The following is a 95,597-nucleotide window of genomic DNA, read 5'->3' on the forward strand; positions in this document are numbered from 1 at the left end:
TCACACCACCCTTACAAGCCTCCTCAACCGTACGGAGCAAAGACTCCTCCGTATGATAAGAACTATCCGTCACCAGATACAACGTTACATCCAAATCTTTTCTATCCATCCTAATCCCCTCTTTTTCAGTACATTTCAATCTTCAACAGATCCAGCAGCTGTCGATCCGAAAGCCCATAGATCTCATCCAGCAGATTTACCTGAAAGCTTCCCGGACCGCGGGAAATCTTCTCCGCTTCCTCGCCGGCGATACCCATAAGTGCAGTACCAAGCACTGCCGCAGCCAGATAATTCCCGGATCTCCCATTTAATTCCATCTCAACGCCAGACCAGACACCTGCCTCTATACTATCCGTCATCTCTTTCGCAATATTATCTTCGCACCCCGGCAAAAACGCCGCAGTCAGTGCACCGACCATACAGCCGGTTCCTGTGATCCCGGACAGCGCCGCACTGCCATTTTGTACCAGAACAACCCGTTCACCATCCGTAACAAAATCCTGTTTCCCGGTAGCCAGCACGATCGCCTGATTATTTCTGGAAAAAGCCTTAAGCACCTCACTGACTCCATCGATATTTTCCTCAGTCAGGGCATCCTCGACACCCGCATCGATCCCGATCGCATGGGACGGCAGCCCGGAAACAGCCAGAAGCTCTGACATATTTCCCTTCAATACCGCCGGATGGCCGATGCTTAAAAGCTCCCTCGCCAGATCCAGCCTGAGATCACTGCAGGCAACCCCTACCAGATCCAGAAGAACCGGGATCTTATTTTCCATCGCTGTTCTCATAGAACGCTTCATTGACTCGATCCTGGCATCGGTAATATTCCCGAGATTCAGCATCAGCGCACCAGCCGATGCCGTAATACCTGTCACCTCTGCCGGATGCTCCGCCATGATCGGCCTTGCACCTACTGCAAGGACCACGTTGGCACAGTCATGGATCGAGATCGGATTGGTGATGCAATGGATCAGCGGCTTTTCTTCTTTAATTCGTTTTCGCAGTTGTAAAATTCTTTGTCTCATATGTTTTTGAACCCAAAGCTGCCTGGAATTTCACCAGAAGACCTGCTTTACTCAGAGCCTTCAGGAAAATATAGGCAACACATCCTCCCATTGTGGTTGCTGCAAGGAACATCGGCGTATAATAAAATGCTGTCAGTCCGCCTCTTCCCATCAGGAATGCCATCACCGGATAAGAAACCATGGATCCGATGATACCTGTTCCAAAGATCTCACCGATCACCGCACAGATGATCTTGCCTTTGGAAAGTCTGTAGAACACACCTGAAAGGAATGCGCCAAATACTGCACCGGTCAGTGCAAGTGGCGGGATTCCCATGAACATCATACGGATCACGCCGATCATGGTCGCACAGAGAAGGGAATACCACGGTCCCATCAGAACCGAGCATACGATATTGACAAGATGCGCCGTGGGGCACATTCCCTCAATCCTCAGGATCGGTGAAATAACAACACCGATCGCAACCATCATTGCCAGCATTACCATACGAAGCGTGTGCATCCTTTGTTTTTCCATAGTGTTTTTCCTCCCTGAAATATCAGGCAGAGCCCTGTCAGATCCGGGCAAAAGCTTCCCGTCTGCTGCAGTCTGCCCTTAGATTTTGGCGGTCGAAGTTCCCTTACTTCCTCTCACTCCGAAAACACGGATTCCCATCGCTTACATGATCCTTCCGGAAAAATCCTCCGGAATATCACTCTCCTGCCAGACATTAAGGCGCTCCCCTTCCTGCCCGCTCTTTCGCAGAAGCTCCACATGCAGTCTCTGTCACTTTCACATCCCCACATTGTCAGACCATTCCAGTTCCATTCCTGCATCCGAAAAGAGCGCATCCCATGGCAAACTCCACGGAGACACGCTCTCAGATCACAATCCCTCCGTTGGCATTACCCAAATCAGGTACGGTCGAAGATCTATCTTCCTCTCAGCCTGTCACACAAGCTCCCGCTGGCTCTTTTCTTTTCTGTTTTTCAATATAGCACACACCTATCCCGTTGTCAAACCTCCACTGCTTATTGCTCTTTGCACTCCCGCCGGAGACGTTACTGTTCACTCCGTTCTCAGCAACACGCTTCGCGATGCACAGAATTTATGCTAATCGCATAAATTCGCGCGGTATGTCTCGGGTTTTCTGTGACCTTCGCTCACAAAAAACACCTCGCGGAATATTACCAGTGAACAGTAACCCGGAAACTTTCCTAATTCAGTTAAACAATTATTTCGACGTAAAAAACTCCCTGCTTCACTACTTTTCATAGTAAAACAGGAAGTATATAAATCTTATTTTGAGATCTCGTCGATCAGACGCAGCTCCTCAGCTGTAAACGGTGCACAGTGGATCGCTTTCACATTATCAAGGATCTGCTGCGGCTTGGAAGCTCCGATCAGAACACTGGTAACTTCCTTATGCTGAAGCAGCCAGCCAAGCGCCATATCAGCCAGCTTCTCTCCACGCTGAGCTGCCAGATCGTTCAGTCTCCGGATCTGATCCAGACGCTCCGGCGTCAGCACACTTTCCTTAAGGAATCTTCCATCTTTGCGGATACGACTGTCCTCCGGGATCCCGTTCAGGTAACGGTCTGTCAGCTGTCCCTGATCAAGAGGGCTGAAGGTGATCAGACCTTTTTTCAAAATGCCGGTGGTTCTCTTGAGACCGTTTTCTTCCACAGTTCTGTCAAAAATGGAATACCGGTTCTGGTTGATCACAAAGGGACATTTCAGATCCTTCAGGATCGCTGCCGCCTGGCTTAAGGTTTTTCCATCATAATTGGAAAGTCCCACATAAAGGGCCTTGCCCTGCTGAACCGCTGTTGCCAGCGCCCCCATAGTCTCCTCAAGCGGAGTCTCCGGGTCCATTCTGTGATGGTAAAAAATATCCACATATTCCAGACCCATGCGCTTCAGACTCTGGTCAAGGCTCGCCAGAAGATACTTGCGGCTGCCCCAGTTTCCATAAGGGCCTTCCCACATATCATAGCCTGCCTTTGTTGTGATGATCAGCTCATCACGGTATGGCATCAGTTCTTCTTTCAGGATCTTGCCGAAATTCCGTTCCGCACTTCCATAGGCAGGTCCGTAATTATTGGCAAGGTCAAACTGTGTGATACCATTGTCAAAAGCTGTAAAGCACAGCTGCTTCATGTTTTCATAATCAGAAGTATCTCCGAAATTATGCCATAATCCAAGAGACACCTTCGGAAGCATCAGGCCGCTTTCACCGCAGCGGTTGTACTCCATAGTTTCGTAGCGTTCCTTTGCAGGTGTGTACATAAAAAAGGCCTCCCATAATGTAGCATGATTTACATTTTCTGTAACTGCTTTTACTATACTTCACCCACGTTTATCTTGCAAGACGGATCATATTCCAGCTGTGTTTTGCAAAAACTGCTTCCAGTTTTCCGCCGTCCAGCTTTGAGCACTCTGCACTGGCTTTTACAGGAACTACATTCTCCGGCTGAGCTTCTGTATTGGTTGCCTGAAGATCGTCATTATTGAGTACAATATGCTCTACGATCTTATATCCCTCAAACTGTCTTAAGTCACAGGAAACTTCCATATCCTCATCCAGACTCTTATTCACTGCAAAGATCGTCAGCGTATCCTTTTCCTCATCCCAGACACACACAGAATCCAGATATGAAGCTTCTCCATAAGTCTTGCTTTCATATATAGGTGTGAGAACCTGTGTATTAAGGACGGTTCCTCTTCCAAACACACTTGTCAGCATATACGGATAAAAGATCGTCTGACGCCATGCGCCTGTATCGGATGTCATGATCGGCGCAATAACATTTACCAGCTGTGCCATGCAGGCGATCTTTACACGATCTGCATGACGGAGAAGTGTGATCAACATGCTTCCCACAAGAAGTGCATCCTCAAAGTTATAAACATCCTCCAGCTGATGGGGCGCCTGTACCCATTTTTCCAGCTTCTTATCCTGTTCATTGCTGTGGTACCATATGTTCCATTCGTCGAAGGAAAGATTGATCTGTTTTTTTCCATGCTTCTTTGCTTTTACAGCATCGCAGATGGAAACCACTCCTGAGATAAAATCATCCATGCCCTTGGAGCTTGCCAGAAAATCGGCAGTGTCTCCCGATGCATTTCCATAATACTGATGCAGGGAAAGATAATCCACCTGATCGTAAGCCTCGTCAAGAACCGTATACTCCCAGGAGCCAAAGGTAGGCATTTCCAGATTGGAGCTTCCGCATGCAACAGTCTCAATCTCCGGATCCATAAATTTCATCAGGCGGGCAGTCTCTGCTGCAACTCTTCCGTACTCTGCCGCAGTTTTATGTCCCATCTGCCACGGACCGTCCATCTCGTTTCCGAGACACCATAATTTGATATCATGCGGCTGTTCATAGCCGTGAGCCTTACGGAGATCACTGTAATAGGTACCTCCCTTAAAGTTACAGTATTCCAGAAGATTTTTCGCATCCTCCGGGCCTCTTGTTCCCAGGTTCACCGCCATCATCACATCACTGCCGGCTTTTTTTGACCAGTCCATAAACTCATTGAGTCCAAACTGGTTTGTCTCGATGACACCCCAGGCCAGATCCGTTCTGGACGGACGCTGAGCTTTCGGCCCGACGCTGTCCTCCCAACGGAATCCGGATACAAAATTTCCGCCCGGATAACGAACGATCGGTACCTGAAGCTCTTTTACCAGCTCCAGAGTATCCTTCCGGAAGCCCTGCTCATCAGAAAGGGGACTGCCTTCCTGATAAATGCCCTCATAAACCGCACGTCCGAGATGTTCTATAAAGGAACCATAGATCCTTTTGTCTGTTTTTCCGGTGAGGAAATATTTGTCCACGATGATCTGCGCTTTTTTCATTGTAAAAATCCTCCTGTAAATTATTATTTTCTGATGCTACCGCATTTAGCTCTGTTTCCGATTCCGCCGTATACCGGCTCTTACGCCTCTGTTCGCTCACACACTCTCAGCGGAAATCAACCGTTTCTATGTTTCATTTTACCATCCTGTTCTATCCATACCAGTGATTATCTTCCGAAATAGTTGACTTTTTTTCCGGTAAGATTTATCATAAAGACAGTCTTACCAGACGGACGTCCCTCTGTCACTTTACTTTATACTTCCAGACAGAAAGTTCTTTACAATGCCACAGTCGGATTGTCTGATCTACGTAATGAAAGGAGCGCAGCATTTTCATGGATTTCACCTTAAATTTCTGCGAATACAACCGTTCCAACTCCGATTACGACAGGATTTTCCGACCGGAGGGAAGCGGGGATTTTCTTTTTCTTTTATTTAAAACACCAATGAAGGTTTATCTGGGCGGTCAGCTTACTGTCACCCGGGATAATGCCTGCATCTTTTATATTCCGGGAAATCCCCAGCATTATCAGGCTGTGCGAAAATTTCGGAACAGTTATGTCCATTTTTCCTGCGGAGAAAACCTGGCAAAACGGTTCGGACTTCCCTGCAACGAAATTTTTTACCCCAGTGACTGCCAGGAGATCGATCACTGTATCCAGAAGCTGCAGCATGAATATCTGAACAGAGAAGTTTTTTCCCGGGACTACGAGTATGCCCTGCTCTGCCAGCTGCTGATCACAGCCTCACGGGAACTCCGCAGTACAGATACAGGCAAGTCTGCAGACTCGGAGCTCTGCAGCCTGTTCCAAAAAATCCGTCTGGAAATGCTTACAAATTACGAAAAGCCATGGACAACAGAAAAGCTCTGCGCCATGGCTAATCTCGAAAAAAGTCAGTTTTATTCCTGTTACCGAAATTTTTTTGACAGCACCCCTCATGCTGACCTGAATCTGCTCCGTCTGGAAAAAGCCAAAAATCTGCTCACCAACGAAGCTCTGCCTGTTCAACAGGTGGCTCTGCTATGCGGATTTTCAAATCTCTCCCACTTCAGCCGGTACTTCCGAAAGAACTGTGGCTGTTCGCCCAGTGAGTGGGCACGCCGCCCCTGACCAAAAGGATATTCACACTCTGCATTCACTGCGCAGGCAACTTGTCTGATCTGATCACCGTGCCGCATTACACTTCTCATAAGCAAACAGTGCCGCACCAAGCGCACCACAAAGCTGTGCCTCATCACAGATATAAAGCTTCGCCCCCAGCTTCTCCTCCAGTGCCTGGATGATACCTTTATTTCTGGCAACACCACCGGTCATCATGTATTCCCCCGGATTCTTTTTGCCAAGGCGGGCTGCAAGAGCTCCTACCTTGGAAGCAACAGATACATTCAGACCATGGATGATATCTGCCACGTCCTTATTCTGGGCAACCAGGGAAACTACCTCGGACTCTGCAAATACAGTACACATGCTTGAGATCACTACGTTCTCTTTCCACTCCAGGCCACGGGTACTCATCTCCTCCAGGGAAAGTCCAAGAGTACGGGCCATCATTTCCAGGAATCGTCCGGTTCCTGCTGCACATTTATCGTTCATCAGGAAATTTTTTACCGCACCGTTCTCGTCAATGCTGATCGCCTTGATATCCTGACCGCCGATGTCGATAACTGTACGCACATTCGGATTCAGATAATGGGCTCCCTTTGCGTGACAGGTAATCTCTGTGATACTGTCATCACCACTGTCAATATAGGCACGTCCATATCCGGTAGTAACGATACGCACGATATCTTCTTTCCTGATCCCTGCTTTTTCCACGGCCATCTCCAGGCTCTTCTCTGCACTCATCATAGCGCCGCCGCCTGTGGGAATGATCATGGTCGATTTAATTTTTCCGTCTTTATCCAGGATCACAACATCCGTACTTGTGGAACCGCTGTCGATCCCTGCCACATAATAAACTCCTGATTCCATTTTTTTCCTTATCTCCTCGCTGATTCCTTTTGATGGGTCCATATCCTCAGAGCCTTCCAGGGTCTCTGCAAAAGCCTGCACTCTGGTAAGGAGCTGTCCTGCACTCTGGCTTGTAAAATCTGTCTCGATCTTCAGAAGCGGAACCTTGATATCACGCTTGATGCTTGCATACTCAAATCCGTAATAGTCGCAGAATTTAATAGTATGATAAATGATTCCCTTCAGGTTCGGATCCAGATACAGCCGGTTTCTTCGGGTGCTGTTGTTCATACGAAAGCAGGGCATCTGGGAAAGAAGTGCATCCGCATAAGCCAGGAACATGGCATCGTCTTCCATTTTTTCCAGCTCCTCACGGATCACTGCAAGACGTCTTCCACCTGTACAGGTCAGGTTTTCCACATCCATGCGGATATTATCCCGGATCATTTTTTCCAGGATGCCGCTGACACGGACACCCAGAACACCGATATACGGCTCGTTATCCACAGGCTCATGGGAAAAAGCATTCAGAAATCCACTTCTGTCGAAGGTTTTCCCCGAAAATTTCTCATAAGCTTTCTTCAGACGGTGGATGCCCTGGGCAAGCTTCACCTTTTCACAGTCGTTATCCTCATGAGGCATGTCCAGCATGTACAGAAATTTACATTTACCGGTACTTTCCACAATGTCGTACACACGGCGCATGGAATCACAGCAGTTAACAAGAACAAGTTGCTCTACCTTTCCCTCCAGCACTGCCTGGATCACAGATTTTCCGAAGCCACAGAGATTAGCATGGGCGATCTGGTCCGAAAGCTCAAAATTCTCCGGCATTTCCTCAAGAACCGCACATTCCTCGCCAAAGCCCTTAAACAGCTCCAGCGGTGTATATTTACAGACGTAATGTATCATGACCGTTTTTCCTCCTTACCTTCTGACAGCATTTCCAGATATGCCTGAAGTCGTGTGGATACCTGGCCGTCACTGGAATTGGCCGGGTTACAGCCGTCACCGTCCAGGACCATGGTTGGAAGTCCTGCATTTTCCAGAGAATTTTTGATCAGGCTGGAAGCTCCGATGGTTCCCTTGCATCCCCAATGCGCAAAAAGGATCCCGCCGTCTGCCTCTGTAAGGTTCGCCAGCTCCTGGGCACGCCGGATCCTCTGCTTCACACTTCCGTTGTAAATGCAATTGACCATTTTTTCCGCAAGGGCCTCATAAGGATCCGAGGCCTGCATCCGCTGAAAACCGTCTGCAACAAAATCACAGGCACGGATATGCACGTTCTGGCTGTAATTAAATACATCCTTTACCGGCTCCTGCAAAAACGGCATCATATGCATCCACAAAATATGAAGACCTTCCCCCTTTGGTGCCTTCTTCACATCCTCAAGAAGCATTTTTGTGTATTTCAGGGATTCCTCTGAGCCCGCCAGAAGATGGCACATAAAGATCGCATACAGCTCATTTGTCAGGGAAGTCACCGGATCGTGATCCTTTCTGAGGGCAAGCTGGCTGCTGTAATAGGAGGCCGCTTCATTGCTGTTGGCAACTGCACGCTGTACCGACTGCTCGGAGATTTTTTTCCCGCCTACATCCTCCAGGAATTTCTTCAGCTCGCGGAGCTGATCTGCAACATAGCTGATGGAATCCTGATTTTTTTCATAGGGTACGTCAATATAAAAGCCCGGGATCTGATATTTCTGTTTCAGATAAGGAAACGTCATCATGTTTCCATCGCAGGCAAGGTTTGTGTAGATGGTACATTTGGGCTTCGGTACCAATCCTGTCATGGACGCTCCCAGAAAAACTCTGTGATAGGAGCACATGGTTTCCGGAAAGCCCTCTGATTCCGTCTGTGCCAGAAATGCCTGCTCACATCTGGTTCCGGCGATGAAGCAGGACATTGCCTCCACGGAATACGGAGTGATCCCTGCTGCTGTCAGAAGCTCTCCCGGTACAAAAATGCTCACCAGAGCGGTATCGTCCGGTTTTGCAAGGGCTTTGATAATATTCTGCATGACTACACGGGCTACATACTGTCCCGAAGCCGGAAGCTTCCTGTCAGGAAAAAGCTGCAGACGTTTTTCCTGAATCCGGTATCCAGTGAGAAGAAGTTTTCGTGCTTTTTCCGGATCCCTGATGGATTTCTCTCCCACCATATCCCCGAATTTCTTTATAATATCCAATCTGTCACATCCTCCGTCAAATCAAAAAATCTATTATAAGTCTGTCAGACGCTTACCCGAAATTTTGTCTCAGACAAAATCCTGTAGCATTATCATCGTCTGGATGGTATAAAGGTTCCACCTGTCAGACCAATATTTTTATTATAAAGATATTTTTTTCAAATGTAAACACGCCAATTTTTACAAATTTGAAGTCTTTTGCACATATCAAAACATCAAAATGCAGATTTTCCACAAAACTCTCATTCCTTTTCGTGGAAAACCCGCATTTGTCTTATCACATTATTTTCTGCTCTGTTTTTTCCGTTACTCTGTATCACATCTGATGACGTACCACCTTATATTCATCTCCGGAACGATAATACGGACATTCCTTGTAATCACTGCTCACAAAACGATAATATTCATCCTCATCCAGATTGACATCACAGTAATATTCGTCACACTCTTCATCATATGTATAGTTTGCACAGTATTCGCAGCTGGTTCCCTTCATATTTATTTCTCCTCTCTTTGCAGGAAAGTATTTCTCCCTGCTGTTCTCCTGATTATATAATAAAAAAAGGAAGAATTCCATTACTGAAATCCTCCCTCTTTTTTATATATCAGAACATTCCGTTCACAGTCTTGTATTTGTAAAGCATCTCCGCATGATTCTGCTCTTCCACCTGGATATCTGCCAGAAGCTTCCTCACACCACTGTCTTCAAAAGCAAAAACATCCGAGTTGTATTCTCCGGAAATCAGCTTTTCTGTTCCGATACAGTCTGTTGCAAGAAAAGCATCGTGTTCCTTATCCTCTGAGGACATCACCGATGTGTAAGCAGCCTTGGGCTGGTAATCACGGCCGTCACTGTCATTACAGTTTACCTGTGGAACTGTACCGGAAAGCACCTGGCTCAGGGAATCGTAATGCTCCTGCTCTTTTTTCTGAAGAGTCTGAAATAAGCTTTTAAGCTCCGGATCCCTGGCCTGCTGTGCGTATTTTCCGTATTTTTCAATGCAGCTTTTTTCCTGTGTCTGAAGATCCTGGATCACTGTGCGTTCTTTTTCCTTTAATATCATTATGATCATCCTTTCTTTTGATAATAATGATAGTATGGTTTGGAAACGCGATTTTATTCATGTTTTACGCAGTCAGGATCTCCATCAGTGCTCCGTAAAGATCCTTGTCCAGCTCCATGGACTGAAGCTCAGATAAAAGAACCGGCAGATTCTTTCCGGCTGTGATCAGCTGATATAATCTGTCCTTCAGTACAAAACCGATCTCTGCCTGGTTCAGGAAATCAAAGATACGCTCTTTTGTCTGGTTATCTGCCACTTCGCCAGCGAGAATGATCCGCACCTCTGCCGCTGTGTCTGCTTCCACTTCCACGCAGATCTTCTGAAGCTTCTCTTCATATTTTACAGCAGCCTCAGTCTCTGCTCCGTTAACCAGAACCTTCACAGTATCTGTTCCTGTTTTCGCAAAATTACAGAACTCCACGGTATAAGCTCTCTTTGCCGGGATCAGCTCTGTTTTTCCCTGTGCGGGATGAATGGTAAACACTCCCTGATCCTTTTCCTTATAATCCATTTCCGTAAATACACAGGCACCATTTTCGTAAGCACAGGTTTCGTTGTCATCCTCATACAATCTGAAGCTTCCGTCAGCACCCGGGAATACCCGGATATTCAGGCTTTCCGGATTCTTTTCCGCCTCTGTTCCACGGATCTCATCGGTCATCACCAGAATACCGCCTGCTTTTGCAAGAACCGGGATACTGTCCAGAGTACGGTACATATCCACCATTCGTCCACCCTCATAGCGCAGACCTGTATAAATATCATACCATACCCCATCCGGCAGCCATACTGCTGTCTTTGCTACATTAAGGCCTTTTACTCTCGGTGTTGTCACCGCCGCTACCATCAGCTGGTCTCCGAAAAAGTACTGATTTTTTACCGCATATGCCTCCGGTGCCTCCGGATATTCATAATACATGGGCTCCACCAGAGGAAGATCTTCCTGATAGCTTCTGTAGTTCATTGTATAAAGATACGGCATCATTCTGTGGCGCTCACGGAGAGCTTCTTCCATAACAACCTCTGTCTCCTTTTTGAAACGCCACGGCTCTTTTCCGTTGAAGTCACTGCATGAGCTGTGAAGACGCATGATCGGAGAAAAGATCCCGTACTGTGTCCAGCGGGCGGTCATCTCGTCATCCTTATATCCAAGCATATGTCCGCCGATATCATGGCTCCACCATCCATAACCGATGTTGGAGGCTGTGGATGTAAAGTATGGCTGAAAATCAAGGGAATCCCAGGTAATATGAGTATCTCCGGAAAAGCCTATCGGATATCTGTGGCTTCCGGGACCTGCATATCTGGAAAAGGTCATGGGACGTTTTCCGTTTCTGGCACTGTCCAGGAAATGGAAGTGGTTGAAGATCCACAGAGGATCAAGCCCTTCGATCTTGCAGTTGCTTCCCTGCTGCCAGTCGATCCACCAGAAATCCACACCTTCTTCCTCTCTCGGATGATGAAGATATTTGAAATAGGCTTCCATAAATTTCGGACTTGCCGGATCGCATACTACCGGATCCTCATTTTCATAATCCACACCCATGGCCTTTGCCATGTCCTCATACATTTCTTCCCAGCCCTGTACGCCGTCTGCAGGATGTACATTTAATGTGGTACGCATTCCTCTTTTATGTAAACCATCCAGGAAACGCTTCGGGTCCGGGAAGAGCTCTTTATTCCAGGTATATCCGGTCCAGCCGCTTCCGTATTTCGGGTCAACATCGGTCACATGCCAGTCCATATCAATGACTGCAACCGTAAATGGGATATTTTTTTCCTGGAATTTATCCATCAGCTCATTGTAGCTTTCTTCAGAATATTTATAATATCTGCTCCACCAGTTTCCGAGAGCAAACCTTGGAAGCATCGGTGTTTTTCCGCAAAGTCTGTAAAAATCATGAAGTGCTTCTTTGTAGTCATGTCCGTATCCGAAGAAGTACAGATCCTTGATGCCTTTTCTTCTTGGCTCGATCCAGCCGTCCGGCAGAAGCACCTGCGATCTGCTGTCGTCCACCAGAGAATATCCGAACCTGGAAAGAATACCATGCTCCAGCTCTGTTGCTCCGTCCACCATATCCAGCGTTCTGGCGGTTCCCTTCAGATCATGGATCTCTTCTCCGTAGTGCCAGATGCTGTGGTAAGCGCTTAAGTTTCCTTTTACCTGAATGCTTAAGCCCCAGCTGGTAAATTCCTTCTCATTATAAATAAGGTGGATTCTTTTCGTATGAACCTCGATCCCATCCTCTGTACGCACTACACGATAGTCCGCTTTCGGAAAATCCCTGAAAAACACCATCTGCGTGGGGCGATCCTCAAATACGCCCTCCTCATCATACTCCAGACGGATCAGTCCCTCTGTAAGAAACGTAATCCTGTATTTATCCCCTGTGATCATATTTTCGCTTAATGCCAGAGGATGTGTTTCTACTTTATATATGTCCTGCATTTATGTCCCTCCGTTTATTATCTGTATGCCATCAGCCCTTTACAGCAGATGCTGCGATTCCGGCGATAAACTGTTTCTGGAAGAACAGATAGATCAGAAGTACCGGGATGATGGAAATGGCAGTTGCCGCAAACAGTGCACCATAATCTGTGGAATACTGTCCGTTAAACATCTTAAGACCAACGGCAAGAAGCTGTTTGTCTTTATTTGTAATTACCAGGTATGGCCACAGGAAATCCTCCCATGTCCAAAGGAACTGGAAGATCGCAATACTGAAGATTCCGTTTTTTGACTACGTTTTCCGTTCCTTTTAGTTTAACGATAAATCTATTGTTAATCTATCACGCGCATAGAGATTCGTCAATATAATTTTATTATTTCGTCGATTTTTCTAGTATTTATATGTGATTTTTGTGCATTTTTCATATTTCAAGGCTGTGTTTTTTTATTTTCCCGCAATCATACATTGATTTTTCCACTATGTCGGACTATAATATATATAGTTTATAAACCGTTTTTTCGAACATTTATATTTCGTGTTTAAACCTTGTAAACCTGTAATAAGAGGATACATAAATTCTGGATTTTTCATTGTATTTTTATTTTTAACTGAGAAATGTGTCAGAATTTTTTATATAATATATATGTATGACAGCAGTTTCCTTCCCGGAAACTGCTATGGAAGAACAGAGGTGTGTAGTATGACATTAAAAGATATCGCAGATCTGGCCGGTGTCAGTATGATGACCGTCTCCAATGTGATCAACGGCAAAACCAGCCGCGTTTCCCAGAAAACCAGAGACAAGGTCAATGCGATCATAGAAGAATACGGATATGTTCCCAACCTGAATGCCCGGAGCTTATCCAATAAAAAATCCCATATCATCGGCATCATCATTTCCCTCGATGAAAAAGATGTGCTCCTGGGAACCAACTATTTTGAGAATCCTTATGTCAGCACCATGATCGGTGCTATCGAAAAAGAACTGCAGAAGAATGAATATTTCACCATGATCCGCTCTGTATCAAAAAATGCGGATATCATTTCCCTTCTGAAGAACTGGAATGTAGACGGAATCATCATTCTTTATCCTGCCGCCGGCGAATACATGGCAAAGCTGATGGATTCCGCCACCTGCCCCATCGCCACCTTTGACTGCGAGCTGGATCATCCCAATCTCATCAATATTACCTCCAATGATGAAAAAGGCATGTATCTTTCCACAAAATATATGATCAATCACGGTCATTCCGCCATTGCCTTTGTGGCCGATTACAAAAGCAGCCACGTTCTTGCCAACCGTTTCAATGGCTATAAACGGGCGCTGAAGGAGAACCATATTACTTTTAACCCGGATTACGTTTATGAGTACTCTCCTTCCTATGAGGGCGGTATCCAGGCCGGCCGTGAGATCGCATCCAACAGCTCTCCAGTTACCGCAGCGGTAACTACAGCGGATATCTGTGCCATCGGAATTATGGAGGGTGCACGCCTGGGCGGTTACCGCATTCCTGTGGATCTCTCTGTGATCGGATATGATAACCTGACTCTCTGCCAGTACACCCTGCCAAAACTGACTTCGGTTTCCCAGAACATCCCCCAGAAGGCGAAGCTGGCCACCAGCCTTCTTCTGGAAAAGATCCGCACCGGTTCTGTCAGCTCCTCCTGCCAGACTGCCCTGGATGTTGAGATCGTGGACAGGCAGTCGGTGATCTCTTTGTATTAAGTACAGGGATTCTACCTCTTATTTTTTGATGTTGGATCCCTGTTACTGTTCACCGATAATGTTCTGCGAAGTGTTTTTGTGAACTCAGCATCTGAACCCCCAAAGGTATCTGTTCGTGAACCAGGATCAAATCAAAAAATCCCGGAACTGCTGCAGTGCTTCTGATCCGTCAGCACTGGCACAGCTCCGGGATTTCCGTTACAAACCCTCCCGATACACGCTGTTGATCGTAGCCTGGGCGTGCTCCAGCTCTTTTTTCCGGATGATGGCTTCCCGGTCACTTAAGATCGCCAGCATCTCATCGATCACATCCTCCACTCTGGGACTTGTCACCCTGTATAAATACCCCAGCATCCGTGTAGCTGTGTAATCGGTATTCATATGTTTATAGGCGATTTCCCGGCACAGCTCATCGGGATAGCCCTTATCCTGAAGCGCTCTGTAAAGCTCATCTGTTCTTGTATCTGCCATATGCTCCTGAGATTCCTTTCCTGTTTTTATTATAATTTCACCAAGCGGATATTCGCGATCCGCTTTCGCTGGTTCCAGCCATATTCAGTACAATAAATCGAACATTTATCTTCCACTCTGCTGCATGATCACAAACGCGACCGCTTCACGATTTATCATCCTCATCCATGCCAGTTTCTTTACCAGCCTTATATATCACCCGGATCCCCAGGATCAATGTCACGAAAATCCCTGTGATCAGTATCCACACCGGCCACATAGGTGCCGTTCCCAGATTCCCGCTGATCCCGGCATCAAGACATACTCCAATGGATAACAGCTTGATCACAGACATCATTTTTGACGCGATTTCAAAGATATGCTCTCTGTTTTCCTCTGTCACCTCAACCGGATAGTTCCACCACTGTGGAAATCTCTGACAGAACATCAGAAGTGCCAGGATCAGCAGCCCCAAAATCGGCTCCAGAAGAAGGCTGCCCTTCTTCCCATACCGGTCCGGGATCCCATGCGCATTAAAATGGATCGGCACCCTCTCCGGCAGATTTCCCCAGGTGGCCACAAGATACATCACGTACCCAAGGATCATCAGAAAACAGAGCACATCTGTAATATTCCGCAGTTTTTTCTCAGACATTATCCATCCCCCTTTCATTGCAAAATAAACCCGTCTGTAAATTAAATACTCTCTTTCCTGTATTTTACACACAAATTGTCTGCCTGTAAAAGTATTTTGCAAAAAAATACCTATTATATCCATATCTGTGAGCACTAACGATTGCATACGAAATTTTTATATGATAAAATAGACATGTTGTCCAAAAACATATTTAAGAAAGGGAAAGAAATATGTTAGAAAAAATCTTCAAGCTGTCCGCAAATAAAACGGACACCAAAACAGAGGTTCTGGCAGGTATCACCACCTTCATGACAATGGCCTATATCCTGGCAGTTAACCCGAACATCCTGTCCGCAACCGGCATGGATTCCGGAGCTGTATTCACAGCTACCGCACTGGCAGCCTTCCTGGGAACGCTGCTGATGGCGATCTTCGCCAACTACCCGTTCGCACTGGCACCCGGAATGGGTCTGAACGCATACTTTGCCTATACAGTTGTCATCGGTATGGGATACAGCTGGCAGTATGCACTGACTGCAGTTTTTGCAGAAGGTATCGTATTTATCGTTCTTTCACTTACCAATGTACGTGAAGCGATCTTCAATGCGATCCCTCTGAACCTGAAATCCGCAGTCAGTGTTGGTATCGGTCTTTTCATTGCATTTGTAGGATTACAGAATGCCAATATCGTGATCGGCGGCTCCACTCTGCTGCAGCTTTTCTCTGTAGATGGCTACAACGCAGCCAAGGGTGTAGAGGCTTCCTTCAACAATGTGGGAATCACCGTTATCCTGGCTCTGATCGGTATCATCGTAACCGGAATCCTGGTTGTTAAGAATGTAAAGGGAAACATCCTCTGGGGTATCCTGATCACATGGGGACTTGGAATCATCTGTCAGTTCGCCGGACTTTATGTTCCGAACCCGGAGATCGGCTTCTACAGCCTGCTCCCGGATTTCAGCAACGGACTCTCCATCCCGAGCCTTGCTCCGATCTTTGCGAAGCTGCAGTTTGACGGAGTTTTTTCACTGGATTTCCTTGTTATCCTGTTTGCATTTTTATTTGTAGATCTTTTTGATACTCTTGGAACTCTCGTTGGTGTCTCTTCTAAAGCAGGCATGCTGGATGAAAATGGCAAGCTTCCTAACATCAAGGGCGCACTTCTTGCAGATGCAGTTGCAACAACTGCCGGTGCAGTTCTTGGTACATCCACAACCACTACCTTCGTAGAAAGTGCTTCCGGTGTATCCGAAGGCGGAAGAACCGGACTTACCGCAGTGACAACTGCCATCTTATTTGGCCTGTCCCTGTTCCTGTCTCCGATCTTCCTGGCAATCCCGTCCTTTGCCACAGCTCCGGCTCTGGTGATCGTTGGATTGTACATGCTCAGCAATGTTATCAGCATTGATTTCAGCGATATGTCCGAGGCGATCCCATGTTATGTATGTATCATCGCAATGCCGTTCTTCTACAGCATTTCCGAAGGTATCTCCATGGGAATTATCACATACGTAGCCATCAACCTGATCACAGGTAAGGCAAAAGAAAAGAAGATCAGCGCTCTGATGTATGTACTGGCAGTGCTGTTTATCCTGAAATATATTTTCCTGTAAAATATGGCAAAAAAATTCCCGGGCCTTTTATCCCGGGAGTTTTTTTATTCCAGCAAAATATTCTTATTTCTTCGGCTGATACCGCATATTCGATACATTATAAACCGTGATAAACGCTTTCGGGTCCTCCTGGTTTATAAACTTCATCAGCTTCTGATATTCGCCTTTATCTACGATGGTTATGATCTCACGGCGTTTTTCCATGTTATAGGCTCCGATGGCCTCATAGATCGTGGCTCCGCTGTGCAGGTCATGAATGATGAACTGGCGCAGTTCTTCTTCCTTTTTCGTGATGATGCAGACGCGCCGTTTAATGTTATGATCAAAAATAAAATGGTCCAGAACGATTCCGTTAAAATACGTTCCCAGAATACTTAAGACTACCGTCTTTTTATCATACACAAGCGCCGCGGAAAGTGCCACGCACATACCGGAAAGAGACATGGCTTTTCCAAGCTCTATGTGGAGATACTTATTTATGATCTTCGCTACGATATCCAGTCCGCCTGAGGATGCATTCCTGTTAAAAAGAATGCTAAGTCCCACACTCACTACCAGAACATAACACAGAACATCCAGTTCCTGGCTGTCTGTCATGGAACCGAAATTTGGAAAAATGATCTCAAACAATCCCAGAAACAACGGCAGCATTACACTGGTATAAACCGTCTTAACTCCAAACTCTCTTCCACAGGTAAAAAATCCAATGATCAGCAATACCACATTCAGGATCATGGTAATCGCCGACAGCTGCAGCGGCACAAAATTGGAAAGCACGATTCCAAGACCGGAAATACTGCTGACCGACGTATGGCTTGGCACCAGAAAAAAATATACCGCTGCTGCGATGATCGCCACTGCTACGGTGAGGATCACGGTTTCCTTAACGATATCCGCATAATTCAGTTTCTTTTTCATGATTTCAGATACTCTTCCCATTCTTTTTCTTTAGCGCCCACCAGCACCTTGTCTTTCCCAACAAGGATTGGTCGTTTCACAAGCATCCCGTCTGTTGCAAGAAGCGCAAGCTGCTCTTCCTCACTCATCTCCGGAAGTTTATCTTTCAGTTTCATCTCTTTATAAATATTTCCACTGGTATTGAAAAAACGCTTCAGCGGAAGACCGCTTTTTTCCCACCAGGCTTTCAGTTCCTCTGCAGTTGGATTGTCCGTCTTAATATCACGCAACGTATATTCTGCGCCACTCTCATCCAGCCATTTCTGAGCCTTTTTGCAGGTACTGCATTTTGGATAGCATACAAATAACATCTTATGTCCCCCTGTTCTTCGGCAGTAAATACGTAAATTCACTGCTGTCTGTTTTTTTGCCTACAGCACAGAATTTTTATAGAACTTTTTCACTGTACTGTCCAGGTTTTATTTTAACATAGACGATGCGGTATTTCTATCCTCTTGTTCCGACCATATCAGCTTCGATTCCTGTTTCATCTCATCCACAATTTTCTCCGCTGCATCCAGATCTCCCTTTGCTTCCAGCTCTGTTAATTCCAGGCTCTTCTTTCTGGCTTCCGCACTCATATAATAAACCTCTGTTACCGTTTCCGGGATGCTGTCATCTTCCGGTGATACTTCCTCTGTCTTTTTGGAAAAATCCTGAAGCAGCATGTCATCGCCTTTCAGTTCCAGAGTTCCTGCATATGGCGCGTCAATGGCGTAGACGAACTCTGTTTTTCCATCTTCTGTGTACTGTACTTTCATTCGATTGATGAGATTATTGGAAGAATACAATCTATTATTTTTTACGTACATTCCGCTGTTTTCCAGGGTCATGTATTTTTCGTTGAAATACCAGTGGTCGTAGCCTGCTGCCGCAGCGATGAGTGTCAGGATAACTGCCACTGCTGCTGTCAGCACTCTGCGTATTATTAATTTTTTCCGGATTTTTTTCAGTGCGGCTGCACTTCCGATATTTTCCGTTTCACCAGCTCTGCGTTGTGCTCCGGAGGCTGCAGATGGTCTCATTTGAGCCTGCTCTTTTCCCTGCTCCTCTTTCATAATCTCCAACATTTTTCTGCATTCCTTACAAGCTTCCATATGCTCTTTCACCAGCGCCTGACTGTCTTCACTTAAAATGCCGTCCACATAAGATGGCATCAGATCCTGTATTACATCACATGTGATCCTCATTGCTCCAGCTCCTCTCTGATCTTTACTCTTGCACGGTAATAAGTCACCCGCGCCCAGTTTTCGCTTTTTCCAAAAAGCATTCCGATCTCACGGAAGTTCAGCTCTCCGAAGGTCCGCAGGGAAAAAACTTCTTTGTACGGTTCCGAAAGTCTATGCAGAACCTTGTGGATCTCCATAGCCTGGCTCCGCTGCGCCAGCTTTTCCTCCAGAAGCTCTCCGCCAGCGCTTTCTGCTTTTTCCAGCTTCTCATCCCCGAGAAGTTGCTTCTTCTGTTTTTTCAGATGATCGTACAACGTATTCTTTGCGATCTGGCAGAGCCACACACGCACATCACAGTCACCCCGGAACTGATCTATCTTTTCCAGAGCTTTAAAAAATGTCTCCTGTGTCACTTCCTCAGCCAGCGATCCATCCTGTGAGATAGAACGGATATACCGATATACAATGTCAAAATATGTCCGGTAAAGTTCCTCTATGTTCATCGGTTTTTCTCTTTCCTCCCTTCTCACTTATAAGACACACTGATCTCAAAAACGTTACAGAAAATCTTTCAAAATTTCGTCCGATATTTTTATTCCGGCGTTTCTTTTAGCACAAACGAAATGCCCGGTATAAAAATACCGGGCACAGCATTATTAGAATTTTCTTCTGACCTCCTCTTACACTCTGCTGCATACCTTCACATCGTTCCATGCTTTTCATAATATTTCTTTTTTTCCGCATACATAAGATCATCTGCTCTTCTCAGCATTGTCTCAAGCTCCGAAGAGCTTTCCTCCCAGACAACGCCAACAGAAACACTGATCCTTTTGGCAGCAATGCTGTCACAGATATCCCGGACCTTACTCCGAAAAATCTTCTCATCCATGTCAAAACAGATAAGTACAAATTCATCGCCACCTACCCGGTAAGCATTTTCCGGCAGAATCGCAAGCATGGAACGCGCTGTATTTATGATCAGCCTGTCTCCGGCCTCATGTCCGTAAAGATCATTCACCCGTTTCAGACCATTGATATCAATATATGCTACGCCTGTTTTTATCACTGTTTTTGCCTGCATGCCTTCCAAAACCTGAATATACCTGTTCCTGTTATACAAGGTCGTCAGCATATCACGGTAGCTCATGTACTGCAAACGCGCCTTACGCTCCTTGGCTTTCAGGCTGTCCGTTAAAAAGTACTGTATGGATGACAGCAGCGTATGATCCTCATAATGCAGTCTCGGATTATCTACCCCGAGAAATCCTATGATCTTTCCGTCACTGTTTAAAGGAACGGCCAGCAGCCTGGTAATGTCCTGCATCTTCAGAGTCTCATAATACGGCTGCCCCTGCTCCTCCTCAATATCCGGAATATAATACAGGCCATTTTTCCGAAAGCTGTCCATCCAGATATCCAGCATTTCCATGGGAACCTCCTGAAGATTATCCTTCTCAGCAGTCACTCCGTTCATGGCATACTCATAGGTATTTGTACAGACATTCCTCTTTTCATCGATCTGAACAATATAACTGCGATCTCCGTCAAAATACCCGCTGATAATACGCAGCAGATTGGAGATCGCCGCATCTTCATCTTCTCCTGATATCAGCTCTGCAATGCATTTATTTAGTATCGTTGCGATCTCAAGTCTTTCCTTTATCTTGCCCTCTCTGCTTATCAGCTGATACATTTCCTGATTCAGCTCCGTCATCGTCACGATAAACATAATGATCATGGAAATACCAACAGAAAAATCGATCAGCGACATTCCATACCTGAATGCCTGCACAGCTGCCGCCACTGCCGGAAGTACAATGCATGACAGCATAGAGAACAGGAGCTTCCTGCTGACTCTCTTTTTGTACTGGAGCAAAAGTGTAAGATCAATGAACATACCTGCTACCGGAAGAAGAATTGACATAATATATAACGGTGCCCGATGGTAATAATTATCCACATCTATGTAATAATACCAGTGAGTAAACTGCGAGATTACCACAAAAACAGCCCCTGCGGCAACAATAACATATCCGGCTTTTACTCTTTTTAATGTTCTCCGCTCCCTCTTCGAAAACAGATAAACACACACATAAATGTGAAAACACAGCAGGACTACGTCACTTAAAAGGAATACGAGAAAACTCGAGATACGGACCATCACACTGCCCGGAACTCCAGGATATCCGCTGAAAATATGCGCCATGGCATCCATCAGCAATAACAGGGAAGCAAAACTCTCCATCAGGATAAGATACCGACGCTTTTCCCTGTCATAATTACTGCTCAGAAATATACATAATGCAGCTATGGCACAAAATACACATCCCCATATAAGTATCGCTACCTGCAGTACTTTTTCATCCGGCATAAAAAACACTCCTCACATTCGTCACTTACAATAAGTATTACTCTTTACCGTGTAAAAGTCAACCTTTCAAAAAAATCCCGGAGTACATTGTCATACTCCAGGATTTTGTCGTCAACCGGATAAAAGCAACCGCATTCGCTACATAATTCTACACCAGATAACTGCTTCGCAGTTGATTCAGTTAAAGCTCTTCCCCGCAGGATTCAATCACTTTTTTGTACCAGTAAAAAGAATCTTTGCGGATTCTGGAAAAGTCTCCGGTCCCGTCATCATTTTTATTTACATAGATAAGACCATAACGCTTCTTGAATTCTCCAGTGGAGGCACTGACAAGATCTGTACAGCCCCAGCAGGTGTAGCCGATCAGATCTACTCCGTCATGGATTGCTTCCTTCATCTGCTCTATATGGCGGCGCATATATTCAATACGGTAATCATCGTGAATCTTTCCATCCTCTGTCAGCTGATCCACCGCCCCAAGACCATTTTCCACGATCATGATCGGAATCTGATAGCGGTCATAGATCTGGTTCAGAACATAGCGAAGACCAGTTGCATCGATCTGCCAGCCCCAGTCGGAAGCTTTCAGATATGGATTTTTCAGATTGTCACTTCCATTTCCGGCCGTTTTCTCTCCGTCCTTTGTCACGCTGACACAGCTACTGGAATAATAGCTGATGGTGAAAAAGTCCACCGTACCCTTCTTGAGGATCTCTTTATCCTCCTGAAGAACCTCCAGCTGGATTCCGTGCTCCTCAAAGTATCTCGCTGCAAATCCCGGATAATATCCTCTTACATGAACATCACCGGCAATGGAATTGTGGATCTGCCCAAACTGCTGTGCATATAAGATATCATCCGGATGACAGGTATATGGATACCCATTGTGATAAGCAAGCATACAGCCAAGCATAAACTCCGGATCGATCTCATGAGCCATGGAAACTGCAAGTGCACTTGCTACCAGCTGGTGATGCATTGCCTGATAACGGCTCTGCTCACATACATCCTTCGGGTCCAGCATTCCTGCACAGAATACCGCACCAAAGTCCTGCGTCAACATATTGATCTCATTAAAAGTCAGCCAGTATTTTACCTTACCTTTATATCTCTCAAATAAAACCTTTGCAAATCGAAGATAGAAATCAATCATCTTACGATTTTTCCATCCGCCATACTCCAGAGAAAGATGAAGGGGATTCTCATAATGAGAGATCGTTATCAGCGGCTCAATGTTATATTTTCTCAGTTCGTCGATCACATTGTCGTAGAACTTAAGGCCTTCCTCATTTGGAGTTTCCTCATCTCCATTTGGGAACACTCTGGACCAAGAAATAGAAAAACGATATACCTTAAATCCCATCTCTGCAAAAAGAGCAATATCCTCTTTCCAGTGATGATAAAAATCAGTCGCCTGGTGATTGGGATAAAATTCTTCCGGTAACGGTGCCGGCGGTGTAAGACGACGTTCCTTATCCACACTTCCTCCTGTCAGGATATCTGCAATGGACGGGCCTCTGCCATCCTCATCCCAACCGCCTTCATACTGGTTTGCAGCAGTTGCTCCGCCCCAGAGAAAGTTTTCCGGCATACGATTATAATTTTTCATATTTTAATTTTCTCCTTTTTACAAACATCAGGCGGATCTGTTATCTCCGCCTGATGTTTCGTTGTTATTCTTATACAATAGTCAGGAATTTATCTCCTGCATTTACAGCTGCATCTTCTTTTTCCATGCATACTGCTTTGATATAATCAGAAATATTGGTCACAACAACCGGTGTGATCAGATCATATCCTTCTTTCTTAATGGCATCCATATCGAATTCCACAAGAAGCTTTCCTTTTTTTACCTTATCTCCCTCAGAAACATGGGATTTAAAATATTTACCATTTAAATTTACAGTATCAAGTCCGATGTGGATCAGAATTTCTGCTCCACTTTCTGTCACAAACATGATTCCATGTTTGCTGTCCATGATATTTGCCACCGTACCATCTGCCGGTGCATAAACCTTACCTTCTGATGGAACGATCGCTGCTCCGTCACCTAAAACCTTATCAGCAAAAGTTTTATCCGGAACATCGGAAAGTGCTTTTACAGTTCCTGCTACCGGTGCACAAAGCTCGATCTTCTCTACAAGCGGAGCGTTCTGCTGTGCCGGCTGTTTTTCTGTATCTGTGTTCTGTACTTCATCCTCTGTCTCAGCCTTTACATCCTCAAATCCGAAGATAAGCGTAAGAACAAAAGCAGCTACAAAAGATACCACAATCATAATGATTCCATAAATCAGATTGCTTAATCCCTTCTCGCCGATAAACGCCGGGATCGCCATGATACAATTCTGTGCAATGTAAAGAGAAACCTGAAGAAGTCCTCCTACGATACCACCGATTCCGGCTGCGATGGAAGCTGCTACAACCGGTCTTTTCAGTTTCAGTGTAACACCATACAGAGCAGGCTCTGTGATACCCATAAGAGCGGAAACACCGGCTGCACTTGCCAGCTGTTTCATGTTGCTGTCCTTGGATCTTACAGCTACTGCAAGAGAAGCTCCGGACTGTGCAAGGTTAGAGCATACCTGAGATACAAAGATCAGTGTATCGGTACCACCGGTTGCAATGGCATTCAGTCCGATCGGTGTCAGAGCATGGTGCATACCGGTCATAACGATGAACGGGAAGGTTGCTGCAAGGATACCTACAATAATGAAACCAAGTTTTACGGACAGGAAGTTGATGGCTACCGCAAGTCCGTTACCAATAATTGTTCCGATCGGTCCAACTACGATCAGGGCGATCGGTGCACTGATCAGAATTACCAGTGTCGGGTTCAGGATCAGTTTTACCATTTTCGGTGTGATCTTATCAACCAGAATCTCAATATAATGTGTGATCCATACCATCAGGATAACCGGAATAACGGAATAAGAATAAGTTGCTTTTATGATCGGCAGACCAAACAGTGTGATGGCCGCATCACCAGCTACCATAGTTACAAAGGTGGGGCTTAAGTAAACACCGGCAATAAACAGCGCCAGTGACTGGTTCACGCGGAAAACCTTGGCAGCATTTGCTGCGATCAGGAACGGCATGAAGTAGAAAGTAACATCTCCGATAAAACTGATCACCTGGTAGGTACTGCTTGTTTCTGATACCAGATGAAAAGTTGTCAGCAGGGTAAGTACAACTTTGATCATACCGGCTGCAGTCAGGGCAGGGATCATCGGGGTCATACATCCGGTGATGGCATCGATAACTTTTGAAACAACACTCTTTGAGCTGTCAGAGTTCGCTGCCGGTGCATCATCGGTAGGAACGCCTTTGTCTTCCAATGCCTTGTAAACAGCGTTTACTTCGTTTCCTGCGATAACCTGGAACTGATCTTCATGCCAGTTAACGCCGGAGATCTCAGAAAGCTTTAAGATCTCTTTCTCGTTGATCTTCGATCTGTCTTTCACATAGAAACGAAGCCTTGTCATGCAGTGGAACAGACGGGTGATATTATCTTTTCCGCCCAGCGCTGCAATCAGTGTGTCTGCAGTTTTTGCATAGTCCTTTTTCATTTGGGGACCTCCTTTAATAATAAATATTGAAATTTATATTAAAGGTCTTGCCTGAAAAGATACGCACATGGCACGTATTTCAGTAACAATCCATTAACACCTAATTTATAAAACAATCTCTTTTCACAGATTTTTCAGACGTTTATGGTCTTCTGTGATCTTCTGGATATGAATCGTCAGATACAGCATTTCATCCTCAGTCATAGCGTATTTATATTCCTCTTCCATCATAAGATAGATCATTTTTACACAGCCGTAAGCTTCTCTGTACTGCTCCTTGATGATCTTGAAAAGCTCCTGATTCTCATCATAGTGAAGCTCTTTATGAAGGAATCTCTGGGCAAAATATTTCAGATGCGTGAGAAACCGCTGATAATACAGATTATCCTCCTGAAATTCCATATTGTCATAATACTTCTCCACGATGTCCAGGATCTGATGTACGATAATGGAAATCTGATAGCTGTCCGTCTTGCCGCCATCTTCCGCATTCACAAAATGCAATGCAAAAAATCCTGCTTCATCTGCAGAAAGATCTACCTCGAACATCTCATTTACCTTTTTCAGTAATTCCAAGCCGATCTCATATTCCTTATGATAAAGCTGCTTGATATCCAGAAGCAGCATATTCTGAAGGCGGATCCCGTTTTCAAGTCTGGAGATCGCACCCATGATATGGTCGCTAAGGGAAAAATAAATACTGTCATTTAATTTCATCCCCTCTTTTTCCTTCACTTCATTTACAAAAGCTTCCACAAAATCCAGATATTTTTCCGGAATAGCAGTCAGATAACCCTGTATCTCCTTGCTGATCTGGGCATTTTCCGCAGTAAAGATCTTCTCGATCCTGGACTCCTCCACTTGCTGTCCTTTCTTTTTCTGAAAGGCAATTCCGCAGCCCTTTACAATAACTTCATGTCCCTGTCCATCCCTGGACAGTATCAGATTATTATTCAAAATCTTATGGATAACCATAGTCCTGTTCCCCCGCTGCCAGACAAATAAAAAAAGACCATTACAGTATATAGAAAACCTATTCCTATACTACTATAAGGTCTTGCCTGATGATAAATAAATATTTCAGTAACAATCCTTCTGATTCGTAACTATTTAATAACTGTACGTAATAGTATCAGAAAAAATATATGTTGTCTATCTGGAATATTTAATAAAATATTTATAATATTTTTGTGAACTTTGACAAAATCCCCTGATGATCCTGCCATACGGATCAACGGGGGATTTTCTGTTCAGCTTTTTATTCTTCAGATCTCTTTTCCCTTTGTCGCAACGGCATGTACAACAAACGGTACAAACAATGTAATAAACGCCGCATATCCAAGGTATGCATATCCCTTCTTAACAACTGTCATCAGACCGAACTGTGCGATGGCAAATGCCAGGAATGTAAAGATTGCTGTAAAAACTGCATTTCTTCCAAGGTGTCCCTGCACTTTTTTTGCCGAGCTGTCCATACGGCGCTCCACTGCATTTACACAGCGGGTCACAATACCGGAGATCATATTTACTGCTGTGGAGATAGCTCCAAGGATGATCAGCAGAGAAATGATCGGTGTCAGGATACCGGCGCCTACACCGTTCTGGACCAGTACCAGCATCGGTACCGATGCAGATGCCAGTTCACTTACATATGCAATGGCAAGAAGTCCGAGGATGGAAAGCTCCATAGCACAGAAGTTGCATACAAACATCCAGATCGCTGCTTTGTTGATCTGTTTTTCGTCCGTTACATCCTCCATGTGCTGGTACATAACAGAAACAGATGCCAGCTGGAAGAAGAAATAAAGGACTGCTGAATAGAGAGCCGGTCCAAAGGCTCCGCTCTCGGAGGAAAGTACAGTCATTTCTCCGGAGGACATAGTATGGATGGAAGCTGTGATATCGCCCCACTGTGCGATGATATTCGGAACAAGTACCAGTACAAGACCGATGATGATCAGCACACTTAATGTAGAAGCACATTTTCTTACGACATTGGTTCCGAAAAGCGCGATCACAAAGATAAATGCTGCAATGATCAGTGTACAGAGCCAGTACGGGATCCCGAACAGTGTCTGCAGTGTGGAACCGCCGGTTGCAAAGGCTGCTGCTGATGCAGTTCCGATCATGATCAGGTAACAGATCTCATAGAGATTAGACATAACCGGTTTCGTTTTTCCGTAAAGACTGTCGGAAAAGCTTCTGTAATCGTAGGTTTTGTGTTTATAAGCATAGCGCATTCCATACCAGAAAAACAGTGCATACAATCCCTGTGTCACTGCCGGCAGGATCAGACACCAGATACCGTAGTTGATAAAGTACTGATAGATCTGCGCTCCTGATGCGAATCCGCCTCCGAACTGTGTGGTAAATGCGACGAACGCAAGTCCCATAGCCAGAGGCATTTTACTTTGTAATGATTTATTCTGACTCATCTCTCTTTCCCCCATTTTTTATTTATTATATTCGATGACTTTTCCCGGATTCAGGATCAGTTTATCATCGAAAGCCAGCTTGATGGCTTTATAAAGAGCGATCATTCTCGGTCCCGCAAATTCTTCCAGAAATTCCAGACGTCCGTTTCCGATGCCATGCTCACCGGAAAGCTGTCCGCCCAGTTCCTTGGACAGTGCATACAGCTCTACCAGACTTGCGTGAGTGGCTTCCTTCCACTCCTGATCACTCATTTCCGGTCCACGGAGCATCTCTGTATGGATGTTTCCGTCTCCGCAATGTCCGCAGGGCTCTACACGAATGCCATGTGCACTTGCGATCTTTTTGGCTGCTTTTACATACTCTGCGATCCTTGCACGCGGAACAACCACGTCACACTCCTCCTGTGCGACAGAATCTGCTTTCATTCCTTCCAGGATCCCGCCTCTGACACTCCATACGGCTCCGGCACGCTCCGGTGTGCCTGCGATACAGCAGTCCAGGGCTCCGTTTGCCAGAGCTGCTTCCGCTGCTGCCTCCACTGCGCTGTCCAGCTCCTGTTTACTGGAAGCATCATACATAACGATCAACACTGCTTCTCCCTGTTTTACCGGGAACATTTTGTTTAGATTACGTTCTACGATATCGATCAGTTCTCTTTCCAGAAACTCGATGGCTGTTGGCACAAACGGCAGCTCCAGAACCTTCGGGACCATGTCTGCACATTCCTCAAGACTCCTGAACGGCATTACAAGGGTGCAGGTACAGGTCGGTGCGGGAAGAAGCTTCAGCGTTACCTGAGTCAGGATACATAAGGTTCCCTCTGAGCCGATCACCAGATCTTTTACATCATATCCCGTTGTGTTCTTCACAACGTTGGATGAAAAATTCATGATGGAACCATCCGGCATAACTGCCTCGATACAACGGACGAAATCCCTGGTCAGTCCATATCGTACCGCTTTCATGCCACCGGCATTTGTGATAACATTGCCGCCGATGGAAGCTGTTTTTTCGCCCGGATCCGGCGGATAAAAAAGTCCTCCTGCTGCAGCGGCTGCCTGGATATCGATGAGCAGTGCTCCCGGCTCCGCTGTGATGGTCTGGTTCTTTCTGTCGATTGGAAATATCTTGTTCATGCGCATCACAGAAAGCATAATCCCACCATATTTACAGGTTGCTCCGCCTGCAAGTCCGGTTCCTGCGCCACGGCATACCACCGGGATATTTTCTTTATATGCGTAAGCCATGATGGCTGAGATCTCTTCTTTATTTAAAACCTCCACATAAAGCTCCGGAGGAAAAACTCCGTACTCCGGCATCTCATCACGATAATATTCTTTTGCGATCTCGTCGCCGACCCATACACGATCTGAAGCAGTCACAGAACGGATGTAGTCAAAATCTTCTGAAGTCATTTTTTTATAGGGATATGCCATGACTTAATCCTCCTTCCGATTCTTTACCAGCTCTGTCAGCTCCGGTACAACCTGGTACAAATCGTCCACGATGCAGTAATCTGCAACATTAAAGATCTGTGCCTCCGGATCATTGTTGATCGCTACGATACAGTCAGATCCTGTCATGCAGGAGGTAAACTGGATGGCACCGGATACGCCGCAGGTGATGATCAGCTTCGGACGGACCGTTCTTCCGGAAAGTCCGATCTGATGTGCAACATCTCCGAATCCGTTTTCTACCATAGGGCGAGTGAAGGCAAGCTGTCCGCCAAGGGCATCTGCCAGTTCCCGGCACATTTCCACATCCTTTTCATTCCGGACACCACGGCCTGCTACTACCAGAACATCCTCTTCCTCAAGGCTCTTTACCTTATCAATGACCCTGGATGACAGAATCTTGATCCTGGAATCTGCCATTTTTTCATTTACCGGACATACGACCACCTGACCATGCGGGTTTTTTATTTTTTCTGCCTTGTCCATAACCTTATAACGGACCGTGGCAAACTGTGGCCGTGATTTGGTGATGCCGATCTGAGCCATGATATTTCCACCGAAAGCCGGTCTGATCTGGATCATATCGGTGTTGGAACGGATATCCAGAGTTGTGCAGTCTGCAGTCAGTCCCGTATGGAATCTGGTGGAAAGCCTCGGTGCAAGGGAACGCCCCAGCGCAGTAGCTCCGATCAGCACAGAGCTTGGTTTGTTTGCTGCGATACAGTCTGCAACTGCGTCTGTATAACAGTCTGCGCGGAAGCCTTCGAAGCCTTCATGCTCATATACGTACACATTGTCTACGCCATACGGCAGAAGCTTTTCCGCATTTTCCTTTGTTCCTTTTCCTCCGACGATCACACAGTTAACCTGATAACCGACTTTGACAGCCATCTTTCTTGCTTCTCCAATCAGCTCAAAGGTAACCGGATGAATCTCTCCTCTCTCCTGCTCCACATAGATAAGAAAGTTTTTCCATTTATCCTTGTCAAAGGATTTCGCCTTCTGCTCAAACCGGATGGCTTTCTCCGGGCAGTTACGAACGCAAAGCCCACACATACGACAGGCATCGCCTACAACAATTCCATTTCCCTCTATGGTGAGGGCCCCAAAAGGACATTTCTCCACGCATACTCCGCAGAGTACGCATTTGTTTATATCAAATTTTAAAAATTCCATGTTCCGTTTCCCCCTATATGATCTTCTTTCCGGTCAGGAGAGCAACAAGCTTGTCTGCTTTTTCCTTTGCAGTTCCTTCCAGATAAACCTGTTTTTCACTTTCCTCCGGCGCAAACATTTTTTCCACAGAGGTGGGGGAACCGATCAGTCCGTAACGGCTCAGATCCTGATCCGGCATATCTTCAAAGCTTAAGATCCGTACCGGACGGTCTGCAGTTGCCTTCTTTAATAAATAGGATGGCAGACGTGGCACGCAGGTATCCTTGTCAATGGTTAAAAGACATGGATACGGGATCTCGGAAACCTGGGAAACACTGACAAGATCCTGACGGACCTGAATGCTTTTTTCATTGACGTCCATGATCTCAGCTACCCATGCAGCATGTGGGATGGCCAGATGCTCTGCAATGGCCGGTCCAACCTGGGCTGTGTCACCATCTGTGGTCTGTCTTCCGCAGATGATCAGATCTGCACCGCCGATCACCTGGATTCCCTGTGCTAACGCATAAGAGGTTGCCAGAACATCCGCTCCCGCAAATTTTCGGTCTGAAAGGATCACGCCCTCATCAGCACCCATGGTATAAGCATCCCGGATCATCTCTTCCGCCTGAGGCGGTCCCATAGTAAGAACGATTACAGTTCCGCCTGTTTTTTCCCGGATCGCAAGGGCTGTTTCCAGTGCAAACAGATCATATGGATTAGTCCTTGTCTCACCGGACATTCGTTTCATGGCACCGGTTTCCGGATCGATATCAACCTTGGAAGTTGCCGGTACCTGCTTCATACATACAACGATCTTCATTTTCTATCTTCTTTCCTGTATTTTCGCTTTTATTTTTTGCTTTAAAACGTTAAACAACTGTATAAGTATAGCATTAACGTGGTGTAAAGTCGAGAGGGTTTTGGTAAATTCTGCACAAAAAAGCATTGAAAAAACTTTTAAGCATGCTATAATTACTCCGTTATCAAATAAAGCAGACATATGAATCTTTACAATATCACATCGATCAAAGAGCATATATGTAATGGAAGACATCCGTGCAATCTACAGAATTTTCAACAATCTAAAATATGAAATGGAAAATAATGGATGGGTCTATCAATGGCATTTAGGCGATGAACCTATAAAAGTAACTCACAAATTTAACCCTCCTGTAACACCTGAAGAATTTCAGCTGTTTGAAAAATATTTTCCCAATATGAAACTTCCTGCCTCATACAAAGCTTTTTTATCCTGTTCAAATGGCATGGAACTTTTTTGCGGAGAGGAAGGCAGTTCTTTAGTCAGCTGTACCATTTATTCTTTAAAAAGAGCGCTCAAAGAAAAGGAATCTTGGAATAGTACGCCTATTTTATCTGATCCGGAGTTTACATATCATCTTCCTGTTCTTTGCTTACAGGACATCGGCGATATAACCATGGATCTTCAGGCTGTATCAGAAGGCAGAGACGATTACCTATGCTATCCAGCTCCAGATACTGATCGTTTTAATATCCCTTTTAATGAATGGCTGGAAAGATATATCGTATGCCAGGGGCATGAATTCTGGTATTTTTTGAATCCATAAAACAGAAATTTTATGAATATTTTTCGTAAAAATACCCCGGAAACCTTACGGTTCCGGGGTATCTTACGTTTGGACACAATGTACCTTGCGGTACTCAATATATATTAAATTAGGATATTATACTAATTAACGATTACTCGATAACTGTAGCAACACGTCCTGATCCTACAGTACGTCCACCTTCACGATACTTTAATCCCGTTTTATCTCATATTTTTTATGGTTTTCTCTCCAAAATACAGTGAAAAACGGCTGAATTGCACCACCTATTTTGATTTGCCTGATTTCTTGGCACCGGAAAATACTCAAAAAATTTTCTTCTACAGTTGCTGGATTCTGCTCTGCCAATTTTATATTGCACCGACAGTTTCAGGCTGTTATAATCAGAACATGGGTGCTACCATAACGGTAGGCGGTTAGTCCTTCTCCAGAGGGACTGTGACCCTCTGATTACATAGAAACCTGTAAAGGAATCCAGTGGAAAGGAGGGCTAAGCCAATGAGTATTGTTGACTTCATAGCAGTAGTGAGCTTCGGCTTAACCTGCTTTAGTATCGGATATACATTAGGCAAAGATAATCATAAACCACAAAAATAACCGCCCTAGCCTGCAAACTGAACGGTTATTTTTGTAATCAATAAGTATGTGGACTAACCGTCTATCGGTAGCACTCTTTTTCTATAATCATATTAGCACGCATCTGTGGAAATGTCAAAAATTTTCTTCTTTCTCAACTACATCTATTTCCATACATTTTTACAACCTATTTCAAGTGTTCCTCAAAAATTGATTCGAGTTCCTTATTCCCCCTCAAGAATTCATACTCTTTCTTATTTTCAATTTCCGAATACAATTCACGAACAAAATTTTTTCCAAGTCCCGAAAAAGCTTTTCCCTGTGCAGTATCTTCATACCTGTAATACAAAGGGGATTGTGTCATATTCCAAGGCTTCTGTGATTCACTTAATAATCGCTTAATTAACTGGATACATTTTTCTACATCTTTTCGATATCCAGCAATCAGCAGATATGGAACTGTGTTGCCATAATTCCATAGTCCAAACAATGATATCATGTGATCTGTAATCTCAGCAATTTTCTCTGCTTTATCATGATTTCCTGTCTCTTCTTCCATTTCTATTAACTTATACAAGTAGCTTTGGATATTGATAACTGCCTGTAGCAATTTCCCTTCTAAGAATAATGCAGCAGTATCTGTTCCTTCCTGATGTGCTAATACACTTGTTTTCATAATCGTTGCATCAATTACAGTATCAGGAATTTTTTTCAAAAGGACATTTGCTTCTTCATATTTCTCCATTTGGACATATTTTGTTGCAAGTATAAAAACACTTGAATTTCTCACTCTTTCAACCTGACTATCTGCTGTTCGTTCCAGCCACTCGATAATAGCTGTATTATATTTCATTCGTTCTTCGTCATTAAGATCTGACAAAGTCAAAGATCCGTTCAGAACGGTTGCGATCGTATAAATTAATAAGTCGCAATGAGGATACTCCTGTATTTTACGAGATGCCATTTCAAAAGCCTTTGTAAAGCTGTCCAATGAAACTTCCGAAAGTTCATTCACAAATTGTCCAATCTCTTTTTCGGTCAATTCTTCACGAAACGAAAACAATTCATTCATATCAATTTTCAATAATCGTGCCAAAGCTGGAAGTAATGAGATATCCGGATATGTATTTCCCTTTTCCCATTTATTTACCGCAGGAGTAGAAACACCCAGATAATTTGCCACCTGTTCTTGTGTTAATCCCTCAGTTTTTCGATAGTTTTTTATCTGCTCACCAATACGCATTGTTCACACCTCCTGTCCTTATTTCCATTATAGCGTTCCCAATACATGTTTACAATTGAGCCTTTGTTTACTTATTACTTTCTTTTTTTAACTTTCAATTAATTTTCTCTAATATTTATATCATCAGCAACAAACTGCCCACAAATTTAAGAACGGACTACTAACCCTCAAACGACAGTGCATTACATTGCATCAGCTAAACCAACCTTGTTATCCTGAATCACCACTCCTTCATCTTCGCTTCATGCCTATTTTTCATAATTTGCAACTGGTATATAATGACAGGGATTAGAAAAATCACAGCAACTATGCCTAAAATAACAGACCGATTTACGGTAGCAAATGCCGCGAGCATAAGCATTAATAAAAGCCAGGGATTTCGCAAATTACTGTAATAATTTGCCCTATCTTCATAGGACGTATGAAGTTCAAAAGTTTTTCCATCATTTTCTTTTTCTACAATCAGCAATTCCCTGTTAAATGTTGTAGTGTTTGTTGCAATACGACCGCCAATTTCAGCCCACGGACGCCAGCGAACTTTGCCAACAGAATAATTAAGATTGATATTTTTATAGAATACGGAATATCCCATTTCTTCCAAGAAATCATGGTAATCTTCAGCATTAGCTTTTGATTTTTATCCTATAAACTCCACGCAATATTGAACTTGACCTGGCTTACATTTTTCAAATTCATAGAGTAATTTTCCCGTTCGAATAAGGCGATAACCTTTTTCAGCCATCTTATTCAGCCAGTTTTTCTGTACCGTCAATAGCCCACCAAAAAAACGATAACACTTTTTGCTCATAGTGTACCTCCTACAATTCCGCTTGCAATGCCTACAAGTTCACGAAGTCTGATAAGTTCTTTTTCAGCTATCTCCTTTCCTTTTACAGTGATAAGATACTCTTTTTTTCTACCTTCACTATCTCCGAAAAGCTCAATCCATCCCTTTTCCAGCATTGAATTTAATGCACCATATAAAGTGCCTGCTCCCAATGAAAGCCGCCCACCTGTTTTTTCTTCAATGAACTGCATGACAGCATATCCGTGTTTAGGTGAATAGAGTGAAAGCAAAATATAGAATGTCACTTCTGTGAGTGCACCACTTTTCACATTATCCCTCATGGCATTCCCTCCTTATTACGGTTACTGTAATAACTATATCAGTAACCGTAATAAAAATCAAGAGATGTGAAATAAATCTTAATAAGCCGGATAGTATTATGCTTTTCATGTTCAGTCCTTTACAAACAATACTTATATATAAAGTATTTCTCTCAACACCATTTCTTCTGCACTAGCTTTTATATTATTCATCAGTCTAACCCACTTCGTCCGATTCTGTACCTTTAATTCTTCAGTTACGCCCTGTTTTTCTGCCATCTATTCCATAAGCATTTCCACCTGCTCTCTGCTCTCCTGATCAATTTGATTCAGGTGTTCCGTCAGCTTTCCAGTCAACAACAAATATTGATATTTTGCTAATCTGTGTTCCTTCAGAAACTGTTTCCTCAGCATTCCATATTTCCCATATATCGGTTCTTCTTCATTCAATACCAAATCCGGCAAATAATAATCTCCATGCAAAGTATAGCTTAATCCGTTCTTTTCATCATAAATGTGTGTTTCCATAATCTTATCTCTCCATTTCTCTGTTTTTTGATTTAGTTTTCTTACGCTGCTGATTCTCCATCTCGCTTTTTTTCATTCCACATGCCAATCTTTCATGAATATTTCCCTTCGGCATTTGTTCCATCCGTCGATTTTCTTCCAGGACTTTCTCGTTTTGAATATCCTGCTGTACTGCTGTATCTACAATTTCTATTCCAAGAACACGCACAACACGATCATACCTATCAGAAACACCTTGTAATATATCTTTTTCTTCTGACAATTTCTGATTATCTTTACGTATATCATCCAGTTCTCTCTGAATAGCATTATATTTTTGTTTCACCTTTTGATATTTTCTCTTCCAACCTTCCACCTCTTTCGTGAGTTCTTTAACCTGTGCAGCCATCGCAGCAATTTTATTTTTCACCTGAGTAAACAGTGGTTTTATTTTCTTATCCCGGTAAGTTGTTGCACGTTCCAATGCACCAGCTTCTTGAAGTAGAGTTTTCACTGTTCCATATTCCTTTATTTCTTTGCTGACATTATCCATTACCGGCTGTAACCGTTCTCTGCGTTCTTCCAGGCTATGCAGATCTTTCTCGGCTTTTTCCGCACGCTTCTCAGCTTCCTCTTTATCTTTAACTGCCTGCTCCTTGTCATCTTTTAAAAGCTGGATATTGTGGAAACAATCCGTCTGAAACTACAATATCATCGTGATCCAGAACGTGCTGAACAGATCAAACATATCAAAGGCTGGTAAAAAAAATACTCCTGTGAATAGCAAACATTCGCAGGAGTTTCTTTTTGGCACCGTTTTGGCACCGCTGGTCTTATTTTTCAATTATAAATTTATCTGTATTTCATCTTGCTGATAAATGTTTCACTATTACTAACCTGATAAATTTACGAATAATTCTTTTCTTAGAGTACAGAAAAACCCCGGAAACCTTGCGGTTCCGGGGTATCTTACGTTTGGACACAACGTTATCTTACGATAACAAATCTATATTCAGATTGTATTACTCGATGATTGTAGCAACACGTCCTGATCCTACAGTACGTCCACCTTCACGGATAGCGAATGTAAGACCCTGGCTCATAGCGATCGGATGAATCAGCTCGATTGTCATCTCGATGTTATCTCCAGGCATGCACATCTCTGTTCCCTCTGGAAGGTTGCAAACACCTGTTACGTCTGTTGTTCTGAAGTAGAACTGCGGACGATAGTTGTTGAAGAATGGTGTATGACGGCCACCCTCGTCTTTAGTCAGAACGTAAACCTGAGCTGTGAATTTTGTATGGCATGTAAGTGTTCCTGGTTTAGCAAGAACCTGTCCACGCTCGATCTCGTTTCTCTGAACACCACGAAGAAGTGCTCCGATGTTATCACCAGCCTGAGCCTCATCAAGAAGTTTACGGAACATCTCGATACCAGTTACAACAACTTTACGAGTCTCTTCTTTGATACCAACGATCTCAACCTCATCAGATACGTGAAGAACACCAGCCTCAACTCTACCAGTTGCAACTGTACCACGTCCTGTGATGGAGAATACATCCTCTACAGGCATTACGAACGGTTTATCTGTGTCACGCTGTGGGTCTGGAATGTAGCTGTCAACAGCATCCATAAGCTCCATGATCTTGTCGCCCCACTCGCTGCTCGGATCCTCAAGAGCTTTAAGAGCAGAACCCTGGATAACCGGAATGTCATCTCCTGGGAAGTCATACTCGGAAAGAAGCTCACGGATCTCCATCTCTACGAGCTCAAGAAGCTCCTCATCGTCTACCATATCACATTTGTTCATGAATACAACGATGTAAGGAACACCTACCTGACGGGAAAGAAGGATATGCTCTTTAGTCTGAGCCATAACACCGTCTGTAGCAGCAACAACAAGGATAGCACCATCCATCTGAGCTGCACCTGTGATCATGTTCTTAACGTAGTCAGCATGTCCTGGGCAGTCAACGTGTGCATAATGTCTATGCTCTGTCTCATACTCAACGTGTGCTGTAGAAATTGTGATACCACGCTCTCTTTCCTCTGGAGCCTTATCGATATTAGCGAAATCTGTAGCTGTGTTTCCTGCTACTCTCTCAGACAGAACTTTTGTGATAGCTGCTGTTAAAGTTGTTTTACCATGGTCAACGTGTCCGATGGTACCAATGTTACAATGCGGTTTTGTTCTCTCAAACTTAGCCTTTGCCATTTTAAAATGTCCTCCTTAAAAAACTTGACTCTGTAATCAGAGCATTTTTTCAGATTTAAACTTGCTAACCTTGATTATATTGCAAACCAAGGTTATTTGCAAGCATTTTATTTATTTATAGTGGATCAGTCCTTCTTAGAAAGGATCTTCTCCTGTACAGACTTCGGAACCTGCTCATATTTCTCAAAGAACATAGAGTAGTTACCACGTCCCTGTGTTCTGGAACGAAGGTCTGTAGCGTATCCGAACATCTCGGAAAGCGGAACATATCCATGGATCATCTTACCGCCGCCGATATCTTCCATACCCTCGATACGTCCACGACGGGAGTTGATATCACCGATAACGTCACCCATGTAATCCTCTGGTGTAGTAACTTCGACCTTCATGATTGGCTCAAGAAGAACCGGAGCTGCTTTCTGCATAGCATCCTTGAATGCAAGAGAACCTGCAATGTGGAATGCCATCTCAGAAGAATCGACTTCATGGTAAGAACCATCGTATACATTTGCATGTACACCAACTACCGGGAATCCTCCGAGGATACCAGCTTTCATAGCTTCCTCGATACCTTCGCCAACTGCCGGGATGTATTCCTTCGGAATAGCACCACCAACAACTGTGGACTCGAACTTGTACAGCTCTTCTCCGTTGGCATCCATAGGCTCGAATTTAACTTTACAGTGACCATACTGTCCACGACCACCAGACTGTTTAGCATACTTGCTGTCTACATCAACAGGCTTGGTGATTGTCTCTTTGTAAGCAACCTGAGGTGCACCAACGTTAGCCTCAACCTTGAACTCACGAAGAAGACGGTCAACGATGATATCCAGGTGAAGCTCACCCATACCAGCGATAATGGTCTGTCCAGTTTCCTGATCTGTATGAGCACGGAATGTCGGGTCCTCCTCAGCAAGCTTAGCAAGTGCCTCACCAAGTTTGCCCTGTCCAGCTTTTGTCTTAGGCTCGATCGCGAGCTCGATAACCGGCTCCGGGAACTCCATGGACTCAAGGATTACCGGATGCTGCTCGTCACAGATTGTATCACCTGTTGTAGTGAATTTGAATCCGATCGCTGCAGCGATATCACCGGAGTAAACCTTATCCAGCTCCATACGTTTGTTAGCGTGCATCTGAAGGATACGTCCAACACGCTCTTTTTTATCTTTTGTGGCATTCAGTACATAAGAACCGGAGTTCATTGTTCCTGAATAAACACGGAAATAAGCAAGTTTTCCTACGAATGGGTCAGTCATGATCTTGAATGCAAGAGCGGAGAACGGCTCATCATCAGATGAATGTCTCTCAACTTCGTTGCCGTCAAGGTCAACACCCTTAATAGCCGGGATATCTGTAGGAGCCGGCATGTACTCAAGGATTGCATCCAGAAGTTTCTGAACACCTTTGTTTCTGTAAGCGGAACCGCAGCAAACCGGTACTGCTGTACACTCACATGTAGCTTTTCTGAGAACAGCTTTCAGTCTGTCTACAGAAGGCTCATCTCCCTCAAGATACTCCATCATGAGGTCATCATCCAGCTCGCAGATCTTCTCGATCAGCTCTGTATGATAAAGTTCTGCATCTTCCTGCATATCCTCCGGGATATCAACGATAGAGATATCGTCGCCCTTGTCATCATTGTAGATGTATGCTTTCATCTCGAAAAGGTCGATGATTCCTTTGAAGTCATCCTCTTTTCCGATCGGAAGCTGAAGGCAGATAGCGTTTTTACCAAGACGAGTCTTGATCTGCTCTACTGCACCGTAGAAGTTTGCACCAAGGATATCCATCTTATTGATGAATGCCATACGAGGTACATTGTAGGTATCAGCCTGACGCCATACGTTCTCTGACTGCGGCTCAACACCACCCTTAGCACAGAAAACGCCGACAGCACCATCAAGTACACGAAGGGAACGCTCAACCTCAACAGTGAAGTCTACGTGTCCTGGTGTATCAATGATGTTGATACGATGCTCAAGAGCACCTGGCTTTGGTTTGCAGTTCTCCTCAAGAGTCCAGTGACATGTTGTAGCAGCGGATGTGATTGTGATACCACGCTCCTGCTCCTGCTCCATCCAGTCCATTGTCGCTGTACCTTCATGAGTATCACCGATCTTGTAGTTAACACCTGTGTAATAAAGAATACGCTCTGTAAGAGTTGTTTTACCAGCATCGATATGCGCCATGATACCGATATTTCTGGTTCTCTCTAATGGATATTCTCTTCCTTCTTTTCCAGCCAATGAATTTTCCTCCTCGAATTAGAAGCGATAGTGAGCAAATGCTTTATTTGCCTCAGCCATCTTGTGCATGTCTTCTTTTCTCTTAACGGATGCACCTGTGTTGTTCATTGCGTCCAGAAGCTCATTAGCCAGTCTTTCTTCCATTGTCTTCTCGCCTCTCTTACGTGAGAACATTGTAAGCCAACGAAGAGCAAGTGCCTGACGTCTGTCTGCTCTTACCTCGATCGGAACCTGATAAGTAGCACCACCGATACGTCTTGCTTTTACCTCGAGAACTGGCATGATGTTATTCATAGCCTCTTCAAATACTTCAATTGCTGGTTTACCAGCTTTTTCCTCTACTCTGGCAAATGCGCCGTATACAATTTTCTGAGCAACACCTTTCTTACCGTCTAACATGATGTTATTGATAAGCTTGGTAACCACTTTGTTATTGTACATCGGGTCAGCCAGAACGTCTCTTTTCTGAGTATGTCCTTTACGTGGCACGTTACTTCCCTCCTTAATCATATTGATTATATCATCGGTACTCACGCAGTAAAACTATTGCATGTTCGCACTGGTAAGGTCCTATATTTAACCCGCAACCGACAGGGTATATGGAATACCGTACAAATCCTTATAGTCTTCCGCTGTAATACATTAGATGAATAATATCTTTGTAATCCTCCTGATTATCTGCAATCAGGAAGCGGCGTAGATTTCTGATCTACTTAAATTATTTTTTAACTTTAGGTCTCTTAGCTCCGTATTTGGAACGAGCCTGTTTTCTGTTAGCGACACCTGCGGTATCAAGAGTACCTCTGATGATGTGGTATCTTGTACCAGGTAAGTCCTTAACTCTTCCTCCACGGATAAGAACAACGCTATGCTCCTGAAGGTTGTGACCCTCTCCTGGAATATAACTTGTTACCTCGATACCGTTGGAAAGACGAACTCTGGCGATCTTTCTAAGAGCTGAGTTAGGCTTTTTAGGAGTAGCTGTTTTAACAGCAGTACAAACACCACGTTTCTGTGGAGCAGCCTGATCAACTGCTTTCTTTCTTAAAGAGTTGTATGTTTTCTGCAGAGCCGGTGCTGTAGATTTCTTAACAGCTGTCTGACGGCCCTTTCTTACTAACTGGTTGAATGTTGGCATTCCATTTCACCTCCCGATTTATTTCTCCATGGGCTTTCCCATGGGGCCTTGCGGTTGCTATTTACAAATTACGGCATGCGAAAATATAACGTTTCATTCGCACGCTTGCTCATTATAGACCGTAAATACAGGGCTTGTCAAGGTGTTTTATGAAGAATTTTTGCTGATTTTACAGGGGTTTAACACAGTTTTCTTCATAGATGTCACAACCTGCCGGAAATACCCATTTTTCTTCTGCTGATATACCAGAGTATTCCCAGTATTCCTGCTATTAATATAGAAAGAACTGCTCCCGCCTGCAGCCCCGGAGTCCGATATTTCATAGTAACCGTATGTGTCCCGGCCGAAAGCTTTACACCGGTAAGCCCCTGGATGCTTTTCCCATAGACCTTTTTCCCATCTACATAAATCTGCATATCAGGATCATAAAATATGCTGAGAAGGAGCATTCCATCCTTTGCTGCAGCTATGGTACCCTTTCTATTCTTCAGATCCATCTGCCGGGAAGAAAGCATTTCATAGATCTCATCCAGGTCCGATTCCCGGTAAGTTCCCAGAACCGCTTCCTGCATTCCGGTTTCCGCAGTTACATGCACAACCGTATCCGTATCATAAGTGCCAAGATCCAGGAAATTATTATTCCAGTAATCGGATTTCTGCTCCTGGCCATTGATCGTTACAGTTTTCGGCTCTGTTCCCGGGATATAAAGATACCCATGCTCTCCTTCTTTCAGCGAAATATCAAAATCCACAGTCCCAGCCCATACTGCTTCTGAAGACACCGTCTGCATTTTGTACAGTCTTTTTCCCGCAATACCGCTGAGCAGCCGGTTCTGAACCTCAAGTGGATCTGTTCCTTCCATTGCATAGTCCAGTACGGAATCACTGACCATATATCCGGATTTCAGTGCTCTCGGATTCTCATAGAGATCAAAGGACTGGCTTTCTCCGATTTTTTTATAAACAGTATGAAGCTTTCTTGTATTCCTGCAAAACAGATATCGTATTCCCAGAAGCATATCCGTCACTTCCGTAGATCCCGCATACTGAAAACGATTTTCCAGATTTTCAAAGCCCATGTTTTTTACAAAATCCCACATTACCTCTGTATTAGTAGAGGAATACATAGATATCCCGTTCAGCTGATACAGCATCTCTTCATTTCTCACAAGAGGATTTACGATAGCGGCACGGTAATCCACCTGATCCACACCGGCAGATTCCAGTAATCCACAAACCTCCTGCTCACTTTCCACATAAATATCACGGTTTGCGGTTCCATTATCTGTAATACTGACGATTCCGTGAATTCCTGTCTCTGCAAGGATCAGCACTGCCAGCACCAGACATCCCAGCTTTCGGATCTCCACACAGCAGAAGGCATGACCGGACAGTTTTCCACAGATATACCGTTCCGTCCACATAACCAGAAAGAATACTGCAAGAACCCCTGCTGTAAGCAGAAGTCCCCAGATATTTCCGCTTTTTATCCCCACAACGATACAGAAGCCCTCTGCAGCGATCAGTCCGGCAAAAATTCTTCCTGTGCTTTCATTTTCCACATTTCCCCATGCATCACAGGACATTTTCAGCAGCAGAAATATCAGGATGAACACAAAACGATTGGGGATTCCCACAGGTTTATGCAATCCGTGAAAAAGCAGATTCAGCGCTGTGATATGGATCCCCGCAAAATACAAAACGATCAATATACCTGTTACGATTTTTTCTGCTGTGCGGATTTCTTTATTCAGAAAATAAATCCCGGCAAAAAGCAGCACTGCACAGCCACAGTAAAGGTTCACATCTCCCTGGTCGCCGGATTTTACAAAGGACAGGGAATCCTCGAATAATGCGCCCAGCTGTTTCCAGATATCTCCGTACACTCCCGAAAGTCCGGTGCCTGCCTCTTCCGCCGCTGCAGTTCTGGATACCGCAGCAATTCCGGGGATCAGTGTGATTCCTGCAAGTCCGTCTCCGGCAACAGACGCCCCGGCAAATTTCAATAATGAAAAACGGATTTTCTCCGGCCGTCGACCGGATTCTGCCGCAGCCAGCTCTGCCAGATAATAAAAAGCAGCAAATGTGCATAACATAAATCCCATATAATAGCTGGTTAAAATACAGTACCCCAGCACCAGACAATACCCTCGCCATTTTCCGGTATGCACCAGCTGTTCAATAAGATATACAAGCACCGGAAGAAGCATGATACAGTCCAGCCACATCACATTGCTGTAATAGCCTATAAGAAAATCAGACAGTGCGTACATACAGCCAAGAGAAACTGCCATACTTCCTCTGCCCGGATATTTTTTCCCGGAATACCATGCCATGGATACGCTGCAAAGCCCTGCCTTGATCAGGATCACCGCAGTGACAGCCTCGTTTACATACATGAATTTCATAAACAGCAGTATTAGGAAGCTGAACGGACTGCAGAGATAATAGCAAAACAATCCGTAAAAATTATATCCCATGGCATGTGCGGACCAGGTCCAGCCCGTTCCCTTTCCAAGCTGCTCTGAAAGTTCCCTGTAAAAGGCTGTATACTGATGGACTCCATCTACCACCAGCGCCGAATTTTCTCCAAAAGGATAAACACCCTTCAATGCAAAGCCCAGCGTAAAGATCAGAACCGGAAACAGAAACGCCAGGAGATAAATCCACCCTCTGTTTCCCTTTTTTTTGTTTTTTTCCGCTTTCTGTATTCTTATTGGTCTCATTTCATTTCCTCGTCTGTCTGCAGTAATTCCAGGCTGTTCTGTTCTGGACAGCTGAATTATCTATCGGCTGTTATTTTCTGAAATACTGTTATTTCTTTTCCGTCGTTTTTTTCTGATCCTCTGTATTCTGTAAATCAAACATCTGCGTTTTACTTTATCGCATGCTCATAAACTTGAACATTTTTGCAAAACAGATCATAGCATGTTTCCTACTGTATCATGTTTTTGTGAAATTACTGCGAATTTTTTCAGAGCAAAAGAAAAAAGCTGTCACATCATTGGAGACACAGAAAACTCCGCCGACGTAACAGCTTCTTTCTGAAGGAATCTGTGTACGCTGATCCACAGATCTCTTCATGGGTGTAATTATTAACTTTATGTGATGAGTTTTTAGTTCCCGGCCTGTATGATACGGATATTCACATATCCTGAGGTGGCTGTTTACAGGTTAAGAACTATTATGGATATATGATAGCATGGCCATATACATTTGTAAAATTGATATTTCGTGTTTATAATATAGAATATTTTAATATTTATCAAACGGATAAAAGCCTCTACCACACGGTAAAATCCTGTTTTTATAAAACGGTATAGCCTCTGGATTTCAGGCAGGATCTCACTTCCATGATATCCTCGGTATGGAATACCATGATCGGCTTGCCGGAATCACGGTTAAAGGAGAGGTACAGATAATCCACGCTCACATTACTGTCCTTCAGTGTAAGAAGCAGATCATTCAGATTTCCGGTCTTATCCTCAACCTCCACTCCGATCACCTCGATCACGTGGCAGAGATATCCGGCAGCGATCAGAGCCTCCATTGCCTTATCCGGCTCCGAAACTACCATTCGTACGATTCCGTACTCTGCGCTGTCATTGGTTACAGAGCCCAGAATGTTGATATCCTCATCCTTCAGGATACCGGTAATGTTCTGCATAACACCCTTTTTATTTTCTGCATAGATGGATAACTGTTTCAGCATGATAAAATCCTCTCTTTCCTATGTGCTTTATTTTGCTGTTCTATCGTATGATAAATCTTCGCACATCTTATCAGGTATGTCAACCAGAGCAAGCCGGATAATAACACAGACCTTCATATTTTAGTTTACCCGGCTCCTTGACACTGATATTTTATGATCAACATTTAACCCGGCCCGCCTGTTCACCGCATGTGAGCATGGAGATATTTTTCCCTAGTAGCGATACCTCCCCGGATATGTCGCTCCTGCTTGTTTACATCCAGTACCTTGCGAACTTCTATGGCCAGAGCCGGATTGATCATTTTCAGGCGTTCTACGCAATCCTTATGTACCGTACTCTTACTGATCCCGAATTTCTTAGCTGCCTGCCGCACCGTAGCCTTTGTTTCAACAATATATCCTGCGATCTCAACTGCACGTTCTTCAATATAATCCTTCACTGCCAAGCCCCCGAAGACGCTTTTTTACAGTGTATGCGGAGGCTTTTTCAGGTATGAGCCCTATTCTGCGCAAAGCTCCTTATAATAATTTAATTCTTTTTCGCCTGCTTATAAAGCACAAGACAGACGATCACAAACACAACCGTAACCGCTACGGTAAGCGGAAGGATCATAGAAGAGCCCGCCCCGAGCAGAAGGCCAAATCCCTGTCTCAGCGTCAGGATTCCAAAGATGGAAAAAATAACAAATGCAACTATATTGAGGATTCCCTCCGGTGCCTTGCTTTTCAGAAGATATCCGATCAGAAGTCCGATCACATCCGCTGCAAAAAGTCCCAGTGAACAGGCAAGCCATACCACAACCGCTGAACTCAGTCCCTCATTGGCACCAAATGTAATTGCGGTAAGCTGTGTCTTATCCCCCAGCTCCGCAACAAAAAATGTGCAGAATACAGACAGCGGTGCAAATCTGATCTTACGATCCTTAACATTCTCTTCCTCATCATCGTCACCCTTCAGTGTTGTCACCGCAAAAAACAGGAACGCTGCACCTGCGATCAGACGGATCAGCCAGGTAGGGACCACGGTACTGATAATACCTCCTGCAAGCACTGCCAGTCCGTTGAGCACCAGGACAGCAACACCGGTTCCAAGCAAAATATCCTTCAGCTTGAACCTGGAAGTCATTGCCACCAGCATCAGCTGTGTTTTGTCACCCATTTCCGCAATAAACTGGGTAAAAAGCACTTTCATAAATAACAGCATTTTTCTTCTCCTTTGCATATTCATCCGCTCCGGAACCATAAAAAAAGACCCACGTATACTCTATCTCTGTAACAGAAATAAAATATACATGAGTCTCATTCTTTAAGATTTGCCAGGTGCATGCACCAGTATGTTGACAAACCACGTCTACACGCGAATTACTCCCTCACGGAATTGATTTTCGTCATTGTAGCAAAGTTGAGAAATTTTGTCAATAGCATTAGAAAGCTCCGCCTGTGCTGTACAAGAGAACCGGCGATTCATGCCGACACCACTAGAAATCCCTGCCTGCACCGCCACCGCCGAAGCTTCCTCCGTCTCCCGAGCTTCCGCTGTCGTAGCTGTCATAATCATCATCTCTGTCATCATCATTACCGGAACTTCCGCCGCTGCTTTTCCCCCTCTTCCCAGGATCCAGCTCAGCGGAAACAGGGAATTAAAGAGCCGGTGCAGTACACTCATACGGCTGAAATTCTTTTTCCAGTAGTCTGAGGTATCCTTTCCCGACAATTTCATTATCAGACCCTTCAGAATCAGAACCATAGTTACGATAAGAAATACAGGCAGCATCACGCACAGCAGATATGCGCCCACCATGAGCAAAGCCAGCAGCACAGCCATCCGTCCGATCCATTTTTTCATAGGATATTCTCCCTCTAGCCGTTCTTTCATTTCATCAGAACAATGGTCTGATCTTATCACTCTGCCAGCATATCCCCTACATCCGGCGTATCTGCTGCTGAATCATCGGCCTCTGCTGTTTCCACAGCTTCTTTACTTCCGGCAAGCCCATTGTACCAGAGCATACAGGATTCCACCAGGAAAACTCACCTTTTCGGTCAGAATTTTTCTGCCATTTCCATAAGTCCCTGATATATTTTTTCGGAAAGCGGAATGGAAACACCAAGTCTCTTCGCTTCTTTCACAATATAGCCACTGAAGGTTTCCAGCTCCGTCTGTTTTCTCCGGATGCGAAAATCTCTCTGCAGGGAGCTGGTTGCATTATCTGCATGTACATGGCGGAATTTATGGATCACCTCATTGATGTGCTCATCCGTCAGCGCAACCCCCTTGGCCTGACCTACACTGGCAGCTTCCCATACAAGCTTCTCATACTGCTGCGCTTTCACCGGATCTCTGCGGAGCTCCCCGATGGTATTATCATAAAAAGCAGTCATCACATTAAAGGCACAGTTGAGGATATACTTTCTCCAGATCTCCACCTCGATATCCCCCTGATCTTTATAGTCAATATCTGCACCTTTCAGGATCTCTGCCACTTCTGCAACCTTCTTCTGCTGCCGTTCATCCGCATCTTTTATTCCAATACAAAGCCACGTAAACGTATCCTGCTGGGAAATGGAAAAATCCTCATTGGCAAAAGCCACCGTATAGATCAGCGAATCCACAACTGTTCCCTTACCAACCAGACGGCGGATGTTTTCTCCCGGGTCCACACCATTCATCACAGGAATGATCACTGTGTTATCCGTGACCATGTCCCGGATACTTTCGCACACCTCAGCCAGAGAATAATTTTTTACACAGATAAAAATATAATCCTGCTGTCCCATATCCTGAATTGGCACTACCTGCTCTGGCTTTGCCACGATCTCACCCTTATAATCACTGTGGAGCACCAGGCCTTTTTTCCGGATGCTCTCTGCCCTGGCGCCACGTGCAACCATCGTCACATGCGGATACGCCTTCGCCAGCAGCCCGGCTATGTAGCCGCCAACACCACCAATTCCGATCACTGCGATCTTTTTCTCTTCTGTATTCATATTTTCTGTTTCCTTTCCTGCTGTTTCTCCCTAAAAACTTACCCGCCCCGGAAAAAATGTGGATATTCACGGTCCACATTGACAAACAGCATGGATATTCACAATCCGCATTCGCTACCTGCTCATTGTATCAAATATTCCCATACATTTCCAGAAATCAATTTTCAGTAATATCCTATTCGAAAAAAATACAGAAACTTTTTATCCCGTCTTTTTTTGTCCCGGATTCTGGTGTATACTGGATATAAATTTTTTACGAAAAAAATAAAAATGTGAGGTGACAAAAATGGATACCAAACCCGTTTTTCACGGAAGTGATATAGAAAAGATCTGCAGCTACTACAATCTGAAAAAAGAAAACATCGTCAAATTCGGTGCAAATGTCAATCCTCTGGGACTTTCCCCAAAAGCCGGCAGAGCCATTGCAGAACACGTGGATATCCTTTCCTCCTACCCGGACAGAGAATACACATCCCTTCGGAATACGATTTCCAGCTACTGCAATATTCCCGCTGATTTCATCCTTCCGGGAAACGGCTCCAGTGAGCTGATCTCCCTTCTGATCCAGGAGCGTGCCCCGAAGCATACTCTGATCCTTGGACCTACCTATTCTGAATACTCCAGAGAGCTCTCCTTCTCCGGAAGTACCCAGGAATACTACCACCTTCAGGAAAGCAATGATTTCGAGCCGGACATTCCGGATCTCTGCCGGAAGCTGGAGCAGGGCTATGATTTTCTCATCCTCTGCAACCCCAACAATCCGACCTCCTCTGCCATCACCCAGGAAGAGCTTCGCAGACTTATCGGTTTCTGTGCAGAAAAAAATATCTTCGTGATGATCGACGAAACCTATGTGGAATTTGCCCCGGATATCAACGCCATCACCGCAGTTCCGCTGACACGGGAATTCACCAATCTCATGGTACTCCGCGGCGTATCCAAATTCTTCGCCGCTCCCGGAATGCGCCTGGGCTACGGCATCACCGGAAATATTGACTTTCTTGCAAAAATGCGCGAAAAACAGACACCATGGTCACTTAACAGCCTTGGTGCCTTTGCAGGAGAGATCATGCTGCAGGATGAAGATTATATTAAAGAAACCAAAAATCTGATCCTTTCCGAGCGCGACCGGATGATCCGGGAACTGAGGGATACAGACACCTACAAAATCTATCCCGCCTATGCAAACTTTATCCTGCTCCGGATCCTGAAAAACGGACTGACCTCCTATGACGTATTTGAAGCCTGCATCAGACAAGGCATGATGATCCGTGACTGTTCTTCCTTCCAGTGCCTGGACGGGGAATTTGTACGATTCTGTATTATGATGCCGGAGGATAATTCACGGCTTGTTAAAGTGCTGAAATCGCTGTAAAAGCTCTACAATACGATCCGGGATTTCCGGATCCCCTGTTTTATGCCTCCGGTGCCTGACAGACATTTCTGTCAGGCATTTTTTTACCTGCATATTTTTCTGCAAAGATCACTCCAATATGGTGCGCTCATATATGCGCATTTGTCATTAATTTATTTTTTCTAAATATAAAAAAGAGTTGTTGCCGAACAGATGATCACTCACACCTGCCATACAACAGCTCTTTTTTCATTTCATATCTTCAAAATCAATCCGTCATTCAACTATTTGCTCATAACAAAGCACTTTTTCCCAAGTTTATCAAATTAAATTCAACACCTTCATCGCATTACTCTCCGTCACAGCCACAACCTCCTCGCAGCTGATTCCCTTAATCTCCGCAATGGTCTTCACAACCTCCGGCAGATACAGGGAGCTGTTTCTTTTTCCACGGTTCGGCACAGGTGCCATGTAGGGGCAGTCGGTTTCAAGCAGGATCTGATTCAGCGGCGCATACTCTGCCACCTCTTTCAGCTTCCGGGAATTCTTAAAAGTAACCACTCCGCCGATTCCAAGATAAAGTCCCATATTCAGATACTCCCTTGCAATCTCCTTACTATAGGAAAAACAATGGATAACTCCGCCATACATCCCATCCTGCATATATTCTTTCACAATATTCAGCGTATCCTCTGCTGCATCACGGCTGTGGATCATAAACGGGAACTTTTTCTCACGGGCGATATCCATCTGCTGGCGAAATACCTTCTGCTGGAGAAGATGCTCTTCCTTCTCCTTATGCCAGTAATAATCCAGGCCGATCTCGCCTACAGCTACCGTTTTTTCCATGTCACAATATCTGCGGATCTCATCCAGCACAGCTGCATCCACCTTATCCGCATCATCCGGATGAACACCCACTGCGCCATAAATAAAAGGATACTTCTCAACCAGATCATAAACCCGGTCAAAATGTCCCACAGAAGCACACACATCCACAATATGCCCGATCCCGTTCTCCTGCATACTATCCAGCATGGCAAAACGATCCTCATCAAAAGCCTCATCATCGTAATGTGCATGAGTATCAAAAATCATAGCTTTATCCACAGTCATCTCATCACCGACGGAAACTTTTCCACCTTTCAGCACTCTTGTAAACACACCTTCCCGGGGCATGATGCACTCACCCATCTTCTGAAAAATAGCACAGCCATTGTGGCACTCCTTTCCGATCTGAGTCAGCTCCAGCACAACCTCACCACAGCGAAATCTGGTGCCAACCGGAAGCTTTGCAAAATCAATCCCTTCCACAACCAGATTCTCACCAAAAGCACCATCCTCAACCTCTGCGCCCTTTGCACGAAATGCATCGATCTTTTCACCGGAAAGAAGACTCACCTGCCGATGCCACTTTCCGGCATGAGCATCCCCCTCAAGCCCCCAGTCCTCCACAAAAACCGCAGACCCCACATTCCTCTTCTGAGTCCCCTTCTTCTCACTGATACAAACCGCAAGTACTTTTCCCATAACAGACTCCTATTAATCACACATCATTACCAAATTTATTCCTATATCACACCAGCAATATTGATTTCCAAAACCTACCACATGTAACTCTCAAGCCTCAGGAATTATGAATCGCTGGAGATGAATTTTAATCATAAAACCTACCACATCCAACAACCAGCCCAACGGAGGCAGGGCCAGTACGGTGACGTTAGCGGAGCGGCCGTCGAGAGGCGAGTATAGCTGCTGCCACCGAGCGCCCTGTTTGAGCCGCAGGCGAGTTGGCGCGAATGGCAGCAAACCAGCGACGCAGCCGAACAGGCCGCGCAGCGTGTCACCGTACTGGCCCTGCCTCCGTTGGGCGTCCGTTTGTTAGTCTAAGTATACACCACACACTACCGTCCGCATTCTCCAGCATCGCCGGTCAAAATCTCAATCCCATGCCCCAACGCCTCAATAATAACCTCCAGGCACTCCCTGACCGCCTTAGGACTCCCCGGCAGATTAACGATCAACGTCCCCTTCCGGATCCCGGCCGTAGCCCGGCTCAGCATCGCCCGCTTCGTGATCGTCATACTAAACGCCCGCATCGCCTCCGGAATCCCCGGCACACGCCGCCCGATCACATCCTCCGTAGCCTCCGGTGTCACATCCCTCTGAGAAAACCCGGTACCACCCGTAGTCAAAATCAGTTCAGCCAAACCCATATCCGCGATCTCAGCCATCCGGCTCCCAAGCATCCCACGGTCATCCGGCAAAACATCCACAGAAACAACCTCATACCCGGCCGCCTCCATAATCTCCTTCACAGCAGGACCACTAAGATCCTCCCGCTCTCCTCTGTACCCCTTATCACTAGAAGTGATCACAGCAACTCTCTTCATCACTCAACCTCCGATCTGAGCCATACAAAGCTTCTCCGTCTTATCATCCTTCTGTTTCTCCAGGCCTACGCCAAAAGCATGCCCGTCCGGTTTCTCCGCCAGAGCCTCCAGGATCACAGCCTTCAGCACCTCATCCGAACCACCACTGCGGATCACCTCCCGAAGATCCCTTCCCGCCGCATACTGCAGACAGGTCTTCAAAAAGCCCTGAGAAGTCAGCCGGATCCGGTTACACTCCCCACAGAACTTATGGCTCACCGCGCTGATAAACCCGATCTTTCCGGAAAAACCATCCACATCATAATAATGACACGGTCCATTCCCAAGGGGCTCCCCAACATACGGCGAAAACCGCGGAAGCTTTTCCCCAAGGATCCGAAGCAGTTCCTCCTCCGACACCCCATGAAATTCTTTTCCCATTCCAATGGGCATCATCTCAATAAACCGCACATGCACCCTGTGATCCCTGGCAAAAAGCGCCACCCGGCAGAGATCCTGCTCCGGGATCCCAAGAGGCACACAATTGATCTTCAGCGAAATCTCCGGATACTTCATTGCCTCCGAAATCCCTTCCAGCGTCCGCCCCAGTTCATCCCGCCGCGTGATCCTCCTGCTGCAGGCCTCATCCAGCGTATCCAGGCTGATATTCAATCCGTCCAGCCCCGCCCGGGCAAAATCACTCATCTGATCTTTCAGAAGCACACCATTTGTAGTCAGAGTCACCTTCTCGATCCCCGGCATATTTTTCAGTTTTTCCACCAGCTGAGGCATCCGCGGCCGTACAAGCGGTTCCCCGCCGGTCAGCTTGATCTTCCGGATACCCAGCTCTGCCATCACCCGGCAGATCCTCAAAATTTCCTCTTCCTGCAAAATGAGGGAGCGCTCCACATGCTGCACTCCCTCCTCCGGCATACAATAAACACACCGCAAATTACATCTGTCAGTTACGGAAATCCTGAGATAATCAATATTTCTTCCGCACCTGTCTATCATTATTTTTCCTCAAAACGGAAATCTCCGCTTTTGCCTCCTGTTTTTTCTTCCAGATGGATATCAGACATAACCATGTGCTTGTCAATTGCCTTGCACATGTCATAAATGGTAAGAAGCGCCACCTGAACACCTGTCAGCGCCTCCATCTCCACGCCTGTTTTTCCCTCTGTTTTTACCGTGCAGAATACACGGATCACTCCCGCATCCTCATCGGTCTCAAAATCCACAGAACACTTCTGGATGGGAAGTGGATGGCACATGGGGATCAGCTCAGAAGTACGCTTCACACCCATGATACCTGCCACACGGGCCACACCAAGTACATCACCCTTTTTCACATTTCCGCTTTTTACCGCAGCCATGATCTCCGGGCTTACCTGAATGGAACCCGTGGCTGTTGCCGTACGGTGAGTGACCGGTTTGTCGGACACATCCACCATAACAGCATTGCCGTTTTTATCAAAATGATTCAATTCCATATCTGTCTATACTTAGCAGATCTCAGCGCCTGCAGGCATCTCTTTCTCCGGTACCATCAGGGAAAGATTTCCGTCTGCATCCTCTGCACAGAGGATCATACCCTCGCTGAGGATTCCGGCAAGCTTGGCAGGCTTCAGGTTTGTAACGACCATAACCTTTTTGCCCACCATTTCCTCTGCGGAATAATGAGCCTTGATTCCGGATACGATCTGACGAACCTGACTTCCGATCTTAACCTGAGAGCAGAGAAGCTTTCTGGATTTCTTAACCTCCTCACAGGCGATGATCTCACCAACCTGGAACTGCAGCTTCTCAAAATCATCGAAAGTGATCTCCGGCTTTGCCTCGATATCAATCACGTTCTCTGTTTTCTCCTCTTCTACCTCTTCCTTCGGCTCTTCTTTCTTTGGATGAAGCTTCTCAACCTTCTCAAGAACCTCTTTCAGGTCAAGTCTCGCAAAAAGAATCTCCGGTTTGTCGGTTACGCGGTTTCCTGAAGGATAAAGACCAAACTGCTCCATCTCCTCAAGAGTTCTCTCGTTTGCGTTGAGCTGTACAAGAATACGCTCTGTTGTACGCGGCATAAAGGATTTCAGAAGAGATGCACCGATGCAGATTCCCTCAACCAGGTTGTAGAGAACTGTTGCAAGACGATCCTGCTTTGTCTCATCCTTTGCAAGTGCCCATGGCATTGTCTCATCGATATATTTGTTGCAGCGTTTGAACAGAGAGAATACCTCTGTGATAGCATCTGCCACACGAAGCTTGTCCATTTTTGCGGAAACATTCTTCGGAACCTGAAGGATGAAGCTCTTAAGATCCTCATCAACCGGCTCAGTAACATTCTTATTCTCAACGACTCCGTTAAAATATTTGTTGGACATGGAAATTGTACGGTTTACAAGATTTCCAAGTGTGTTTGCAAGGTCGGAATTCAGTCTCTCAACCATCAGCTCCCATGTGATCACACCGTCATTCTCAAATGGCATTTCGTGGAGTACAAAATAACGGACAGCATCTACACCGAAGAACTCAACCAGCTCATCTGCATAGATTACATTTCCTTTGGATTTACTCATTTTTCCATCGCCCTGAAGCAGCCACGGATGTCCGAATACCTGTTTCGGAAGCGGAAGATCCAGAGACATCAGGAAAATCGGCCAGTAAATGGTATGGAAACGGATGATATCTTTTCCGATCAGGTGAAGATCTGCCGGCCAGTATTTGTTGAATTTATCGCTGCTGTTTCCGTCGCAGTCATAGCCGATACCTGTGATATAGTTTGTCAGGGCATCCAGCCATACATATACAACGTGCTTCGGATCGAAATCTACCGGGATTCCCCATTTAAAGGATGTTCTGGATACACAGAGATCCTGAAGTCCCGGAAGAAGGAAGTTGTTCATCATCTCGTTTTTACGGGACTCCGGCTGGATGAAATCCGGATGTGTGTTGATGTAGTCAATAAGCTTATCTGCATATTTACTCATTTTGAAGAAATATGCCTCTTCCTTGGCAGGTACGCATGGACGTCCGCAGTCCGGACATTTGCCGTCTACAAGCTGGGACTCTGTGAAGAAGGACTCACATGGTGTACAGTACATTCCTTCGTAATGACCCTTGTAGATATCTCCCTTTGCATACATTTTTTTGAAGATTTTTTTGACCTGCTCTTCATGGTCTTTATCTGTTGTACGGATGAATTTATCATAGGATGTGTTCATCAGATCCCAGATACGTTTGATCTCGCCGGAAACGTTATCTACGAATTCCTTTGGTGTAACACCAGCCTCCTCAGCCTTCAGCTCGATCTTCTGGCCATGCTCATCAGTACCTGTCTGAAAATATACGTCATAACCCTGCTGTCTTTTAAAACGTGCGATCGCATCCGCAAGAACGACCTCATAGGTATTTCCGATATGCGGTTTACCGGATGTGTACGCAATGGCAGTGCTGATATAATATCTCTGCTTTTCCATCTTTTCTTTCCTCCATAAATATAAAAATAAAAAACGTCTTCTCATACCATAACGATATGAGAAGACGAGTTATTACCCGTGTTACCACTTCTTTTCGTTCCTGCCTCGCGGCAAAAACCTCATCAGGTACAGCAAGCTCTATACCCTTCCGCTATAACAGGCGGTCCTGTCACTGCCTGCCGGTGTCCGTTAAATCGGACATTCGCACTTCGCTTATCGCGTTTAAACCGGTTCAGCAATGCCTCTCCGAAGCCATCTTCCATCTGTGCCTGCACATCCCTCTCAGTCTCGGAACTCCTGCATAAAGTGAACCTTTACCATTCACTCTGCCGCAGATCTATGACATCAACTGCGTCACAGCCTGCATCTAAAAAGTCCTCCGGGGATTTCCCTGTAGTACGGTGTACACATGTACTCTCTTCTTCCATGAGTTTTCCATATGGGAAAATCGTAACACATTTCCAATGGTTTGTAAACGGGGAATTTCGATACTGTATTACATTCTCCTCTGCCTGTACATCCACCGCCACGCCATCCGGAACGCAATGGTCGTCAGCGTCATTCCTGCTGCCATGCTCACCGCAAAAAGGATCGTATAGATTCCGTCTTTCTGGAATTTTGCCCAGTCCTTCATCAACATCCAGTTCATTGTCCGGTAAAGTGCTGCTCCCGGAATCAACGGAATTGTCGCAGAAACCAGAAATACAGTTACCGGCGTTTTATGAATTCTTGCCATACATTCTGCATACAAAGTAATAGCTACTGTTGACCAGAAACCGCACACATACGGACTTGGCGTTATGAACTCTACTGCCAGATATACAGCCCAGGACAGACATCCACCCAATGCCGCAAACCAGAGTTTTTTTCCATGGATATTAAATAATGCCGCAAAGCCGAGGGATCCTGTGAAGGATACGACCAGCTGTATGATTTCCCGCATGTTTTCCTCCTGAATAAAATCATAACTACTCTCAAATACTCCCATCATCTGCTGCATTTCGCTACTCCGCAATTGATGCAGTATGTGAACTCCTCATTCACTGCTTATTGCTTTTCGCAACCTTCAAGAGAACTTCCCTGATTCGGTTAAAACAACAGATTCGCCACCGTGAAACCAAGGCCCACGACCAGTGCCAGCAAAAGCGCCTCCATACATCGGATCAAACCTGTAATGGTATCTCCTGAAAACATATCGCGCAATGAATTGGTAAATGCAATTCCCGGTATCAGAAGCATGATATTTCCGATACTGATCAGATCCGCATGATGTCCAAGCCCGATCAGAACTGTAAGATTGGAAAGTACTCCGCCGGCTCCGCAGCAAAGAAGCACTGTCAGCAGCGAGTTTAATGCACCTTTTTTTACAAAAGCCTCAAACAGCTTCAGGGCGATACCAATCAGCGCAGAAGCAATCATATCGTTGACATCTCCTCCGAAAAACACGGAAAAAGAACCTGAAATTACAGCATAGATCAAAATCTGCGTTTTAAAAGAATATCCTTGTTTATCCCGGATCTTTTCCAGCCCCTTCTGGATCTCCTCCGGCTTCGGCCGATACTCACAGATGTATCTGGAAAGCTGGTTCAGGTCATCCAGCCGTCCCAGATCATTGGACATTCCCGGCACACGCCGCGTCTGGGTGCAAATACCGAAATCCTCTCCATAAATAGTCGTCACAATACTGGATGTGATAGAAAAAACATCTGCCCGGGTGGCTCCATATGCCAGGCAGATCCGCCGTATGGTATCTTCCACACGTCCAACCTCTGCTCCGCAGCAAAGAAGCTGTTCACCAATTGTCATCGCATAATATAAATACTGTTCCGCTTCCTCCCGCGTCATCCGGCATCCCTCACTTTCCTGCTTTATTTCATTTTTATCTATTTTAGGACACGTAAATATTAAAATCAACAAGGATTTTTTGTCTTAATATTCATTTCTTCTATATTTCCTCAAAGTAATAAGCAGATATTTTCGCTCAAAATAAAACACCACCCGGACAAAAAAGATATCTATCCCTTCTGTCCGGATGGTGTTTGTGTTTGAAAATCCAATGCTCTGCTCAGTTTTTATTTATTTGAAATCTAATAGATCTTATGCAAGTTTTCCGCCAAGTTCACGGCAAGCTGCAAGTCCTTCATCATCAGGTGTGTTGTTTACAATGAGTCCTTCATCATCAACAAGCTCTGCGCCTGCGTCTTTTGCTCTGCCGCACCATGTTCTCATCCACTCTCCGTCGCCCCAGTCATAGGAACCGAAAAGCGCAACTTTCTTACCGGAAAGTTTGCCTTCCAGATCAGAGAAGAATGGCTCGAACTCACCATCCTCAAGCTCCTCATCTCCCATTGCCGGACAACCAAGTGCCAAAACATCATAAGAGAGAGCTTTATCTACATCTGCATCTGCAACTTCCATGATCTCAACATCCGCACCAGCTGCTTTTGCACCTTCCTCAACAGCCTGTGCCATTGCCTCTGTGTTGCCTGTGGAAGACCAGTAAATAATTCCTACATTGCTCATCTTAAAAACCTCCTGTTTTTAAACTTTATATTATACGCACATCTGAGATGTACAGAGATGCTTCATACCAACAACCTGCAAAATCGAATACCCCGCACGGATCTGCGCCGCAGTAAACTCCCGGCACTTATCATAGCTGTCAAAAATCCTGCGAGCCTGCTCCACATCATCATAAACCTTCCAGTAACCACACATCTTGCAGCCACTGCCTCCGAACTTCCGGAAGCCCTTCACGTCTTCAATGGGATAACCCAGGAAAAGTCCGATCTCATGAGGAAACTCCGTCTTATGAAAAAATCTCTCCTTCAAACGGGCGATCATCTCATCCAAAGAACTATCTATATTATACCCATCCTGAAGCAAAAGTTTCCTGGCTTCATCCTGCTTAAGATATTCCTGCAGCATATCCGGCCGATACACCAGAAGAAGATAATGCTTCCTGCATCCACAGATGATCTCCATACGGATACCTTCCCGTTCAAGACTCTCCTCATAATCCGAAATGATCTCCGGCAGCTCCGGCATTTTTTCCTTGGAAAAGGAAACAAGATTCGCCGGTTTCATTCCCATTAATACAGGGGAACAATGATAACCCATGACAGATTCAAATTTTTCACAAGTCATTTGCATTCTTCTTTACATATTAGTTAGATTTCTCTAACTGTTGTAAATATACTACCGAAGTTAGTCTCTGTCAACTTATTTTTATAAATTTTCACCGAGAATTTTTACTGATAAAATCCTATCATTAAGGGCACAATATTCCTTATAACAAACACTCTGTCAGACATCCGACTGCCAGTTCTCACCATTTAACCGAATCAAGTAAGTCCTCTGCAGGGTTGTAAATATCTCCTACACCTGCAGCGTAAAAATACTCATTTACATCCAACTCATAAAATGAAAATATTTCAGGATAATCATATCCAAACCTCTTGACAAACTTCCCTCTGTCATGTATTATAATATCAGTAATAATTACTATTACTGATAGGAGGAAACATTATGGCAGCACTTAAATACAGCCGTCAGCGAGAGTCCATCAAGGAATTTCTGAGATCCAGAACAGATCATCCAACGGCAGATACAGTATACGAGAATCTTCGACAGATCTACCCGAACATCAGTCTCGGAACTGTCTACCGTAATCTTTCTCTTCTCAGTGACATCGGTGAGATCCGGAAGCTGACCAATTTCGGAAGCGCGGATCGCTACGATGGAAGGGTTGCACCACACTCACATTTCATGTGTACCAGATGCAACCGGGTGATCGATATGCAGTCAGACAGCCTTAACGGAATTCTTGAACAGGCAGCTGCAGAATTTATCCACGGAAAAGTCTTTGACGTAGATGCAAGCTTCTATGGAATCTGCAAGGAATGCCTGAAAAAGAAGAAAAACAAGCTTGACAAAATAAAGACCACATGATACTATAAAATAGCAATAATTACTATTATTAATTTGGAAGAAACAAAAACAAACAATATATTTCAAAAAAGAAAAGGAGATCATTACTATGGCTAAATGGGTATGTACAGTATGTGGATATGTTTATGAAGGCGAGCAGGCACCGGAAGCCTGTCCAGTATGTAAAGCACCAGCTTCTAAATTCCAGAAACAGGAAGGCGAGCTCTCATGGGCAGCTGAGCATGTTGTAGGTGTAGCTAAAGGCGTTAGCGAGGACATCCTTGCAGACCTGAGAGCGAACTTCGAGGGCGAGTGCTCTGAGGTTGGTATGTATCTTGCAATGGCTAGAGTTGCTCACAGAGAAGGATATCCGGAAGTTGGTATGTACTATGAGAAAGCAGCTTACGAGGAAGCAGAGCATGCAGCTAAATTCGCAGAGCTCCTTGGTGAGGTTGTAACAGACAGCACAGAGAAGAACCTTCAGATGCGTGTAGAGGCTGAAAACGGCGCTACAGCAGGTAAATTCGACCTTGCAAAACGTGCGAAAGCAGCTGACCTTGACGCAATCCATGACACAGTACATGAGATGGCTAAGGACGAGGCAAGACACGGAAAAGCATTCGCCGGTCTGCTTAAAAGATACTTCGGTAAATAAGAAATCCGCATAAAATAAGGATTTTTTAAGGGGGAATCACAGAAGTGATCCCCCCTTTTTTCGTACAATCTTTATTTAACTGTAACTTTACAGGTTGTCCTCTTTGAGCCGCTTCGGATTGTGATTGTTGCGGTTCCTTTTTTCAGACCTTTGATCACACCACCGGATGTTACTGTCGCGATTTTTTTGTTGGATGATGTGTATGTAACTTTTTTCTGGCTGGTTACAGGAGTGACTTTAACTGAAGATGCCAGTTTACGGTAAGTAGTTCCTTTTTTGAGTGTCACAGATTTAGTGCTTACAGTAATTTTCGAAGTTTTTACTGCTCCTCTCTGTACGGTAACTTTAAAAGATGCTGACTTTTTGCTTGCAAGAATAACCTTAACTGTAGTACTTCCTGCCTTTTTACCTGCTGTCAGTCTGAAAGTTCCCTTCTTTGTCACAGAAGATACTTTTACGATTCCTGTATTTCCGGATGTCACTTTTGTAACATAATCACCTTTCGCCAGTCCGGCTGCTTTAAATGCAGTGGTAGACTGACCTGCTTTCATTTTCAGGGAAGATGCAGTCAGGGAAATCGTCGGTTTCAGTTTGGCAACTGAAGCTTGTTTCCTGAGCACTTTGCCGCACACTTTACAATGACTTCCTTCCTTCTTTCCTGCCTTAAATACTGTCGCTGCAACTGCTGCATCTTTTACAGCGGTATGTTTTGCCGGAAGTGTTACGGTTCTTACACCATCACAGGAAGTACATTTATCGGTTCTGCTTCCTTTTGACGTACAGGTTGCCTGAACAGTTTTTACTGCTTTCCAGCTGTGACTGTGTTTTGAACTGTTTTCTCCAATCTCAAAATGTTTTCTTACAAGCCGCTCCCACTCCCCGTTTTTGTTTTTTCGCATGGCAGACAGTGCAAGCCTTGTATTATCCTCGGACTTTCTCGTCATGATCGGAAGCTCCTGGCCGGAAACTTTCTGCATATTCCATGCTTCATCATCGTAATCATATTGCAGTTTACCGGATTCTGTATCCTTCCAGCTCATCACTACGATTTTTATATCATTTCCTGTAATCTCAACGGGATCGCCTTTTCCGTTTATATACTGAACCAGTTTTACTTTTAAATTGGCGAAATTAATAGATTCTCCAACAGCCGGATTAAGCAGCTTTCCATTCTTATCTGTCAGATTCTCCGGTATCAGCATAAATTCGCTGACTTCAAACCATATATCTTTTCTGAAGGCTTCTTTATATTCACCGGTTTTATCCAGAAGTTTTACTGCTACATAACAGCAACCAACACCGGTTTTATCGTTGGATTTAATTATAAGCTTCTTTCCAGCCGGAGAAACTGTAGCTTCTGCCAGTTTTGATTGTTCTATGATTTCCAGCTTATAATCTTTTACCGGATGCTGGCCACTGGTTTTATCCAGTATGTCTGTCACAATGGTCGTTTCATTGTTCGGCAGCATGGCTTCATTTCCTGCTGTGCCTTCCAAATCGTATGTCAGATTATAAAAGCTTTTTTCCTCACTATCATCACTGTCATGACCACTGTCACCGAAGTTTCCACTGTCGTCGCCATTATAACCGGGTAAAGTATCCACCTCATACATCCGTCTTGCAATCTGGTGCCAGTTTCCATCTGCACTTTTTTCCATTGCAGTAAGCCCAAAATATGTGCCATATCCTGATGTTCTCTCAAGGATTGGGAGCCCTGCCCTGGAACATCGATCCATTTCCAGCCGTCTGTATCATAATCAGGGTACACTGTGTCTGTACTTTCATCTGTCCATGAAGATATTACGATTTTATAATTATCTCCTGTTACCGGAATCGGGTCTCCTTTTCCATCTTTGTAACGGACAAGCTGCGGCTTCATGTCTTTTGCTATATCCAACTGCTGACCTACTTCAAGGTTGATTTCATTACCACTTGTATCTGTGATTTTTTCCGGCAGGATCACATACTCACTGATGTTAACCCAAAACTCCCTTTTTGCCACTTCAGTTCCATTTATGAATGCCGTTGCGGAAATTCTGGCGTCTCCGGTTTTATTGCAAACATCCAGCACAATATCCTGGCCATCTAATGATACGTCTGCCATTTTGACACCATTTCCACCCGTTACCGGAGCAACTTTCAATTCATATGCAGAAACATCACTATAGCCAATTGTATCAACCAGACGGGATTTTATTCTGACACGGCTGTTCGGCAGTAAATCCTGGCTTCCACTGGCACCTTCAAATATCAGATTAAGCTGATATTGTTCATTTGCTGCAGCAGACTCTCCAGCTTCTGAACCGTCACTGAAGGCCTCCTGGTTTTCGGTGTTATCCCCGAATAGCTCCGTAGTTTCTGATGCGTTTTCTTCTTCTGCAATTTCTTCTTCCGCATTCTCTGCATCATCCTGAAGACTTAATTCCTCATCGTCTTTCAGATCAGGCACTGAAGCTGCTTCCCCTGTTGTTTCCGAGTCATCGTTCTCCTGAACTGATTCTTCTGTCTCTGCAGTTTCCTGTCCGGTATCTGCTGTCAATTCCTCAGCTGCTACCGGTATGGCTGCACCCATACTCTGTGAAAACGTAAGTGTTGCGGCCAGAAGCATTGCAATCCTCTTTTTCTTCATATGATTCCGTTACTGAAAACTTATAAAAAGTTATAAACTTCTATGTTTCATTCCTACTTCAACGAGTATGTTTTTGATGATATAAATATCTATCTACTCACAAGTTCTTGTACTCTCCATAGGCGTAAATTCCGGATTAACGTACCCGTACATATTTGCACTAACGTTTTAGTGTTAGCTTGCAGCTCTTTCTCCATAAGTCTTGAGATTTATAGATGCCTGAAAATCTCTGTCAATGACATTTCCACAATCACATTTATAAATTCTGTCAGATAATTTCAAGTCTTTTTTAATGTTTCCACAGCAACTGCAAAGCTTTGATGATGGATAAAACCGATCAGCCACAATAAGCGGAATCCCTTTATCCCTGCACTTGTGTTCAAGCTGCTTTCTAAACTCAAAAAACCCCTGATTCTGAACTGCTTTTGATAAATGTCTATTTTTCATCATTCCACTAACATTCAAATCTTCAATACAAATAAATCTTGGTTTTCGACTTACAATTTCAGATGTAGTCTGATTCAAATAGTTCTTACAGATATTTGTTAATCTGTGATTTCGTTTTAATAAAAGTTTTTCCTTTTTGATTACATTATTTGTTTTGCAGTAACTTTCTCCTTCTTATTTTTCTCGTAAGAGCGAGAGATACTACGCTGTAATCTGCGTTTCTGTTTTTCTAGTTTCTTTACTTTCTGACTTTTATTGATGTTCTTATACTTAGCTCCATCAGAGCAAATAGCCATATCTTTGATTCCTAGATCTATACCAATTCCATCATCATTAAGTTTTTCTATGCAATCAGGAAATTCCACACATACGCTGATCCACCAGTTCAACCCATCAAAAGATATTCTCGGATTCATGTATTTAGCATCTGTAGGAATACGACCATGCTCTGCAAGTCTTACCCAATTTAGTTTTTGTTTATTTCTTTTCCTGCTCGAAGAAAATCCTTCAAACTTAACATGAGTATTGCTGAATTGTATCTTAACATTATCCTGATAGAACTTCGGCATTGATCTCTTTTTTGACTTGAATCTTGGGAATTTCTGCAAACCTTTGAAAAAGTTCTTATAAGCAGTGCAGGCATCTTTGATTGCCTGTTTGGTTACATTATTTGAAATACTCAATAACCATGCGTATTCATCAGAATGTCTAAGCTTTGTAAATTCTTTTCTGAGTTCTGCATCTGAAATGAATTTTCCGCCTTTTTCATAGTTTTCTATCTCCCTTGCCAAAGCCCAGTTATAAGCAAATCTTGAAGCACCTGCGTACTGAAACATCTTAGTTTTCTGTACATTGTTTGGTATCAACATTGCTTTTATGGCTTTTACCATCTACTTCCTCCTGTATCAGTTCCCGGATAAGTTTCTTAGCTTTATTCGCTCGTTTTCCTTGTAATTTGCAACTGAATACTGTGATCATCTGAACCAGATCTTCAACAAGTTCCTGCTGTTCGGATTTTTCAGTATTATCAATAATCTCAATCTCACAATTATAAAGTGAAGCGATATATTCTATCAATTCAAAACCAAATCGCAATAGCCGATCTTTATATAAAACAACAACCTTTTCAACCTGATTTTAAGATATTCGCCTGATCAATTCCTGGAGTCCTTTTTTCTTATAATTAATTCCGGAACCGATATCACTTATTATCTCAAATGGCTGTCCTTTTGCCAGAAGATATGTCTTAACATTATCAATCTGTCGTTCCAGATCATCTTTCTGTTTATGGCTGGAAACGCGATAATATCCAATTGTAATGCGATTTTTAGGCTTTACATTTATTACCTGGTTGAGTTGCTCATCAGAATAATATCCATAGCCGCTTACTGTAGTATGATGCGGATGAAGTTTTCCATTGGCATCCCAATTTCGTAATGTCTGGGCGGATACGCCTATAATTTTTGAAAATTCAAGTATAGAATAATATTTACTCAAAGCATCAACTCCTTTCAATAATATTCCACTCTAATATCTTATAAAACTCAACATGTACTTATATGATTTTATAATTTATATTTAACTGTTAATACCCCCCATTTTCGTTTTTTCTATCATGATTATACTATATTCATTGGAGCACTAGCTATTATATTCTTCCTTTATATAAAAATATACAGAGCAAAAAATGACTACTGCTCTGTATATTAAAAAGATATATCTACTGTCGCGGAACAGGATATTGTGCACCCATTGTCCAGTGTTTTGTAAAATCAAGGGTTGGATAAGCGGCGTTGTACGATCATTGTCTTCAATTGCCTTAAATCGCGTATACTGGCTTTCTGCTGCGCCATATGCTGATGTTGACCCCAGATAATAACAATCAACAATATATGCACCAAAATAATTCTCTTCCGTGATTCCATATAAAGTTATTCCAACATTGACACAATTCTGGATAACTGAATCTTCGTCTCTATTGCATCCTGCTAATCCATTACGTACATTACCTGTATTCAATGAATTGTATATCTTTCCATCCCAATTATACGCTGCAATCCCCCCTTCATACTGAAAAGACGTTGTATCATCTTCTTCACACTTAATCCGCCCATAATTTATACTGTGACCAATACTTCCATACCAGTTGTATTTCGCAATTCCTCCTGCATACTCTTTGCCTGTAATTTCGCCATAATTTGTACAGTTCTTAATTTCTTTATGATTTTCAACGCAAATACCTGCTGCACTGGCATTACGCGTCTGGCTGTTTCCAAGAATATCTGTATAATGTCCATTCCCTGTAACTTTAGCATAATTTGTACAATTTGAAATAGTGCCAAGGTTACCGCTTACAATTGCAGCTACATCTCCACCACCGAAAGTACTTATATTCCCCTTTACAATACAACCAGCTATTGTTCCATAATTATCTACTGCAACAGCACAGGTACGTGTATTTTCACTTTTAATATTGCAGGAATCGAATATTATATTTCTTATTGCACCAAAATTATTATTAAATAACGGTTTGTTCAAATTAATGATTTTATGTCCATTTCCCTCACCTGATTCCGCAATTCTGTCAGATACTCTGAGCATTTCACCTGCTCGTTTCCGTAGGTCATCTGCAGATCATATTCCAGCGGAATCCAGGTTTTAATATCGGATTTGTTGTGCTGGACCAGGCACATTTTCATGATCTTCAGAAGATCCGCCTCAAGAAACTATCACAGACAAAATATGCCATCAACGTGATCCGCAAGGAATGCTCCGCAACGCTCTCCCGCCTGCCACCGGAAGTAGAACTATGACGCACCGCATCCTTTAACCGTTCTGCAACGGAAAGTACTTCGATCAGTTTTTCTGGTTTCATATATTTTGCGCTCCTTTTTCTGTTATTATAGCAACCGTATAAATCAACTATTTTCTGCTAATATAAAGCAAATAAAAACATTCCAAAAAGCCTTGAAATACCAGCGCTCAGAGAGTTTTTGAAGTCACGAAAAAAGGAACCGGCCTCCCCGGTTCCTTTTTTTATCATCTCTACATACTATATCCATCCAGATATACTGCTGATACATAATTTTTGCTGGTATTCTTATACAATATCTGCAGATAATGTTCTCCATCCAAAATGACTGTGCTTCCATTTTTGATCTTTCTCTGTCTTCCGGTTCCGTGTTCACTGTAATATATTGCAACTATCTTGTAGCCCTTCTTTGCAGTGATACATACTTTTGCCTTTCTGGAATAACCTTTTGTAACCGGGACCATGGTCTTTTTATCAAAGGATTTTTTATAATCTTTTCTTCCGAATTTGCACACATTTAACGGATTTGAATAATTATGTACCGTAACTTTAGATTTGAAAGAATATGTTTTTCCATTCTTTCTTTTTACTTTGAAGGATATGATAGAAGTTCCTGTTTTTTTTGCCTTCAGCGTAAGGGTATAATCATCCAGAAACGGCATTTTTTTTACTGATACCACACTGGTATTACTGGATTTCAGCCCCAGAACTTTGTCGGAGCTGACAGAGTTTATGATTACATATCCGATTTCCTCACCCTTCATAAGAGCGATCGACTTATGAAATTTGAGTGTACCCGCCGCCTGCGCTGTGACCGGTGCTACTGCAAGATCTGTCACGATAAATGTAAGTGCCAGAAATAACACCAATAATCTCTTTACTGCTTTTTTCATTACTTTTTCCCCCTTTTATAAGCATTTTGGACTTATTCCATACATATTAGTATACAAGAGTTATTCATATTCAACAACCTTTTTTCTGAATTTTCCGCACACTATCTTCCCGAACCTTTGCGCGAAGCTCTGTCAGATATTCTGAGAATTTCACCTGTTCATTTCCGTAAGTCATCTGCAGATCATACTCCAGCGGAATCCAGGTTTTAATATCAGATTCATTGTGCTGGATCAGGGCTTCCAGCTTGTCCAGAGCTTTATAGATCCTGGCCTCCAGAGTCTGCTGCTCTTCCATTTCCTGATAGAGTTCTGACATTTCTTTATTGAACGGCTCCGGCAGAGTCTTCACCCATTCTCCCAGCACATCGGCTTCTTTCTCCGAATCCTTATCCGTTTTTTCAAAGGCCGGGATATCACCGGTAAAAGCTTCTCCCAGATCATGGATCAGGCACATTTTCATAATTTTCAGAAGATCTGCCTCAGGAAACTCATCACTGACAAAATATGCCATCAGCGTGCTCCTCCAGGAATGCTCTGCAACGCTCTCCCGCCTGCCACCGGAAGTATAACTATGACGCACTGCATCCTTTAACCGCTCTGCAACGGAAAGTACTTCGATCAGTTTTTCTGGTTTCATATATATCACGCTCCTCTTCTTTTTATTATGTCAACCATCTAAATCAGCTATTTTCAGCCTATCTTATATAGCTGTCCATAAAACCGTTATAGCGTTTTCACTTTACTATACCATAATTTCCCAAAGAACAGACCCCCAAAAAACATTCTCCTTACTTCTGCGCGCTGACATTTCCCATCCCAAATAAATTTGTCCAAGCTAATTTCTAAAAAAACTATAAACCATATTGCATTTTTCTCCATAAGCGTCATAATGAAATTATAAACAAAAGAAAGAAGGTGATTGCCGATGGATATCACGGTGTCGGATGAGGTCTCACAGGAATATCATGCGCTTGTGAAGAACATCCTCTGTAACAGAGAGTTCCTGAAGCTGAGCCTGTACACCCACCACCAGTGGACCACACGGCTCATGCACAGTATCAATGTTTCTTACCTCTCCTGGTTCATTGCCAGGAAGCTGGGATGTGACGAGAAAGCCGCCGCAAGGGCAGGACTTCTCCACGATTTCTGTCCCTATGACTTCAGGGCGGAGACACCGACCGGTGAGCATCAGGCGTTTTATCACCCGAAGGCTGCCGCAGACAACAGTGCCGCACACTTTGATGTCACAGACAGAGAGCTGGATGCGATACTCTCACATATGTTCCCTCTGGGACCTCTTCCACGCAACAAGGAAGCCTGGATCATCAGCTTTGCCGATAAGGCCTGCGCTATTGCGGAAGGCTGCCACATCGCCATTGCACTGGCCAGACGCAACCGGATCGTCATCAATCCGGCATAATTTCCACACAAAAAACAGGGCCGTCTCCACTTCTGACGAGCCCTGTTTTTGTGTGGAAATTTATTTTATGGTAATACTTTGCAGATTACTTTCTACATCTTAGTTCTCTTTCACAATAACCTTATCCAGATGCCAGATATCATCTACATACTCCTGGATAGTTCTGTCGGATGTGAACTTACCGCTGCATGCTGTATTGAGAAGTGCCATCTTAGCCCAGCGTTTCTCATCCTTATATGCTTCCTCAACACGCTTCTGTGCCTCTGCATAGGAACGGAAGTCGCCAAGGATGAAGTACTGGTCAGGTCTCGGCATGTTGCGTTTGTCGAGAAGTGAATTGTAGATGTCACGGAACATCTCTGTATCGCTGGAGAAGGTTCCGTTGATCAGCTGCATCAGTACCTGACGGATCTCCGGATCTGTGTTGTAGATGAAGTCCGGATCGTAACCGCCGTTGTTCTCATAGTTGATGATCTGGTCGGAGCTCATACCGAAGATAAATGCATTCTCCTCGCCAACCTCCTGTACGATCTCAACGTTAGCACCATCCATGGTTCCAAGTGTCGGAGCACCGTTCAGCATGAATTTCATGTTACCTGTACCGGAAGCCTCTTTACTTGCTGTGGAGATCTGCTCGGAAACATCTGCTGCCGCAAAAATGATCTCAGCGTTGGATACACGGTAGTTCTCAATGAATACAATCTTCAGCTTGCCGTTGATGGAAGCATCATTGTTTACAACATCTGCCACACAGTTGATCAGCTTGATGATCTTCTTTGCACGTGCGTAAGCTGCGGAAGCTTTTGCACCAAAGATAAATGTTCTTGGATAGAAATCCATCTCCGGATGTGCCTTGATCTGGTTGTACAGATAGATCACATGCAGGATGTTAAGAAGCTGACGTTTGTACTCATGAAGTCTCTTAACCTGGATATCGAAGATAGAGTGCGGGTCAACCTCAACACCATTGTGCTCCAGGATATATTTTGCAAGACGCTCTTTGTTCTTGAACTTGATGGTCATGAACTCCTGAAGAGCCTTCTCATCGTCTGCGTAAACCTTAAGCTTGGAAAGCTGGGAAAGATCTGTGATCCAGTCCGGTCCGATCTTGTCTGTTACCCAGTCAGCCAGAAGCGGGTTTCCATGAGCAAGGAAACGTCTCTGTGTGATACCGTTTGTTTTGTTGTTGAACTTCTCAGGCATCATTTCATAGAAATCCTTCAGCTCCTGATTCTTGAGGATCTCGGTATGAAGGCGTGCAACACCGTTTACAGAGTAGCCTGCAACGATCGCAAGGTGAGCCATCTTAACCTGTCCGTCATAGATGATCGCCATCTTCTTGATCTTCTCGAAGTTTCCAGGATATTTCTGCTGGATCTCAAGAATGAAACGACGGTTGATCTCCTCGATGATCTGGTATACACGCGGAAGCAGTCTGGAGAACAGCTCGATCGGCCATTTCTCAAGTGCCTCGGACATGATGGTGTGGTTGGTGTAAGCACAGCATTTTGTTGTGATATCCCATGCCTGATCCCAGCCAAGACCTTCCTCATCGATAAGAATACGCATTAGCTCTGCAACTGCAACTGTCGGATGAGTATCATTCATCTGGAATACAACCTTCTCATGAAGCTTTGTGATGTCATCGTGTGTTTTCTTATATTTGGCAATCGCTGCCTGAAGGCTGGCAGATACGAAGAAGTACTGCTGTTTCAGACGAAGCTCTTTACCTGCCATATGGTTATCATTCGGATAAAGTACCTCAACGATAGTACGTGCAAGGTTCTCCTGCTCTACTGCGTTGTGATAATCACCCTTGTCAAAAGAGTCAAGGTTGAAGTCTACGATCGGCTCTGCATCCCAGATACGAAGTGTGTTTACAACATCATTGTTATAACCTGTGATCGGCATATCGTAAGGAACAGCCTTAACTGCCTGATATCCTTCATGGATGAATTTATTCTCGTTCTTCACCGGATCCCACTCAACGCGTACATATCCGCCGAAATGAACCTCTTTTGCATACTCCGGACGACGGAGCTCGAAAGGATAGCCGTTCTTCAGCCAGTTATCCGGTGCCTCTACCTGATAACCGTCACGGATCTCCTGCTTGAACATACCATAACGGTAACGGATTCCGCATCCGTATGCACAGTAGTTCAGAGTTGCAAGAGAATCCAGGAAGCATGCTGCCAGTCTTCCAAGTCCACCGTTTCCAAGAGCCGGATCCGGCTCCTGGTCTTCGATGCAGTTAATGTCAAGTCCAAGCTCCTCAAGAGCCTCCTTAACCTCGCCGTATGCACCAAGGTTGATCAGGTTGTTTCCAAGGGCACGGCCCATAAGGAACTCCATGGACATATAATATACGATCTTCGGGTCCTGTTTTTCATACGCCTTCTGGCTCTTGAGCCAGTTGTCAATGATCACGTCCTTCACAGTGTAGCTTACAGCCTGAAAGATCTGCTCCTGTGTAGCCTCTTCCAGTGTTTTTCGATAAAGGAATTTTACGTTTTCTTTTACACTTTTTTTGAATTCCTCTTTCTCAAACTGCTTGTCAATCATTAGTTTTCCTCCTGTACTTTGGATACTCCCAGTGTTACAGCCTCTTTGTTGATGTTCCACTCCTTGGTGTAACCCTCTGCTTCTCCCAGAATAATGTTTTCTGCCAGTACTTCACGTTTGATCTCATCCTGGTTTGCTTTCATGATATCCATGATCTTATCGTTATCTTTTGCATAGACAATGATCTTGTCCATGACTTCGAAACCAGCCTCTTTACGCATGGTCTGAACCTTGCTGATGATCTCGCGGACAAAGCCCTCCTGGATCAGTTCAGGTGTAAGGTTTGTATCAAGGACAACGGATGTCTCACCGTCTGTCTCTGTCACATAGCCCTCGCTCTGGGCTGTTTCGATCAATAAGTCTTCCTCTGCAAGCTCGACTCTGTTTCCGTCAATGTCAAGAACGAGAACACCATTATCTCTCAGCTCTTTCATTGCTGCGGTTCCGTCGATCTCGGAGAGTGCGGTACGGATGCCGTTCAGAAGCTTGCCGTATTTCGGTCCTACTGTACGAAGCTGCGGCTTGAAGCTGTAGGAAATGAAGGACTCTACATCATCTGCGAATTTCACTTCTTTTACGTTAAGCTCATCTGCGATGATATCTGTGTAGAATTTATCCATAGCTTTCTCAGCTTTTACATACATGGTTCCGATCGGCTGACGGTTCTTGATGTTTGCGGTATTTCTGCATGCACGTCCAAGAACAACGATCTCAAGAAGCTCTTCCATGTTTGCCTCAAGATCCTTGTCGATCCATGCTTCGTTTACCTCCGGGTAATCGCAGAGATGGATACTCTCCGGAGCGTCTGCATCAATGCTTCTTACAAGGTTCTGGTAGATATCCTCAGTCATGAACGGAATCATCGGAGCTGCAGCCTTGGCAACAGTTACCAGTGCTGTGTAAAGTGTCATGTACGCATTGATCTTATCCTGCTCCATGCCCTTAGCCCAGAAACGCTCACGGCTTCTTCTTACATACCAGTTACTCATATCGTCAACAAATTCCTGGAGTGCTCTTGCAGCCTCCGGAATCTTGTAGGAATCAAGATCCGCATCGACAGTCTTCACCATGGTATTCAGCTTGCTGAGCAGCCATTTATCCATAACCGGAAGCTTATCGTAATTTAAAGTATATTTAGTCGCATCAAAATTGTCAATGTTCGCATACAGTACGAAGAATGCGTAGGTGTTCCACAGAGTGCTCATGAACTTTCTCTGTCCCTCTACAACTGCCTTGCCATGGAAACGGTTCGGGAGCCACGGAGCACTGTTGATGTAGAAATACCAGCGGATCGCATCTGCGCCGTATTTGTTCAGCGCGTCAAACGGATCTACGGCATTTCCCTTGGACTTACTCATCTTCTGTCCGTTCTCATCCTGTACATGTCCCAGAACGATTACATTCTTATACGGAGCCTTATTGAAAAGCAGTGTGGACTCAGCAAGAAGGGAGTAGAACCATCCTCTTGTCTGGTCAACAGCCTCGGAGATGAAGTCTGCCGGGAACTGCTGCTCGAACAGATCTTTATTCTCAAATGGATAATGATGCTGTGCAAAAGGCATTGCTCCGGAATCGAACCAGCAGTCGATTACCTCCGGTACACGGTGCATGGTCTTGCCGCAATCCGGACACTTCATGGTGATATCATCAATGTATGGACGGTGAAGCTCGATGGTCTTCGCACGCTCGTCACCACTCTTCTCATAGAGATCCTGGCGGCTTCCTACGGATTCCATATGTCCGCACTCACACTGCCAGATATTCAGTGGTGTTCCCCAGTAACGGTTTCTGGAAATACCCCAGTCCTGAACGTTCTCAAGCCAGTCACCGAAACGTCCCTTACCGATGCTCTCCGGAATCCAGTTGATAGTATTGTTGTTACGGATCAGATCATCCTTTACTGCAGTCATCTTGATGAACCAGGACTCACGTGCATAGTAGATAAGCGGTGTGTCACATCTCCAGCAGTGTGGATAATCATGCTCGAATTTCGGTGCGTCAAAAAGCTTGCCCTCTTTGTCAAGGTCTGTGAGGACCATCGGGTCCGCTTTCTTTACGAATACACCTGCGTATGGTGTCTCTTTGGTCATGTTGCCCTGTCCGTCTACGAACTGTACGAACGGAAGGTCATACTCACGTCCGACACGGCTGTCATCCTCACCAAATGCAGGTGCGATATGAACGATACCGGTACCATCACTCATGGTAACGTAGTTGTCACAGGTTACAAAATGAGCTTTTTTGCGCTGTTTTGCTGCTGCCTCTCCTGCACATGCAAAAAGCGGCTCATATTCTCTGCGCTCAAGGTCTGTTCCTTTATATTTCTCAAGGATCTCATATGCAGGCTCATCATCCTTTGCAAGCTTGCCGAGAACCTTGTCCAGAAGTGCTTCTGCCATGTAGTAGGTATAGCCGTCTGCTGCTTTTACCTTGCAGTAGATCTCATCCGGGTTTACACAAAGTGCAACGTTGGACGGAAGTGTCCACGGTGTTGTTGTCCATGCCAGGAAGTATGCGTCCTCATCAACAACCTTGAAACGCACGATCGCAGAGCGCTCTTTAACAGTCTTGTAGCCCTGAGAAACCTCCTGTGCGGAAAGCGGAGTTCCGCAGCGTGGGCAGTAAGGAACGATCTTAAAGCCTTTGTAAAGGAGACCTTTTTCCCAGATCTCTTTCAGCGCCCACCACTCGGACTCGATGAAATTGTTGTCGTATGTTACATACGGATGCTCCATGTCAGCCCAGAAACCAACGGTAGATGAGAAATCCTCCCACATTCCCTTGTATTTCCATACGCTCTCCTTACACTGCTGAATGAACGGCTCCATTCCGTACTCCTCGATCTGCTCCTTGCCGTCAAGGCCAAGCTTCTTCTCAACCTCGAGCTCAACCGGAAGTCCGTGAGTATCCCATCCTGCTTTTCTCGGAACCATGTACCCCTTCATTGTACGGTATCTCGGGATCATATCCTTGATAACTCGTGTCAGAACGTGTCCGATATGTGGCTTACCATTTGCGGTAGGCGGTCCGTCATAGAATGTGTATGTCTCGCCCTCTTTACGGCTGTCCATACTCTTTTCGAAAATCTTGTTGTCTTTCCAGAATTTCTCGACTTCTTTTTCACGGTCAACAAAATTCAGATTCGTGTCAACTTTACGATACACAATATTTACCTCCTGTGTCTGATTACTGGCTGCTGCCTCATCTGTAAGGCCACAGCGGATTGTTTCTTCACAGATACCTGTTCGTGCCAATGCTTCGGGCACTTATAAAAAAAGACCCCATCCTGTAAAAGGACGAAGTCTGATTCGCTGTACCACCTGTTACATTATACGGGCCTGTGTCCGGATCCCTGCGTCTTCTGCTGTGTTCTTATGCTCTGTGTTATGGCGCGGGCTGTTGTTCCATGTCTGTTCATGGCGGACAATTCTTTGTATCTGCCGATATATGTTCCCTGTAACGGAGGAAATCCGTCAGTTCTTACTTAATGATCATCTGTATATCAGATATTCTTCCGGCTGCTGCCGGACAACTTCGGAACTGAAGCTCAGGAGTGATATTCCGCCATATTTACTCGTCCCGGGCTCCCACCATCCCCGGTTCGCTGCAAGCTTTCCATATGGCCTACTGTCTCCATCACAGCTTTTTCTATATACGCTGTCTATTATAGGTTGGGGAAAATCCATATGTCAAGTGTTTTCATGGATTTTTTCTTATTATATGTATGTTCACTTCTTCTTAATGGAATTTTCACAGACTGCAAGTGGTTTTTCCGGGAGGAAAGTGGTATACTACTACAGAATCTTGAGGGCAAAAATACAGCGTTTCATTAATACAATGCTATAATTAATGAAATACTGCACCTCATCACAAAACGGGCAAGATTTTTTCGGTTACTGATTCTCAAATGAATAATAACCTTCTCGCCCGGATTTATCACTGAAAGGTATCTTGTTATGAAAAATATGAAAAAACGATCCTTGCGCCGGATCTTTGCAGGCATTCTCGGCATAGGGATCCTGCTCACAGGCGCAGCTCCCTGCGCGGCGGCTGCCTATGGATACGATGAATATGGTGATCCTATCGTCACTGCCACACCGGTTCCTGATGGTCAGGCCGCAGCAGTCACGCCTGCTCACTCCAGCTATTATTCACAGGCTGCCGACACCGATTCCATTGACGGGTGGCCCAAAGGTCCCGGCATCGAAGCACAGGCTGCAGTCCTTATGGACGTAAATACAGAAGCCGTTCTTTATTCCAAAAATGCGGACACACAGCTCTACCCTGCCAGCATCACGAAGATCCTGACTACACTGCTTGCCTGTGAAAATCTGAATGCTAAGACAAACATTACCGTATCTGAAAAAGCTTCCACCAGTGTAACTGCCGGAGATTCCAGTATTTATGCTGCTCCCGGTGAAAAATTCACCAGGGATCAGGCCCTGATGGCTGTCATGCTCCAGTCCGCTAATGAAATGTCTGTCGCCGTTGCGGAAGAAGTTTCCGGCTCTGTAAAGAAATTCACAGAACTCATGAACTGGCGCGCCAAGCTTTTTGGCTGCAAGAACACACACTTTAACAATCCCAACGGTCTTCCGGATGAGAATCATTACACCACAGCCTCCGACATGGCAAAGATCGCCAAATCCGCCTGGCTGAACCCTCTTTTCCGGCGATACTGTACCAAACGTTATTACGAGATCCCGCCTACCAATAAATTTGCGGAAGCCCGCCAGCTGCTCAATCATCACAAGATGATGAAAAACGGCGAATATTATTATGAAGGCGTCCGTGGCGGAAAAACAGGCTACACGGATGCATCCGGCAACACACTTGTCACCTACTGCAAACGAGGAAATATAACGCTGGTAGCCGTGATCCTGAATTCTACTTCCGCGGCAAATGCTTACAGCGATACCTCTTCTCTTTTTAATTATGGTTTTGAAAATTTTGAAAAGGTGGATATGAAGGTGTCCATGGAGCCAGTCCCGTTTAAGGTACTCCCTTGTGACAAATATATCCTTAAGAATAACGGAAACACCTATCCGTTTTATTATCAGACAAAGGTTTATGTGACCCTTCCAAAAGGTATCAAAAAATCACAGCTTAACAAACGCCAGGCCGTTCTTCAGAATGCTGTCGGCCCACTGCGTCTGAAAAGCAAATATTATTATAAGAAACAAATGGTCGGATGGGGAATGCAATACGAACGAAACATCGTATCAGATCTTCTCCTGGCTTCGTAACATTTTCCTGCGGCGGAGAGATTCGTGCTTTTCACGGATCTCATCCGCCGCTTCTGTATCTTCTGCTCTCAGGGTCTTCACCCCGAAATATTTTCCCTCATCGGTTTTTCGGATCCGGATCTTTCCGGCAACAGGTCCATGCTCATGGCAAAGGGCAAGGCTGTAATATACCTTGGAATTGTTGGTACTGAACCAGCGGATCTTCCTCTTGGCAGGGCATCTGCAAATGGGACACATGGTACTTACCATGGTACGGTCCTTCATCAGACGCTCCTTTGATACAAATTCCCTGGACACAAACTTGTCATGGTCTGTATAGGAAATATAGATCTCGCTGTCTCTGGATTTTGGATTCTGATATACATCCAGGGACGGATGGCGGATCATGCAGGCTTCATCGATCTCCAGGAGTATCCTGGCAGTATAGCTGGCGTCTGCCAGTGCCCGGTGAAAATCCCGGTTTTTGGGAAGCTGCAGGTAGTCTGTAGCATATTCCAGGGAACGCCTGGATATTCCATCCTCGAATTTTATGCTGAAAAGTTTCTGCACATCGTAGTAATGCACCGGCCCTGGCATCAGCTTCAGAAGATTATAGTATTTCATATTGCGCTGAAGTTCCATCACATCCTGGTCTCCCCAGGTAAAAAAGCGATACTCCTCCCCGCACCATTCCAGAAATCTGCGGATTGCCCTTGGAAAAGGAATGCCTTTTTCCAGTTCATGATAATCCACGTGGATCACTTCGTGGATACTGTCGTGGATCCAGTGGTACACTTTGGGCTTGATCAGGCACTGAAAGGTATCAACGATCTCTCTTTTTTCATTTAATTTTACTGCCCCGATCTCTATGATCTCAAACGGGAGCCGACTGTCCGGATGTCTTCTTCCATCCGGATTCTGGTTCCATTCCAGGTCAAATACAATATAGTTCATGGGTTTTCTGTCCTCTTATCTGACTGCTCAGCTGCTTCATAAATGCAGCTGTTTCCGGATCGGTATCCGGCTATTTCATATTTTTGCATTCGGACACAGAATAAATCGCTTCAAACAGCTCCTGCTGGAAGCTTTCTGTATCTGCATCTGTCAAAATCATATCTTTCATTTCGTCTTCTTCGTGTAGCCACCAGCGGAAATCGCATAATGTGGCACCCCGTCCGGCACCGTCTGAACAATCCACATCCAGGAATACTTTTTCTGTTTTAAAGAACTCCGGATGGATGAGATACATAAACGGTACAGCAGCATGGATACTTGCCACGCAGCGATATTTGGAAAAATTTTCAAGTACGTAGCCAGCCATATCTCCACAGGCTCTGGCTGCCGGATCACCGGACTGGCACAGCTTCATGATCTGGTTTCTGGTGAGATTACATTTCAGGGTAGCATCCAGTCCACACATGATCAGTGGGATTCCGGAAGCGAATACGATCTTTGCCGCCTCCGGATCTGCGTAGATGTTGAATTCCGCTGCCGGTGTGATGTTTCCGCCTTTTGCTGCGCCGCCTGTAAAAACAATTTTTCTGATCTTATTCTTTATTTCAGGAAAAACCTTCAACAGAAGTGCAAGATTAGTCATTGGTGCAGTTTCGATCATTACTACCTGCTCACCCTCCGGAATGGCATTCAGAATGTCACGTATAAAAAGCACTGCATTATCAGAAGCAGCCTCTGATTTTGCTTCCGGCAGTACGCAATGGCCAAGCCCTGTCTCTCCGTGGAATTCTTCCGCATAAATTGCCGCTTTCACAAGAGGACGGTCCTGGCCTCCTGCCACCGGAATCTTCAGTCCGTAAAATTCCAACAGCTCCAGTGCATTTTTGGTCACTCTTTCTATCCTGGTACTTCCTGCAGATGTCGTCACTGCAAGCAGCTCCAGTTCATCCTGATGTGCTGCCGCATATGCCAGTGCGATCCCGTCATCGATTCCGGGATCACAGTCCATGATAACCTTGATCTTATCTCCCATATATTCACCTCTGTAAAAACTCTTTCCCCAATTTTATAGTATTGCCGAATTTCCGCTGTTTACCTGTTCCAAGTATAACAGAGTGAGGATGTAGTGTAAAGTTAATCAGAATTCGTTACTGTTCACTCCGTTCTCAGCAACACGCTTCGCGATGCACAGAATTTATGCTAATCGCATAAATTCGCGCGGTATGTCTCGGGTTTTCTGTGACCTTCGCTCACACAAAACACCTCGCGGAATATTACCAGTAAACAGTAATCAGAATTCACCTCTGTACTTCAGGCTGAAACGTAAAGAACCCCTCTGCCGGACATTGGCAGAGGGGTGGAAAAAAGGGGGTTATATTCATTTATATAAACAAATGCAATGTGCAATTTGGAGTTTTAATATCTGCAATATCCGTTTGGGTTGTTCCGGATATTGTTATTATGCTATATCCCATCACCCAGGACTTGCAATCCAGTACCGGGGCTTCACAATAAATGCTGTTCAATCAATAGAAACAAATTTCTTCTCTTCTGCTTCTTTCTTGGTCTCTTCCTTCGGGAAGGTTACATGAAGGATTCCGTTCTCATATTTCGCATGGATATCTTCATGCTTAATGCTCGAGCCTACATAAAAGCTTCTGTTGCAGGTTCCTGTATAACGTTCTCTGCGAACATATTTACCTTTATCATCCTTCTCGTCCTTCTTCTCTTCTCTGGTTGCCTGAATGTTCAGATAACCATTCTTCAGCTGGATTTTCACATCCTCTTTCTTAAATCCCGGAAGATCGATCTCCAGTTCATAATTGCCATCTACATCACGGATATCTGTCTTCATCATATCCTTCACCTGAGGATAAGCATTGGCAGCTGCCTGACGGCCTGTCGGATATCCCATAAAATCATCAAATAAATCTTCTCCGAAAATACTTGGCATTAACATAACTCATTCCTCCTGATCTATATTCGCTGCGTGCTGCGCAGGCGTTTTTAATTTACTGTTTCTGAAAACATCTGCAAATTCTGTAAGAACTTTCTCCGGAAGATTTCTTTTTTCTCTCTTCCTTTGTTCTGTATGTACTATAACACGCATTATTAGCACTGTCAAGAGGTGAGTGCTAATTTCACACTTTCTTCACATTTCACGTAATTTTACGATCCATTTTTCCGATACATATGTCTGAAGCGCCGAAGATAGAAGGACTCCCAGGATCAGAAATGGAACTGCCTGTAAAAACACTCCCATAAATACATAAATATAATAACTGCTTTCATAAAAGAGAGCCCACGTCTGCTGAATACAGGAAAGAACATCTGTATCGGGACCATGGATTCCGTATTCAGTGCAGTGGAGATATGCTTCATGAGATCTGTCGAATAATACATCTGATCGATACCGGGACGGTAATAAGGCAGGCTACCGCACCAGATAGCATGACTGCAACATCCTGGAATAGGAACTGGGAATTAAGAATGATCTCCAGGCTATATTGCTGTGTCTGAATGTATGAAAATAATAAAATAGTTCCTCCAAGATAAGCAAACAGCAACGTATTTACCGTTGTACCGATAATTTCTTTCCCAACCTGATAGCCGGAAGCTGTAAGCTCTTTCGCTGTCAGACTGTTTTTATGAGTCCAGACTTCATATACAGAAGATGTTACAGATAATGCTGTATCGATAACAGCCCCAAGAGTACTGAAAACAGTTACAAATATTCCTACATGAAGCATGTTAATATGAAGGTCCGTAATGTAATAATACATAAAATCGTCTTCCGAAATCTGCAGCTCATTTAACCCGTAACTTCCTGATCTCCATGTAATAATATAAATCGGAATAAACAAAAGTAACATTACCAGCAGTGTAGCCAGAAAAGCCGCCCGCGTCTTTGGATTATTTCCGTTCTGATAAAACAGAGAAATATAGCAGACACCTGCACCTGCCACCAATATCAGGAGCAGTACAGGAAAACCGGCAGATATCAGCATAATTGAAAAAAACAAAATTACAATATTCCCCGCCAGTGTCATAATTGACATGGCTCCACGCTCTCCGCCAATCAAGATCACCAGAAAAATTAAAATCAATGCAAGAAAAATGATCATTCTCTGACACCCCTTTTCCGTGATGGTATTTTCATAATCACTGAAGCAATAAAAACAGATACCGGTATTGCCAGTACAATTCCAATACTTTCTATCAGAAAACGACAGATATCATATGGAATGTGATATCTCACGATCGTTATAAAGCTCATATCATTATTCATCTTAAGTATGAACATGGGAATCATGCCGCTTGCCAGAACAAACAGCAGTACATTTATCATGGTTCCCATAATATCATATCCGATTTCACGACCGGAATGTATCAGTCTTCTCAGAGAAACCGATGGATTTTTCCGCACGATCTCTCCTACTGCTGCGCTGATCGTCACCGTCACATCCATAATTGCACCAAGTCCTGTCAGCATAATATCTGCCCAGAATATATCTGCTGAATTGCCTGTACTTCCAAGGTATTCCAGATTGGAATAATCCAGATCTCCGTACATATAAATAGAAAATTCAAACAATGCCATGATCAGAAACAGAACACACAGTGTTGAAAGAACTGAGGAAAATGTTTTTCTATGAATTCCATTTAAGCAGATCAATGTAGTCAGTGAAAAAAGAACTGCGATGACATTACAGATATTTAAAATATTTTCCCTTCTGTAAAAGCCTGAAATCCATACGCAAATATGACTGTATTCAGTATCAGTGATATGATCGTGTAAAATCCCTGCTTTCCTGTAATGCAGATCAGAAGAAAAAATAATCCTCCTGCCAGTAATACCAGATACCAATCCCTTTTTACAGAACGTATCGTTTTTCCGGGGCTTTCCTTTGAACCGCTTAAAAGAACGGTGTCTCCTTTATGATATTTCTTGGTCTGAACCTGAGAAGATGTATATTCATTAGAGACCATTATTTTTTCCCCTTTATGCGAACCGTTTAATATCCGTGCCGTAATATTCTGAGTATAGTAATATTCTTTTGAGCCCCTGGTTCCTTCTCTGCTCAGAGTCTGTTTTTCTGTTACGGAACATATTTTTGCCAGCGGTGTATGATAAAATCGGGAATTACAGCAGGTAAACAGAACAAAAATAATATATATGCCGGCTAAAAGATATTTTTTGTGAAATATGCAGGATTTCATTAACTTCTTTCCCCCTGTAGAAATATTGCAATTGTAAACGCACTGACCGGTTGCTTTTTATCGAAGTAACATTGTACGCTTTTTGAAAGTATCGGTCAATATAAGGTATACAAAAAAACAGCAGCAGAACCGTTTTCACAGTTCTGCTGCTGCCCCCATAATTATTTTAACAAATACCTGACTCCAAAAAAGCCATTATTTACAAAGCTCAGAAAATGCATCTGCAACAAACTGAACCTTGGTTCCGATAATAACCTGTACAGAAGTTTTTCCAGGTTTGATCACGCCTGCAACACCTGCAGATTTGATCACCTTATCATTTACAGCTGTAATATCCTTAACCTCAAGTCTCAGTCTTGTGATGCAGTTATCGATGCTTGTGATGTTCTCTTTTCCGCCACAGCCTTCCAGGATCTTCGCGGCAATAGCAGTATAATCATCATTTGCAAGCTCGATATTCTTCTCTGCCTCAAGATCGTCATCGTCTTCTCTTCCCGGAGTCTTCAGATCAAATTTCTTGATGGCAAAAAGGAATACAACATAGAATACGATAAATGCTGCAATTCCAAGAGGAAGGATGAGCCATGTCTTCTGTGCTGCCGGAAGTGAGGATGAGAAAAGTAAATCCATCGCACCGGCGGAGAAGCTGAAGCCTGCACGGAAGCCAAGAGCAACTGTGATCATGGTAAAGATACCGTAAAGTAATGCATAGATCACATAGAGGCCAGGAGCAAGGAACATAAATCCAAACTCGAACGGCTCAGTTACACCACAGATAAATGCACAGATCGCTGCAGATGCAACAAGACCGATGGCAACTTTTTTCTTTGCAGGTTTCGCACATTTAACCATTGCAAGTGCTGCACCAGGAATACCAAACATCATACATGGGAAGAATCCGGACATGTACATTCCAAGGCTCCAGGATACATCTGCAGAGGTTTCACCTGCCCAGAAGTGCTGAAGATCACCAAGTCCGATGGTATCAAACCAGAATACATTGTTCAGTGCGTGATGTAATCCGGTAGGGATCAGCAGACGGTTCAGGAATGCATAGATACCTGCACCAACAACATCCATACCTGCAACTGCTTTTCCTAATGCTACAAGTGCACTGAAAAGTAATGGCCATACAAACAGTAATACAACAGATACGATAATGGAAACCACTCCTGCGATGATCGCTACACAGCGCTTGCCGCTGAAGAATGACAGCCAGTCAGGAAGCTTGGTACTCTTGAATTTGTTATAGCATGTAGATCCGATGATACCGGCAAGGATTCCGATAAAAGGATTCGCAATTTTGTCAAACGCAAGAGTTTTTGTTGCATTGTCAGCGATTGATGGCATGATGGTTGTAACAAATCCTGTAGAAAGAAGTGTTGTGAGCATCAGCCAGGATGCAAGTGCAGCGATTCCGCCGGTTCCGTCATTCTTTTCTGACATACCGACACCAACACCGATAGCAAAAAGGATTGCCATGTTGTCGATCAGAGCTCCGCCTGCCTTAACCAGAAACAGACCGATCAGATTGGCTGCGCCGTGAATGTCTCCGCCCTGCATGGTTGCCGGACATAACCAGTATCCGATACCCATGAGGATACCACAGATTGGCAGTACTGCCACCGGAAGCATTAACGCTTTTCCCAGTTTTTGAAGAAATTTCATATATTTCCCCTCCCTTAAAATAAATATATTTGACCGGATCACTCCAGTTATAACACCCCGAAAATTGCTACTATCTCCGGGCTGCTATAAGCCTGTCAGCTGCATGAAGATGATCATGAAAGCTTGAGGACGGCTTCATCCGCCGAAACATCCCCCTCCTTCTGGAGGCTTATCTTTCCATAATCATCTGTGTTGCAGATCAGAACCGGGATAATCGTGTTTAAACCGGCTTTCTCGATTTTGTCCAGATCAGCCTCTATCAGAAGGTCACCTTTTTTGACCTTGTCACCTGCTGCAACGTGGGCTTTAAAGGGTTCGCCCTTAAGTGTGACTGTATCCAGTCCGATATGTATCAGTATTTCCGCGCCCTGAGTGCTTGTCAGCGTAACTGCATGAAGCGTATCAAATACCATTGCCACCTCACCGTCTGCCGGAGCATATATCCTGCCGTCTGCCGGGATCACGGCGAAACCGTCACCCAGTACCTTATCCGCAAAGACAGGGTCCGGAACCTCCGCAAGGGGAACCACTCTACCCTTGCAGGGTGCATAGATTAAATTTCCTTTATCTTTTCCTTTAAAAAATTTCAGCATATTCTCTTCCTCCCGTTATTTCACCACTTCTTCCGGTATTGATATCCGCGATGTCGATTTGTAAATATGTCTATATATTTTTTATCCGTTCCGGGTTTATATTATATATTTCGTATAATTTTCATTTTTTGATTTTTAGGCATGTGTATATATTAACCATTGTTTTCGGTTTTGTCCACATTTTTATCGGTATTTTTCAAAAAAATAAGCTGTAGCACATTAATGCGACAGCTTATGTGAGAATATTCAGTTTACTTCAGCAGTTCTTTTTCTTTCATATTCGTTGTCACCTGAAACTCTCCGTTGATCCGCTGGATCTCGTATACCAGAGGATTATTTCTGGCCCAGCCGGGATCTTTTTCTGCCTGCCGGTTCCAGCTGTACCAGGCACGGACAAAGCCTTCGTGGATGGTAGATTCCGCTTCCTGGCGGGCCTGGACCGCATCCTGATAATCCACAAAAGTTCCGATATAAAATCGTTTCCCCTTGAATCCGATGGTAGCACGGTATTTTCCATTCCGCAGCTGATAGACGCCACGGAATCCGCTGGTATTATCACTGCGGTGCTTTCTTTTTTCCAGCATCTCCACACAGGTTCCATCTACCATATGCAGCTGCCCGGGAAGCTCCTTCCATATCTCCTGTCTCAGACAGCCACAGCTTCTGTAATTACCATGAAGAAGGCCATCCTCTGTCACATCCACTTCATTTCCGCAGTCACACCGACAATGCCAGAACACAGAGCCCTTTTTGCTCCTTTTATCTGTATGATAGAGAGCAGTCAGCCGCCCGAAACGCTGTCCGCTGATGTCGGTGATCCCGCGTCCTCTGACATAATGGCCGCAGCCGCAGCTGGTACATTTTCCGGCTTTCAGGCTGTGTGCAGTGGAAATATGCATATTCCCGCAGTCACAGCGGCATTCCCACCTGGTCCTGCCGTTTTTACTTTCCAGTTTTTTTACTGCCACAAGTTTCCCGAAACGCCGGCCTGTAAGGTCTTCTGCCACCGGGCCTCTCCTGGAACTGTTTTGCGGAATACATCCACAGTCCTTTACAGTCCCACGCATCAGATGTCTGGTATTTACTTTTATCTCATTTCCACAATCACATCTACACAGCCATACAACATATCTGTTTTCCCGCTCATCCAGTTTTTTCAGTACCGTCAGATGACCAAATCTCTGACCTTCCAGTTTAAGTCCGTTTGCCATCCTCTGTCCCTCACATTTCGTCAAAAAAAGCGATGCGGTAGAAATTTTTCCTGCCGCACCGCTGTCCGGATCCTGTTATTTATCCGTTTTCTTTTTTCTTCTGACAAATACTGCTGCCAGTAATACCACGCATCCGGAAACGCAGATCACTGCGATCCATTTCGCAATATTTGTGTTATCTCCTGTTTTTGGCATGGCTTTTACATGACTGGAACCTGTATTTCCTGTATAGGAAGAAGTTCCGGAAGCAGGCGGATTGCTGTCAGGTTTTACCGACGTGTTCGTTATGGTCGCTGCCGGAGTTCTGGTCGGCACTGCAGTCGGAGTTTTTTCCGGAAGTGGTGTCGGTGTATTTTCCGGTACAGGTGTCGGCGTATCCACAGGATCGTAGGAATTCACAAAGCCGATATCCTGTTTCTCGCTGTTCATCTGTGCATCGGTATGTGCAGCCACAACTGCTTCCAGATCACCGGACTCTCCGTTCGTTACTGTTACCTTCACATAATAAACGGTATTGTCATAATGTCCGTTTTCCAGCTTTCCAGGCTGCTGGGAAACGCTGTAAGTGTATACGCCAGGAACAGAATATTCCACTGCAGGAAATTCTGCTTTCCCCGCACCTGTGACCGTGATCGTATTTTCTTCCGGCATGGGTGCTTCGTCCTCACCCTGAAGAATGATCGTATAAGTTTCGTCCGGAGATGGCTTCTCACCTGACAATTCCACGCTGACAGGAATCTTTACTTCCGTAACTCCAGCTGCCACAGCTGAAATCGGAAAAACTGTCAGGCACAGAACCGCAAGCAGGAGCACTGCCGGAAATTTTCGTATATTCGTCTTCATCCCCTCCTTACGTCTCCGGCGAATAAGGTTTCATTACCGCCAGAAGAACTGTTCTTGCATCTGTAAATTCCGAAGAGCAGGTTGACATTGCCAGTATCTGGGAAAAATCTTCGGACTTTCCAATGTTATCCATTGTCTGCTGATGGACATGTTCCGCGTTTTTTCTGACAAAATCCACAAGTCCACTGGTATCCGCCTGCCATTTTCCCGTTGCAAAAATAGAATCCTCAGATGCGGAAACCTGCATACATGCAAAAATTTCCAACTTGTAGGAACGGTCAGAAAGGATCAGCGTACCTGTGGTGTTTTTGTTAAAAAATTTCTTTTTTCTGTAAAGATCCAGATCTCCGAACATCTTATGCTCTGCCATGTGATGACCATACAGGAGAGAATACTTCCCCTGAAAATTTCTGTCACAGCCGGAATCCAGAAAGATATTTCCTGATAAAGCAAAATCACCATATACATCAGTATTGATGTAAGTCAGGTTATCTTCTCCCTGAAGAATCGGATAGTCGATCTTTGTGTGGTCCAGTGTGATCCATCCACAGACATCCGGATTGATCTTGCGGAGCTCTTCAAAAGAAGCGCCTCCGTCTTTCTGTTCCGGGTCGGGTTTCAGTTTTAAGAGCTGTGACTGGATGTCGTCCACAGCGCCATAGACCTGTGCGTTATCCCAGAGTGCATACCCGGAATACGCCGCCGCCAGGATCAGAAACAATGCTACAATGGCAGTGACCAGAGAGTTGGCTGCTTTCAGAAAAAACTTAGATGCGTTCATACTGCCTCCTCTCTGCTGCCTGGATGATCATTAGTCTTCGTATTTACGTCTTCTGGTGATGAATGCTGCACCTGCGATTACGATCACGCCTGCGAATACGAGGATGTATGGGAGGGTTGTGAGGTTGATACCGGTGTCGATCTCGCCGGTCTTGGTGTTAGTGAATGATGCTGTCTGCTCAGCTGCGCTTACAGTACCTTTGTTACCTGTTTTCATAGCTATACTGTAACCATCTTTTTCGTAGTCACTCTCAGTAACTGTATATTTCACATCATATGGAATGTTACCCAAAGATGCAGTCTCTCCATCTGCCAGATCAAACTCATATGTGCAACTTCCACTTGCCCAATCTAAAGCAAGGCTTCCTTTATCAGTACCTGCAACTGTTGCTGTAATATCACTCTTAACATCTTTATTTTCAGGTTTTTCAAATTTAACTGTAAAATGGAATTTTTTGGTTTTATCACCTAAATTACCCTCAACTGTTTTAGTAACTTTTAATTTTCCTGCGGAATATTTATTATCATTAAAACTTGATGATTTTACGTCCACTCCGTCTTTTTCTGTATGAACACCTACCTGGCGTATGAGCGCACCATTTTTCCCATTAATAACAGTAACAACTAATTTAATTGTATCTGTACGATAAGTAACACCTGCTGTTTTTCCGTCAACTTCTTGCAATTTATAACTATATTTACCTACCTTTTCATATGAGGGTAAAGTAACAGTGAACATTCCTGTCGTACCTGCACCGCCTTCAGAAAAAACAGCTTTTGCAACATATTGATTTTCATCACCTGATAATTTTATAAGATCTGGCGCTACTGTAGCTTCACCATCTTCAACACTTTTTTCTTCCTGTGCTAAATAAAATGTTTCAGCCGGAGATTGTGTTTTATCATTTGTGCACATGTACTGCTTGGAAATGTTTACTGTTACTACATCGTTTGGTAAGTCTGTTCCTGTCTCTTCCGCAAACGCCGTACTTCCCATGGTAAACATGGTGGCTGCTGCGATCAAACATGCTAACAGTTTCTTTGTCTTTTTCATAAGAAAATCCTCCTAGAAATATAAATTTATTTATAAGCTCATAAAAAGCAGCTTATACGTTTTACTGTGATGTTCTCCCGTAAAAGGGAGAGCTGTTACTTTTTTACAGTTCTCTTCTTCGGAGTATGGTGATCACTTTTGCTTTTACATCCTCTGTAGAGATGGGGCCAAATTCACGGCTGTCTTTTGCATGGGTTCGGTAATCTCCCAGAATAAATACACTGCCTTTCGGAACTGTATAGGGATATGTGATCCCTTCTTTTGCATATGTAGGAAATGCAATTTCTCCTGTCTGGGCTGTTCCGTTTACGAGAAGCGTTCCTGTGTCATCCATTGTGATCACGTCGGTTTCGCATCCCAGGATACGCCCTACATGAGTTTTACCGCCGGCTTCATACACGACAACATCTTCTTTTTCAAGATTCTGTTCCAGCCGATAACCGATGAGAAGATCTCCGGCCTCCACTGCCGGAAACATTTCATTATCCGGTGCCTGGCCTATAAGAAAAACCTGTGTAAACAGCAGCCAGCCAACGGCCACGATCAACACGATCCGCCAGAAAAGACGGATGTAGCCTTCCTTTATTTCTGTAGAATATCTTCTTTTCCGGATTGTCTGAGAACAGGTTTGATCTTTTTCAGCACGCATCACCTCCGCACCTCTTCTCTGGAACTATATCCTGTGAACAGATCAGACATTTGTATCCTGTCCGGTAGTCCCTCTTTCAGCAAGTTCCTTATATTTGCGAATCATGGCATCACAGCTTTTCTGATGGTCAGCGATCAGTGCATCGTACCGTGCACGTTCTGCACTTAAGGATGTTTCATAAATCTGATTCAGCTCTTCCAGCTTTTTCCAGAGATGAACTTCATCCACTCCGCCAAGCAGCACCTTCCGAAACCTGACCGTCCGGAACCACTCCTTCAGCTTTTCGTGCTCATGATTTAACGCCTCTGTCTGCGGAAACCGCTCTGCTCCAGCATTGCGGCTTCCTTTTTTTCCTGACCGTTTCTTCTTCATCACAACCGCCTTCAACTCCAACGCTTCCTGCGCCTGAACAACAGCACACCTGCTCCGGCAGCCATAATACCTAACATCAGAATGTATGGTGTTGAGTTAAGATTCACGCCTGTGTCCGGGATGACTTCTTTGTTGTTGGTGACGGTGATCAGTTTTTGGTCTGCTGTGATGTTTGTAACAGTTATTGTTTTAGTTTCAGAAGAAGTATCTTGCTCTGAAGGTGAAATTTTTGCATTGCCATATGTTGCAGATGTTGTGTAATTTGCTGCATTCTTTTCGGTTAATGTCACACCAGAACCAATCTTTACACCTGTAAGTTCAAAAGATTCTCCATTTTTCAAAGTCTTTGTTTCTCTTATGGTGCTGCCTTCTTCATTTACATAGCTAAAATCAAAGCTAAATCCTTTTGTTTTATCACCCATAGAACCCGTTACTTCTTTTTTTACAGTGATATCTGTTACTGTCGGGGTGTAGGTGTTTGTGATGGTTACTGTTTTTTCACGATTACCGGAACTGTCACTAAGCGCAAATTCCGAAAAATCAATACTCTTCTTAAGACTATATCCCGATACCTTTGCTTGCTCTTCATTTTCACTTACAGTACAATTAAGATTTTGATCAACAGGAATTTTAAGTGTAGGAGTTGTATAACTTACTGTATAATAAGTTGATCCATCGCTGTCTGTTTCCTGTTTCCAATCACCTAAAGCTGCTGTTCCGCTTCCATTTCCTGCCATATAGGTAATCAAATTTTCTTTATTAATTTCTCCAAGCTTATTTTCCGGCAAGCCATACACTTTCTTTATTATCGTAATACGACCCTCTCCAGGATTTGCTGGTGGATAAGCAGTACTGAACCATACATTGTCAAGATGGTTGCCTATTGATGGATTATTTGCAGCACTTGATGCAGATACGAAAAAATATCTAGTTAAATACTGATTTTGAGGGACTGTATAATCGCCTGTGTTTATTTTCCATTTACTCCAATCACTATTTGTACATAAATGGCTTGTTGCACCTGTATAAGTTACTCCATCTATTGTTTGATTTCCATTTGCTAACTGTTGGGCTACTTTTTTTAATTGAGATTGATTTTTAGAGAGGTTTTCTGCTTGATCAGATGCCATAATAACAACATACATTTTATCAGTTCCGCTGAACCAGTTGTCTCCATTTCGAAGACGAGCAGCATGAGCTACCTGCCAATGCATTGCAGACCCTGGAGTTGTTAATACATCCTGATATAGTGAGCTCTCATAATTAGCATTTAATTCTGCATATTGTAAACCCTCTGCTGCTGAACTCATTCCATGCCACTTTTTTGATAAATTTTTAAAATCAGTCTTTGCTGTACTAACTATTTCAATCTGATTATCTTGAGCCGTTGTTTTCCACACTATTCCCTGTGTCTCGGCAGTTATATATGGCTGATAACTATCGGTGCATACCGGAGTTTCAAAACTACCATTCTGCAAAGAATCATAATAATCAACTTTCACTCCGGAAGCCGTTTGCAAAACAACATTTCCATTTGCGGCTGTAATTTTCACCGTATAAGTCTTCTGCGCGCCTTTATCTAATGTTACGTTTACCCAGCTTCCATCCTCTGCCATATTGTAACTGTCGCCGGTAACTTTCTTACGTGATACTGCCTTGTTGTTATCCTTGTACCATGTAACCATATATCCGGCGTTTTTCAGCTGATCAGCAGTAATCTCAGCCCCATTTTTATCAGTAACCTTTAATTTCAGACATCCATCTGTTTTAATGGTATCCTCAATCGTAACCGTTGCTCCAGTCAGATCCACGGCAGTTCCGTCATTTACTGCCAGCGCAGCGGCTTCATCTTCTGTCTGTGCCTCCTGCGCTTCCATCTCCACATCCTGCACTTCATCCGATGTGTCTGCATCTTCCGCCGGTGTCACACTCGGCTCTTCCGGCTGCTCAGTTACAGTGGGGTCGGCGGGTTGTTCGGTGTCTTCGCCGGGTTCTGCAGATGGCTCTGTTGGTTCTTCTGTGTCTTCCGATGGAGCTTCGATAACTTCTGCAGGTTCCTCTGTATCTTCATCTCCTGTTATTGCCGAAGGTTCTTCCGGTTGTGCTTCATCCACCGACTGATCATTTTCCGCTTCTGTGGCTGTCAGCTCTTCTGCATCCTCTGCGGATCCGGACTGTACTGTTTCAATATTTTCATTGGCTGTTTCACTGCTGGCCTCTACCGCAAACGCTGAGATGGAAACACTGCAGATCATTGCGAACGCAATACAGACTGAGAGGACCTTCCTCCACAGACGGTGTTTTCCAGATGAATGATTATGTATCATACTTCAAACCTCCTTCTTGTATGCTATGGCAGTCAAAAACAGGCACTGCTCATTACATGTCCATGCCGGTATTTCTGCTCTTTCGCAGAGCACAATACTCTGTGAAAGATTTCCTGCGATCCGTGTAAATTTAACGGTTCTTTCTTCTCTGACGGCGGTTTTTGACGGTTTATAAAAAAACTCAGGCTCCCGGAAATTCTTTTTCCACGGTATCTGCGATCTTCAGTTTTTCCATATTTTTACGTTTCAGGTTCATGGATGAATGTACATAACATTCCAGTGTGATCCGTGTGCTGGAGTGCCCCAGGATCTCCGAAAGACTGCGGATCTCAAATCCGGCCTCCACACATCGTGTCGCAAAACTATGCCGCAAAGTATGGAAATGAACATTTTTCAGATCACAATCTTTCGTATATTTCCTCATGCGATACTGCAGGGTTCTGGGTTCCAGGAAATACCCTGCTTTTCCGGTCAGAACATATGCTTCCGGATCATCTGCTCTCCATTTGTTACAGAGCTTTTCAATATCCTGATTCATGGGGATCATCCTTACCGACCTTCCACTTTTAGGAACCCCGGTTATGATCCGGGTCCTTTCTTCACCTGTGGGATTGAGATTTTTCAAACGCTACATGGTATGACGTACAAAGATGGCTTTATTTTCCAGAGAAATATCTTCCCATTTCAAAGCACATACTTCTCCGATCCGCAATCCTGTCAGCAATGCCAGCAAAACCCCAAATTTACACGGATCCATGTCCTGTAAAAGATATTCCGTAAACCTTTTCTGTTCTTCACAGGTCAGCACACGCATTTCTTTTCGATCCTGCCTGGGGTATACGATATCCACCGGTTTTGCCAGTGGATTCTGCTTTGCTGTATAATTCAGAATGGAATGCAGCACGGAAAGGATATCCCGCACTGTTTTTGGTGACAATCCTCTTTCATGGATAAGCCTGTAGCTGAATTGTTCTACAAGTATTTCTGAAACAGCCTCGGAAAAATACTGCCCGAGATCAGGCCTGATATATTTTTCCGGGATCGTTGTATATTTTACAAAAGTGGATGGTTTCACGCTACTTCGTTTCAGATACAGCCATTCATTACAGTAATCTGCAAAGCGATTCCGTTTTCCTCTCACGGGCAGAAGCTGATCATTCATCAGCGCATAACGTGCCTGATTGACCTTATCTCTGGCTTCATGATATGTTTTTCCGTAACAGTAGCCATAGTGTATCCTTCCGTTTATCCGATGCTCCTTGATATATCTGGCTTCCCATCGTCCGTCTTTTCTTTTGTAAATGTTTTCTCCTTTTCTGCTCATTGATCTTTCCTCCTGTTATGCCGAATCTTATAGTCTGTTCACAAATAAGAGTTTTTATCCGCCGGTCTTTTATCCTCTGACGATGACACTGACGGCGAATAGTGTCCTTTTTCGGATACCACAATATTTGCGCCTTATATTATCCGTAAAATATGGCGAAAAACCACGATAAAAAAGCCGGTTTTCAGGAACTTGCACCTTGAATTTCCGAAAAATTTATGGTATTTTTATAGAAACAGAGTATTGTGCTCTGTGAAATTTACCAACTATAATCTAAATAAATAAGCCGTTTTTTAAGCAAAAAAACTCCCTCACATATCAGTTTTTTCTGATATATGAGGGAGTTTCTGATCTTATATTTTATTTCTGTTCTTCAAGCTTTCTTTTTAACATCTGAATTTCTTTTTCCTGAGCTGCAATTTTCTCCTTTTGATTATCAATCTGCTCCTGCATCTGATCAACCATATACTTCACTGTGTTTCTGTCAAGAATCTTTAATTCCTCTGAATACATTTCCATCATCCCTTCCACATTCCGGCATATATTATATATGTGCTCGTACATGACCGTAAACTCCGGATATTTTTTTATTAATTTCACGATTACTTCCGGAGAATCCATACTCAAAAATGCCAGCCATGCATCCAGTTTATCTGTGATACCTTTATTGTGCATATTCTCACGAAAGATGTCAAGCGGAAGAAATACATATTTCTGAAGCAGATTAAGTTCCAATCCTGTATCTGATCTCTGTTGAAAAATATGGCAGTATCTATCTTTATATTTATGAAAATCTCCTGTACTTTTATCAATCAGTACAATTGTATATACACTTTTTATATCCTTATAGGAAAACTTCTCTTTTCTGGTACTTCGGGCATTTTTATATTGCCTTAATAATAGATCAGAAGAATAACATGCGCATCTTTCCCCAGGAAAAACGTAACCTATTTTTTGCACTTCCACGTTACAATATGAACCATCATCAAATCGTACCAGAATATCCATGATCAAAAGAGACTGCTCATCTGCCAGTCTTGTAGAATCTCCTGGTAAAACTTCGATAATTTTCACCTTTCTCTGAAGCAATACTTCAAGAAAATCCTCTAATCTTTCCGGTACTGTTTCCGGATTCATAATTTCCTTAAAAAATGCATCATACAGCATTTTCACCCCCTTCACTCCCGTACAGAAATCCAGAAATTCCTCTCTCTGTTCTTCTTTCCAGCTATAAAATCTCTCTGTCAGATTTATGTTCTGCTGAATGTCCCGCAAAATCTCCTCGCGGGTTCTTATCATTGGAAAATAAGCCTTTAATTTCGTATTCAATTAATCTTCTCCTTGTCTGATAAAAAATGGAAATTTCGTTTCAGATCTGAAACATCTGTGAATGCCATACGGCTAGAATAAGTCTTATAAGATACTTATAGAATATCATATTTTTATCTTACATCCAAGATTTTTCCTTCCTGTTGTTTCTCTGTATTTCGACACAATATTTTATGGCAATCAACCAGATACGGTGCAGACTACAAATATCCTTCTGCAAAAAAACTCCCTCACATATCAGTTTTTTCTGATACATGAGGGAGTTTCTGATTTATGACTGTGATTTATGACTGATCTATGATCTATTTTGCTTTATAACGGTAAACGGTTTTTACTGCTGTGCTGTCTTTAACAGTTGTCCAATCACTTTCGGAGGTTGTGGTCTGAGTCTGGAGTTTTTTGTTCTGGTACTGGTTCATGCGGTACCAGGCCTGGCCTCTGGCTCCGTGGCTTCCGTATGCACCGTCGCAGGTAGTTCCGCTGGAGCACCACACCCGGCTGCCGTTTCCGTTCCAGTTCAGCAGATAATAGGTAATGCTCGGGTCATCTCCATCTGCGCCGGAAGCAGCTACGGTTACCTGACTGGCTGCTACACTGTCAAAATGTACATAAGAGCCCGTCTGTGCGAAGTTTACATTCTGTCCGGTATTCGGTCCGCAGAAATGATAGTAATAATATCCCACCAGCTGTCTGGAAGCAGATGTCTCCAGTGGTCTTACAGACTCATAAACACCACCATCATTGACATAACTGGAGGTTGTTTTCTGATAGGTGTGTTTATACTGGATCGTATATTTATCGGAAGTGATATTCTTTGGAAGCGTATCCACATAAACCCAGTTTTTAGGTTTCGCCTTGATCTTAAAAGTCTTTGTTACGGTTCCGCTGTAATTCCCCTTAAACTTCACCGTTACCTTATAAGTACCAACATTTTTTCTTCCACGGGAATATGACACCTTGTAATTGCCGGAACTGATGGTTTTTTTATTCGCACCGGTTACTTTTATCTTCGGTGTTTTTACTTTTCCGTCGTATGTATAGCTTGTGGCAGAAAGCTTTATTGTCTTCGGATAATAGATGGTTTTCTTTCCGGTCACCACACCGCAGGAGCAAAGATACTGCACATATCCGTTCCTGGATGTAGTTGCTTTCTTTACCTGTTTTTTGTAGCTGTGTTTATGAGCTTTTCCGGTGATCTTAAAGGTTTTTGTAACGGTTCCCGAGTAATTGCCCTTAAACCGAACTGTTACCCGGTAAGTTCCAACATATTTTCTTCCGGCAGAATAGGTAACTGTATAGTTGTCTGCACTGATCACCCTGTTGTTGCTGTCTGTAACCTTTACCGTTGGCTTTTTTACTTTTCCATTATAAGTATAGCTTGTTCTGGAAAGCTGTATTTTTTTCGGATAATAGATGATCTGTTTATTCTGTATACTTCCGCAGCTGCACTGCTCCTGTGTATATCCGTTGGCAGTGGTGGTTGCCTTTACCGTTACTCTCTGATAGCTATGTGTATGTGTGACCGGAGCTGCCTGGACAGTGAAATTCACAGAATCCGAAAATGTATACGCATACTGTGCATGATTCACAGATGCCACCGCTACCCTGTAATTCCCCGCCGGCAGTGTGCAGGACCAGCTTGTTCCATTCACTCCATACTGAACTTGCGTCGGATTGGATTCTCCTGCTTTATACACATATACATCATAATATCTGGCATAGCTTGTTGCATTCCAGGAAAAAGTTGTGGTCTGGTTTGCTTTTCCCGGATTCACGCTCACATATGGCTTGCCCGGTACACGAACGCCCGGATAGATAAAGCCAAGCAGCACCTTGTTGGAATCATAAGGGCGCCTTCCTCCGACTGCATTGGTCAGTGTATATCCATATGCAACTCCATGAGAGGAGGTCTGATCTTTGTCCGTTCTTCCTCCCTCATCTACCGTAAATCTGTTGTTTCCAAGATTGGCTGTTACATAAGCAACATGTCCGTAATAATCTCCGCTCCATACAGCAATAGAACCGGGAACAGGCTCATTTCCTACTGCATAGCCCTGATTGATAGCATTTTGCCACCAGTTTACCGCATTTCCCCATGCAGGCAATGCGATTCCCTGTCTGTCATACACGCACTGCCATGCAAAGCGTGTGCAGGGGATCTCGTATAAGCCATCTCGATCCACATCCTGTGTTGTAGGATAAGGATTACCTGCTGCTGTTACCGTTGCTGCCGGTACCGCACTGAAGGCAGTTACTGCGGACAGCGCAAGGACCATTAATTTTTTCAGAAGCTTCTTTTTCATAGCTTTCTCCTTTCCTGCGGTTTCATCCTTCTTAACAGACAAGTCTGATCTGGCATGTCTGCTACGATGAAAATGTTCTGCATGTTTATTACTCTTGTTTCATATTTTATCTCTGTCCGGCAAATTTATGATACCTTTATTGTGCATACTCTCACGGAAGATGTCAAGGTAAAGAAATCCAGTCAAGTGGATATTCGCATCGGTAATTTTTTTTGGCCACTTACTGCAAAATTTCAATCCGTTCTGAAACAAGTTCCTTTACCTTTTCCTTCTGTTTCTCAGACAAATATGCTTCCTCTATCTGTTTCATAAATTTATCTTTTTTGGAACATATTTTTTTCAGCATACGTTCTGCTGCATTAGATGGTATCTCACAGGATTCTGCCAGGAGCCGAAATTCTTTTTTATGAATATTTCGTTTTTTTCCATTGATCGTAAGCGCGAGCTGTTCTTTATCTTCCGGCATGATTATATTTACAGGTAACATATCATATGCTTTTGACAGCTGATACTTTCTGTTGCCAGGTTCCGCCTCTTTCAATGAAAAATTTTTCAAATGCATATCTGAATTTCCGTTATCTCCCGGTCAATCCGTTTTGTAATATATGCATACTCTCCATTCATTTTTATAAGTGCATGTGGCACTGCCATTGTTTCTCTGATTCTGACGCGTTTTGATTGATCATTTTTCCACAACTTGACACTCCCCACAGCTAAAACAGGGGGATTCTTGCTTCTCCCACTACTGCATTGGCAAACACCTTACGGTACTGCAATGTCTTACACAGTGTCCACAAGCTATATTTATAC

The 95,597-nt window shown here is 44.1% G+C and carries 84 protein-coding genes, 5 pseudogenes and 1 riboswitch (1 of these 90 only partly in view); of the genes and pseudogenes, 9 read left to right on the forward strand and 80 right to left on the reverse strand.

Translation table 11 applies throughout. The features are described 5' to 3' along the window. The 5 genes from thiE to arfA all read right to left on the reverse strand — a co-directional run. Positions 1 to 109, reverse strand: the 5' portion of a protein-coding gene (thiE, locus tag ACTNDQ_RS00945; protein ID WP_015526321.1) for a thiamine phosphate synthase. Its footprint begins 533 nt before the window's first position; the window shows 109 of its 642 coding nt (coding positions 1-109); its start codon is at positions 107 to 109; the stop codon falls past the left edge of the window. Between the two features lie 16 nt (positions 110 to 125). After that, on the reverse strand, positions 126 to 1,028 hold the full coding sequence (locus ACTNDQ_RS00950; protein WP_278795474.1) for a hydroxyethylthiazole kinase: 903 nt from the start codon (positions 1,026 to 1,028) through the stop codon (positions 126 to 128). Beyond that, a complete protein-coding gene (gene thiW / locus ACTNDQ_RS00955; protein ID WP_441063263.1) occupies positions 991 to 1,545 on the reverse strand; it encodes an energy coupling factor transporter S component ThiW in 555 nt (184 codons plus the stop codon). The genes ACTNDQ_RS00950 and thiW overlap by 38 nt, the downstream gene beginning before the upstream one ends. Positions 1,546 to 1,882: 337 nt before the next feature. Continuing rightward, positions 1,883 to 1,985, reverse strand: a riboswitch (TPP riboswitch). Between the two features lie 322 nt (positions 1,986 to 2,307). Then, a complete protein-coding gene (locus ACTNDQ_RS00960; protein ID WP_278795475.1) occupies positions 2,308 to 3,297 on the reverse strand; it encodes an aldo/keto reductase in 990 nt (329 codons plus the stop codon). A 70-nt stretch (positions 3,298 to 3,367) separates the two neighbouring features. After that, a complete protein-coding gene (gene arfA, locus ACTNDQ_RS00965; protein WP_441063265.1) occupies positions 3,368 to 4,873 on the reverse strand; it encodes an arabinosylfuranosidase ArfA in 1,506 nt (501 codons plus the stop codon). 335 nt (positions 4,874 to 5,208) lie between these two features. Between arfA and ACTNDQ_RS00970 the strand changes: the two genes are divergently transcribed. Then, on the forward strand, positions 5,209 to 5,985 hold the full coding sequence (locus tag ACTNDQ_RS00970) for a helix-turn-helix domain-containing protein (protein ID WP_441063267.1): 777 nt from the start codon (positions 5,209 to 5,211) through the stop codon (positions 5,983 to 5,985). 54 nt (positions 5,986 to 6,039) lie between these two features. Here the strand turns inward: ACTNDQ_RS00970 and ACTNDQ_RS00975 are convergent, their stop codons facing one another. The 6 genes from ACTNDQ_RS00975 to ACTNDQ_RS01000 all read right to left on the reverse strand — a co-directional run bounded on the left by ACTNDQ_RS00975 (position 6,040) and on the right by ACTNDQ_RS01000 (position 12,699). Continuing rightward, entirely contained in the window at positions 6,040 to 7,737 is a 1,698-nt protein-coding gene (locus tag ACTNDQ_RS00975) for an acyl-CoA dehydratase activase (protein ID WP_288787310.1), read from the reverse strand. Further along, complete coding sequence (locus ACTNDQ_RS00980) at positions 7,734 to 9,014, reverse strand: 2-hydroxyacyl-CoA dehydratase subunit D (protein ID WP_441063270.1); 1,281 nt, start codon at positions 9,012 to 9,014, stop codon at positions 7,734 to 7,736. Before ACTNDQ_RS00980 ends, ACTNDQ_RS00975 begins: the two co-directional genes overlap by 4 nt. A 316-nt stretch (positions 9,015 to 9,330) precedes the next feature. Beyond that, a complete protein-coding gene (locus tag ACTNDQ_RS00985) occupies positions 9,331 to 9,510 on the reverse strand; it encodes a DUF6472 family protein (RefSeq protein ID WP_015526328.1) in 180 nt (59 codons plus the stop codon). A 109-nt stretch (positions 9,511 to 9,619) separates the two neighbouring features. Next, on the reverse strand, positions 9,620 to 10,078 hold the full coding sequence (locus ACTNDQ_RS00990) for a ferritin-like domain-containing protein (protein WP_044961927.1): 459 nt from the start codon (positions 10,076 to 10,078) through the stop codon (positions 9,620 to 9,622). A 64-nt stretch (positions 10,079 to 10,142) separates the two neighbouring features. After that, entirely contained in the window at positions 10,143 to 12,527 is a 2,385-nt protein-coding gene (locus ACTNDQ_RS00995; RefSeq protein ID WP_279199533.1) for a glycoside hydrolase family 31 protein, read from the reverse strand. A 31-nt stretch (positions 12,528 to 12,558) separates the two neighbouring features. After that, positions 12,559 to 12,699, reverse strand: a complete 141-nt coding sequence (locus ACTNDQ_RS01000; RefSeq protein ID WP_243004392.1) for a hypothetical protein — start codon at positions 12,697 to 12,699, stop codon at positions 12,559 to 12,561. Between the two features lie 529 nt (positions 12,700 to 13,228). On the opposite strand from ACTNDQ_RS01000, the gene ACTNDQ_RS01005 reads away from it, so the two are divergent. Next, positions 13,229 to 14,254, forward strand: coding sequence for a LacI family DNA-binding transcriptional regulator (locus ACTNDQ_RS01005; protein ID WP_441063275.1), 1,026 nt, complete (start codon positions 13,229 to 13,231; stop codon positions 14,252 to 14,254). Positions 14,255 to 14,452: 198 nt separating this feature from the next. Here ACTNDQ_RS01005 and ACTNDQ_RS01010 read toward each other — a convergent pair whose 3' ends face one another. Both ACTNDQ_RS01010 and ACTNDQ_RS01015 read right to left on the reverse strand, forming a co-directional pair. Then, entirely contained in the window at positions 14,453 to 14,725 is a 273-nt protein-coding gene (locus tag ACTNDQ_RS01010) for a hypothetical protein (protein WP_118512776.1), read from the reverse strand. A gap of 145 nt (positions 14,726 to 14,870) precedes the next feature. Next, complete coding sequence (locus ACTNDQ_RS01015; RefSeq protein WP_278795482.1) at positions 14,871 to 15,359, reverse strand: DUF1648 domain-containing protein; 489 nt, start codon at positions 15,357 to 15,359, stop codon at positions 14,871 to 14,873. A 212-nt stretch (positions 15,360 to 15,571) separates the two neighbouring features. Here ACTNDQ_RS01015 and ACTNDQ_RS01020 point away from each other — a divergent pair, with 212 nt between their 5' ends. Continuing rightward, positions 15,572 to 16,954, forward strand: a complete 1,383-nt coding sequence (locus ACTNDQ_RS01020) for an NCS2 family permease (protein WP_173776235.1) — start codon at positions 15,572 to 15,574, stop codon at positions 16,952 to 16,954. 63 nt (positions 16,955 to 17,017) lie between these two features. On the opposite strand, the gene ACTNDQ_RS01025 is transcribed toward ACTNDQ_RS01020, so the two are convergent. From ACTNDQ_RS01025 to ACTNDQ_RS01080, 12 genes are all read right to left on the reverse strand, one after another. Beyond that, complete coding sequence (locus ACTNDQ_RS01025) at positions 17,018 to 17,872, reverse strand: YitT family protein (RefSeq protein ID WP_441063279.1); 855 nt, start codon at positions 17,870 to 17,872, stop codon at positions 17,018 to 17,020. Further along, a complete protein-coding gene (locus ACTNDQ_RS01030; protein ID WP_015526336.1) occupies positions 17,869 to 18,222 on the reverse strand; it encodes an arsenate reductase family protein in 354 nt (117 codons plus the stop codon). Before ACTNDQ_RS01030 ends, ACTNDQ_RS01025 begins: the two co-directional genes overlap by 4 nt. 108 nt (positions 18,223 to 18,330) lie before the next feature. Next, a complete protein-coding gene (locus ACTNDQ_RS01035) occupies positions 18,331 to 19,101 on the reverse strand; it encodes a zf-HC2 domain-containing protein (RefSeq protein WP_320810636.1) in 771 nt (256 codons plus the stop codon). After that, positions 19,098 to 19,583: an RNA polymerase sigma factor gene (locus ACTNDQ_RS01040; protein ID WP_278795485.1), complete on the reverse strand. Its 486-nt coding sequence runs from the start codon at positions 19,581 to 19,583 to the stop codon at positions 19,098 to 19,100. Before ACTNDQ_RS01040 ends, ACTNDQ_RS01035 begins: the two co-directional genes overlap by 4 nt. Before the next feature lie 197 nt (positions 19,584 to 19,780). Continuing rightward, positions 19,781 to 21,451: a sensor domain-containing diguanylate cyclase gene (locus ACTNDQ_RS01045; RefSeq protein ID WP_278795486.1), complete on the reverse strand. Its 1,671-nt coding sequence runs from the start codon at positions 21,449 to 21,451 to the stop codon at positions 19,781 to 19,783. Positions 21,452 to 21,632: 181 nt separating this feature from the next. Then, a complete protein-coding gene (locus ACTNDQ_RS01050; protein ID WP_059086639.1) occupies positions 21,633 to 23,060 on the reverse strand; it encodes a glycoside hydrolase family 1 protein in 1,428 nt (475 codons plus the stop codon). A 70-nt stretch (positions 23,061 to 23,130) separates the two neighbouring features. Then, complete coding sequence (locus ACTNDQ_RS01055) at positions 23,131 to 25,017, reverse strand: beta-glucoside-specific PTS transporter subunit IIABC (RefSeq protein WP_441063283.1); 1,887 nt, start codon at positions 25,015 to 25,017, stop codon at positions 23,131 to 23,133. A gap of 123 nt (positions 25,018 to 25,140) precedes the next feature. Beyond that, positions 25,141 to 25,992 carry a BglG family transcription antiterminator LicT gene (gene licT / locus ACTNDQ_RS01060; protein ID WP_059086637.1) on the reverse strand — a complete coding sequence of 284 codons (852 nt, stop codon included), beginning with the start codon at positions 25,990 to 25,992 and terminating at the stop codon, positions 25,141 to 25,143. A gap of 290 nt (positions 25,993 to 26,282) precedes the next feature. Further along, positions 26,283 to 27,452: a YkvI family membrane protein gene (locus tag ACTNDQ_RS01065; protein WP_278795489.1), complete on the reverse strand. Its 1,170-nt coding sequence runs from the start codon at positions 27,450 to 27,452 to the stop codon at positions 26,283 to 26,285. Positions 27,453 to 27,470: 18 nt separating this feature from the next. Continuing rightward, complete coding sequence (locus tag ACTNDQ_RS01070) at positions 27,471 to 28,889, reverse strand: FAD-binding oxidoreductase (RefSeq protein WP_021976221.1); 1,419 nt, start codon at positions 28,887 to 28,889, stop codon at positions 27,471 to 27,473. 3 nt (positions 28,890 to 28,892) lie between these two features. Then, positions 28,893 to 30,083: an electron transfer flavoprotein subunit alpha gene (locus tag ACTNDQ_RS01075; RefSeq protein ID WP_278795490.1), complete on the reverse strand. Its 1,191-nt coding sequence runs from the start codon at positions 30,081 to 30,083 to the stop codon at positions 28,893 to 28,895. A gap of 13 nt (positions 30,084 to 30,096) precedes the next feature. After that, a complete protein-coding gene (locus ACTNDQ_RS01080) occupies positions 30,097 to 30,885 on the reverse strand; it encodes an electron transfer flavoprotein subunit beta/FixA family protein (protein ID WP_441063288.1) in 789 nt (262 codons plus the stop codon). A gap of 223 nt (positions 30,886 to 31,108) precedes the next feature. Here ACTNDQ_RS01080 and ACTNDQ_RS01085 point away from each other — a divergent pair, with 223 nt between their 5' ends. Continuing rightward, positions 31,109 to 31,651, forward strand: a complete 543-nt coding sequence (locus ACTNDQ_RS01085) for an SMI1/KNR4 family protein (RefSeq protein ID WP_015526348.1) — start codon at positions 31,109 to 31,111, stop codon at positions 31,649 to 31,651. A 763-nt stretch (positions 31,652 to 32,414) separates the two neighbouring features. Here the strand turns inward: ACTNDQ_RS01085 and ACTNDQ_RS01090 are convergent. From ACTNDQ_RS01090 to ACTNDQ_RS01160, 15 genes and pseudogenes are all read right to left on the reverse strand, one after another. Then, entirely contained in the window at positions 32,415 to 33,470 is a 1,056-nt protein-coding gene (locus ACTNDQ_RS01090; protein WP_288787324.1) for a helix-turn-helix domain-containing protein, read from the reverse strand. Between the two features lie 220 nt (positions 33,471 to 33,690). Then, positions 33,691 to 34,278, reverse strand: a pseudogene (locus ACTNDQ_RS01095) (DUF2812 domain-containing protein). Further along, complete coding sequence (locus tag ACTNDQ_RS01100) at positions 34,275 to 34,598, reverse strand: PadR family transcriptional regulator (RefSeq protein ID WP_004850579.1); 324 nt, start codon at positions 34,596 to 34,598, stop codon at positions 34,275 to 34,277. The pseudogene ACTNDQ_RS01095 and the gene ACTNDQ_RS01100 overlap by 4 nt, the downstream one beginning before the upstream one ends. A gap of 132 nt (positions 34,599 to 34,730) precedes the next feature. Next, a pseudogene (locus ACTNDQ_RS01105) lies at positions 34,731 to 35,105 on the reverse strand (TnpV protein). A gap of 4 nt (positions 35,106 to 35,109) precedes the next feature. Further along, positions 35,110 to 35,637 (reverse strand): hypothetical protein, encoded by a 528-nt coding sequence (locus ACTNDQ_RS01110; protein ID WP_441063292.1) that lies wholly within the window; start codon positions 35,635 to 35,637, stop codon positions 35,110 to 35,112. Positions 35,638 to 36,106: 469 nt separating this feature from the next. After that, positions 36,107 to 37,300 carry an elongation factor Tu gene (gene tuf / locus ACTNDQ_RS01115; RefSeq protein ID WP_118515188.1) on the reverse strand — a complete coding sequence of 398 codons (1,194 nt, stop codon included), beginning with the start codon at positions 37,298 to 37,300 and terminating at the stop codon, positions 36,107 to 36,109. Positions 37,301 to 37,425: 125 nt separating this feature from the next. After that, positions 37,426 to 39,549 (reverse strand): elongation factor G, encoded by a 2,124-nt coding sequence (gene fusA, locus ACTNDQ_RS01120; RefSeq protein ID WP_278795495.1) that lies wholly within the window; start codon positions 39,547 to 39,549, stop codon positions 37,426 to 37,428. An 18-nt stretch (positions 39,550 to 39,567) separates the two neighbouring features. Then, entirely contained in the window at positions 39,568 to 40,038 is a 471-nt protein-coding gene (rpsG, locus tag ACTNDQ_RS01125) for a 30S ribosomal protein S7 (protein WP_207660371.1), read from the reverse strand. 229 nt (positions 40,039 to 40,267) lie between these two features. Next, entirely contained in the window at positions 40,268 to 40,687 is a 420-nt protein-coding gene (rpsL, locus tag ACTNDQ_RS01130) for a 30S ribosomal protein S12 (RefSeq protein WP_015526360.1), read from the reverse strand. 203 nt (positions 40,688 to 40,890) lie between these two features. Continuing rightward, positions 40,891 to 43,413: a YfhO family protein gene (locus ACTNDQ_RS01135; protein ID WP_441063296.1), complete on the reverse strand. Its 2,523-nt coding sequence runs from the start codon at positions 43,411 to 43,413 to the stop codon at positions 40,891 to 40,893. 581 nt (positions 43,414 to 43,994) lie between these two features. Next, positions 43,995 to 44,399, reverse strand: a complete 405-nt coding sequence (locus ACTNDQ_RS01140; protein ID WP_022426578.1) for an ACT domain-containing protein — start codon at positions 44,397 to 44,399, stop codon at positions 43,995 to 43,997. 182 nt (positions 44,400 to 44,581) lie between these two features. Next, on the reverse strand, positions 44,582 to 44,839 hold the full coding sequence (gene spoIIID, locus ACTNDQ_RS01145; RefSeq protein WP_110103084.1) for a sporulation transcriptional regulator SpoIIID: 258 nt from the start codon (positions 44,837 to 44,839) through the stop codon (positions 44,582 to 44,584). Positions 44,840 to 44,928: 89 nt separating this feature from the next. Further along, the gene (locus ACTNDQ_RS01150) at positions 44,929 to 45,603 is read right to left on the reverse strand and encodes a TMEM165/GDT1 family protein (protein WP_110103083.1); all 675 of its coding nucleotides are present in this window, start codon (positions 45,601 to 45,603) and stop codon (positions 44,929 to 44,931) included. 147 nt (positions 45,604 to 45,750) lie between these two features. Further along, positions 45,751 to 46,245: a hypothetical protein gene (locus ACTNDQ_RS01155; protein WP_441063299.1), complete on the reverse strand. Its 495-nt coding sequence runs from the start codon at positions 46,243 to 46,245 to the stop codon at positions 45,751 to 45,753. Between the two features lie 197 nt (positions 46,246 to 46,442). Next, the gene (locus tag ACTNDQ_RS01160; protein ID WP_441063301.1) at positions 46,443 to 47,387 is read right to left on the reverse strand and encodes a ketopantoate reductase family protein; all 945 of its coding nucleotides are present in this window, start codon (positions 47,385 to 47,387) and stop codon (positions 46,443 to 46,445) included. A 286-nt stretch (positions 47,388 to 47,673) separates the two neighbouring features. Between ACTNDQ_RS01160 and ACTNDQ_RS01165 the strand changes: the two genes are divergently transcribed. Next, positions 47,674 to 48,762, forward strand: a complete 1,089-nt coding sequence (locus ACTNDQ_RS01165; protein ID WP_279201049.1) for a pyridoxal phosphate-dependent aminotransferase — start codon at positions 47,674 to 47,676, stop codon at positions 48,760 to 48,762. Positions 48,763 to 49,062: 300 nt separating this feature from the next. Here the strand turns inward: ACTNDQ_RS01165 and ACTNDQ_RS01170 are convergent, their stop codons facing one another. From ACTNDQ_RS01170 to ACTNDQ_RS01215, 10 genes and pseudogenes are all read right to left on the reverse strand, one after another. After that, a complete protein-coding gene (locus tag ACTNDQ_RS01170) occupies positions 49,063 to 49,839 on the reverse strand; it encodes a TatD family hydrolase (RefSeq protein WP_441063351.1) in 777 nt (258 codons plus the stop codon). Positions 49,840 to 49,863: 24 nt separating this feature from the next. Further along, positions 49,864 to 50,271 (reverse strand): annotated as a pseudogene (locus ACTNDQ_RS01175) (MOSC domain-containing protein); the annotation flags it as partial. Positions 50,272 to 50,645: 374 nt separating this feature from the next. Next, positions 50,646 to 51,134, reverse strand: a complete 489-nt coding sequence (locus tag ACTNDQ_RS01180) for a MogA/MoaB family molybdenum cofactor biosynthesis protein (RefSeq protein WP_441063304.1) — start codon at positions 51,132 to 51,134, stop codon at positions 50,646 to 50,648. A gap of 3 nt (positions 51,135 to 51,137) precedes the next feature. After that, positions 51,138 to 52,127, reverse strand: coding sequence for a GTP 3',8-cyclase MoaA (gene moaA, locus ACTNDQ_RS01185; RefSeq protein ID WP_441063306.1), 990 nt, complete (start codon positions 52,125 to 52,127; stop codon positions 51,138 to 51,140). Further along, on the reverse strand, positions 52,127 to 52,606 hold the full coding sequence (moaC, locus tag ACTNDQ_RS01190) for a cyclic pyranopterin monophosphate synthase MoaC (protein ID WP_021653088.1): 480 nt from the start codon (positions 52,604 to 52,606) through the stop codon (positions 52,127 to 52,129). Before moaC ends, moaA begins: the two co-directional genes overlap by 1 nt. Positions 52,607 to 52,618: 12 nt before the next feature. Next, positions 52,619 to 54,586: a methionine--tRNA ligase gene (metG, locus tag ACTNDQ_RS01195; RefSeq protein WP_161215728.1), complete on the reverse strand. Its 1,968-nt coding sequence runs from the start codon at positions 54,584 to 54,586 to the stop codon at positions 52,619 to 52,621. A gap of 496 nt (positions 54,587 to 55,082) precedes the next feature. Further along, positions 55,083 to 55,586, reverse strand: coding sequence for a threonine/serine exporter family protein (locus ACTNDQ_RS01200; protein ID WP_015526384.1), 504 nt, complete (start codon positions 55,584 to 55,586; stop codon positions 55,083 to 55,085). Positions 55,587 to 55,675: 89 nt separating this feature from the next. Next, the gene (locus tag ACTNDQ_RS01205; protein ID WP_021653091.1) at positions 55,676 to 56,431 is read right to left on the reverse strand and encodes a threonine/serine exporter family protein; all 756 of its coding nucleotides are present in this window, start codon (positions 56,429 to 56,431) and stop codon (positions 55,676 to 55,678) included. 252 nt (positions 56,432 to 56,683) lie between these two features. After that, positions 56,684 to 57,109, reverse strand: coding sequence for a flavodoxin (locus ACTNDQ_RS01210; protein ID WP_288788238.1), 426 nt, complete (start codon positions 57,107 to 57,109; stop codon positions 56,684 to 56,686). Between the two features lie 30 nt (positions 57,110 to 57,139). After that, the gene (locus tag ACTNDQ_RS01215; RefSeq protein WP_022426572.1) at positions 57,140 to 57,733 is read right to left on the reverse strand and encodes a DUF3793 family protein; all 594 of its coding nucleotides are present in this window, start codon (positions 57,731 to 57,733) and stop codon (positions 57,140 to 57,142) included. A 381-nt stretch (positions 57,734 to 58,114) separates the two neighbouring features. Between ACTNDQ_RS01215 and ACTNDQ_RS01220 the strand changes: the two genes are divergently transcribed. Next, a complete protein-coding gene (locus ACTNDQ_RS01220) occupies positions 58,115 to 58,537 on the forward strand; it encodes a Fur family transcriptional regulator (RefSeq protein WP_278794875.1) in 423 nt (140 codons plus the stop codon). Positions 58,538 to 58,625: 88 nt separating this feature from the next. Continuing rightward, the gene (locus ACTNDQ_RS01225; RefSeq protein ID WP_015526390.1) at positions 58,626 to 59,171 is read left to right on the forward strand and encodes an NADH peroxidase; all 546 of its coding nucleotides are present in this window, start codon (positions 58,626 to 58,628) and stop codon (positions 59,169 to 59,171) included. Between the two features lie 71 nt (positions 59,172 to 59,242). On the opposite strand, the gene ACTNDQ_RS01230 is transcribed toward ACTNDQ_RS01225, so the two are convergent. The 9 genes and pseudogenes from ACTNDQ_RS01230 to ACTNDQ_RS01270 all read right to left on the reverse strand — a co-directional run bounded on the left by ACTNDQ_RS01230 (position 59,243) and on the right by ACTNDQ_RS01270 (position 66,589). Then, complete coding sequence (locus ACTNDQ_RS01230) at positions 59,243 to 60,784, reverse strand: Ig-like domain-containing protein (protein WP_441063353.1); 1,542 nt, start codon at positions 60,782 to 60,784, stop codon at positions 59,243 to 59,245. Beyond that, entirely contained in the window at positions 60,676 to 61,800 is a 1,125-nt protein-coding gene (locus ACTNDQ_RS01235) for a hypothetical protein (protein WP_288788242.1), read from the reverse strand. The genes ACTNDQ_RS01230 and ACTNDQ_RS01235 overlap by 109 nt, the downstream gene beginning before the upstream one ends. A 174-nt stretch (positions 61,801 to 61,974) precedes the next feature. After that, entirely contained in the window at positions 61,975 to 62,388 is a 414-nt protein-coding gene (locus ACTNDQ_RS01240) for an RNA-guided endonuclease InsQ/TnpB family protein (protein WP_441063355.1), read from the reverse strand. After that, a complete protein-coding gene (locus ACTNDQ_RS01245) occupies positions 62,388 to 63,137 on the reverse strand; it encodes an RNA-guided endonuclease InsQ/TnpB family protein (protein ID WP_441063312.1) in 750 nt (249 codons plus the stop codon). The genes ACTNDQ_RS01240 and ACTNDQ_RS01245 overlap by 1 nt, the downstream gene beginning before the upstream one ends. Then, positions 63,085 to 63,744: pseudogene (locus ACTNDQ_RS01250) on the reverse strand (IS607 family transposase). The gene ACTNDQ_RS01245 and the pseudogene ACTNDQ_RS01250 overlap by 53 nt, the downstream one beginning before the upstream one ends. 144 nt (positions 63,745 to 63,888) lie before the next feature. Further along, the gene (locus tag ACTNDQ_RS01255; protein ID WP_441063313.1) at positions 63,889 to 64,848 is read right to left on the reverse strand and encodes a hypothetical protein; all 960 of its coding nucleotides are present in this window, start codon (positions 64,846 to 64,848) and stop codon (positions 63,889 to 63,891) included. Positions 64,849 to 64,951: 103 nt separating this feature from the next. Continuing rightward, complete coding sequence (locus ACTNDQ_RS01260; protein ID WP_330684171.1) at positions 64,952 to 65,122, reverse strand: HD domain-containing protein; 171 nt, start codon at positions 65,120 to 65,122, stop codon at positions 64,952 to 64,954. Between the two features lie 170 nt (positions 65,123 to 65,292). Then, a complete protein-coding gene (locus ACTNDQ_RS01265; protein WP_441063316.1) occupies positions 65,293 to 65,952 on the reverse strand; it encodes a hypothetical protein in 660 nt (219 codons plus the stop codon). Between the two features lie 70 nt (positions 65,953 to 66,022). Further along, on the reverse strand, positions 66,023 to 66,589 hold the full coding sequence (locus tag ACTNDQ_RS01270; protein WP_441063317.1) for an HD domain-containing protein: 567 nt from the start codon (positions 66,587 to 66,589) through the stop codon (positions 66,023 to 66,025). Positions 66,590 to 66,877: 288 nt separating this feature from the next. On the opposite strand from ACTNDQ_RS01270, the gene ACTNDQ_RS01275 reads away from it, so the two are divergent. Then, positions 66,878 to 67,372, forward strand: coding sequence for an HD domain-containing protein (locus ACTNDQ_RS01275; RefSeq protein WP_250789729.1), 495 nt, complete (start codon positions 66,878 to 66,880; stop codon positions 67,370 to 67,372). Positions 67,373 to 67,471: 99 nt separating this feature from the next. On the opposite strand, the gene ACTNDQ_RS01280 is transcribed toward ACTNDQ_RS01275, so the two are convergent. Both ACTNDQ_RS01280 and ileS read right to left on the reverse strand, forming a co-directional pair. Continuing rightward, on the reverse strand, positions 67,472 to 69,934 hold the full coding sequence (locus tag ACTNDQ_RS01280) for a glycogen/starch/alpha-glucan phosphorylase (protein ID WP_441063320.1): 2,463 nt from the start codon (positions 69,932 to 69,934) through the stop codon (positions 67,472 to 67,474). After that, on the reverse strand, positions 69,934 to 73,098 hold the full coding sequence (gene ileS, locus ACTNDQ_RS01285) for an isoleucine--tRNA ligase (RefSeq protein WP_279199248.1): 3,165 nt from the start codon (positions 73,096 to 73,098) through the stop codon (positions 69,934 to 69,936). The genes ACTNDQ_RS01280 and ileS overlap by 1 nt, the downstream gene beginning before the upstream one ends. Positions 73,099 to 73,890: 792 nt before the next feature. Here ileS and ACTNDQ_RS01290 point away from each other — a divergent pair. Beyond that, positions 73,891 to 75,180, forward strand: coding sequence for a D-alanyl-D-alanine carboxypeptidase family protein (locus tag ACTNDQ_RS01290; protein WP_279199239.1), 1,290 nt, complete (start codon positions 73,891 to 73,893; stop codon positions 75,178 to 75,180). Here ACTNDQ_RS01290 and ACTNDQ_RS01295 read toward each other — a convergent pair. The 19 genes and pseudogenes from ACTNDQ_RS01295 to ACTNDQ_RS01385 all read right to left on the reverse strand — a co-directional run bounded on the left by ACTNDQ_RS01295 (position 75,157) and on the right by ACTNDQ_RS01385 (position 95,349). Beyond that, positions 75,157 to 76,113 carry a 3'-5' exonuclease gene (locus tag ACTNDQ_RS01295; protein ID WP_021650273.1) on the reverse strand — a complete coding sequence of 319 codons (957 nt, stop codon included), beginning with the start codon at positions 76,111 to 76,113 and terminating at the stop codon, positions 75,157 to 75,159. The genes ACTNDQ_RS01290 and ACTNDQ_RS01295 overlap by 24 nt on opposite strands. A gap of 70 nt (positions 76,114 to 76,183) precedes the next feature. After that, positions 76,184 to 77,146, reverse strand: a complete 963-nt coding sequence (locus ACTNDQ_RS01300; protein ID WP_441063323.1) for a nucleoside hydrolase — start codon at positions 77,144 to 77,146, stop codon at positions 76,184 to 76,186. A gap of 489 nt (positions 77,147 to 77,635) precedes the next feature. Continuing rightward, the gene (locus ACTNDQ_RS01305) at positions 77,636 to 78,073 is read right to left on the reverse strand and encodes an Hsp20/alpha crystallin family protein (RefSeq protein ID WP_015526401.1); all 438 of its coding nucleotides are present in this window, start codon (positions 78,071 to 78,073) and stop codon (positions 77,636 to 77,638) included. 418 nt (positions 78,074 to 78,491) lie between these two features. Beyond that, positions 78,492 to 79,238, reverse strand: a complete 747-nt coding sequence (locus ACTNDQ_RS01310) for a YibE/F family protein (RefSeq protein ID WP_441063325.1) — start codon at positions 79,236 to 79,238, stop codon at positions 78,492 to 78,494. Beyond that, complete coding sequence (locus tag ACTNDQ_RS01315) at positions 79,235 to 79,936, reverse strand: YibE/F family protein (protein ID WP_441063358.1); 702 nt, start codon at positions 79,934 to 79,936, stop codon at positions 79,235 to 79,237. Before ACTNDQ_RS01315 ends, ACTNDQ_RS01310 begins: the two co-directional genes overlap by 4 nt. Continuing rightward, positions 79,831 to 80,103 (reverse strand): hypothetical protein, encoded by a 273-nt coding sequence (locus ACTNDQ_RS01320; protein WP_441063361.1) that lies wholly within the window; start codon positions 80,101 to 80,103, stop codon positions 79,831 to 79,833. The genes ACTNDQ_RS01315 and ACTNDQ_RS01320 overlap by 106 nt, the downstream gene beginning before the upstream one ends. A gap of 426 nt (positions 80,104 to 80,529) precedes the next feature. Then, positions 80,530 to 82,002: a PTS transporter subunit EIIC gene (locus tag ACTNDQ_RS01325; protein WP_173762839.1), complete on the reverse strand. Its 1,473-nt coding sequence runs from the start codon at positions 82,000 to 82,002 to the stop codon at positions 80,530 to 80,532. A gap of 113 nt (positions 82,003 to 82,115) precedes the next feature. Beyond that, positions 82,116 to 82,595, reverse strand: coding sequence for a PTS sugar transporter subunit IIA (locus ACTNDQ_RS01330; protein ID WP_015526406.1), 480 nt, complete (start codon positions 82,593 to 82,595; stop codon positions 82,116 to 82,118). Between the two features lie 251 nt (positions 82,596 to 82,846). Further along, positions 82,847 to 83,806, reverse strand: coding sequence for a transcriptional regulator (locus ACTNDQ_RS01335; protein ID WP_173741659.1), 960 nt, complete (start codon positions 83,804 to 83,806; stop codon positions 82,847 to 82,849). A gap of 75 nt (positions 83,807 to 83,881) precedes the next feature. Continuing rightward, positions 83,882 to 84,649: a Spy0128 family protein gene (locus tag ACTNDQ_RS01340; RefSeq protein ID WP_441063330.1), complete on the reverse strand. Its 768-nt coding sequence runs from the start codon at positions 84,647 to 84,649 to the stop codon at positions 83,882 to 83,884. Between the two features lie 7 nt (positions 84,650 to 84,656). After that, a complete protein-coding gene (gene srtB / locus ACTNDQ_RS01345) occupies positions 84,657 to 85,430 on the reverse strand; it encodes a class B sortase (protein ID WP_441063332.1) in 774 nt (257 codons plus the stop codon). A gap of 30 nt (positions 85,431 to 85,460) precedes the next feature. Beyond that, entirely contained in the window at positions 85,461 to 86,483 is a 1,023-nt protein-coding gene (locus ACTNDQ_RS01350) for a DUF7601 domain-containing protein (RefSeq protein ID WP_441063334.1), read from the reverse strand. A gap of 103 nt (positions 86,484 to 86,586) precedes the next feature. After that, entirely contained in the window at positions 86,587 to 87,132 is a 546-nt protein-coding gene (gene lepB, locus ACTNDQ_RS01355) for a signal peptidase I (RefSeq protein ID WP_441063336.1), read from the reverse strand. A 42-nt stretch (positions 87,133 to 87,174) separates the two neighbouring features. Then, positions 87,175 to 87,504 (reverse strand): hypothetical protein, encoded by a 330-nt coding sequence (locus tag ACTNDQ_RS01360; RefSeq protein WP_441063338.1) that lies wholly within the window; start codon positions 87,502 to 87,504, stop codon positions 87,175 to 87,177. Positions 87,505 to 87,515: 11 nt separating this feature from the next. Further along, positions 87,516 to 89,831, reverse strand: coding sequence for a DUF5979 domain-containing protein (locus tag ACTNDQ_RS01365; protein ID WP_441063340.1), 2,316 nt, complete (start codon positions 89,829 to 89,831; stop codon positions 87,516 to 87,518). A 181-nt stretch (positions 89,832 to 90,012) separates the two neighbouring features. After that, positions 90,013 to 91,155 (reverse strand): annotated as a pseudogene (locus ACTNDQ_RS01370) (tyrosine-type recombinase/integrase). A 360-nt stretch (positions 91,156 to 91,515) separates the two neighbouring features. Then, positions 91,516 to 92,484, reverse strand: a complete 969-nt coding sequence (locus ACTNDQ_RS01375) for a PD-(D/E)XK nuclease family transposase (protein ID WP_441063343.1) — start codon at positions 92,482 to 92,484, stop codon at positions 91,516 to 91,518. A 302-nt stretch (positions 92,485 to 92,786) separates the two neighbouring features. Continuing rightward, entirely contained in the window at positions 92,787 to 94,787 is a 2,001-nt protein-coding gene (locus tag ACTNDQ_RS01380; RefSeq protein WP_441063346.1) for a CHAP domain-containing protein, read from the reverse strand. A 220-nt stretch (positions 94,788 to 95,007) separates the two neighbouring features. Then, positions 95,008 to 95,349 (reverse strand): HipA domain-containing protein, encoded by a 342-nt coding sequence (locus ACTNDQ_RS01385; protein ID WP_441063348.1) that lies wholly within the window; start codon positions 95,347 to 95,349, stop codon positions 95,008 to 95,010. Between the last annotated feature and the right edge of the window lie 248 nt (positions 95,350 to 95,597).

Source organism: Blautia massiliensis (ex Liu et al. 2021) (assembly GCF_052064225.1).
In the GTDB taxonomy this organism is placed as follows: Bacteria; Bacillota; Clostridia; order Lachnospirales; family Lachnospiraceae; genus Blautia_A; species Blautia_A fusiformis.

Coding starts and splice junctions, on each gene's coding strand:
- ACTNDQ_RS01035 (WP_320810636.1), bottom strand. CDS start 19,101: ATGAGGATCACATGTGATGTAATACAGGATCTGATGCCATCTTATGTG.
- ACTNDQ_RS01085 (WP_015526348.1), top strand. CDS start 31,109: ATGGAAGACATCCGTGCAATCTACAGAATTTTCAACAATCTAAAATAT.
- ACTNDQ_RS01295 (WP_021650273.1), bottom strand. CDS start 76,113: ATGAACTATATTGTATTTGACCTGGAATGGAACCAGAATCCGGATGGA.
- licT (WP_059086637.1), bottom strand. CDS start 25,992: ATGGTTATCCATAAGATTTTGAATAATAATCTGATACTGTCCAGGGAT.
- ACTNDQ_RS01300 (WP_441063323.1), bottom strand. CDS start 77,146: ATGGGAGATAAGATCAAGGTTATCATGGACTGTGATCCCGGAATCGAT.
- ACTNDQ_RS01010 (WP_118512776.1), bottom strand. CDS start 14,725: ATGGCAGATACAAGAACAGATGAGCTTTACAGAGCGCTTCAGGATAAG.
- ACTNDQ_RS01215 (WP_022426572.1), bottom strand. CDS start 57,733: ATGACTTGTGAAAAATTTGAATCTGTCATGGGTTATCATTGTTCCCCT.
- ACTNDQ_RS01045 (WP_278795486.1), bottom strand. CDS start 21,451: ATGCCGGATGAAAAAGTACTGCAGGTAGCGATACTTATATGGGGATGT.
- ACTNDQ_RS00960 (WP_278795475.1), bottom strand. CDS start 3,297: ATGTACACACCTGCAAAGGAACGCTACGAAACTATGGAGTACAACCGC.
- ACTNDQ_RS01335 (WP_173741659.1), bottom strand. CDS start 83,806: ATGGCAAACGGACTTAAACTGGAAGGTCAGAGATTTGGTCATCTGACG.
- ACTNDQ_RS01155 (WP_441063299.1), bottom strand. CDS start 46,245: ATGAAAAAATGGATCGGACGGATGGCTGTGCTGCTGGCTTTGCTCATG.
- ACTNDQ_RS01110 (WP_441063292.1), bottom strand. CDS start 35,637: ATGGATAATGTCAGCAAAGAAATAAAGGAATATGGAACAGTGAAAACT.
- ACTNDQ_RS01055 (WP_441063283.1), bottom strand. CDS start 25,017: ATGAAAAAGGACTATGCAAAAACTGCAGACACACTGATTGCAGCGCTG.
- ACTNDQ_RS01070 (WP_021976221.1), bottom strand. CDS start 28,889: ATGGCATATCCCTATAAAAAAATGACTTCAGAAGATTTTGACTACATC.
- tuf (WP_118515188.1), bottom strand. CDS start 37,300: ATGGCAAAGGCTAAGTTTGAGAGAACAAAACCGCATTGTAACATTGGT.
- ACTNDQ_RS01020 (WP_173776235.1), top strand. CDS start 15,572: ATGTTAGAAAAAATCTTCAAGCTGTCCGCAAATAAAACGGACACCAAA.
- srtB (WP_441063332.1), bottom strand. CDS start 85,430: ATGAACGCATCTAAGTTTTTTCTGAAAGCAGCCAACTCTCTGGTCACT.
- ACTNDQ_RS01330 (WP_015526406.1), bottom strand. CDS start 82,595: ATGCTGAAATTTTTTAAAGGAAAAGATAAAGGAAATTTAATCTATGCA.
- ACTNDQ_RS01140 (WP_022426578.1), bottom strand. CDS start 44,399: ATGCTGAAACAGTTATCCATCTATGCAGAAAATAAAAAGGGTGTTATG.
- ACTNDQ_RS01150 (WP_110103083.1), bottom strand. CDS start 45,603: ATGCTGTTATTTATGAAAGTGCTTTTTACCCAGTTTATTGCGGAAATG.
- ACTNDQ_RS01235 (WP_288788242.1), bottom strand. CDS start 61,800: ATGAAGAAAAAGAGGATTGCAATGCTTCTGGCCGCAACACTTACGTTT.
- lepB (WP_441063336.1), bottom strand. CDS start 87,132: ATGCGTGCTGAAAAAGATCAAACCTGTTCTCAGACAATCCGGAAAAGA.
- ACTNDQ_RS00975 (WP_288787310.1), bottom strand. CDS start 7,737: ATGATACATTACGTCTGTAAATATACACCGCTGGAGCTGTTTAAGGGC.
- ACTNDQ_RS01030 (WP_015526336.1), bottom strand. CDS start 18,222: ATGTTATTTGTATGCTATCCAAAATGCAGTACCTGCAAAAAGGCTCAG.
- ACTNDQ_RS01080 (WP_441063288.1), bottom strand. CDS start 30,885: ATGAAGATCGTTGTATGTATGAAGCAGGTACCGGCAACTTCCAAGGTT.
- ACTNDQ_RS01050 (WP_059086639.1), bottom strand. CDS start 23,060: ATGAAAAATTATAATCGTATGCCGGAAAACTTTCTCTGGGGCGGAGCA.
- ACTNDQ_RS01275 (WP_250789729.1), top strand. CDS start 66,878: ATGGATATCACGGTGTCGGATGAGGTCTCACAGGAATATCATGCGCTT.
- ACTNDQ_RS01005 (WP_441063275.1), top strand. CDS start 13,229: ATGACATTAAAAGATATCGCAGATCTGGCCGGTGTCAGTATGATGACC.
- ACTNDQ_RS01225 (WP_015526390.1), top strand. CDS start 58,626: ATGGCTAAATGGGTATGTACAGTATGTGGATATGTTTATGAAGGCGAG.
- ACTNDQ_RS01015 (WP_278795482.1), bottom strand. CDS start 15,359: ATGTCTGAGAAAAAACTGCGGAATATTACAGATGTGCTCTGTTTTCTG.
- ACTNDQ_RS00950 (WP_278795474.1), bottom strand. CDS start 1,028: ATGAGACAAAGAATTTTACAACTGCGAAAACGAATTAAAGAAGAAAAG.
- ACTNDQ_RS01380 (WP_441063346.1), bottom strand. CDS start 94,787: ATGAAAAAGAAGCTTCTGAAAAAATTAATGGTCCTTGCGCTGTCCGCA.
- ACTNDQ_RS01320 (WP_441063361.1), bottom strand. CDS start 80,103: ATGGTCTCTAATGAATATACATCTTCTCAGGTTCAGACCAAGAAATAT.
- ACTNDQ_RS01305 (WP_015526401.1), bottom strand. CDS start 78,073: ATGTTAATGCCAAGTATTTTCGGAGAAGATTTATTTGATGATTTTATG.
- moaA (WP_441063306.1), bottom strand. CDS start 52,127: ATGATAGACAGGTGCGGAAGAAATATTGATTATCTCAGGATTTCCGTA.
- ACTNDQ_RS01065 (WP_278795489.1), bottom strand. CDS start 27,452: ATGAGTCAGAATAAATCATTACAAAGTAAAATGCCTCTGGCTATGGGA.
- ACTNDQ_RS01310 (WP_441063325.1), bottom strand. CDS start 79,238: ATGATCATTTTTCTTGCATTGATTTTAATTTTTCTGGTGATCTTGATT.
- ACTNDQ_RS01090 (WP_288787324.1), bottom strand. CDS start 33,470: ATGCGTATTGGTGAGCAGATAAAAAACTATCGAAAAACTGAGGGATTA.
- arfA (WP_441063265.1), bottom strand. CDS start 4,873: ATGAAAAAAGCGCAGATCATCGTGGACAAATATTTCCTCACCGGAAAA.
- ACTNDQ_RS01025 (WP_441063279.1), bottom strand. CDS start 17,872: ATGAAAAAGAAACTGAATTATGCGGATATCGTTAAGGAAACCGTGATC.
- ACTNDQ_RS01230 (WP_441063353.1), bottom strand. CDS start 60,784: ATGTATGAGGTGGATACTTTACCCGGTTATAATGGCGACGACAGTGGA.
- ACTNDQ_RS01000 (WP_243004392.1), bottom strand. CDS start 12,699: ATGTTTAACGGACAGTATTCCACAGATTATGGTGCACTGTTTGCGGCA.
- ACTNDQ_RS01205 (WP_021653091.1), bottom strand. CDS start 56,431: ATGACGCGGGAGGAAGCGGAACAGTATTTATATTATGCGATGACAATT.
- ACTNDQ_RS01170 (WP_441063351.1), bottom strand. CDS start 49,839: ATGATTTTTGATACTCATGCACATTACGATGATGAGGCTTTTGATGAG.
- ACTNDQ_RS01180 (WP_441063304.1), bottom strand. CDS start 51,134: ATGAAGAGAGTTGCTGTGATCACTTCTAGTGATAAGGGGTACAGAGGA.
- ACTNDQ_RS01290 (WP_279199239.1), top strand. CDS start 73,891: ATGAAAAATATGAAAAAACGATCCTTGCGCCGGATCTTTGCAGGCATT.
- ACTNDQ_RS01325 (WP_173762839.1), bottom strand. CDS start 82,002: ATGAAATTTCTTCAAAAACTGGGAAAAGCGTTAATGCTTCCGGTGGCA.
- ACTNDQ_RS01350 (WP_441063334.1), bottom strand. CDS start 86,483: ATGAAAAAGACAAAGAAACTGTTAGCATGTTTGATCGCAGCAGCCACC.
- ACTNDQ_RS01040 (WP_278795485.1), bottom strand. CDS start 19,583: ATGAACATAGAGGAACTTTACCGGACATATTTTGACATTGTATATCGG.
- metG (WP_161215728.1), bottom strand. CDS start 54,586: ATGGAAAAGCAGAGATATTATATCAGCACTGCCATTGCGTACACATCC.
- ACTNDQ_RS01280 (WP_441063320.1), bottom strand. CDS start 69,934: ATGATTGACAAGCAGTTTGAGAAAGAGGAATTCAAAAAAAGTGTAAAA.
- ACTNDQ_RS01135 (WP_441063296.1), bottom strand. CDS start 43,413: ATGAGACCAATAAGAATACAGAAAGCGGAAAAAAACAAAAAAAAGGGA.
- ACTNDQ_RS00990 (WP_044961927.1), bottom strand. CDS start 10,078: ATGATATTAAAGGAAAAAGAACGCACAGTGATCCAGGATCTTCAGACA.
- ACTNDQ_RS01220 (WP_278794875.1), top strand. CDS start 58,115: ATGGCAGCACTTAAATACAGCCGTCAGCGAGAGTCCATCAAGGAATTT.
- ACTNDQ_RS01160 (WP_441063301.1), bottom strand. CDS start 47,387: ATGAATACAGAAGAGAAAAAGATCGCAGTGATCGGAATTGGTGGTGTT.
- ACTNDQ_RS01270 (WP_441063317.1), bottom strand. CDS start 66,589: ATGAAACCAGAAAAACTGATCGAAGTACTTTCCGTTGCAGAGCGGTTA.
- ACTNDQ_RS00995 (WP_279199533.1), bottom strand. CDS start 12,527: ATGCAGGACATATATAAAGTAGAAACACATCCTCTGGCATTAAGCGAA.
- ACTNDQ_RS01210 (WP_288788238.1), bottom strand. CDS start 57,109: ATGAGCAATGTAGGAATTATTTACTGGTCTTCCACAGGCAACACAGAG.
- ACTNDQ_RS01260 (WP_330684171.1), bottom strand. CDS start 65,122: ATGAAACCAGAAAAACTGATCGAAGTACTTTCCGTTGCAGAACGGTTA.
- ACTNDQ_RS01245 (WP_441063312.1), bottom strand. CDS start 63,137: ATGGTAAAAGCCATAAAAGCAATGTTGATACCAAACAATGTACAGAAA.
- ACTNDQ_RS01265 (WP_441063316.1), bottom strand. CDS start 65,952: ATGAAAAAAGCAGTAAAGAGATTATTGGTGTTATTTCTGGCACTTACA.
- ACTNDQ_RS00970 (WP_441063267.1), top strand. CDS start 5,209: ATGGATTTCACCTTAAATTTCTGCGAATACAACCGTTCCAACTCCGAT.
- thiW (WP_441063263.1), bottom strand. CDS start 1,545: ATGGAAAAACAAAGGATGCACACGCTTCGTATGGTAATGCTGGCAATG.
- ACTNDQ_RS01385 (WP_441063348.1), bottom strand. CDS start 95,349: ATGCATTTGAAAAATTTTTCATTGAAAGAGGCGGAACCTGGCAACAGA.
- moaC (WP_021653088.1), bottom strand. CDS start 52,606: ATGGAATTGAATCATTTTGATAAAAACGGCAATGCTGTTATGGTGGAT.
- ACTNDQ_RS01365 (WP_441063340.1), bottom strand. CDS start 89,831: ATGATACATAATCATTCATCTGGAAAACACCGTCTGTGGAGGAAGGTC.
- ACTNDQ_RS01200 (WP_015526384.1), bottom strand. CDS start 55,586: ATGCAGCAGATGATGGGAGTATTTGAGAGTAGTTATGATTTTATTCAG.
- ACTNDQ_RS01255 (WP_441063313.1), bottom strand. CDS start 64,848: ATGCTCAGAGTATCTGACAGAATTGCGGAATCAGGTGAGGGAAATGGA.
- ACTNDQ_RS00985 (WP_015526328.1), bottom strand. CDS start 9,510: ATGAAGGGAACCAGCTGCGAATACTGTGCAAACTATACATATGATGAA.
- ACTNDQ_RS01340 (WP_441063330.1), bottom strand. CDS start 84,649: ATGAAGACGAATATACGAAAATTTCCGGCAGTGCTCCTGCTTGCGGTT.
- rpsL (WP_015526360.1), bottom strand. CDS start 40,687: ATGCCAACATTCAACCAGTTAGTAAGAAAGGGCCGTCAGACAGCTGTT.
- ACTNDQ_RS01100 (WP_004850579.1), bottom strand. CDS start 34,598: ATGAGGGATAATGTGAAAAGTGGTGCACTCACAGAAGTGACATTCTAT.
- ACTNDQ_RS01360 (WP_441063338.1), bottom strand. CDS start 87,504: ATGAAGAAGAAACGGTCAGGAAAAAAAGGAAGCCGCAATGCTGGAGCA.
- ACTNDQ_RS01165 (WP_279201049.1), top strand. CDS start 47,674: ATGGATACCAAACCCGTTTTTCACGGAAGTGATATAGAAAAGATCTGC.
- ACTNDQ_RS01075 (WP_278795490.1), bottom strand. CDS start 30,083: ATGGAATTTTTAAAATTTGATATAAACAAATGCGTACTCTGCGGAGTA.